The following is a 102,005-nucleotide window of genomic DNA, read 5'->3' as shown; positions in this document are numbered from 1 at the left end:
GATCAAGAAGCGAAAGCAATATGAGTGGTTAAAAAATATCAACGCACAAGTTCCCAAACAGGCTTCAAAAGATTTTGACAAGGCGCGAAAAAATTCGTTCGAAAAGTACCAAAATGGTTATCACACTTCTTATAAATCCAAAAAAGATTTAATCCAAGGATTTTATGCCAATTATGAAAGACTGGTTATAGGAAAGAAAGTAGTTCATATTCAGTCCATTGGAGAAGTGAAAACAAGCCAACAACTACCAAGAAACAAAAAAACATCCAATCCAAGAGTTACATTTGATGGTCGTCACTGGTGGATTAGTGTAGGGTTCAAAAAAGAATTCGAACCACAAGAACTAACCAATGAGTCGATTGGTGTGGATGTTGGTTTAAAAGAGCTTTTTGTAGCTTCTAATGGTACGAAAGAACGAAATATAAACAAAGATGCCAAGGTTAAAAAACTTTTGAAAAGGAAAAAGTCAGCTCAAAGAGATATGTCTAGGAGATTTAAAAAAGGTGTAAAAATTCAATCTGCCGGATATGAAAAAGCTAAAACTGAGCACCTGCGGTTATCTAGGAAAATTACGAATATCCGAAATAACCATATCCACCAAGCAACAGCTAAATTGGTGAAAACCAAACCAATGAGAATTGTTGTGGAAGACTTATTTATCTCAAACCTGTTAAAAAACAAAAAATTATCGAAAGCATTTTCATTTCAAAAATTAAACTTCTTCTTTCAATGTTTGTCATACAAGTGCGAGAAGTATGGCATTGAGTATGTAAAAGCTGATAAATGGTTCGCCTCAAGCAAGATTTGTTCATGTTGCGGAGTTAAATACGACCATTCAGTTCAACCAGAAGGACAGTGGAGTTTAAAAATACGTGAGTGGTGTTGTGCTTCATGCAATAGCCATCACGATAGGGATGTAAATGCGTCGATAAATTTATCAAGATGGGTAAAATAAATGCTTGATAATAGGAGGTAACGATACTGCCTCGTGTGGAGTGTTATACCCCTCGTCCCTTTGGGGCTGCGAGAACACGATGAAGCACTAACTTGTGTAAATTTGATTGAATTGTATAGATTTAGTTAAGTTTATCGTATCGGAGCGAATAATTTGGAAGAGAAAAAGCTAAAAAGAATTCTTGAATATGTATGGATCGCGGTTGTGCTCCTTGTAGGATATTATTTCTTAAAAGAGAAAAGTATATGGGTTCTATTTTTAATGACGTTTTTATTAGCGGGGTTAGGAACGCTATTTATTAACTTTTTCTTTGATAGTGTAAACGCGTGGAGAAAGAAAAAGAAAGAGACGAAGTAAGGGGAGATAAGTATGCAAAAGCTGCAGGTTATGTACTCACTTGCATCGGTATATTTATCATTTTACAAACGTTAACGAAAAAACATAATAGAACATGAAAATAGCTCGCCTTTATTATAGGCGAGCTATTTTGTTATGCTTCTTTTTCTCATCATTTGTTTTTTCAGTAGCTAAATGACTAAGAAGGGAACCGAATAGTGTGAACCCATTGGAAAAGAGTATGTAAGTGAATGAAGATACAGTTATGGCATGTAGTTTTTTTGAAATTTCTAGATTGATTTCATTTGAATTCTGAATATTACGTCGAATAAAACTTTAACAAATAAAATGCTGGTTTTAAGGAGAAACTATGTGCAGAAATAGATGTAGGAACAAAAAGATTTACTTCATATAGTAGGAGAAGATGCTATGTTATTTTATTTTGAACTTGTCGTCATTTTACTTTGTACGAAATTAGCTGGTGATATTAGCGTTAGGCTCGGCCAGCCTTCTGTACTCGGTAAATTAATCGTTGGTATTATTATCGGTCCGGCTTTGCTAGGTATTATTAATAGTTCAGAACTTATTGATGAGCTTAGCGAAATTGGTGTTTTGCTACTTATGTTTATGGCGGGACTTGAGACAGATTTAGAAGAGTTAAATCGGAATTTAAAATCTGCATTCGCAGTAGCGATGGGAGGAATTATTTTCCCATTCCTTGGTGGGTATTTAGCAGGACTTGCGTTTGGAATGTTACAGTCGCATGCAATCTTTTTAGGATTATTACTTTGTGCCACTTCGGTTAGTATTTCTGTTCAAACACTAAGAGATTTAGGGAAAATGAATACGCGAGAAAGTACGACGATTTTAGGTGCAGCTGTATTTGATGATGTAATTGTCGTTATTTTATTAGCATTTGTGATGAGTTTTTTAGGTACACAAGATGTAAATGTAACGCTAGTCATTGCAAAGAAAATCATCTTTTTTGTAAGTATTGTTTTCATCTCTTGGAAAGTTGTTCCGTGGATTATGAAAATGCTCGTACCACTTCGCGTAACAGAAGCGTTAATTAGTGCTGCACTTATTATTTGTTTCTCTTTTTCGTATTACAGTGAAATGATGGGAATCGCAGGTATTATTGGGGCATTTGCAGCAGGAATTGCGATTTCGCAAACAGAGTATAAGCATGAAGTGGAACATAAAATTGAACCGATTGCTTACGCGATATTCGTACCGGTTTTCTTCGTAAGTATTGGAATGGAAATTACATTTCAAGGTATCGGAAGCCAACTTTGGTTCATTATCATTATGACGCTCATCGCAATTTTCACAAAGTTAATCGGATCAGGTTTAGGAGCAAGATTAACAGGGTTTAACTTACAATCTTCTATTAGTATCGGTGCGGGAATGGTATCGCGCGGGGAAGTAGCGCTTATCATTGCAGCAAATGGACTTGCGGCGAATTTGTTAGCGAAAGAAAATTTCACAGCGATTGTCATTGTTGTTATATTGACGACAATTATTACGCCGCCACTTTTAAAGAAGTATTTTGTATAGAGGGAAAGAGCTTATCTGACGTAGATAAGCTCTTTTTTATTACAAAATGCAGTGGTCATGTAGCATGAATGGATTGTAATTATGATAAAATCTATGTATGTGATATGACAAGGAGAGGGAAGTGTGAAGATTACAAAGGGGAAAGTTATAGGTGTAATCATACTTATTGCACTATGTATCCCATTTACCGCATGGAAAGAATCAAAAGTGAAAGATTTTCCAGTTTCTATTTTTTCTTCCTATGTAGAAGACGAAAATCCGAAAGACTATAAGTACACTGCTTTTGTACCTGACTTTGCAATTTGGATACATGGATGGGAAAAACAGCGATCTGAAGGTGAAATAACGGCATATAAAAAAGGGGATCGAACTGTAATTGTTCACCATCCACCTGGTAATGATGGTTTTTATCTATATGATACAAATGATATTGGAGAATATACGCAACGGTAAGAAGTGGAGGTTAAATAGTGAAAGCTTCAACATTACTATTTAAAATTGAAAGTAATATGGATCAATTTTCACCAGCTGAAAAGAAGGTTGCCATGTACATAATGGAGAATGCAGAGATTGTTCCGAATTTAACGACGAAAGAAGTGTCAACGAATGCAGGTGCAAGTGAGGCGAGTGTTGTTCGCTTTTGTAAATCGATTGGAATCGGAAGCTTTAAAGCATTTAAGATAGCGCTCGTTCGTGAATTAACGATTGCTGATTATAATATTAATGATTTTTCAGTGATGAATACGGAAGATGGACCGTACGATTTGTTTAATAAAGTTACATATGTGAATAAAGCTGCAATTGAGGCGAGCGTTACTGCGATAGATAAAAAGGAACTTGAGAAAGCTGCAGATCGTATTGTAAATGCAGATAAAATTATATTTTATGGAGTAGGCGGATCAGCTACTCCGGCGATGGACGGAGCGTATAAATTTACGCGGCTCGGATTTACAGCGATGATGCTATCTGATTTTCATATGATGTTGCCACTCGTCACGAATTTAAAAGAGGGAGATATATTTGTGGCGATTTCAACTTCTGGGCGGACGAAAGATGTGCTCGAAATGGCGCAATATGCGAAGAAGCGAGGAGCTACAGTTATTGCGATTACAAAGCTAGATCAATCATCTCCTTTATATAAAGCGGCAGATATTCGCCTTTGTATGCCAGATGTAGAGCAAGACCATCGCATTGCGAGTATTGCGTCGAGAATGACGCAACTGAATATGATTGATGCTTTATATGTGATTACTTTCAATCGAATTGGTAATAAAGTATTAGATCAATTTATGGAGACGAGAGAAGAAGCATTACGGTTACGGAAATTGAAGTAGAAGAAAAGATGGGGAGACTCATCTTTTTTATTATCTTTGACACAAATATGTCATGTTGTGAAATTTTATTTCATAAAATAAGAAAGAGTTATTGATTTTTAGTTTCTTAAAGTTATAATAAAAGTGTGAAATATAATTTCGAAGAGGGTGGCAATATGTTAGAGAATTTATCGACAGAACACCGTAATGAGAAAACGATGAATCTAGATGAGATGAGTATAAAAGAAGTGTTACAAAGTATGAATGAAGAAGATCGAACTGTTGCGTTAGCAGTTGAAAATGAAATAGAAGAAATTGAAAAGGTTGTACAAATTGTTACTAAGTCTTTTGAAGAAGAAGGCCGTTTAATTTATATTGGGGCTGGTACGAGTGGCCGTTTAGGCATTTTAGATGCGGTTGAATGTCCACCGACATTTGGAACAGATGATAAAATGGTGCAAGGATTTATAGCAGGTGGATTGAAAGCGTTTACCAAGGCGGTGGAAGGTGCCGAAGATCGTGAAGAGTTAGCAGAAGAAGATTTAAAAAGTATTGGATTAAATGAGAAAGATACAGTTATCGGAATTGCAGCAAGTGGTAGAACACCCTATGTAATTGGCGGATTGAAATATGCAAGTAGCGTGGGAGCGAGTACAGCTAGTATCTCTTGTAATAAAAATGCTGAAATAAGTAAATATGCAAAACTAAATGTGGAAGTGGAAACAGGCGCAGAAATATTAACAGGCTCAACACGGTTGAAGGCTGGCACAGCGCAAAAGTTAGTACTCAATATGATTTCTACAGCGTCTATGATTGGTGTAGGGAAAGTATATAAAAACTTAATGGTAGATGTTCAATCTACAAATGAAAAATTGGTAGAACGCTCAAAACGAATTATTGTTGAAGCGACAGGCGCTAGTTATGAAGTAGCTACAGAGTGTTATGAGAAAGCAGATCGAAATGTGAAAGCTGCAATCGTTATGATATTACTACAGTGTGAATATGGGGAAGCACTAGAAAAATTAAACGAAGCGAAAGGATTTGTGAAGAAGGCGCTATAACATATAGGGAGGGGAAATCTGTTATGAAGAAAGAAGTGAGAATGGCAAGTGAGATTACAGAGCAGCTTGGGGGAGTAAAAAATATTCGTGGCATTGCTCATTGTATGACGAGGCTGCGATTAACGCTTCATGATGAAGGTAAAGTGAACATGGACCTTTTGAAAAAGGTTGAAGGGGTTATGGGTGTTATTGAAGATGAGACGCTTCAAGTTGTTGTTGGACCAGGGACAGTAAATAAAGTAGCAGCTGAAATGGAAGTTTTAACAGGACTCAGAATTGGTGAAGTTGCAGATCATCACCTTGAAGATATCGGCCGGGAGATAAAGTCAGGGATTAAGAAGAAAAACAATACACCAATGAAAAACTTTTTAAGAAAAATAGGAAGTATTTTCATTCCGTTAATTCCTGGCCTTGTTGCATCGGGAATTATAAACGGGGTCGCTAACTTTGCGAAAAATGCAGGTGCTGATCCGAATGCAACATGGCTACAAATGTTACTTTTAATTGGTGGGGGTATCTTTACATTCCTAGGAATTTTAGTCGGCTGGAATACAGCGAAAGAGTTTGGCGGGACACCAGTTCTTGGGGCAATTGCAGGTATTTTAATTTTCAACCCAGCGATGGCGAATGTAAAATTATTTGGTGAAGCGCTAGTACCCGGACGGGGCGGATTATTTGCAGTTATTTTTGCAGCATGGCTTATGGTTGTAGTTGAGAAAAAAGTACGAAAAGCAGTGCCGAATGCAGTTGATATTATTGTAACACCGCTTATTACTGTATTAGCTGTAAGTATAGTAACGATGTTAGCGATTCAGCCAGCAGCGGGGTTCTTATCTGATGGTATTACGAGCGGTATTAACGCAATTTTAAATGTTGGTGGGGCATTTGCTGGAGCTGTGCTTGCCGGAACATTTTTACCTCTCGTAATGGTCGGATTACATCACGGTTTAACACCGATTCATATGGAATTTATTAATCAAACGCACGTAACGCCTTTATTACCAGTACTCGCAATGGCTGGCGCTGGGCAAGTAGGAGCAGCAATTGCGATTTATGTGAAAACAAAAAATAAACGCCTTCGTAATGTGATTAAAGGTGGATTACCAGTAGGATTTTTAGGAATTGGCGAACCGCTATTATACGGGGTTACATTGCCACTTGGGAAACCGTTTATTACTGCTTGTTTAGGAGCGGCTGTCGGTGGTGCATTCCAAGCTGTTATGAAAACGGCTTCACTCGGAATAGGTGTATCAGGATTATCATTAATTCCGTTAATTGCTGATAATAAATATTTATTATATTTCCTTGGATTAGTAGTTGCATATACGTTCGGATTCATCTTTACGTACTTCTTCGGCTTTAAAGAAGAAATGGCAGAAAACATATAGAGAAAGGGATTCCTTTCTCTTTTTTTTATATTAATAGAAGGAGAGATTCATATGATAGGAGTTTCAATTTACCTTTCAAAAGAGCGAGTAGAAAAACAAGAAGCATGGTTAAAACTAGCGAAAGAAAACGGATTTTCATCTATTTTTACATCTCTTCACATTCCAGAAGATGATCCGAATACGTATAAGGAGTTAATTCAAATACTTGGGAAACAAGCTCTCGAAAATGAAATGGAATTAATGGTTGATGTCTCTCCAAAATCGTTAAACCATTTAGGGATGACGTATGAAAATGTGGAAGAGTTATTAGAATTTGGCATTACTGGTTTACGAATGGATTACGGTATTACGCCAAAAGAAATCGCACGTGTATCTCATAAGATGAAGGTAGCGTTAAACGCGAGTACGATTACAGAATCATTTTGGAAAGAGTTACTTGCGGAAAATATACGAGTAGATCGAGTAGAAGCGTGGCATAATTTTTATCCGCGTCCAGAAACAGGACTAGCAAAGTCGTTTTTACAAAAACAAAATAAGTATTTACATGAGTGCGGAATAAAAACGATGGCATTTATTCCGGGAGATGGTGAAAAACGAGGTCCGTTATATGAAGGTTTACCAACTTTAGAAAAGCACCGCTATATGCGCCCGCTTGAAGCATATTTAGAGCTTGTGCAAGAGTGCGATGTTGATAAAGTGCTAATTGGAGATATAAGCGGGAGCCTAGAGAGTGTACAAGAAATCTCGAGTGCGAGTGGTGGGATTATTCCAGTGCGATATGAGTCATTTATAAATGCAAGTGAAGTATTAAAAGTGGTAGAGCAAGTGCATACAAATAGGTTAGATCCGGCTCGTGATGTAATTCGTTCTGTAGAATCAAGGGAAGGAAATAGAGTGGTGTTACAGCCGATGCATACAATTGTAAGAAAGAAAGGCAGTATTACAATTGATAATGAATTGTACGGTAGATATGCAGGGGAGATGCAAGTTGCCATACATGATTTACCTGTAGATGAGAAAGTGAATGTTGTGGGAATGGTTGTGGAAGAGGACGTGTCTTTACTGCCTTATATTGGCGCTGGAAAAATGTTTCAACTTTTTCTGTGTGATAGAGTAAAAGCTTGAATTAGCGCTATTTTATAAAAGACATTATTCGTAAAACGGATAATGTTTTTTGTTTTCTTTAAAAAAAGCATTTGACGAATGAAAAGAAATACCGTATTGTTTTGTCTTAGGAATAAATGTTCACCATAACAAAACAAAAAAGGAGAGTTCAAAATGAATCAATATATTGGGAATTTAATTATTCGTATCGTGTTAGGAGTTACGTTCTTTGCACACGGTTTAGCAAAGTTTCAATCAGGTATAGATAACGTAGCAGGATGGTTTACAAGCATCGGTTTACCAGGTGGTCTTGCATATGGCGTAGCGACAGTTGAATTAGTAGGTGGTATATTATTAATTATCGGTTTAGGCGTAAGATATGTAGGATTGTTATTCGCTCTTATTTTAGCTGGAGCTATCGTAAAGGTAAATGGAGCAGCAGGTTTATTAGGAGATGGAAAGAATCCGGGATATGAATTAGATCTTGCATTATTAGCAATGGGTGCGTATTTATTCGTCGTAAAAGCAGAAGGATATGTAGATCGCTTCGTAAAAGAGAAAGTAATGAAAGCGAAGTAAATTTATTTATAAATTGTTGACTTGAATCATAATTGTAACTATAATGATTACAACTAGTGGATTAAGAATAAAACAATATAAATATTTTTTTACACAAGTTGTAACTGAAACGGTTACAACTTGTGTAAAAATAAATAAAACGGGAGGAAGTAATATGCCTAAATCAAATTTAGAAATTATTCAAAGCACGTATGAAGGATCATCTTCTTCGAATGCAAAACATTTAGCAGAAGCCCTCTCTGAAAAAGTAGAATGGACAGAGGCAGAAGGTTTCCCGTACGGCGGAACGTATATAGGTGTAGAGGCTATAATGGAAAATGTATTTAGTCGTTTAGGGTCAGAGTGGGATAATTATAAAGCGAGTGTAAATACGTACCATGAAGTAAGCGGAAAAGATGTAATTATTGCTGAAGGTGTTTACTCAGGAGTTTATAAAGAGACGGGAAAATCATTTGAGGCGGAATTTGTTCATGTATGGCAGCTTGAAAATGGAAAAATCGTGAAATTTAAGCAATATGTGGACAGTTACATTGTACGAGAAGCGATGAAGGTTTAAAATGAAATAAGGAAACAAATGGAATCGGCTGTGCGCAGGCGATTCCATTTGTTTATGTGATTATTAGGGGAATGGGGAATACATAATATGAAAAAATGGATTATAGGGACAATTACAATGATTGTAATTGCGATAGGAGCTGTATTCGGTGTTACGAAACTTCTTAATTATATAGAAGAAGAGGAGAAGAGTCTGAAAGCACAAAATGTAATGGGGCAACAAGGGAAGAAAGCAAAGGAAGAAAAGCAACAAGCTAGTGAAGATGAAATTATTTCTACAATGCATAGGATGGTACATCAAAAAGTGAAATCCTCTGAAAAATGGGGATTTATTGAAATGACAAATAAGGAAATTCGTAGTGCGAAGAACGCAGTAGAAAGCAGTACTAATTTTAAATATAAATCAAAGCTACTTTCTACTTTAGAGCGCTGGGAGAAAGGGGATTTTTCACAGACGGTTGAGGAGCATAACTTTTTGTGGGAAATTCAAGGTGGTGATACCGGAAAGGCAACAGAACGTTTATCGCCAGAAGAAGAAAAACAGTATGTGAAAGAAATGAAAGGTAAATAAAAACATCGCCACTCTGGTGGCGATGCTTTTTCATTAAGAATGCTTTCGTACTAAAGCTCTAGTCGTCTGAGGAGAAACAGTTTTAAAATGAGAGAATAAATAGCACCCTGTAACGACGATAATTGTCCCGAAAATTTGAATCCATGTTAATTCTTCTCCAAGGAAAATAAATGCTAAAATAGCTGTGAAAATTGGATTGAAATTTAGAAAAATCCCCGATGTAGTAGCGCCTAATTTCTGTACACCAATATTCCAAAACACCATACAAAGTACTGTTGAAATGAGTCCTGTATATAAAAGTGATGTTATGAAGGAAGAGTTGATATTGGAAACAGTGAAGCTTCCTATGTTAAATGGTAGTAATAAAATAACGCCGAAAATACCAGAATATAATGTTGCCATGAGTGGTGTAGTTGTTTTTGTAGCCCATTTACTACAAACAGAATAGATTCCCCAAATACAAACAGCCGCAATCATCCATAAATCTCCGCTATTAAAATGTAGTGAAAATAAAAGAGCAAAATTTCCTTTTAAAAGGACGAGCATAACCCCGAAAAATGAAAGAATCATAGAAAGAATTTGAAGTGTATTTACTTTTTCTTTTAGAAATAGCACAGAAAATAATGCAATTGAAATAGCGTTCAATGTAGAAATAAGACCTACATTCGTTGCGGATGTTTTTTCTAGTGCTAAAAATTGAAAAATGTTAAAAAGAACGACTCCTGAAATTCCCATAAGTATTAACGGAAGTATTGCAGAGCGTGGTGGAATGATTTTCTTCTCTTTAAACCATACCATTGGTAATAAACAAATGATCGCAATTAGCCATCTTAAACTTGTCAGTGTCATCGGAGATGCATGATCGACGAGTGATTTCCCAACGACGAAATTTCCTCCCCATAATAAGCTTGTTAATAATAGTAAAAAGACGTAAAAATAAGGCATACTAAAAACCCCTTTGTTGAAATAAGAATGAACTGTAAATAATTTTAGCATTTTTCTTTATTATCTAATATATTCTTTTGTATAATGGTAAAAACTCGATAAAATGTTTCGTTAGAAATCTTATTTACAGAAAAACATTCAGTTTTATATAAGTTATGAGATGTTTCTTCGAATAATCGTCGGTAAGAAAAAAGGGGGAATTTTGATGGAGTCATCTGTTATTAAAGTGTTAGATGATTTAGATGTACAAATTTTAGATATATTGCAGAAGGAGTCACAAGTAAGTAATGCAGAACTAGCACGCCGCGTTAATTTATCACCAGCTGCGATGCATGCACGAATAAAAAGGTTAGATGGGGAAGGTTTTATTGATAAGCAAGTAGCAATTTTAAATCAAGAAAAGCTTGGATTTGATTTATTATGTTTCATTTTTATGAGCACGAATATTCATCAGTATGAAAAGCTTGAAGTGTTAGAACGAGAATTAGAATCTATGCCAGAAGTGTTAGAATGTCATTGTTTAACAGGAGAGTATGATTATTTATTGAAGGTTGCAAATCGTGATCGTAAGGAACTGGAGCATTTTATTAGAAAGCTGAATAAGCTTGGTATTACAAGGATACAAACGAGTTTAGCACTTCGTGAAATTAAATATTCGACGGTATTGCCGATACGAAATGAGGAATCAAGCATCGATTAAGTTGCTTGGTTTTTTGTTTATGTAAAGTGAAACTTTAATCAGTGGGGGTTTTGTTCATCCACCACTGATTATTAGCCTTCACCAATCGGGCGTTTAGGGGCAGCCCGACTCCCACCTATCTTCTTTGCTTCAGCCGAATTTTGAGGTGGGAGTCTTACTGCCCGTTAATGCGGGATGAAATTCAGAAAAGTGATTGACGGAGAGAAAAGAGAGATGTATTATTATATAAAATTATGAATTAAAATTCATATAATGTTATAAATATTAACACTGGGGGCAAGGGGATATAATATGAAAATCTTTAATGCGGTTACAAGTGATGTGAAAGAAATTTATAATCTCATTGAAATGTATGCAAAAGAAGGAGTTGTTTTGCCGCGTTCTCTTTTGTCTCTCTATCAATATTTACAATGTTTATATGTTATGAAAGAAGGGGAGGAAGTCGTTGGAGTTGCTGGTTTGCATGTGTTAGGAGAGGATCTCGCAGAAGTACGATCGTTAGTAGTTTCGCATACATATGCAGGAAAAGGGATAGGGCGTAAGTTAGTGAATCATGTAATGAATGAGGCGGCGAAGATAAAAGTGAACAGGGTAATTTCTTTAACATATGAAACAGAATTTTTTCAAAAGTGCGGGTTTGATTTTATGAATAGAGAAGCATTGCCAGAAAAAGTGTGGATTGATTGTAGACATTGTCCAAAAGTTGATTATTGTGATGAGGTGGCGATGATACGGTATGTGGGGTGAAATTTTTAGAGAGAAAAAAGGCCCACTATTATTTAAGAAATAGTGGGTATCTATATTTTGATCAGAAATGAGATGTTGTTAAGAATTTGAATTCGTTTGTCTCACTGCAAAATTAAAAATGGGATTTTTAAGCTCATAGTTATAAGTAGAACCATCGACCAGCCCTACAACTTTATCGCTATCATAAAGGTCGAGCATAAATTGTGCCATTTGTTTTGCCGTGTGGAATTTCGGTACAACACCATCATATTGGAACTCATCAATATTAAATGAACGTTTCGCAAATTCTGTTTCAGTTGCACCAGGAGCTAAAACTTTTGCTTGTAATTTTGCACCTTGTTCTTTCAGTTCGTGAGATAGTCCTTCTGTAAATGCACTTACATAAAATTTCGTAGCGCAATACGTAACAGCATTGGCAACAATCGTGTATCCACCGCCTGATGAAACGTTAATAAGCTGTGTTCCTTCGGTCATTGAATAATCTCGAACGAAAAGGGAAGATAGTATTGTTAGTGCTTCTATATTTACATGCAACATCGTTTCTATCTTGTTTAAATTTTGTTCAGCAATTGAGGCGAAATTACCAAAACCTGCGTTGTTAATCCACGTTTCAATTTGAAAAGTTTGTAGGCTTTCATAAAGTTTATAAACATTTTCAGTGACGGATAAATCAGTTCTTCGAATGACAACATCCAACTCTGGATGCATTTCGTTAATTTTTAATTTTAATCCGTCTAATTCTTCTTGTCTTCGAGCTACAAGTATTAAATTTTTTCCGCGAGATGCAAAGGCTAAAGCGGATTCATAGCCAATTCCTGAACTAGCACCAGTAATAACAGTATATTTCATATAAAAGCCTCCTAAATTCAAATTAATTTATCATGGTTAGATTGTATTTGTTAGAGTATACTCTAAGTCAAATGTTTTTTATAATTTGGATAAGGCAGTAAAATATATGAGAGTAAATGGCGTGCGGAGGGAGAATGGTTATGTACACAATTAGCGAGGTAGCTAAATTATTAGGAGTGAGCACACATACATTACGTTATTATGAAAAGGAGAACATATTAATTGCAAATCGCGATGCAAATGGGAATAGATTGTATGAAGAGTCACATATAAAGTGGTTGCAGTTTGTAATGAAATTAAAACAAACACAAATGCCGATAGCGAAAATAAGAGAATATGCTAGATTATATTTAGAAGGGGAGCATACAACCGAAGCTCGTTTACAGCTCTTAGAAGATCATAGGAAATCTATTCAGATTCAAAGAGAAAATTTAGAAGTTACAGAGAAGATGCTCGAAAATAAAATTATTGCATACAAAGACTCGTTGAAAAGTAAATAGCGTACAAAATATTTCGTCCTTTGTTGCATGTTGAAAAGGGAGTACAGGTTTTTGTTTTGGAATTTATCTATGAGTATTTTATTATAATGTACCGATAAATTAAAAAAGAGCAGTTAGCTAAAAGCAACTGCTCGATTCAAAGGGATCTCCAAGGGGGGAATGGAGAAAATATTATGTTACTACCATTATTGACAGATTATTAAGAAATATACATGTGGATTTAAGAAATTTAAAATATTTTTTGGTTAATAGAATCCGGGTGTTGACACTTTATCAATTGGTCATGTAGAATATTTATGAATGACATTCAGTCATTTTTTCTATGAAAGGGTGTAGATAAGCAACTTTTATATGTAGTTAGCTTAATAACGGAACAAATATAAGGATAAATGAGGATGATATTGGTTTTTTAAATAGTAGTTAGAGTGAGATTATATTTTTTAAATTAAAAATGACTGACGGTCAGTCAGTGGATAATAGAAGGTGAGAGATATGAAAAATAAAGCTTGGTTATATGTCATATTAACATGTATCTTTGAAATTTTTTGGGTGTTTGGTTTTAATACAGCTCATACTTGGTGGCATTGGGTCATTATTGTAGGAGTTATCGCTGTTGATTTTTACTTCCTATCGAAAGCGTGCGAACATCTTGCAACAGGGACTGTATATGCTGTGTTTGCCGGAGCTGGTACGGTAGGTACTTTCCTAATGGATGTATTCCTTTTCGGCGGCAGTTTCAGTGTAGGAAAACTATTCTTTATCGTAATGGTTGTAGCGGGCGTTATCGGTTTAAAACTGGCTGATAATAAAGAAGAAACCGCGGAAGAAATTGTGAAAGGAGCTGCTTAAAAATGGGTTGGTTTTTCGTATTTTGTGCTGCAATTAGTGAAATAGTCGGTGTGATAGGCCTTAAAATGTATAGTAAAGATAAGACGTTAGCAAATGGAGCGATTTATATAGGTGGATTTGCAACTTCCTTTGCATTCTTATACACATCTTTCTTGTTCTTACAAGTAAGTGTAGCTTATGCGGTTTGGATTGGCATTGGAACAGCAGGAGCTGTTTTATTAAATATGTTTCTGTTTGGTGAATCGAAAAGTAAGGCACGTTTGATTAGTGTAGCTCTTATCGTATGTGGAGTTACGGGATTAAAGGCTCTTTCATAAGAAAAGGATATTAAAGTTAAATCTCCTAACGATTTGTTGGGAGATTTTTATTATGAAAAGTGCACGATGATTGACAGTACAGCTAGTTATTTTATAAAATGAGTGACAGTCATTCAATACGCGTGTGAAAGGGTTTAGATGATGAATAAAAAAGAAAAAATTGTCTATGCAGCTATTGAAGTGTTTCAGGAAAAGGGCGTTGAAAAAACGAAGATTTCTGATATCGTGAAATTGGCTGGCATTGCACAAGGAACTTTCTATTTATATTTTCCTTCTAAGTTATCTGTTATGCCTGCAATAGCAGAAGTGATGGTTGAGAAGATGATACTTGCAGTGAAAGAAAAAGTACAGAACGATTCACCTTTTTCAAGTAAAGTTGAGCAAGTAATAGATGCAGTATTTACCTTTATAGCTGAATATCGTGAAATACAAGCATTAATGTATGCGGGCCTTGCATCAACTGAACATATAAAAGAATGGGAAGCTGTATATGAGCCTCTTTATATATGGCTAAGTGACTTTTTAAGTGAGGCAAAAGAATCAGGTGAAATTCGTGATTCGGTTCACGCTGAGCGAACAGCGAAGTTATTTATCGCTCTTGTTGAATCAGCAGCGGAACAAGTTTATTTATATGATCATAAAGATGATGAGCAAGTCGAGCTACAAAAGGCAGAAGTACTAGATTTTTTAACACATGCACTACATATAAAGAAGTAGTAAGATGAACCTGTCTGAAAAGGTAGGTTCATTTCTGCGGGAAACTGAATGATAGTCATTCACCCTGTGTGTATGTATGTGTGGAAGGATAGAGTGAAATTCTAATGAGTGGGGGCATCTTCACTCAGTATGAGCCCACAAATAGCAGGATAAAGAAAAAGCTTCTTGGGCATTATTTTTGAGAGGAACTACGGGAAGAGGTGTTAAAAATTGAAGAAACCGATAAAAGAACAAAAGATGGTATTGATCATTCTTTTGAGTAATATATTTATCGCTTTTTTAGGGATTGGATTAATCATTCCGGTTATGCCGTCCTTTATGAATGATATGAATTTAACAGGAAAGACGATGGGTTATCTCGTTGCAGTGTTTGCAATGGCTCAGCTTATTACTTCACCTATTACGGGTCGTTGGGTCGACATTTACGGTAGGAAGAAAATGATAATCATTGGATTATTTATTTTTGGTGTTTCAGAGCTTCTTTTTGGATTAGGTACAGATGTGTGGATGCTTTATGCAGCGAGGGTGTTAGGCGGAATTAGCGCCGCGTTTATTATGCCGGGTGTTACGGCATATGTTGCTGATATTACTTCTATTCAAGAACGTCCAAAGGCGATGGGATATCTTTCAGCGGCTATTAGTACCGGATTTATTATAGGGCCTGGAATCGGCGGGTTTATTGCAGAATACGGTATACGTGTGCCGTTCTTTGTGGCAGCAGTGATTGCTTTTGTCGCATGCGTGATTTCTATATTTATTTTGAAAGAGCCGTTAACGAAAGAAGAGCTTGCAGAGATTTCTGCTAATACGAAAGAATCCAGCTTTATCGGAGATTTAAAGAAATCATTAAATCCAATGTATGCAATCGCATTTATTATTGTATTTGTACTCGCATTCGGTTTATCAGCATATGAAACTGTTTTTAGTTTGTTTTCTGATCATAAATTTGGTTTTACACCGAAAGATATTGCTGCAATTATTACGATTAGCTCCATCTTTGGGGTAGTTGTGCAAGTATTTATGTTTGGCAAATTGGTTGACATGTTCGGTGAGAAAGTATTAATTCAAATATGTTTAATTGTAGGTGCAGTATTAGCATTCGTCTCAACTGTAGTCTTTAATTATTGGATTGTACTTCTCGTTACTTGCTTTATTTTCCTAGCATTTGATTTGCTTCGTCCAGCTTTAACGACGTTTTTATCAAAAGCAGCTGGAAAAGAGCAAGGATTCGTTGCTGGTATGAACTCAACGTATACGAGTTTAGGAAATATCGCAGGACCAGCGATGGGCGGAATATTATTTGATATAAACATTAATTATCCATATGCATTTTCAGGTGTTGTTTTAATCGTTGGTCTCGGCATTACATTTATGTGGAGAGAGAAACAACTAGCTCAAAGTTTTGCGAAGTAATGTAGTGAATAACGAAAAGCCTCTTACTATTTTTATGGTAAGGGGCTTTTCGTTTATAAACTTAATCCAAACCGCTTTAATTCAATAAATATCCCCTCTAATTGCTTTCCTTTATCAGTTAACGTGTACTCTACGCGAGGCGGAACTTCTGGGTATACTTTTCTCGTTATAATCCCTTGCGTTTCCAATTCTTTTAGGCGAAGCGATAAAGTTTTCGGACTAATCCCGTCCATTGATTTTTGTAAATCACTAAATCGTAACGTTCCTTCGATAAGAAGGTCCCGAATAATTAAAAATGTCCATTTTGTACTAATTACGTCAAGCGTTTTAGCGATAGGACAAGGTATACCAGGTAAACCTTTCGTTAATACAATTGGATCTATATTGCTCATGGCAATAGCCTCCATAAAATTTTTTTGAATGAATTTGCCTTATCGTATCACAAAACTATCTTTTTGGTAACTATATGAAAAAAATATCACTACTTCCATAAAGGAAGTTAGTGCATATACAATAGCAATACGAAATACAAAGGGTTTGTATGAGGAGGAGGTGATTTCCATGGGTATGAAAAAGTTGTTTATGTTTCTTAGTTTTTTTGTCATTTGTATTGTGCTTGTAGCATGTAGTGTTGAGCAAAAAACTGAAATTCAGTTATTAAAGGAAATGCCGAAGCCAAAAGCAATGACAATCGATCCTTCACTGAGCAAAAAAGAAGCGACAGAAAGAGTTCATGCAGCTCAGCGTTTTTATGCATTTTGGGATACAGGTAAAGAGGAGCTTATTCCGCAGACGGTTACTGAAAATTTTTTCGATAACACACTGCCGAAAGGTCGACCACAAGGCACTGAAGGATTAAAGCTTGCGGCGCAAAACTTTCGTAAAGTAGTTCCTGATATACATTGCGAGATTGAAGATTTATTAGTCGTTGGTGATAAAGTAACAGCTCGTCTTTCTTTTACAGGAACTCATAATGATAAGAAAATCAATTTTTTTGCAATTGATATTTTACATGTGAAAGACGGAAAGGTAACGGAAGATTGGCATTTAGAAGATAATCTTACGCTGAAGCAGCAACTCGGCTTAATAGCTGAAGAGTAGATCATATAGGGGAGAGAAAAGTGATGGGAAATATATTGATTATAAATGGACATGAAAAATATGGTACGAAAGAAGGACGATTAAATAGAACGTTAGTAGATTATATGGTAACTGTATTAGGCGAGAATCATCATGTGAAAACAACAACGATTCAAGATGGCTATAGTATTAAGGACGAACAAGAGAGGTTTTTATGGGCTGATGTTGTAATTTATCAAACACCTATTTACTGGTTTAGTGTACCGGGATTATTTAAAACATATATGGATGAAGTGTATGAATACGGTTTGTTCTTTAAAGGTGCAGATGAATATGGAACAGGTGGTTTATTAAAAGAGAAGCAGTATATGTTTTCTACAACTTGGAATGCACCTGAAAAAGCATTCGGAGATAAGACGAAGTTCTTTGAAGGAGAAAGTTTAGAATCAGCACTTACTCATTTACATCGTGTGCAGAAGTTTCTTGGCATGAGTCCGTTAAAGAGTTTTGCTTGTTATGATGTGGTGAAAAATCCTACTGTTGAGAATTATTTAGAGAACTTGAAGAACCATTTAGAAGAAGTCATTCAATAATTACGGTCATCCCCGTATTTAATGCGGGGATGGCTGTATCCATAACTTCGCAAAATTCGCCCAACCGAATGAATCAATTGTTACGTTTTTTAAAGAAGAAGGGTATGTTTTTCTTTTTAAAACGTGATAGTTAAATAAAATGATGTTTTCAGCTTGTAAAAACTCTTCAATCTCATACATGAGCTTATACCGTTTTTCTTTATTGTCTTCTAATAAAAAGGTATCAAGTAAACAATTAATTTGTTTTGCATAGTGTGGGTCCATGAATCGATTTACGAAGCAACTTTTATTTTTAAATACATTTAAAAATGCAATTTCATGATCAGCAGCAAATACTTCCCCCATGAAAATAATATCCGCATGTTTATCAATAGAACGATCCATATAATCTGAAACGAGAAATGGGTGAAGTTCTACGTGTACTCCTAATTGTTCGCAGCGTTCTTTTAGGAAATGTGCATCATTTGCACTATCTTTAAATGCGAAGAAATAAATATGTATTGTTTCGCCATTATAGGTGCTCTTTTTTAAATAATCTTTCGCTTTTTCTAAAGAGTAGGACCTGTTAGGAACTTGGCGGCTTCTTTCAGGAAAAAAGCTTGATGCAGCAATTGTTCGTCTGCCCTCTATGTTACGAAGTATCGTTTCAACGTCATATAGTTCTCTCCAAGCTTTTCGAAAGTGAATGTCGTGATGAGGACCAGGTTTTGTAAAGTTGAAGCTAGCATAAATACAACCTATTTCTTCTATTTGTATATCATGCCTTTCATTTTCCTCTTCATTTGGTAGTTCATAATCAGCATCTATTTGCAAATGATCAGGAATACCCCAAAATTCAATACGGTCTAATAACGCACGCTCTTTAAAATAATGGGTGAACGCTTCGAGTACGATATTATCTTCAGAGTAATGAGTAAGTTTAAAAGGTCCAGTACCTATGTAGTGATGATTTTGAATAACTGCATCATGCGGTAAAATTGCGAGTTGCATGGAACTCACATAACGTAAGAAAAAAACGTTAGGTTTTGCTAAATGAAATCGTATTTGCAGTGGTGATGGTGTTTCAATTTGAACAATTTCTTCTGTTAACCATTCGAAAGGGGAGTGGATTTGTTTTAATCTTTCAAATGAAAATTGTACATCTTTAGAAGTTAAAACTGTTTCGTTATGAAAATGTATATCCTTTCGTAAATAAAAGGTCCACGTAAGCCCGTCTGCACTTAATTCCCACGTATGTGCAATGTGTGGTTCCATTTTTTCAGTAACATCATTATAAACGACTAACGTATCAAAAATTTGACTCGTAAGATGGCTCTCCGTAGTTACAGCCACAAAAGCCGGATCTAATGGGAATATCTTTCTTGATATAGGAATCTTCAATATGTCGTACATATCATTTGAAGGTTTGTATCCAAAATGATGATGTAGTTTATTTTCTATCTTTTTTTGAAGTGCAAGGGGTAGAGGTTCTTTTAAAAGAAGAAAAACATCCTTTAATTTTTCTTGCGCTAACAGTTCATCTGTATAGGATTCAATTGCTTCTAGGAAACTATGTACAAATACAATTTCTGTTTTATTTCCGCGACCACGCCCCGGCGTCCACTTAATGAATTGTTCCTCGCTCATTTTCTTTAATAAAATCTTTACGTTTTTCGTACTGCAATATAAAACATCCGCTAATTCTTGTAAGCTATTTCGTATAAGTTGCTGATCTTGTGAATGTAACCTTAAACGAACATAATAGTCCATAATCTTCATATGTATGCACTTCCTTCTATTTAAAAGGGGAAACTCTTTAGAATATTCTAACCTTTTTCTTCCTCTTTTTCAAAGTAAAATGAATAAGCATAAGGAGGGGGAAACAATGGGATTTTGGAGTATGCACCGAAATATAAAAATTAGAATTATAACTTCGTTTTTAACACGCACTGTATCCACAATGATTTTTCCATTTATGGCAATTTACTTTTCAATAAAATTAGGTAGTGCGATTGCTGGTGCTTTATTACTCATCAATGTGCTAGCAGCATTAATTATCGGTTTATATGGTGGGTATGTTGGAGATCGGCTCGGTCGTAAAAAAGTAATGATTATCGGCCAAAGTATACAAGTCGTTTCCATTGCTTGTATGGGAATTGCAAACTCAGATTATGTAGATTCACCGTGGCTAACATTTGTGTTTATGTTAGTGAATAGTTTAGGATCTGGACTTATGAATCCAGCGACGGAAGCGATGTTAATAGATGTGAGCACACCTGAAAATCGAAAAGTGATGTACAGTATTAACTACTGGGCTATTAACTTATCAATTGCGATTGGGGCAATATTTGGCGGATTACTATTTGAGAACTATAGATTGCAATTGTTTATCGGATTAACAGTTATTGCAGTTATTACTTTATATGTGATGGCTGTATATATGGAAGAAGTGTATGTGGCACGAAAAACGGTGGAGAAGAAAAATGTATTAAAAGATATGGCAGATAGTTATAAAGTCGTGATGAAAGATAGAGCGTTTTTAATTTTTTGTGCAGCAAGTATATGTACACTATCGTTAGAGTTTCAAATTAATAATTATTTAGGGATACGTTTACAGAAGGAATTTGAAACGGTGCACTTTTTCTTTGGGAATGGTTTTACATTCGATTTAACAGGTATTCGAATGCTCAGCTGGATTTCAGCAGAGAATACAATTTTAGTTGTGTTATGTTCGGCGCTTCTTATTAAAATGCTGAAAAGCTTTAACGATTTAAAAATTTTATATGTAGGCTTATTCATTTATACAATTGGATTTACCATACTCGGAACGAGCAATAGTTTATGGATCTTATTAATCGCAGGGCTTTTCCAAACTGTAGGAGAGATGATGTATGTGCCAGTTCGTCAATCTATTATGGCAGATATGGTGCCGAATGAGGCAAGAGGTTCATATATGGCGATTAACGGAATGGTCTTTCAAGTTGCGAAAATGAATGGTGCATTAGGTGTTATGCTAGGTTCATTTATTGCATCTTGGGGCATGAGTGCTCTATATTTCATCGTTGGTATGAGCAGTATTTTATTATTTATGAAGGCGATAGGGAAAGAAAAGTATGAGGATGAAAGGGAGGTTTCTCAGATTGGATAAAACTATATAAAAAGCGAGCCAGTTATATACTGGGACTCGCTTTTTATATAATTTTTAAAACGGATCAACTTCAGCTAAGTCAGGATTGGTATTCGGGCTTGTTAAAAGATTCTTCAGTTCACCCACTTCTGAGAGAGCGACGAGAATATAACCACTAATGAGGACGATGAGTCCGATGACTCGTAATGTTTGCAATTTAATGTCACGGCTATTTTTTTCTGAGTTGTTTTGGGGCGTTGCAGGCGGATTGTTGTTCATAATAGGTCTCCTATCTTTTTTATTTATATGTGTAAAATCATTATTTAACTTATGGATAGGAATTGTATAGTCATTTTCACTATATGAGAACTGCCTATGAAAAGTGATTAGAAATTTTGGGACGAGAAAAGAGGCTGTGATGTGCAGCCTCTTTTTCGTTAAAATGCGGAAATTCGTTTCTTCGTTTTTGGTACAATAATAAATTTGATCCAGAGTAACCCGATAACCATAATGATAAGGCTATGTAAAAATTGTACTGTAGCAATGAGTATAACACTTGAAAATACAATGAGTTGAATACTTAGCAATATGAAAATTAAGCTAAGAAATTGACTCATTCGTTCTTCAGTATCAATTGGATATAATGCTACGATAATATTTCCCGAAAAATATTTCCACAGAGAACGAAGCTGCATAGAAATCATATATAGGATGATATAAACGATAGCACCTTTTACGTATATATTCGGAACAAAATATAGGATGAAAGCACCGATTACTCCCAAGCGAATATATATACCGAAATAATCATTACCACGTAAAAATGCAAGTGTATGTAAATAGAAGAAAGTAGCTTGTTTTTTATGTAGTAAAGGTTCGATCCAATTCGTAAGCCATTTTCTGCCGTTTACTTGTTTTTTTAGCTGCGGAACATCGGTAAAGATGCTAGCGAATTGATAAAATCGTATGTCCATTTTTTCTTCTTGCTCGATTATGTATTCCCACGGTATTCGCTTTGTGGGCTGTTTTTTTGTATATAGGAGTAGAAAGGCAAGAAGTAATAGTAAGCCGCCTAGCACAATGATATTTGCAACATAAAACAGCATGTAAATGAAAAGTGCATTACAAGCAACACGAATGATAAGCCATATGCTTTTTTCATAACTATCACGCCATATCCAATGTATGTATATGTTCCAGCCTTTTAAAATCATTAAAACGATAAAGATTGTACATAAAAAAGGTACGGTTAATTGTAATGATTGCAGTGCAAGTGGTACGAGAATAAGGAACGTAAATATAAGCGGGAAAAGCTGAATGATGTAATTATATAGAAGAGATTTTTTAAAATAAGATGTTAATTTCTCTTCTAATGCAAGTAAATAGACAGCGTCCGGTTTTTGAATAAATGTGCGAACTTGGCATCTCGTTATAATGAGTGTAAGTACGATCGTGATGAGTAATAAAGATATTCCTTTAGAAGGGTCCGTTTTAAGAAACTTAGCGTAATAATATGCACCTACACATGAGACGAAGATGAAGCTATATAGTAAACCGTTAATCATACGTGCAAAGTATGTGATGGCATTTTGAATATGTTGTTGAAAGCGAGAGCTCCATAGTGATTCGATTGACATGTTTTTCACCTCTTTTTTCTATTATATATGTTTTATAAAGTAAAAAACGAGCAAATTGCGTTACGCAACTTGCTCGTTTTTCTTTTCTTTATTTTTTTTCTGATCACGATTCATTAATGGATAGAAGGCAAAGCCAATCCCGAATAAACCAATTCCGAGAAGAAATGTTTTTATATCGGATGCTCCTGTTTTAATAACCCATAGTGCATAGCAAAGTGCGATAACTGCAACTACACCATCCATAATTCTTGAACCCATTTCATTCTTATATGTTTCACCAGTTGCGACTAGTTTTAACTGGAAGATTGGTGAAACGAGATATGGAATGAGGTAGGCCAGTGTTGATACGGTAATAACGAATGTATAAGCTTCCGCAATTGTTCCTGATAATGTTGAGAATAAGAACACTTGCGACATAATGTTTGTTAATCGTAGTGAATGAATTGGACTTCCTTTTTTGTTTGTTTTTGCGAAGAAGGAAGGGAAGAAACCTTCTTTTGCAGCTTGATAAGGTACTTCTGAGCTTAATAAAATCCAGCCTAATATTGAACCGAATAGGGAAGTAAGAGCAAGTAATGCCATAAGTTTCCCGCCGCCGTGACCCATTGCAGCGTTTAGCGCATCTGCTAATGGACGTTCAGAAGCTTGTAATTTATCAACGTGAAGCACACCCATTGTTAAAATTGTAATTCCTAAGTAAATTGCAACTGTGATAAGTAATCCTGCAACAGTCGCACGTTTTACCGTTTTGGGAGAAGTAGCTCGGTTTGATAAAAGAACCGCTGATTCAATCCCAATAAATGCCCAAAGTGTTGTAAGAGCAGCTAAGTTTACTTGTGAAAGTAGACCGTGTGATACGCCTTCTTTATCGATCATTGGTGTGTACCATTGTCCAAATTTTGAAGCTTCGAACGCAAATAACGTAACAATGATGAATAGAAGGAATCCAGTTACTTTCGTTGTTGTTGCTAGGAAGTTGAGCTTCCCAGCTCCGCTTACACCGTTTGTTAAAATTAAATGTGTGCCCCATAGTAAGACGGAACAAATAGTAAATGTAATGAGCTTTCCAACTTCTATATCGAACGAGCCGATTGAAAATAATAGTCGCGTATCTTTCATAATCGGGAAGAAGAGTGATAAATATCCCGCGAAAGATGTAATGATGGCAACGTTACTTGCCCAGTTTGCAACCCAATATCCCCACACCATGCTGAAACCAGCCATTTTCTTTCTTTTTGGTGTTGAGAATAAAGCATATGCATGACTTTGTGGTCCTGTCGTTAAATCAGGACGACGAATTGCTAAATTACCGAAAACAAGAGCTAGCATTAAAACACCAAACCCTGTTGTTAACCAAGCTAAAGTGACACCGAGTGGGCTTGCTGTTTGTGCCAACGTACTTGGCACCATGAAAATACCAGCGCCAACCATGTTACCGACAACGAAAGCTGTTAGTACCCAAAAGCCCCATTTTTTTTGTTGCATAGAAAATACCTCCAAAGTTAGTATAACCAAGTCAAGCGAGGAGATATGTATGTCTTCCTGATAAGGAAGAGAAGGTCCAAACAAAACAAAAAAAGCACGTAATTTGTCGCTACATGCTTTCTATCTTATAAGAAACCCACGACATACCTCTCGATAGCTCTCCACAAACGAAACGTTTGTGACAGTTCTGCACTTATTAAATGCAGACCCAGCAAGCGTGCATGGTGGACACGACTTACTTCGGCAATCATTCCTTTCTCATTTCTTCATCAATGCCACTACATCTCCTGAAATGATACTTTTAATGATTGCAACCTCTACCTCACCGAGATACGAATGAGGATTTATGTATTAAATTAACATGTTTAAGAGTAACAAATGTATTTTTATACGTCAATGGATATGGTAATAATCAGATTATAGAGAAGAGTTCGTTATTGGGGCTTGGAGGGTTTTAACTAAAAAGCAGCTGACCTAAATATTAGATCAGCTGCTACATATAAGATTAAACTAAGTTTAATACAGTTACTTTTTGACGAGTCATAGACTCAAGGCTCTTACGAATACCTTGTGCGCCCATACCTGAACCTTTTACACCGATGAATGGGAAGTGGTCAGGGCCGCGCTCTGTGCGTCCGTTAATTTGAACAGAACCAGTGTCGATTTTGTTAGCAATTGCAAATGCTTTGTTAATGTCTTTTGTGAAGACACTTGCTTGCAGACCGAACTCTGATTTGTTAGCAATTTCAATCGCTTGTTCGTCAGAAGAAACACGGATGATTGGAAGGATTGGGCCAAATGGCTCTTCCCAAGCAACTTTCATTTCTTCTGTTACGTTGTCGATTAACGTTGGATAAATTAGGTTGCGCTCACGTTTGTTACCGATAACGATTGTTGCACCTTTTTCAGCAGCATCGTCAATTAAACCTTGAACGAAGTCAGCAGATTTGTCGTCGATTAATGGAACGATTGTGCTGTTTTGTTCTGGAGATCCAACTGATAGTTCAGCTACTTGCTCTTTTAATAAGCCAGCTAGTTCGTCTGCTACATTTTCATGTACAAGTACACGCTTAATAGCTGTACAACGTTGACCTGAGTAAGAGAATGCACCGCTTACGATATGCTTTGCAGCTTCTTGTAAGTCTGCATCTTCACAAACGATACCAGGATCTTTACCACCAAGTTCTAATACAAGTGGAATCATCGCAGCTTTTTTCGCTAAATGTTTACCTGTATTTGTACCACCTGTGAACGATACCATATTTACGCCAGGATGTTCTACTAAGTAGTCACCAATTACAGAACCGCGTCCTGTAGCTACATTTACAAGACCTTTTGGAAGGCCAGCTTTATGAAGTGCTTCAACCATTTTAACACCGCTAATTGCACCTTGAGTTGCTGGTTTGAAGATAACAGCGTTACCCATAATAAGTGCTGGTGCAAGTTTTGCAGCAGATAAGTTTACTGGGTAGTTAAATGGTGCAATTGCTAATACAACACCAAGTGGTGCGCGCTGAATAATCGCAAGTTTAGATTTAGATCCACCAGGGAAGCTATCACCCATCATGCTTTCACCGTGCATGTGAAGTGCTTCGTCAACTGTGTAACGAATTAAGTCAGCTGTACGAACGACTTCTTTTTGCGCATCTTTATAGCCTTTACCGACTTCTTTCATAATGATATCGGCAATTTCATCTTGCATATTTACGAGCTCATCAGCCCATTTATATAAATATTTTGCGCGATCTTGTAGAGAAGCTTCAGCCCATGATTTTTGAGCTTCTTTTGCAGATGCAATTGCTTCATCTACTTCTCCTTGAGTAATTGCTTGTACTTGTCCAATTACTTCGTGTAAGTATGGAGATGGAATGTCGATTGTTTGACCTGAAGAGCTTTCTCTCCATTCTCCGTTTAAATAAAATTTGTACGTATTGCTAGTTGTCATGATTAGTCCTCCTAAAATAGCAACTTGTAAGAGTGAGTATAAGGTGATTGTAGGTGGTTTGATAATATTTTTCAAATGAAATGTTTGTGAAAACGATTTCTTACTATTTTTTTATTTTGTATGCCCTTTCTTACAGAAGATTCTCTTATTTCAAACTGAATTATAAGCAGAATGCATCACTTTTATTTTTTGTGATAAAAGATTATTTTATTCTAAAGCGAAAAAAATAATTGACAGAATACTCAATAAAGTTGTAAGATTATAAATGGAAAATAAATGAAGGGGGTGTGCGTAATGATTGTAATCGTAAATGTAATGGGCTTAGCTCTGTTAAATGGCGGAAAACATTCATATCATTACGCAACCCGTGCGGATATATAGGACCTTTTTGTCTTATGAGAAGCGTACGTTGCGTATATCGTAACGTACGCTTTTATGCATTCTATTGCATATCGTCAAGCGGCGGTATGCTTTTTTTTGTTTATTTTCCTTGTTACTATAAAAAATCAGAATTTGGAAGGTGGAAAAATGTGATGAAATTGTATGGCTTACGAAATGTAAATGTGATGGGTTTGGATAGCGGGTAAAGAAATGTGAATCAAACGGGAACGAGAAAGGGGAGGTTATATTGTTTTCAGTATTACTAAAGTTAAGCTGGTTTTTTAGAGAGCATTGGAAAAGGTATAGTATTGCAATTGGGGTACTTTTAATTGTAAACGTGATAGAGGTAATTCCACCGAAAGTGTTAGGAATTACCATTGATAATATTAAAACGGGAGCCTTAACGAATGAGGCGATTATGCAATATATTTTTATTTTACTTGGGGTAACGATTGGTGGGTATGTGCTTACTTTCATTTGGCAGCACCAACTATTTGGCGGTGCGTTCGTACTTGAGAAAACGATGCGTTCAAAATTTATGGGGCATTTACTTAAGATGACACCGACGTTTTATCAAAAAAATCGTACTGGCGATTTAATGGCGAGAGCGACAAATGATTTAAAAGCAATCTCCATGACAGCTGGCTTTGGTATATTAACGCTCGTTGATTCTAGTCTATATATGCTTACAATCGTTTGTATGATGGGCTTTTCAATTAGTTGGCAGTTAACATTTGCTGCGCTTATACCACTTCCGATTATGGCGTATGCGATGAATAGATACGGAAAGAAGTTGCATGAAAGATTTACAGTCGCGCAAGATGCGTTCGGGGATATGAACGATAAAGTACTTGAATCAATTGCGGGTGTACGCGTTATTCGTGCGTATGTACAGGAGAACGCTGATCAAGAAAGGTTTCATCATTTAGGAGATGACGTATACGAGAAAAATATGAGAGTAGCAAGAATCGATGCATTATTCCAGCCGACTGTGAAAATGCTCGTCGGTCTTAGTTATTTAATTGGTTTAGTGTACGGTGCATATCTCGTATTCCAATCAAAGGTGACACTTGGTGAGCTCGTTTCTTTTAACGTCTATTTAGGGATGATGATTTGGCCGATGTTTGCAATTGGTGAATTGATTAATGTTATGCAAAGAGGAAATGCGTCGCTCGACCGTGTAAATGAAACGTTAGCTTATGAACCGGATGTAAAGAATCCGAAAGATCCAAAGGTTGTACAAGAGCCAGATTACATTCAGTTTGATAACGTTACTTTTTCATATCCTTCATCAATTGAAACGAATTTGAAAAATGTTTCATTCTCTTTAAAACAAGGAGAGACACTTGGAGTTGTTGGGAAGACAGGAAGCGGGAAAACGACGCTCGTTCGTCAGCTTCTTCGTCAATATCCACTTGGAGAAGGGGATATTGCGGTTTCTGATGTGAAGCTAGATAAAATTACGAATGATAACGTACTTGGCTGGATTGGGTATGTACCTCAGGAACACATTTTGTTCTCAAAAACAGCGAAGGAAAATATTTTATTCGGAAATAGAGAAGCGACTGAAGAAGAACTTGAAAAAGCGATTGAAATAGCTGCGTTTAAAAAGGATTTAGAGTTTTTACCGGAAGGTTTAGAAACGCTCGTTGGAGAGAAAGGTGTTTCTTTATCAGGTGGGCAAAAGCAAAGGATTTCGATTGCGAGGGCTGTTATTCAAAATCCGGAAATTTTAATTTTGGACGATTCTTTATCAGCTGTTGATGCTCGTACTGAAGCGGCAATTATTGAAAACATACGAACAGAAAGAAGCGGGAAGACGACGATTATAACAACGCATCGTTTGTCAGCAGTGCAGCATGCTGATTGGATTCTCGTTATGGATAACGGTGAGGTTATTGAAGAAGGTTCGCATGAAGCACTCGTTCGAAATGGGGGCTGGTATGCAGAGCAGTTCGAAAGACAACAAGGTGAAAGTGAAAGTACGGATAGTGGGGTGAAAATATGAGTGTTTCAAAACGATTGTTTCAATACGCGATGAAAGTAAAAGGGCCGATTTTTGCAGCGATGGCGATGCTATTTGTTTTCGTTATTGCAGAACTCGCGGGTCCTTTCGTCGCAAAAACGATGATCGATGAGCATATCGTTGGAATAGAGAGACCCTGGTATGAAACAGAAAAGAGTGAGGATGCTGTTTCATATAATGGCGCCTTTTATAAGCGAAGTGATCGCTTTGAACAAGGTGAGCAAAAAGGGAAAGAAGTCCGAGTGATTCAAGTTGGCTTTCAGTACTATTTTGTACCGAATAAAATAACGCTTGAAGGAACTCGTTCTGTTAAGGATGATGTGCTTACAGTACAAAGTGGTAAGGCAGTGCAAGTGTATAAATCGAAAGCCTTAACGAAAGAAGAAGTATTTGCGTTTTATAAACCAGAAATAAATAGGTTATTACTACTTGGCGGTGGATATTTCGCTTTATTAGTAGTCGTATCATTATTTGCATACGGAAAGCAGTTCTTCTTACAGAAGGCGGCAAACAAAATTATTCAAATTATGAGGGAAGACGTCTTTTCCCATATTCAAACGTTGCCAATTCGTTATTTTGACCATTTACCAGCAGGGAAAATTGTATCGCGTGTAACGAATGATACAGAAGCGATTCGTGATTTATATGTAACAGTGCTTGCGACATTCGTCTCTAGTATCATCTATATTATCGGGATTTTCGCTGCGCTATTTTTACTTGATGTAAAACTGGCGGCGCTATGCTTACTTATCATCCCAATTTTAATTGTTTGGGCGATTATGTATAGAAAGTATGCGTCTGTATACAATCATAAAATGCGTTCGCGTTTATCGGATATTAACGGAACAGTGAATGAATCAATTCAAGGGATGCCAATTATTCAAGCATTTCGTCAAGAACATGAAACGAAGAAGGAATTTGAAGAGTTAAATGGTGATTATTTTAAATATCAAAATAAAATTTTAAATTTAAATGCAGCAACTTCGCATAATTTAGTGTCTGTATTAAGAAATATCGCTTTTACAGGTGTAATTTGGTATTTCGGTGGTGCTTCATTAAGTGCTTCTGGCCTCCTTTCTCTAGGGATACTGTATGCTTTCGTCGATTATTTAACGAGGTTATTCTCGCCAATTACGAACATGGTGAACCAACTTGCTAACTTAGAGCAATCGCGTGTTGCATCAGAGCGTGTGTTTGAATTGCTAGAGGAAAAGGGAGAGGCAGTAGAAGAAGAACGTATGCCTCGCTTAACCGGAAATGTGAAATTCGATAATGTCTCATTTTCTTATAATGGAAAAGATGAAGTATTAAAAAATATTTCTTTTGAAGCGAAACAAGGGGAGACAGTGGCACTTGTCGGTCATACTGGATCAGGAAAAAGTTCCATTATGAATGTGCTCTTTCAGTTTTATGAATTTCAAAAAGGGAAGCTTACGATTGATGGTCATGATGTAACAGAGATGCCGAAACAAGCAACACGTGAACATATGGGAATTGTATTGCAAGATCCGTTTTTATTTAGCGGGACAGTGGCATCCAATGTAAGCTTAGAAAATGAAAAAATTTCAAAAGATCGCATCGTAAAGGCGTTACGTGATGTTGGTGCGGAAAGGTTTGCGAACAATATAGATGAAAAAATTACGGAGAAAGGAAGTACACTTTCAACCGGAGAACGTCAGCTTATATCGTTTGCTAGGGCACTTGCTTTTGATCCTGCTATTTTAATTTTAGATGAAGCGACTTCCAGTATTGATACAGAAACAGAAGCGATGATTCAACAAGCGCTAGAAGTTGTGAAGAAAGGACGAACGACGTTTATTATCGCTCATCGTCTTTCAACAATTAAGAGCGCTGATCAAATTATTGTGCTTGATAGAGGAACGATTTTGGAAAAAGGTTCCCATGATGAATTAATGAAAAAGCGCGGGCGTTATTACGATATGTATAAAACGCAAATGGAAGGAAACCAGAGTGCTTAATTTTTAGAAGAACTTGCGATTTTCGCAAGTTCTTTTTTGATCGGATTGTCCGCTTAGAAGTTAATATATTTCACCGGCTGAAAAACTTATAAATAAGTAGGTATTGTTTTACCTTTTTCTTTATAAATGCTATATTAAAAAATGTTACTTATTTTTTGTATGTAGCGCTATTTTTCCATTTTGTTTGATTATGAAGAAAAAGGTTAAACTAAATAAGAACATTTTCATTGAAAAATTGTTCGAAATTGCATACAATCAATATAGTTTTTAAATTCCTATCAGAATACTTGGAGGACTACTATCATGAAAAAGTTATTTTCAGTGCTTGCAGTAACTACATTAGCGATTGGGATTGTAGCGGGCTGCGGTAAAGAAGAGAAAAAAGATACAGCTAATCAAGATGCATTACAGAAGATAAAACAAAGCGGTGAGCTTGTAATTGGTACAGAAGGTACATATCCACCATTTACGTTCCACGATACAAACGATAAATTAACTGGGTTTGACGTTGAATTAGCAGAAGAAGTTGCAAAACGTTTAGGTGTAAAGCCTGTATTTAAAGAAACACAATGGGATAGCTTACTTGCAGGAATAGATGCAAAACGTTTCGACATGGTTGCGAACGAAGTTGGTATTCGTGAAGATCGCCAAAAGAAATATGACTTCTCTAGTCCATATATTTCTTCTTCAGCAGCATTAGTTATTGCGAAAGATAAAGATAAACCTGCTACATTTGCTGACGTAAAAGGATTAAAAGCAGCACAATCTTTAACAAGTAACTACGCAGATATTGCTAAGAAAAATGGTGCGGAAATCACAGGTGTAGAAGGATTTAGCCAAGCAGCAGAATTATTAAGTTCTGGCCGCGTTGATTTCACAATCAATGATAAATTATCAGTGTTAAACTATTTAGAAACGAAAAAAGATGCAAAAATTAAAATTGTAGATACAGAAAAAGAAGCGTCACAAAGTGGATTCTTATTCCGTAAAGGTAGCGACAAACTTGTACAGGAAGTAAATAAAGCGTTAGAAGATATGAAAAAAGATGGTACGTACGATAAAATAACGAAAAAATGGTTCGGTGAAAATGTATCTAAGTAGCGCATTGATGTCAGATCGATTGTCTACTTGGATAGATATTATGCAGACTTCCTTCGCGCCTATGCTGAAGGAAGCTGTCTTTACGACAATTCCGTTAACGCTTATTACATTTATTATCGGTATTATACTTGCGACGTTAACAGCGCTCGCACGTATTTCAGGTAGTCGTATTTTACAATGGATTGCTCGTATCTATGTATCTATCATTCGCGGAACGCCACTTCTTGTACAGTTATTTATTATTTTCTATGGTCTTCCAACTCTTAATATTGAGGTTGAGCCATATACAGCAGCAGTTATTGGATTTTCATTAAATGTAGGTGCATATGCATCTGAAATTATTCGTGCTTCTATCCTTTCAATCCCGAAAGGACAGTGGGAAGCAGCTTACACAATTGGGATGACATACCCGCAAGCATTAAAACGTGTTATTTTACCACAAGCAACACGCGTATCAATTCCGCCGCTTTCGAATACATTTATTAGTTTAGTGAAGGATACTTCATTAGCGTCGTTAATTTTAGTAACAGAAATGTTCCGAAAAGCGCAGGAAATTGCGGCAATGAACTATGAGTTTTTAATTGTTTATTTTGAAGCAGGTCTAATTTATTGGGTAATTTGCTTCTTATTATCTATCGTGCAACAAATATTAGAAAAACGTTCAGAACGTTATACTCTAAAATAACCCTTTCATAAAAGGAGTTTTTGTTTTTATGATTTCAATTCAACATTTACAAAAAAGTTTCGGAGATAATACCGTATTAAAACATATAGACTTATCAGTTGAGAAGGGCGAAGTGGTTGTTATTATCGGGCCATCTGGATCTGGTAAAACGACATTCTTGCGTTGTCTCAACGTGTTAGAAACGCCGAACGCTGGTAACATTCGCATCGGCAATAAAGAGCTCGATTTCTCTCAAAAAGTATCGAAGAAAGATATTGTAAATCTTCGTACGCAAACAGGTATGGTATTCCAACACCATAATCTATTTCCTCATTTAACAGCAATTCACAATGTAATGGAAGGGCTCATTACAGTGAAAAAGATGGGGAAAGAAGAAGCGAAGAAAAAAGCAAACTATTTCCTTGAAAAAGTTGGTCTTGCGGATAAAGTAGACTTATATCCGTTCCAATTATCAGGTGGACAACAACAGCGCGTTGGAATCGCTCGTGCGCTTGCGATGGAGCCGGAAGTTTTACTATTTGATGAGCCAACGTCAGCACTTGATCCTGAGCTAGTTCAAGAAGTTTTAAAGGTTATGAAAGAACTTGCTAAAGAAGGAATGACGATGGTCATTGTAACGCATGAAATGCGCTTTGCTCATCAAATTGCGAACCGTGTTATTTTCATGGATGGCGGTGTCGTTGTCGAACAAGGTACACCGGAAGATGTATTTACAAATCCAAAAGAAGAACGAACGAAGAAGTTTTTACAAATGTTGCAGTAAATTAAGGAAGGTCTCAGGGCATATGCCCTGAGACCTTTTTGCCATATATATTTATTTTTGGAATCCGCCAAGGCTTTGCTCAGCCATTGCAACTAGACGTTTTGTAATTTCTCCACCAACAGAACCGTTAGCGCGAGCCGTAGAATCTGCTCCTAATTGTACACCAAATTCTTGAGCGATTTCGTACTTCATTTGATCGATTGCTGCTGTTGCACCTGGTACTACTAATTGATTGTAAGAGCTTTGGTTTGCCATAGGAATATATCCTCCTTAGAGTTATAAAAATTTTTTTGGTTGGACTAGCTGGATTTGAACCAGATTATCGCCCCGTTTGGCGCTAATCCATCGGTAATTAAGTTTGTACTCATAGTATGGATGTTACCTAGAAAGATATACAAAAAAATAATTTGTAAATTTTGTAAAAAATATTTCATCATTTCGTAAATTATGAAATAAGAGTAATCGTTGTATTTTTAAGAAAGAAGGCTAAACTAAGAGCGAAATCATATGCGTTTTTTCTTTGTATAACCAGCTTGGCTTACTTAGCTTATGATTTGTTAAAGTGAGACAAATTCCAGTTTAGTAAAATGAAAATTAAATCGGGAGCAACTGCATAGTTCTGTTTTAACCCAGGGTAGGGTAGAAAAAGGAACTGACCGCGTCTATGTACGGCTAGATGCTCTCTTCAATCTAAAAAAGAAGCTTTTAAACGAAAATGTAATTAAAGTGAGATAAATTAAAGCTTAGTAAAATGAAAATTAAACGGCAACAACTGCATAGTTCTGTTTTAACCCAGGGTAGGGTAGAAAAAGGAACTGACCGCGTCTATGCACGGCTAGATGCTCTCTTCAATCTAAAAAAAGGGCTTTTTAATTGTTTTTAAACGATAACGTATGGAGGAATCATGATGGGAATTTGCCCGCTTTGCAACGCGCTAGAATCACAAACATATTCTTGTCAAAATTGCCAAGGTATACTCCAAGATTATGGGAAAACTGTAGATTACATAGATGATTACAGTGCATATATGGATCAAGAATTATTAAGTGCAGTAGACGGTTTAACACATAATAATTCACAGGAGTATTGCAATCATGTTTTTTATTGCGGAGTATGTAATGTGGAAACTGAAGTTGTAGTGAAGCTCGTTTAAATAAAAAACTTCCACCTTATGAAGGAGGTGGAAGTTTTTGTTTTTGTATTTGTGAGTTAATCATAGGGGAAGGGATGTTTTCGGTATGTGACGAAGGATCTGATTTTATTTGTGACATTTTTTCTTTCGTATCGCGCAAAGAGTGTTCAGTTAAATAGATGGCATATTCATAAAATAATTGGCGCGTAAGTTCACTTTGTTCTTTTAACTTTTCATCTTGGAATACAGTTCGCCCCGGTTTAGAATTTGCTTCAAATAGCCACGGGTTTTCCGTGGTGTCTAAACCAATGTCAAAACCAATTTCTCCAATGTTCCCGGTTACTTGCCCATCAAGTGCATAACTGATTTGTAAGGCTGTTTGTTTTAGTTTATTTTCAATTTGAACTTGCTTTGTTGAATCAGGAAATAGTTCCTGAAGTAATTTCGTATCACCGCCGCTATTTACATGAGTTGTTAAGCTACCTTTGCCGGCGATTTTTGCGACGATTGCACTGACTACCCAATTACCAAAATGGTTTTTATTTGTATGAATGCGAAAATCGACGGGTTGCCCTTCGAAGCGGAGCAGTGAGATACCTTGTTGTACGATAAACTTTTTTAAATCATGTCCTTTTAACACATGGTTAAGAAGGGCTTCTAATGATTGATACTTTCTTAGTTTGTTTTGTTCATTTTCACGATAACGACAATAGTAGCAATTATCAGTTTGAGAATAGAGTATTTGATGAATATTTCTGCCGAAGCTACCGTGTATTGGTTTCATATAAATGTACTTATACGTACCGAGAAGTCGTTCTACTTGTTCAAAATGTTGAAATACTTCTGTATTTGGTAAGAATGGTTTAATTGAATCTTCTTTCATTAAAAGTTGATGCACTTCCCATTTATTGAAAAATCCCGGATTAAACCACGGAATCGCATAGTCGCTTTCTAAACGTTTTTTTGCTCTTACGATAGGTTTGTAATTTTCTGCTTGCCGATTTGGTAAACGGTCGTAAATGACATTTGGTAAAGGGACTTTGTTTTTTACCCATTTTCCTTTTTGAAAGAAGTACCCTTCAATTGTTTCCTCTTCCCAGTTTATATGTTGAAGGCCAAAGACAAATACAAATGGCTGTAATGTGAATGGTGGTGTTAATAACTCACTGAGAGAGATGGAACGACTTCCTAAAGGAGAATTAGAATCATCGTTAAAGCCAGTTGTGAAAATCCCGATTAATGGGCCGAAAACAATGGCTTGATTGTGTAAGAAGGCATGGATTGTCGTCGAATGCGGTAGTAAAAGATCGGCTGCAATCTGTTCGCCAATAATAATTTCTCGCGTGAATGAATAATGAATTTTAATATTCTCACATGTAATATAACGTAAGCCAAAGAAAAAGGATGTAATTGGTGGTGTAATAGAAAAAACGTAAGGTAAAGTAATACTATTTGGATGCTCATCTGAAATACTTAATGTATATATGTGCTCTTTCAACGGGGATTTCCTCCTTTCGTTATGGTGTAAATCGGCTAAACTTTAATGGACCATGAAAAATTTGTTCAGCGAGTTCGTCGTTGTACCTAGTATAAACTTCGTAAGAAGGCATCGTATTGACGTACATAAGCCAAATGGCACCTTTTTGATCCATAATGGTAGAAAGCTCTAGTTCAAATAATGAAGAATAGGACTGATCGAGTGTTTTAAAAACTTCGGTTACAACATCATGTAAAGCATCTTTTAATAATTGGACGCCAGTTGGAGAAAGTAAATATTTAATTTTAGAAAATGGATGTAACATAGAACGTTCTGTTGCTGAAAGTAAAAATTGTGCTGGGAATGAAGATTTTTGTATAAATTGACCGAGCACTTTCCAATTCTGTTCTTTATTTTTTTGCATAATGGTTCGAATATGAATCGGATATGATAGTTGATGTGGAGGTTGTAACATTGGATGAATCATATAACGGAATGAGTGTATGTTCGATTTGCACCATGATATAAATTCATCTGTTCGTTTGAATTGAGTAGAAGTATGATGTTGTTCATTTATTGTATCGATATGAAATGTTTTATTTTTGTAAGTGGCCCGATATAAATTTTCATTGGAGTGTATATTGATTGGTCTTATAATAATATCTCTTGTTTCTAGTAGTAATTTAAAAATTCCTTGTACTGTTCCTTTTATTATTTTTGGTACGTAAGGGGAAAGACGTTTATTAGTAAGAAAAAGATTGTGCAAATCGCTTGGGTTAATAAGTGTGTTGTTTAAAAAAGTAGTGGAAGAACGTTTGTGTAATGAATGAATAATCGCATTTGCTTGTTGGAATTCCTCATCCTCTTTGAAATGACAACGATCATATATATATGAAGGAATGGGAAAGGTTTGATCTATCCAATTTCCTGTATCTGTATCGTAAATAAGACCAGAAACAAGATCTGTCTTTGAATCAATGCTAAACGGTGTGAATTGGGCAACGACGTTATGATAAAGACGAGCTCGCTTAGCGATTTCGGTGTAATACGTTTGCTCGTGATGGAGCCCGGAAGTTAAAAGACCAAGAACCAACGAAATCACTCCTTTAGTAATAAGATGTTTGCATTATAGGCGAAGCTATATATTGCAAATACGTTTTTATACCATTATACTTTTGTCCGTATGATGATATGCTATAGTTTTGGAGAAGTGAAAGGTTGATTGTGATGAATATATGGTTAAATATGTTAATAACGACAGGGCTCGGGGCAATTATTGGAGGATACACAAATCATTTAGCGATAAAAATGTTATTTCGTCCTCATCGTCCGATTTATATTGGGAAGTTTCAGGTTCCATTTACGCCAGGGTTAATTCCGAAGCGCCGCGATGAGCTTGCTGTTCAATTAGGTAAAATGGTTGTAGACCATTTGTTAACACCAGAAGGAATCGGAAAGAAACTAACAAATAAAGAGTTTCAAACCAGTTTAATTCGCTGGACACAAGTGGAAGTCGATAAAGTAATTACAAATGAACAGTCGTTACGGGATATGTTAGAAAAATGGAATTTAGAACATGTAGAAGAAGAGGCGATCGGGAAAATCGAACATGTTCTTACAGAAAAAATTCATGCATTTTTAGCAGAGTACTATACATATACATGGGAACAGGCGTTACCTCATTCTGTTCATGAAAAAGTAGAGAATGCGATTCCGAATGTAGCATCTTTTATTTTAAAAAGAGGAATTAGCTTTTTGGAAAGTGAAGAAGGAAAGGAACGCCTTTCAAAAATGATTGATGACTTTTTCGCTTCTCGCGGGACGCTGCTTAACTTAGTTGGTATGTTTTTAGGGAATGTAAGTTTAGTTGATCGCGTGCAGCCGGAAGTCATTAAGTTTTTAGGACAAGATGGAACAGAGCGTCTGTTAACTGATGTACTGCAAAAAGAGTGGGAAAAGTTAAAAGGAAGAGACGTAAAAGAATTAGAAATGTTCGTAGAGAAAGAAATGATTGTGAACTCCATATTGTCAGCAGTTAAAGTAGAGGAAACAGTGAGTAGATTTTTAAATCAGTCTGTTCAGCAAGTATGTGAGCCAGTTCGAGAAACAATCGTTGAAAAAGTGGTCCCTAGCGTAGTAGAGAAAGGCTTGAAGTGGGGGACAGAAAATGTGGGAAGTATATTGGGAAATCTACAGCTTGCGGAAATTGTCCAGCAGGAAGTATCTACATTTTCAACAGAGAGACTAGAAGATCTCGTATTGTCCATTACAAAAAATGAGTTAAAAATGATTACATATTTAGGGGCGTTATTAGGGGGGACAATTGGATTTATTCAAGGGTTGTTACTCTTGTTCCTTAAGTAATAAAGATGGGTGTATAGAAATAAAAGTGAAATTTCTTCCCATCTCTTGCATAGTTTGATATGGTAAGAAGAGGTGCGTATGTAAATGCACTTAAAAGGCAGTGTGAGCGAAAAGCGCTAGCCTTCTAAAGGAGGAAAAATAAAATGACAAAAAACATTCATGATGTTGCATATGAATTACAAAAAACAATCGCTGAAAACGAAGATTTCCAAACATTAAAAGCAAGCTACGCAGCAGTACAAGGAGATGCAGAGTCAAAGAACTTATTCGAAGAGTTCCGCGCGATGCAACTTGGCTTACAACAAAAAATGATGCAAGGCCAAGAAATCACTGAAGAAGATAACCAAAAAGCACAAGAAGTTGTAACTCGCATTCAACAAGATGCAAAAATCACAAAGTTAATGGAAACTGAGCAACGTTTAAACATCGTTATCACTGACGTTAACAAAATCATCATGAAGCCACTTGAAGAATTATATAGCGCGCAACAAGCGTAATGATGGAAGACGCTCCTAGTATGGGGGCGTTTTTTTTTGTGGGTAATTTGATAGTCCTGCCACAAAAAAATCCCCGCCGAAATAGCCATGTGTTAGTGACTATTTTGACGGGAATATATGATGTATCTTTCAATTTCTCTTATATATATAATTATTTATTGAAATACTCAGTTCTAATATTTTTTTCTTTCAAAAACTTTTCAATCTCTTTTTGCTTTCTACCATTAACTTTCTCAAAGCGTTTTGTAAAAGAAAAATCTGTCTTGAATAAGTTACCATCTTGAGTGAGTTTGTCTAATTCTTGATCTAGTTCTACTGAAAGTGCCGTAGATGCTGAAATAAAATCATGAATTTCCTTCGAAGGCTGTTTGTAATCATTGGGGATCGTATTGTTACTAATAAAAGTATGGAAATTCGCATCATTTTGTTTTGCTAAATCTACTAGTTGCTTTAATTTCTCTCGGTCGGATTCCGTGACATTCTCGTCAGACATGGCTGATGAAAGGGGAACGATGTTTTCAAATAACTCGCCGCTATAATCTAAATAAGTCTTTATATTTTGTTTCATTTCGTTTTCATTAATATTTTCATTTTTCTTTGAGGAACTAAATATAGTTTCTGGAATTTTAACCGTTACATCTTTAATAGATTGCACATCGTTTTCTTCCTTATGTTGTGCACTGTTTGAACAAGCTGATAGAAATAAAATTGTAAGTAACATGAGTAGATATAAAGTATATTTCTTCATTTTAATCTCCTTTTACATTCATTATTATCTTTGTAAAATAGCTATATTCCATTTCAAATACTTTACTAAAGTTGCGTATACATGTTTTACCATTTGGTAAGATATTACGGATATGAGTAAACCGCTGCAAAAAGCGATGAACACATTGTAAACATCGGAATAACTGATTTGATGAAACCCGTAAAAAAATCCTAACCCTATTAATAAAATAGGTGAAATGATTAATAATGGAGTGGCAATGATAAGTGCTAGAAGAATCGGTAATAAAAAGAGTAGTACGAAAAAGGCGATAATGATAAAGGCAAAGTTTAAAACACTTAAGCTCATAACAGAAAATAGTGCGGTTATCATATTTTTGAAGCTTCGTTTATTGTCAGCGTTGTTTATTGCATAGGAAACATTAAGTTCTTTAGCAATAGTTTTAGGGTCTCCTAGTTTTCTAGAAATTTCTTCTTCAGATTTTCCATCCTGTTTAGCACTGATAAAATGAGTTTCATACTCTGAAATAATATCTTTCTTTTCTGCATTAGGCATATTCCGCAAGGAAGAACTAAGTTGGTCCAAAAATTCACTTTTGTTCATAACAATCACTTTCCTTTATAAAATGATGAATTACAGCTGAGAATCCTATCTTTTGAAAAGGGGGATACGAATTACAAGGTGCGTTCCAATTATTGGGTATTCCAATAATTACAAATATATCATTTAGTAGTGTTCTTTGCAAGGTACTATAATCTTATTAATACTGTGATTAGATGGAATTTTTTCGTGCATTTTTAGAGGAGATATAAAAATATTATTTTAGGATAAACAAAGGGTTGTAAGCGTATTCCTTAGAGGTTGTCAAAAAACTGTCAAATTCATATTGTTGGAAAAATAATGCATTTGTAATATAATGATAAACAATACTTCACCACGTTAATTAACTAGGTGAAATTAAAAATCTTTATTACACACATTATGAAATAAAGGAATGATTAGTTTGAGTACAGGTGTAAAAGCAAACGACGTGAAAACAAAAACAAGAGGAGCAGATCTTGTTGTTGATTGTTTAATTAAACAAGGTGTTACACATGTTTTCGGTATTCCAGGAGCGAAGATTGATTCTGTATTTGATGTACTGCAAGAAAGAGGACCAGAGTTAATTGTTTGTCGTCATGAACAAAACGCAGCATTTATGGCAGCTGCTATTGGTAGATTAACAGGGAAACCGGGCGTATGTCTTGTAACTTCAGGACCAGGGACATCAAATTTAGCGACAGGTCTTGTTACTGCGAATGCGGAGAGTGATCCCGTTGTTGCTTTAGCTGGTGCAGTTCCGCGTACAGATCGATTAAAACGTACGCATCAATCTATGGATAATGCTGCATTATTTGAACCAATCACTAAATATAGCGTAGAAGTCGAGCATCCTGATAATGTACCAGAAGCACTTACTAATGCATTTCGAAGTGCTACTTCTACAAATCCAGGAGCAACACTTGTAAGTCTTCCGCAAGACGTTATGACTGCAGAAACGACAGTAGAATCTATCGGTGCGCTTTCTAAGCCACAGCTTGGAATCGCTCCCACAAATCATATTGAATACGTAGTAAAAAAAATAAAATCAGCAAAATTACCAGTTATTTTACTCGGTATGAGAGCAAGTACCAATGAAGTAACGAAAGCAGTTCGTGAGTTAATTGCTGGTACAGAACTTCCTGTTGTTGAAACGTATCAAGCAGCTGGTGCAATTTCACGTGAGTTAGAAGATCATTTCTTCGGCCGCGTTGGATTATTCCGTAACCAACCAGGTGATATTTTACTAGAAGAAGCGGATTTTGTTTTATCTATCGGCTATGACCCAATTGAGTATGATCCGAAATTCTGGAATAAACTTGGCGATAGAACAATTATTCACCTTGATGATCACCAAGCAGATATCGACCATGATTACCAACCAGAGCGTGAATTAATTGGTGATATCGCTTTAACTGTAAATAGCATTGCGGAGAAATTACCGAAGCTTGTATTAAATACGAAATCAGAAGCAGTTTTAGAACGATTACGCTCGAAATTATCAGAGCAAGCAGAAGTTCCAAATCGTGCTTCAGAAGGTGTTACGCATCCACTTCAAGTCATTCGTACACTTCGTTCTTTAATTAGTGACGATACAACCGTTACATGTGACATCGGTTCCCATTCTATTTGGATGGCAAGATGTTTCCGTTCTTATGAACCACGTAGACTATTATTTAGTAACGGTATGCAAACGTTAGGTGTTGCACTTCCTTGGGCAATTGCCGCTACTTTAGTTGAGCCGGGTAAAAAAGTTGTTTCAGTGTCAGGTGATGGTGGTTTCTTATTCTCTTCGATGGAGTTAGAAACAGCGGTACGTTTAAATGCACCGGTTGTACATCTCGTTTGGAGAGACGGTACATATGATATGGTTGCGTTCCAACAAATGATGAAATACGGTAGAACATCAGCTACAGAGTTTGGCGATGTTGATCTTGTGAAATATGCAGAAAGTTTCGGGGCGTTAGGTCTTCGTGTCAATACACCAGACGAATTAGAAGGTGTATTGAGAGAAGCGTTAGAAGCAGACGGCCCTGTCATTATTGATATTCCAATTGACTACCGTGACAACATTAAATTAAGCGAAAAACTATTACCAAACCAATTAAACTAATGGGGGCATGAGTGAGATGACTGTTGCGCAATTAATTGATATTGATGCAAAAAGAACGAAAACGAATAATGAAGTATATCAAACATCTACAATGCTTGCGCTATTAGATGGTATATATGATGGTGTGATTAGCTTTGAGGAATTGAAAGAACGTGGTGATTTCGGCATCGGCACATTTGATCAATTAGATGGTGAAATGATCGCGTTTGATAACGAATTTTACCATTTACGTTCAGACGGCTCCGCAGAAAAAGTAGAGCCAGAGGAAACAACACCGTTTGCGACTGTAACGTTTTTTGAAAAAGAAATGAGTTATACGGTAGAGCATCCGATGAATCGTGAAGAAGTGGAAGCGTTATTACATGAATTAATGCCAAGTAAAAACTTATTTTATGCGATTCGAATGGATGGTACGTTCCGTGAAGTAAGAACGAGAACTGTTCCAAGACAAGAAAAACCGTATACGCCGCTCGTTGAAGTGACGAAATCACAACCGATCTTTTCATTTAAAGATACAGAAGGTACGCTAGCTGGATTTTGGACACCAGATTACGCACAAGGTATTGGTGTAGCTGGTTTCCACTTACATTACATTGATAATGAAATTCGCGGTGGCGGACATGTTTTCGACTATGTTGTAGAAAACTGTACGATCCAAATTTGTCAAAAAGCTCATATGCATTTAGCACTTCCTGAAACAGCTGATTTTATGGCGGCGGAATTATCAAGAGAAAACTTAGAGAATGATATTGCGGCCGCGGAAGGTGCGGAGTAAAAAGGAATCGAAATTATGTATTCTCTATATAAAGAACCGAAGTCTTGTTCAGGCTTCGGTTTTTTTCATTGATTTGCAATCTTCGAGTGAAATTCCCCTATCCAATTTCACTGCACCGCCTCATTATGTTTCTTTTGTAAAATGAAAACTCAATTTTGAAGCAAAAGAAATATAAATTTCTCTCCAAACATATACATCAAAAGGATAGGGGGGATATGATGGAAAACTCCATTACTATTAGTTTATGCATGATTGTAAAAGATGAAGAACAAACTATATCAAAATGCTTAGAATCGGTTAAAAGTGTTGTGGATGAAATTATTATTGTAGATACAGGTTCAACAGATGGTACAAAAGAAATTGTGAAGAAGTACGACGCGAAAGTTTATGATTTTCAATGGATTGAAGATTTTTCAGCGGCACGAAATTTTGCGTTTTCTAAAGCTACAAAAGAATATATTCTTTGGCTAGACGCAGATGACATAATAGATACGGAAGATATAAAGAAATTGTTGCAGTTAAAACATACGTTAGATCGTAGTACGGATGCAGTATCTATGAAATATTATTTAACTTTTGATATAGAAGGAAATCCAACACATTCTTTAAGGAGATATCGATTAGTCAACAGAAGTAAAAATTTTCAATGGTATGGATTTGTTCATGAATATTTAGAGGTGTATGGAAATCTTATAAATAGTGACGTAGGGGTAAGTCATAAAAAAGAAAAAGCATATACTAATCGTAATTTAAAAATATATGAAAAACATCTTGAGAGTGGAAAAGAGTTTAGCCCCCGCGATGTGTACTATTATGCAAATGAATGTAAGGATCACAGATTATTTGATAAGGCTGTTAAGGGGTATTCTAGGTTTTTAGATGAAGAAAAGGGTTGGGTTGAAGATAACATTCAAGCTTGTTTAAAAAGAGCCGAATGTTATTTAGAATTGGGGGACTTAAAAAAATCTATACAGTCTTGTTTGCAATCATTTACGTATGACACGCCTAGAGGAGAACTTTGTTGCCACTTAGGACGTGTATTTTTGCAACAAGGGGAATATTCTAAAGCGATATATTGGTACCATGCAGCAATTGACGGGCCAAGGCCAAAGGATTCGCCGTTTGTCCGAGAAGAGTGTCATACATGGTTGCCGCATATTCAACTATGTATTTGTTATGATCGAATAAAAGAATATGAAAAGGCAATTTATCATAACGAACAAGCTGCACAGTTCATACCTAATAATCCAAGCATTGAATATAATAGAAAATATTTTGATAGTTTATCGGAAAAATAATATTTAATAATACTAGATAATCATTTTGGCTGCTGAGAGGAGTTTGATTCATGCTCACAAGTATAATTATATTGACTCATAATCAATTACAATATACAAAAGAATGCATCCAAAGTATTAGAACTTATACAGTGGAACAAGAGTATGAGTTAATAGTTGTGGACAACGCGTCAACAGATGGTACTGTAGAATGGTTACAAAAACAATCGGATATTATGCTAGTGGAAAATGCGGAGAATATGGGTTTTCCAAAGGGATGCAATCAGGGAATTAAAGAGGCAAAAGGTGACAATATTTTATTATTGAATAATGATGTGGTCGTAACTGAAAATTGGCTAAGCAACTTAATTCGGTGTTTATATGAAAGTAAGGATGCTGGAGCGGTAGGGCCCGTAACTAATAATGCCGCTTACTATACTGCTATACAAACTTTTTATAAAGATATTGAAGGAATGCAGAAGTTTGCAACTTTATATAATCAAAGTGATAAAGATAAATGGGAAGAACGTATGAAATTAATCGGATTCTGTATGCTTATAAAAAAATCAGTGTTAGATGAAGTTGGATTATTAGATGAACGATTTACACCGGGGAATTATGAAGATGATGATTTGTCACTAAGAATGTTTGAAAAAGGATATAAATTGTATTTATGTAAAGATACATTTATTCATCACTACGGAAGTGTCTCATGGAGAGAAGATAGTGTTAAATTTTCTATTTGTTTACATGCGAATAATATAAAATTGTATGAAAAATGGGGATTTTATGGTGAAAGTTTATATATTCATTGTGACTTACTAGCGATTTTAGAGCGATTTGCGCCTGATAAAGTAAATATTCTTCATATAGGAGCTGGATGTGGTGCCACTTTATTAAAAATGAAAGGGTGTTATCAGGCAGTTTCTTTATTCGGAGCGGAAAGTAATGAAAAAGCGGCAGCTCTTGCAAATAGGGTAGCTCCTACAACTTCTGCTGCGTATGACAAGTTACATGAGGTATTTATAGATGAAAAATTTCAGTACATCCTACTATCACATCCCATTGAGCCAGCGAAATTACCGCATGTCATACAATCTATGGCACAACTTTTAACGCCAACAGGAACTTTCGTTATGTCGAAATTCAATTTGGAAAATTATTATGCATTAAAAAAATAATGCTTTTAAGATTTTCTCTTTGGAGATGAACTGTATTTGGCAATGCTTTAGGAACAACGGTTTCTTTTATAGAAACAAAACCGAAATCCGATCCCGGATTTCGGCTTTTCGACGTGTGATGAATTACGAAAAAAAAGCTACCCTATAAGTTGGTTTCACTTACTTATAGGATAGCTTCTTTATTTTGAAACAAACGGGTGCTTTTCATAATAAAACCGCCATGGATAGTGAACGGCTTCTTCTGCATAATCAATGTTAATACGAGGGCCAGCTATTATGTTATGTGTGGATGATAAATGGTCTTCTTCAGGAACTAATTCAATATGTAACGTATCACTTTGAAGTGATACGCCGCGCTCTTCTAAAGTGATTCCGAGCGCGCCGCATAGTTTTCCGGGGCCATTTGTTAAGTTTTTATACTGAGCTTTCGTAATGTCAGTTTTGTTGTAGCGCGCTAGTTTCATGTCTTCGATTCCATCTACAGGTTCAAGAGCACGAATGAGAACTCCTTGCGGGGTGCCGATTGGTGCTGTAATTACGTTAAAGCAATGATACATGCCGTAAATTAAATATACGTAAGCATGTCCTGGTGCGCCGAACATTACTTCTGTTCGATTAGTCCGTCTGCCTCCGTAACTATGAGCGGCCTTATCATCTGGACCTTTGTATGCTTCTACTTCTACAATAATTCCGCTCCGCTTTATGCCGTCTACAATATGAACGAGTTTATGTCCGAGTAACTTCTTTGCGACCACTAACGTATCGCCTTCATAAAAAGAAGGTGGTGCCTGCATTGTACTATCTCCTTTGCCAGTTGTATATGTATATAGTAAACCAAATTTTCAGTAGTAATTCTAACTCGTTCTATTTACTACATTTATTTCATAAATTATGGATAGAGTACAACAGCGAAGAGGGGGAGTGCGACATGATTTATCGCTTACTAGCTCTTAATATAGATGGGACACTACTATACAACAACGGAAAAATCGCAAAAGGGTTACGGGAGACAATTGACTTTGTGAAAAGAAAAGATGTATACGTTACATTGTTTACGAATCGTAATTTTCAATCTGCTCATAAAATAGCGAAGGCGTTAAGATTAGATTCTATATTAGTTACACATGGTGGTGCTTTCGTTTCAGCAACGTTAGATAAGCCGTTCGCTCAAAGGAGATTATCTGAAGAGAAAACCTTTAATATCGTGCAAGTGTTAGAGCATTTTGATTGTAATGTTCGCATTTCTCATGAACGATATTCAATTGGGAATCGTGAGAGAAATACACCAAACTTAATTGCGCGTACTGTATTATCAAGCGCAGATCCATTATTTTATCCGGTTCAATTTGTAGATTCGCTAGGGGATGCACTGCGCGATCATCCAGTAGCTGCACCAAAAATTGATATTGTTTTCCATACGAAAGGTGAAAAAGAAAGAGGGATGAATACGTTAAGAAAGGCATTTCAAGATGTGGAGTACGTTGAGTGTGATGAGAGACGTATAGAAATTCTCCCTCAAAATGTATCAAAACTACGTGGTTTACAATTACTTGGGGAGCATTTAAATATTAACCTTAGTGAAATGGTTGCGATTGGAGATAGCGTAGAAGACTTAGAGGTAATTGAAAATGTTGGGCTTGGGGTAGCGATGGGGAACGCTCCTGTAGAATTAAAGAAAGCCGCAGACTGGATTACACGTTCTAATACTGAGAACGGCGTAGAGTATATGATTAAAGAGCATTTTCGTAAGCAATTCCCGCTTCCTTTTTTAAAGAATCATAAGCATACACCGAAACGATGAAAAAAGAAACGTAGCATTTTCGCTACGTTTTTTTGTCGACTTTATTTGAAAAGTTTAAATCAATATTCCAATAGGGAATGAAAGCTTTTCAGGGGATGAATTGTGTCTGGAATCTATACAATTCACTTGAATACTCTAGGAAACTGTTGTAGAGTGGATGATGTTGCCGAAATATTTACACCACATGAAATATTCTTCAGATTAATTTTATTGAGCTCCCGTACGTAAAAACATTTCCGCGTGATAGTTTAGTTCACGTATTATCTCAAAAATGAATTGTAGTAATTTTATTAATTAGTTGTAGAGTTTCTTTGTTTTATTTAAATGGATTATTTTAAATTAATGTGAGTAAGACTTGGTACATATGAAATGTACTTCTTTTGTGGGTTTAGGAAGTTTAAAAGGGGGAATGAATTTCTTGAGGAAATCATTTAATCAAAAAGTAAAAAAAATAAGTAGTAGTTTTATAGTTGTATTACTAATATGTATGAATTTTTTAATCCATTTACCATTTAAAGCAGAGGCAGCTACAACAGAATTAAAAGGTTTAGGTGATGTATCTTATTACAACGCCATCATTTTTGGAGATCATAGTGCAACGAGTGCGGATATTGAGGGTGCGATGGCTGTTCAAAAAAATATGAACGCATCAAGTTATACAGTCCTAGCGGCTGCAACTGGAGCAAACAACTTAGCTGGAGCAACATGGAAAGATGAAGGATATCCATCATTATTACTAGGTGGTCAATTTACGAAAGCGGGAGCAGGACAAGTAATCATCCAAGATGGAACAGTGGCGATGACAAAAGATGGTGACCCAGAAGGTGCAATGAAATCATCTTATGACCGTATCTCTTATAAAGAGCAAGCAGAGATTGATGCCAAGTTCAAAGAATTTAGAAAAGACGTTGATGGTGTAATTGGGGATGCGGGTCAATTGCAAACTGATAAGCCAAAACTTAATATGAGCTTTGGAATCGGTGAAGATGTAAACAACCCTAATATTTACGTCTCTTCAGGCTTAACAGGAAAGAAAATATTTGATGTAAGAGATGTTTATCTTCCGAATGTAAATAACAAAGACTTTATTGTTATTTATTCAGACGCAGAAGAAGTGAATTTTGGTAGCGGTGCAATTTTGTACGATACGAGAAATACTGGGATGGCAACAGACTTAATTAATACATCTCAAGCATATGACCCTAATTCAGCTTTTACTGAGTTAGCTAATAAAGTCATTTGGGTGTTCCCTAATGCTACAAAGATAACAACTAAAGGTTATGGTGTAGTAGGTAGTTTGTTTGCGCCTAATGCTGTTGTAGAGACAAAAGGTGGTTCTATTAACGGACAAGCCTATGTTGGAGGATTACACCAAAGAGATGGATTTGAGGTTCATAACTTTAAATTTAATTGGCCAAAGTGGAATAAGCCAGTAGTTGAAAAAGGAAACTTACAAATTAAAAAAGTTGATGCAAATGATGAAAATATTGTTTTAAAAGACGCAAAGTTTGATGTTATAGACAAAGATAATACTGTTGTGGCTACTGTTACAACGAATGAAAAGGGTATTGCTGAAGTCAAGGATTTACCACTTGGTGACTATTTTGTAAAAGAAATAAGTGCACCAGAAGGATATATAAAAGTTGATACACCAGTAAAAGTAACAATTGATAGTACAAACGTAATTGAAATTGTTATGAAGAATACGAAAAAAGTAGAGAATGGCCAATTTAAATTATTGAAAAAAGATAGTGAATCTGGTCAACTTCTACCAGGTGCAAAATTTGATGTTATAGATAAAGATGGAAATGTTGTTGAAACAATTATTACAGATGGTAAAGGTGCAGCTTTATCAAAACAACTTCCAGTTGGAACATATACATTAAAAGAAGTTGAAGCACCAAAAGGTTATGAACTATCATCTAGTTTAGTTCATGTTGATGTAGCTGCTAATAAAACAGTAACTGTAGATGTGTTGAATAAAAAGATCGTTGAAAAAGCTACAGGTCAATTTGAAATCGTGAAAGTAGATGCAAATGATAAAGAGAAACTATTATCCGATGCAGAATTTGAAGTGTACAAAGATGGTAAAAAAGTAGATACGTTACGAACAGATAAAACAGGTAAGGTAATATCTACGAAATTAGAACCAGGAAAGTACACATTAAAAGAAACAAAAGCACCACAAGGATATAAGTTGTTAAAAGAAGAAATTGAAGTCGTTGTGGAAGCGAACAAAGTAGTACAAGTACAAGTAGAAAACGCAAAAGAGCTAGGAAGCTTACAAGTAGTCAAAAAGGATACAGAGAGTGGAAAAGTTCTAGAAGGCGCGGAATTTAGACTGAAGAACGAAAGTGGTCAGGTAGTTGGAGAAGCGAAAACAACGAATAAAGATGGCGTAGTTCAATTCGAAAACTTAGTACCAGGAAAATACACGTTAGAAGAAACGAAAGCACCAGAAGGCTACAAAGCAGTAGAAGTAACAGTAGAAGTAAACGTTGTAGCAAATGAAATGGTAAAACAAGAAGTCACGAATGAAAAAGTAACAGGTCAATTCGAAATCGTGAAAGTAGATGCAAATGATAAAGAGAAACTATTATCCGATGCAGAATTTGAAGTGTACAAAGATGGTAAAAAAGTAGATACGTTACGAACAGATAAAACAGGTAAGGTAATATCTACGAAATTAGAACCAGGAAAGTACACATTAAAAGAAACAAAAGCACCACAAGGATATAAGTTGTTAAAAGAAGAAATTGAAGTCGTTGTGGAAGCGAACAAAGTAGTACAAGTACAAGTAGAAAACGCAAAAGAGCTAGGAAGCTTACAAGTAGTCAAAAAGGATACAGAGAGTGGAAAAGTTCTAGAAGGCGCGGAATTTAGACTGAAGAACGAAAGTGGTCAGGTAGTTGGAGAAGCGAAAACAACGAATAAAGATGGCGTAGTTCAATTCGAAAACTTAGTACCAGGAAAATACACGTTAGAAGAAACGAAAGCACCAGAAGGCTACAAAGCAGTAGAAGTAACAGTAGAAGTAAACGTTGTAGCGAATGAAGTAGTAAAACAAGAAGTTACGAACGAAAAAGTAACAGGTCAATTTGAAATTGTGAAAGTAGATACGAAAGATAAAACAAAGCTATTATCAGATGCAGAATTTACTGTGTATAAGGATGGTAAAAAGGTAGCAGAGTTGAAAACTGATGAGAGTGGAAAAGCGATGTCACCGAAATTACCATTAGGTGAATACACAGTGAAAGAAACGAAAGCACCAGCAGGTTACAAGATTTCAAATAAAGAATGGAAAGTAACAATTCAAAATGAGAAAGAAGTAGTAAAAGTAGAGGCAGAAAATGAAAAGCTCTTGGGCTCTCTACAAATTATTAAAACAGATGATAAAGATCAAGCGGAACGTTTAGCAGGCGCAGTATTTACATTGAAAGATGCTAAAGGAAATGTTGTAAAAGAAAAAATTACAACAGATAAGTCTGGAACGGTTAAAGTAGAAGGACTAGTACCGGGTGAGTATACGTTAGAAGAAACAAAAGCACCAGAAGGTTATGAGTTAACAAAACAAGTAATTCATGTAACAGTCGACGGTGAAAAAGTTATTGATGTAAAAGTAACGAATAGTAAGAGCCTTGGTCAATTCGAAATCGTAAAAGTAGATGCAAATGATAAAGCGAAAGTATTATCAGACGCAGAATTTGAAGTGTATAAAGATGGTAAAAAAGTAGAGACATTACGAACAGATAAAACAGGTAAAGTAATATCTACGAAATTAGAACCAGGAAAATACACGTTAAAAGAAACGAAAGCACCACAAGGATATAAGTTACTAAAAGAAGAAATTGAAGTCGTTGTGGAAGCGAACAAAGTAGTACAAGTACAAGTAGAAAACGCAAAAGAACTAGGAAGCTTACAAGTAATCAAGAAGGATGCAGAAAGTGGAAAAGTTCTAGCAGGTGCAGAATTTAAATTAAAGAACGAAGCTGGTCAAGTAGTTGGAGAAGCGAAAACAACAGATAAAGATGGTGTTGTGAAATTCGAAAACGTAGTACCAGGAAAATACACGTTAGAAGAAACGAAAGCGCCAGAAGGTTATAAAGCGCTAGAAGTAACAGTAGAAGTAAACGTTGTAGCGAATGAAGTAATAAAACAAGAAGTTACGAACGAAAAAATAGCAGGTCAATTCGAAATCGTGAAAGTAGATGCGAATGATAAAGCGAAAGTATTATCAGACGCAGAATTTGAAGTGTATAAAGATGGTAAAAAAGTAGAGACATTACGAACAGATAAAACAGGTAAAGTAATATCTACGAAATTAGAACCAGGAAAATACACGTTAAAAGAAACGAAAGCACCACAAGGATATAAATTACTAAAAGAAGAGATTGAAGTTGTTGTGGAAGCAAACAAAGTAGTACAAGTACAAGTGGAAAACGCAAAAGAACTAGGAAGCTTACAAGTAATCAAGAAGGATGCAGAAAGTGGAAAAGTTCTAGCAGGTGCGGAATTTAAGTTAAAGAACGAAGCTGGTCAAGTAGTTGGAGAAGCGAAAACAACAAATAAAGATGGTGTTGTGAAATTCGAAAACGTAGTACCAGGAAAATACACGTTAGAAGAAACGAAAGCGCCAGAAGGCTATAAAGCGCTAGAAGTAACAGTAGAAGTAAACATTGTTGCAAATGAAGTAGCAAAACAAGAAGTATTGAATGAAAAAGTGAAAGAAAAAATTACAGGCCAAGTAGAAATTACAAAGGTAGATGCTAATGATACAGATAAAACATTAGCAGGCGCAGTCTTTGAAATTTTGAAAGACGGAACAAAAATAGACACATTAACAACAGATAAAAATGGTAAAGTAACTTCGAAAGAATTGGAGCCAGGAGATTATATTTTAAAAGAAGTTCAGGCTCCAGAAGGATACACTTTATCTGATAAAGAAATCAGATTTACGATTTCTAATCAAAAAATTGAAGCTATAAAACTTCAAATTACAAATCAAAAAGAGCCAGGTGAAGGAACGGAAACACCAGGTGAAGGAACGGAAACACCAGGTGAAGGAACGGAAACACCAGGTGAAGGAACGGAAACACCAGGTGAAGGAACGGGAACACCAGGTGAAGGAGCAGAAAAGCCAGGTGAAGGAACAGAAAAGCCAGGTGAAGAAACAGGAAAGCCTAATTTACCAGAAAAAGGACCGGGTTCTTCTAATAATCAACAACTGCCAGCTACAGGGCATGATATGAATTATCTTCCATTCGTCGGTTTTGTTCTTCTGTTATTAGGAATACGTTTAAGATTTATGACTAAAAATAGTTAATAGATGTATAAAAGGCATAAGAGGAATGTTATCTCTTATGCCTTTAAGTTATTAATAGAAGAAATAAGGTAAAACCTTCTGTATTGACCTTCAAACGCCCTTCAAGTAAACTAAAGAGAGTTTGCAAATGAAAAGGTGATAATGTTGTTAATTTCAATTAAAACGTTACAAGATGATCGTTTTTTACGTCCGCTACAAAATATTGGCGGTTTATTTTTTGAAGAGAGCACGATAGGGTTTGAGAAAGAAGAAGCAAATCTTATCGTTGATATACAGATAGAAGGTAATGTGACAGCATCGGCTCGTTTAACAGATGTTGCAACCGGAAATGTATATGAAGAAACATTCGCAAAAGATTTATCTGCTTTCACAGAAGAAAAAGAACGTATGAAGCAAGTGAAACATGTTGTTTCTTACGTATATCTTTCTGTACTTCAACAGCTAACTGGACTTGAACAGAGCTGGGGAATATTAACTGGGGTACGCCCAACGAAACTTCTTCACAAACTGCTTCAAAATGGTATGTCAAAAGAAGAAGCACATAAAGAACTTCGTGAAAGTTATTTAATTCATGAAGAGAAAATTGAACTTCTTCAGCGTATTGTTGATTGCCAATTAGCGGTTGTTCCGGATTTATACCGTTTGAAAGAAGAAGTAAGTATTTACATCGGTATTCCGTTTTGTCCTACAAAATGTGCGTACTGTACGTTCCCGGCTTATGCAATTAACGGACGCCAAGGATCAGTTGATTCGTTCTTAGGCGGGTTACATTATGAAGTTCGTGAAATTGGTAAGTTTTTAAAAGAAAAAGGTGTTACAGTTACGACGATTTATTACGGCGGCGGTACACCGACGAGTATTACAGCAGAAGAGATGGATATGTTGTATGAAGAAATGTACCAAGCTTTCCCTGATGTGAAAGATGTACGTGAAGTAACAGTTGAGGCAGGTCGCCCAGATACAATCACACCAGCAAAGCTAGAAGTGTTAAATAAATGGAACATTGACCGTATTAGTATTAATCCGCAGTCATACCATCAAGAGACACTAAAGGCAATTGGACGTCATCACACTGTAGAAGAAACGATTGAGAAGTATCATTTAGCACGTGAAATGGGAATGAACAATATTAATATGGATTTAATTATTGGTCTTCCTGGTGAAGGATTAGACATCTTCAAGCATACGTTAGATGAAACAGAAAAGTTAATGCCAGAATCGTTAACAGTTCATACGTTATCATTTAAACGTGCTTCTGAAATGACGCAAAACAAACGTAAATATAAAGTAGCAGGTCGCGAAGAAATTACTGCGATGATGCATGAGGCGGAAGAGTGGACGAAGAACCATAATTACGTACCATACTATTTATATCGTCAAAAAAATATTTTAGGTAACTTAGAAAACGTTGGGTATGCAATACCGACGCAAGAAAGTATCTATAATATTGTTATTATGGAAGAAGTACAATCGATTATCGGACTTGGTTGCGGGGCATCAAGTAAATTTGTTCACCCACAAACAGGAGCAATTACACACTTTGCGAATCCGAAAGATCCAAAATCATATAACGATGGCTTCGTGAAATATACAGAAGATAAACTGAAAATTTTAGAAGAGCTATTCGTGTAAGAAGAAGGGGGTTGTTCCGATTGGGAACAGCCTTTTTTTATATTGTCAGTTTTTGTCGGTAAGTCGATATATTCGAAAAATAGCTGATATAAATTTGGTTGCGTTCGATATATTCAAAAAATCGCCAATATAATTTCATTTACCATCAAACGGTCCATTTGTAAAACTATGTCGATAATAATCAGAAAAATTAGTCATATTATTAGAGGACAATGTCTACTTATAGACGAAATGATAGATTTATGAAAGAGAAAAGGGGGAAATTGTTGGCATGTACATGACGATAGGGAGAATTTTTGATTTGACAGTTGGCAAATATCCGAATAAAGAGGCGTTAGTAGAACCAGAAAAAAATATTCGTTGGACATATAAACAGTGGGATGAGCAAATAAATAAAACGGCGCAAGCTCTATTGAAAGAAGGAGTAAGAAAGGGAGATTGTGTATCTGTTTACCTATATAACTGCCGTGAATTTGTAAACGTTTACTTAGCCTGTGCGAAAATTGGCGCGATCTTCAATCCAATTAATTTCCGCTTAAAAGCAAAAGAACTATCGTATATCCTCCAAGATGCAGCCTCGAAAGTAGTTGTCTTTGAAAAAGCAGTCGAATCAACAGTTGCTATGATTGAACGAGATTTTCCAAATTCGTCTTTTTGGTACGTGGAAGACGATGCACCTTCCTATGCTAGTTCTTACCATGAAAAAGTAAATGAAGCATCAGCTGAAAAAGTAGATATTGTAGTCGATGAAATGGATTTTTGTTCTATGCTTTATACGAGCGGAACGACTGGTCATCCGAAAGGCGTACTACATCGTCATCGTGATATGGCTGAGCATAGTATGATTTGTACGTATTTCATAAAATATAACAGGGATAGCGCCGGGCTTGTGGTAGCACCTTTATATCATTGTGGCGAGTTAAATGCTGGAATCATACCGCGCATTCAAGTTGGCGGAAAGAATGTTATTTTACATCATTTTGATACGGATAGAGTATTACATACCATTCAAGAAGAGAAGATTACGACGTTTTTTGCAGCACCGACGATGTGGAATATGTTACTGCAAAAAGATCTAACTAAGTATGATTTAACTTCAATGAAAATCGGTGTATATGGCGGGGCTGCAATGGCACCGGCGCTAGTGAAGGAATGTAAAGAGCGCCTTTATATTGATCTTGTTCAAATTTACGGAATGACAGAAATGGGACCAGTTGTTGCGTTTCTCGTAGAAGAAGATCAAATTACGAAAGCAGGTTCAGCAGGAACACCGTGCTTTAGCCATGAAATTCGAATTGTGAAACCGAACGAAGATGGACCAGCAGAGCCAGATGATACGTTGCCTCCTTATGAAGTAGGGGAAATTATTTTGCGCGGTCCAACTATGATGGCTGGTTATCATAATCGAGAAGAAGCAAATGCAAAATCGATGTATAAAGGCTGGTATCATTCTGGTGATTTAGGATACTTCGATAAAGACGGCTATTTATTCGTTGCAGACCGCGTTGATGATATGGTAATTAGCGGTGGCGTAAATATTTATCCTCGCGAAATTGAAGATTTTCTTCATAGTCACCCTGGTGTATTAGATGTTGCAGTACTTGGTGAGCCAGATGAACTATGGGGAGAGCGTGTCGTTGCGGTTGTTGTAAAGAAAGATAAAAATATTTCAGAAGCTGATTTAGAAATGTATTGCAAAGAAAGTGATGAATTAGCAGACTATAAACGTCCGCGTCATTACTTATTTGTAGATGAACTTCCTCGTAATGCGAGCGGGAAGTTGCAAAAATTTGTGCTGAGAGAGTCGTTAAAAGGCGCGAAAAAATAGGGAGCTATCTTTACAAATAAGATTATCTTTCTTAATAAGGAAATAGTGTCAAGCTCTTGTGTTTTTAGTTTGAGAACGGGCTTTATATAAAAAGTGGAGACTATGTGTCCCCGCTTTTTATTTTTCTTGTACGCATATAAGTTTGTTGATGAAAGATTTAATTTATACCTTTTAAAATCACATGCTTTATTTTTTTGCGAAATCGAGTGATTAGCGTAATGATAATAATACCGAAGATAATTTTCCAAATGTGTTGTTCAAGTACGATGAATATATCTTCTAAGTTTTCCCCTAACCAGTAACCACCGATTAAGAAGAAGGATACCCAAAATAGGGCACCTGAATAAATTGTCATCGCAAAGCGGCGAAACGGTAAGTTGATAATTCCTGCAAAATATCCAGTAAAGTGGCGGACGCCTGGAATGAAAAAGGCGATAAAGATTAGAAAATATCCGTATTTATCAAACCATATTTTCGTTAAATTAATTTTTCGTTCTGTTAAAAATACATATTTCCCGTATTTCTGAATGAAAGGCATGCCAAGTTTATTTCCTAAAAAGTATTGGAATGTCATACCTACACTTGTCCCAATAAAGGATAAAATAATTAAAATTGGTAAACTTAAATCACCTTGATGTGACAAAAATCCTGCATAGGCTAATGTTGGCTCTCCTGGAAACGGAAGAGCAATATATTCTAAAAGTAATCCAATAAGTACTACATAATACCCATATTGCTGAAATAATTCGTGAATCCATTCCATGTTGTGCGCTCCTTTTTAAATTGAAGTTGTTACACATCTTCCTCTTTTTCACGCTAATCGAACTGAAACAATAGTAGTAGAAGAGTTTGGCTGGAGGATTTAAGCTAGTATGATTTTTTGATAACCACTCGCGAGTGATATCATACTTAATATAGCTCTTTGCTAATTAGCAAAGAGCATTGAAGTGTAAATGTTACTATTAGTTAAAGTTATAGCGGTACAAAAATACGTTGAAATCTTCTTCTTTTGGTCCAAAATTAACTGCTTTTTCTTGTATACGTTGGAAGTTTTGTCTGTCATAAAATTCATAGTTGCATTCATTATCTGTATATAAATATAAAGATGTCACTTCTTCTTTTGTCATGTATTGGAATAAGTGATTTAATAAAGATTTCCCAACTCCAAGACCTCTAGATTCCTCGGATACGATGAATAATTGTATACAGCCTTGAAAATGATCTTCTTTTCCTTGAATTAGTTCTTTATATGTTTTTTGAACTTTTATAAATGCTTTTAAAAACTCTCTATTCTCTTTATTCGTCATGAATAGTTTCAGCGTGTTAAAGGCAAAGCTAACATTATTATGGAATCTCTTTAAACGGTTTTTATCTTTTTCGGAATCGCCTAAAATGACACCGATAATTTTATTATCTTTTTCAGCTACCTTACTAAAGGAGCTTCCTAAAATGCAACTGTGTAGGTAGAAGTTTAATATTGAATTTAAAAATTTTTTATCTGTAATGAATTCATTAAATCCAAATGCCTCACCAATTAAATGTTTTATAGGCTCATAGTCTTCTTTGACAAGATTTCTATATTTTACTGTGTTCATAATTGTATACTCCCTTTATTAATGTAAATGACTTATTATAAATAGTAAGGTCTCCTCTAAGGGGAGAGTCAATAGTTGCATGCGAAAAAATAAAAAGGAAGAGATTCAGGTGAAAACATTATTTTCTATTGGAGAAGTTGCAAAAATAAAGGATATTACGATAAAAGCGTTAAGGTACTATCATAAGATGGGGATTCTTATTCCAAAACATGTTGATGAATCAACAGGATATAGATATTATTCTATAGATCAATTCATTCACATTGATATTATAAAAAGCTGTAGAGAGTTGAATACCAGTATAGTAGAACTTCAAGAGATTTTTAAGGAATGTGATATGAATAAATTGCTGCAATTTTTACAATTAAAGAGGGCGGAAGCGGAAGAGCATATAAAGAAAATGAAAGAGGTAATTGAAACGATTGATGGGTTAAATGAGAAAGTAGGGAGTTCACAGGAAATATTAAAAGGTGATGAAGTGTGTATTCAGTTCTTTGAGCAGCGGAATGTGATTGTAGCGCCATGCAAAGAAGTGGGGAGTTTACAAGAGTTACTGTATTATTCTAATTTAGAGAAAATCATTCAAGAGTATGAAGATAAGATGTCAATGGAAATGGGTATTCTATATAATGTCAATGAAAAGTGGGATGTAGAGCCAAAGTATGTTTTTAATAAGGTGCAAGATCATGTACATATGGAAGAGATGCCAAATATAAAAGTATTACCGGGCGGGAAATATGTAACATTAGCGTATAGTAAAGAAAATGAAGAAGAACGCCGAAATACGCTAATTAAATATACAAAAGAAAATAATATAGAAGTGGAGAGTTTTATTGAAGTAGAGTTAGTTAATGATTTTTTTAATACGGAGTCTTATAGTTGTCAAATTCAAATTTTTATAGGGGATAGTGAAAATAAGAAGTTTTGATTCCATAATTTTATGGGGGACTGTCTCAAAAGCCTAACCCTAAATATATCGGCTTAACTACAAAATAAGACAATGATAGCCTACCTATTAATAAAAAGAGGGCCATCCCCAAAAAACTGGGACGGCCCTTTTTAGTAGTAAGGAACGTATTATTTGCGTGAGAAGCCTTCTTCATCAAGGTATTCCGCAGCTTCTGGATAAGAGTTGAATGTACCGTCTAAGTTTACGCCAGCGTAAACGTTCCACATGTCATCCTCTTGAATAAGAGTTAGGATATGACCGTCTTCGTTCTTCCATTCTTCTTCTGCAGCAGGTTCCATTGGTGCTATAATTTCCTCTGGCTCCTGTGATAGACGTTCAATTACTTTTTCAATTAATGAACGCAGTTCTTCTTCTGAAAACTCACGGATGTTAATCATACCTTTAGCATCTGTTTTATAACCTTTAATGAAGTATGCATATACAAATCCGTTTCCGTTTGGGTGTAAATGATATACAACGTTCTTTTTATCTAAACGACTTTCTTCAAAGTGAAAGTTTACGCGTTTTAATGATACGTTCTTTCTTTCTAATTCCGGGAAAGATTCAATAATTGATAATTTTTCTTCAAAAGTTAGCATAGTGCCTCCAAGTATATAGTAAAAGATTTAATTTGTTCATTATAGCATAGTCAAGTTTGTTTCCAAAGGTAGATTCGTCATATTGCTGTTTTTTAGTTTGACTTTGGAAGGCTATTTGTAAATGTAGACGTTTACTTCACGAGACTGTAAAGAGTTTTTTAGAAATACGCTAACGAATGATTTGTTTTAGATGTACAATGGAACATGGACTTTATAAGAAGGTGGTTATTTATATGTTTCAAAAAATAGCAAAGGAATGTTTAGCAGGGTTTACTGTTGCGATTGTTGCCTTGCCGCTAGCGATTGCATTTGGTATTGCTGCAACGGGAACGTCTGAGGGAGCACTGGTCGGATTGTATGGTGCAATTTTTGCAGGTTTGTTTGCGGCGTTATTTGGCGGTACACCGGGGCAAGTAACGGGTCCTACTGGGCCGATTACAGTTATTGCAACAGGCGTTATTGCAACTCACGGATTAGAAGCAAGTTTTATTGCATTTATGATGGCAGGGTTATTTCAAATCTTATTTGGTGTATGTAAGCTCGGCTCTTACGTTCGTTACATTCCGTATCCTGTTGTTTCAGGGTTTATGAACGGAATTGCACTGATTATTATTTTAGGTGAAATGAAGCACGTACAAAATAGCTTTCTGCTTGTGTTATTAACGATCATTGTAATGATTGTTTCTGGAAAATGGATTAAGGCCATTCCATCAAGTTTAGTAGCATTAGTAGGTGTTACAGTAACGTTGCCGTTATTTTCTTCTATGCTACAAGGGATTACAGTGCAATTACCGTTTGTAGGAACTCTTTCTTTAAATAAGATGATTGAAAAGATAGGTGCAATTCCAGAGGCGATGCCATCTCTTCACGTACCGACTTTAGACGCAAATGGCATGTTAGCACTTGTATTACCAGCACTTAGTATAGCTTTACTAGGATCAATTGACTCGTTATTAACGTCTGTCGTAATGGATAATGTGACGGGGACACGTCATAAAAGTAATAAAGAGTTAATCGGACAAGGTATTGGCAATATTGCGAGTGGTTTGTTCGGTGGATTAGCAGGAGCAGGTGCAACTGTTAGATCTATCGTCAATATAAGAAGCGGGGGGAAGACGGCACTGTCGGCTTGTATGCATAGTGTCATATTATTTATTTTCATTATGGGACTCGGTTCAGTAGTACAATATATTCCGCTTGCTGTATTATCAGGTATTTTAATTTTAACTGGCATCGGGATGTTTGATTGGGAAAGCATGAAGAAAGCACATGTAGCACCAAGAGGTGATGTGATTGTTATGTTCGTGACGATGGTTGTGACAGTGAAATTCGATTTAATGGTTGCTGTTGCGTTTGGCATTATTCTTTCCTTTATTATATACATGGTGAAGTGTAAAGAACGTAAAGCTTCTATTATAAAAGAAAAAGAAGCGACGTATACGATTCAGGGACCACTTTCATTTCTATCAGTAGATCGTATTTTTGCTTCTTTACAAGATGTGAAGTCACCAGTTAGTTTGCGTATGAAAGATGTACATTATATGGATGTATCAGGAGCTATGGCGTTATTAAACTTTGTTGAGCAATCGGATAAAGCAGGAGCGAGTGTGACACTTGAACATGTACATCCGCATGTTGAAAAGACGATAATGATGATGGCGAATGATGAGCAAAAAGAGAAACTACAGTTTTTGAAAGCTGAGACAATATAGGAATAGGAACCTTCACATGAACTGTATTGTAGAGTGTGAGGGCTCTTTTTATTTGGATATGTGTTGTTTATGTGAGAAACCCTTATATCTGGATGTTGTAAATCCGTTGAGCATCAATTACATCGTCTAACTTCAAATTATATTCACGCGTTGAGAAATGGCTACCTTCACAAATTAATTGTGTACGGTTAACGAAATCATAAACTTAAGATGGTTGAATAAGCCCTATTTCGTCTAATTTTTCGACTTTCTCAACTTCTTCGTATGCAAAGCGCTTTAGTATCTCGTTTTCTAAAGAAAGGGAAATTCGAGAATTTTTTACTAAATTTAGCATGTTGTAAACACTCCTCTTACTGACAAGAGCTACATTATATTACAGGTTTATCTTGAATAAGTAAAAGTAGTAAATTTAAGGGAAAACAGGATGGAAATAATCTTATTTTGTACATATTATATTTGGAACGAGAGTATTCAATATATAAGAAATTTGGTATGATAACTAAATGAAATAGAGTGAAGTTTCTCTAGATTAAGCAAGAATACTGGCTTGATATTTATTTAGATCATATTTGAAAGAAAAGAGATAGAAGATGAATAAAAAGTTTGTAAAAGGCGCTGCGATTTTAACCGTTACAACGTTTATATCGAAAGTAGTGGGGAGTTTTTTTCAAATTCCATTGCAAAATATAGCAGGGGATGAAGTACTTGGGATTTTCCGCCTTGTTTTTCCTGTATATATGATAGCCTTAACTTTATCAGTAGCGGGGGTTCCGCTAGCAATATCCCAGTTAATAGCTGATCTTCATGAAAAGAATGATCGTGACGGAATAGCTAAATTGTTTACGTCCGCATCTATTATCGGTGTTATATTTGGGGTGCTCGGATTTTTAATTATTATCATTGGATCGAGTAGCATTGCAAATATGCTTGGTGGGCAAGAGACGAGGCTAGCATTAATTGTTACTTCGTTTGCTTTATTAATTGCACCATATATGGCAGTGTACCGTGGATATTTCCAAGGGTTTGGAGATATGATACCTACTGGTGTATCGCAAGTAATTGAACAGTTGATTCGCGTATTCTTTATGCTAACAATTGCTTATATATTTGTATATTGGAATAAAGGTAGTGATATCATAACAGGCGGAGCGATGATCGGTTCTTGTTTTGGTGTTATTACGTCACTCATATATTTGCGAATGAAATATGTAAAAAGCACGTATCGCTATAAGAGCGAAACATATTCATTACAAGATTTTAAGACAAACGCAAAAAACATACTCCGCGTTTCAATTCCAATTGCAATCGGAGCGTTATCGATGCCTGTTTTAAATTTAGTTGATTCTGTAACAATTCCACATGTATTACATGAATCTTCTACAACGATTCAGGAACAATTTGGTATATATAGCCGTGGTTTTGCATTTACGCAATTAATCGTTGTATTTGCAAGTGCGATAGTATTTCCGCTAATTCCATTATTAACAGCTGCTTTAACAAAAAAAGATATAGCTTTAGCTAAACTGACAGTAAAACGTACAAATGAGTTTGCACACGTTTTAACAATGCCGATAACGATATGGCTTATGGCGCTTGCAGTACCGCTTAATGTTGCGTTATTTACAGATACAAAAGGAAGTGGCATGTTAGCTATTTTAATTGGTAGCTCGTATTTCACATCACTTATGGTATTATCAATAGGAATCTTGCAAGGGATTAATCGTTCGATGCGAGCAGCATGGATTGTCATCGGTGCAAGTTTCGTGAAAATTATATTAAATATAGCGCTAGTAAACCAATTCGGTATAAATGGAGCAGCGTATAGTACTCTAATTATTTATATAATGATTTGTATCGCAAATCATATTTATATTAGAAAAGATCTTTCCTATTCAATAGCTATAGGGAAATTTTTGGCTGTGATTGGAGTATCTAGTATTTTAGGTATAGTATTATATTTTGTGTCCACATTAATCAATGTGACAGATTCCAGGATTTTAGCAATGATATATAGTGCTGTGGCGCTAAGTATAGCTTCAGTGTTATATGGCATATGTGCACTGAAACTAAACTGGATATCGAAAGAACAAATTCCATTTTCACGTAAATAAAATCGTTGATTATAGAAAATGAACAATATTATACATGGGTATGACTTGTTAGATGTTTGTGAAAGAAATCAATTTGAAGTTATCAAACCTTCCTCGGCAAGGAATGGATAACAATTTGTTTAATTACAAAAAGAGTTGATTGCGAAATGTTGGAGGAGATTAAGAGTGCGGTTAGTTTTATCAGGATATTATGGTTTTTATAATGTTGGGGACGAAGCAATTTTGCAATCAATTATTAAAGCGCTACATGAAGAGGATCCTACTCTTGAGCTTGTTGTACTTTCAAATGACCCCAACTATACAAGGAAAATGTACGGTGTAGAAGCAGTAAACCGCTGGGATATAAGAGCGATTTACCGAGAAATAAAGAGAAGTAATGGTTTAATTAGCGGGGGCGGAAGTCTCTTACAAGATAAGACGAGTATTAGGAGTATTCTATATTATACAGGTATTATGCGGCTTGCTCGTTTTTTGAAAAAGCCGTATTATATTTACGCCCAAGGAATCGGACCTATTACGAAGAAGCAAAATCGTTTATTAGTGAAATGGCATGTATCAAAGGCTGAATATATATCAGTACGTGATGAAGACTCTTTTTTGTACTTAAAAGAAATTGGTATTAAGAAAGACATCGAACTTGTTCCAGATCCAGTATTAGCTTGTCAGCCAGAAGAAAAGAAATCCGATTGGCTTCAAAAACATGCGCTGCAAGGAAAGGTCGTTGCGGTTAGTGTAAGGTACTGGGATGCAAAAGAAGATTATATGAAGAAGTTAGCAGATACGCTGAAAAAGCTTAAGCAAGAGGGATACCATATTTTATTTGTACCGATGCATGGACCATTTGATCAAAATGCATCAAGGGATATCATTAATTTGATGGGAGAAGAAGCGCACATGCTCCCTTATAAAATGGATATTCATGAGAAAATCTCTATTTTATCAGAATGCTCTCTTTTAATAGGAATGAGACTGCATGCTCTTATATTATCGGCAGTTGCAAACACGCCTATGGTTGGAATTTCATATGATCCAAAGATCGATTCGTTTTTACAACAAGTAAATCAGCCGATTATTGGGAATGTGGATGGAGAATGGACGACAGAAACATTACATAGTATGGCGATTAAACAATTAGAGCAGACAGAATATGTACAGGAAACGTTAGGGCAAAGGGTGGAGGAATTGCGAGAGCAAATTTCCATAGCGTCCAAATATATTATTAATGACTTACATGCAAAAGAGTCTATAAAAAGAGGAATGGAATCTTAGGATTAGAGGCCATTTCTCTTTTTATTTAGTGCGTTGTCATTAAATAAAAGAGATAGAGGGAAATTTCCTATCTCTTTCTCCTTTTTGTATTTGAAGGTAGTGATTAAAAAAGAGAAGGGACAAGTGAAATAATAACAATGTCGTAATCTATAATGGTTTAAGTTGTTACTGCCAGAAAATAGCGGAAATAATATAAAGAAGCCTCTTGTAAATTTACAAGAGGCTTCTTTTATTGTTTAAACTTAAACATATCACCACTCAAATTCGAATCACTATACACAAACAATACCATGTTAATGTTGTTGTCTTTAATGTATTGATATACATCCTTTTCGTGATAGTGACGAAGGTCGAGGATAGATGTGTGCTTGAAGCTTTGTGCTAAGTGAGGCACGATTGCGTTTGCGAATGAGTCTTTTAGGACTAAAGCTCGTACATCATTTGGTGCATTGTTGTTTTCGATAACGATTTCTGGATAGTCGTTTGTGTAATAGCCTGCGTATGATGTTGTATCATTTTGCTTTTCTACGCCGTATAGCTCGTCTAGTGTGCGATATACTGTGCCATTTACATCTTTTGCAGCTACGCTCGTAAAGTTGAAACCGTCTTTCGGTGTGTAGTAGCATAGTTTTTCTCCAGTCGCATCGATCAGTTGGTAAAGCTGGTTGTTAAAGCTTCCGACTAGATGTTTATTTGGAGCACACGTACGAGTGTAATCTTCTTTTTTTATTTCTTTTCCTTTATATATAGAAGATTGTTGCGCGATTGTGTTCATTATATATTGATAGCCTAAGAAGGCACCATCCATATTCCAGTGATGGTCTGTTTTAAAGTACATACTTTGTATTTCTTCATTTGTATAGTTTTTCTTAAAATAATCCATGAGTTTAATTGGCTTTACGTCTGCAGGAAGTTTATTTAGAAAGTAATTTAAATTTTCCTGTGCATATGTGTGAATATGAGAAGGTAATTTAAATGATAAAGCATTCGTTTTGGACGGTGGTAAAGCAAAGTAAAACTCAATATTTTGTTCTTTTAAAAACTGAGATAAGTCGTTTACAGCTGGCATAGCTTGGTCAATCTCATTATATTTTGTAGCCCAAGCAGGGTTTTTTAGAAGCCATTTATCATCTGTTAGAATAATATCGTTAATGAGAGACTTGCCCATTTTAATTTGGGTAAGTGTATAATTTTTTATGAGATCATCTCTTCCGATTAATTGATCGTTTGTATATGTCTCAAAGTCTTTAAAGAAACTACCATTTAAGGCAGCTTCTTTTGTAAGAGCTGGTTTTTGAGCGAGCGGACGATTTTCAACGGGCGAAACTGCTCGGTCAGTTTTGAGAAGCGATAATATGCCAAATGAAAAGATAATGGTGAGAAAACCGATAAATAGGACGATGTTCCCCAATTTTTTCATAATAACTTTTCCTTCCTACATAAAGTGAAACTTTAATTAGTGGGGGTTTTACTGCCCGGAAAATAGTGGGATAAGTTAAAACCTAAAGTAAATAAATGGATTATACGTCGAATTAATTAAATACATAATCGAAACCATAAATAATGTTAGTAATAATATAGGACGTACAACTTGCATCGTGAATATATACGTTTTGGGTGCAAGTTCTAATATGTTTTTAACACGTTTCAAAATTGGTGTCGCTGCGATAAAGGCAATGATAAATATGATAATGTATTCATGTATATATAGCATTGTGTTGTCATCGATGAAAGATTGCCTCTCTATGCCAAACATCGCTTTTAAATATTGGAACGAGTATGCGAAGTTATCAGCTCGGAAGAAGACCCAACCGATCATAACGATGATTAGTACATATGCATGTTGCAGCGGCTTCCATAGCTTATTTAATATTTTCTCGAATCCAGCTTTTTCAATCGAGATAATAAAGCCGTAATATAATCCCCAGGCGATAAATGTCCAGCTTGCTCCGTGCCATAAACCGGTTAATCCCCATACGATGAAGAGGTTACGGTAGTTTGCTAGTTTGGAAACACGATTTCCGCCGAGCGGAATGTATATATAGTCGCGGAACCAAGAGCCTAGTGTAATGTGCCATCTTCTCCAAAATTCTGAAATGGATTTTGAGATGTACGGATAATTGAAGTTTTTCGGGAAATCAAATCCGAACATTTTTCCAAGTCCAATTGCCATATCAGAGTATCCTGAGAAATCGAAATAGATTTGAAGTGTATAGGCGATAATACCAATCCAAGCCGTTCCAGCGCTCATTTCAGACGGTGGTAAGGCAAAGATTTTATCTGCGACAAATCCAACTTGATTGGCGATTAACATTTTTTTCGCTAGTCCTAGAATGAAAATTTGGAGACCTTCTGTAAATCGTTCAAAAGAATGGATGCGCGTTTTAATTTGATCAGCAACGATATTGTAACGAACGATTGGTCCGGCAATAAGCTGCGGGAAAATTGATATATATAGTGCTAAGTTAAGTGGATTCTTTTGAACTGCGCCATCTTTACGGTATATATCGATGACGTATGACATCGCTTGGAACGTATAGAATGAAATTCCAATTGGTAGTGGAATAGGTTCCACATGAATAGATAAATGTAAAGTTTGATTCAAAATATCTGTGAAAAAGGAAATATATTTAAAATAAGAAAGTAATAAAATATTTCCGACCACAGCCATAATTAAAAATGTGACTTTCATATTTTTTCGTTTATCATAATGATGCACGAGTAGGCCGAAGCAGTAGTTTAAAAGAATAGAAAAGAGCATTAAGAGGACGAATCGTGGTTCTCCCCATGCATAGAAAATTAAACTAAATGCAAGTAATACGAAATTACGTAGCTCGGCACGCACTATAAAATAGAAAAATAATACGAGAGGTAAAAAGATAAATAAGAAAACAGAACTACTAAATACCAAAGGACTCTCCTCACTTTTTTCAAAATACATTTCGTGCAAAAAACCGACATTTTTATTATATATTCTTTTAAATAAAAGTGCCTTTAATATTTTATCATGTTAATAATTCGATTGAAATGATTATCCTATATAATAGAAGAAAAGGGGAGCGGAATCCTTTTGACACTCACTATTTGGATAAGATAAGATGAATAAGTTGTGATTTGTTTAGAAGGGAAGAGATGGTGTGTTATTTAACTCATTTGAGTTTATTTTTTTATTTTTACCGATAGCATTTCTTTTATATTTTCTATTAAATAAATTTGGACATGCTACATTAGCGAAAGCTTGGCTCGTTGCGGCCTCTTTATTTTTCTATAGTTATTGGAATGTGAAATATTTACCGCTTATGTTAGTGTCGCTCATTGTGAACTACTTTATCGGAATGAGGCTCGTAAAACATAAGAGTAAACTTCTTTTAACGGTAGGGTTAATATTTAATATAGGAATGCTTAGTTATTTCAAGTATTATGATTTTTTCTTGCAAAATGTTAATGCATTAATTGGAACTCATTTTACATTATTATCATTAACGTTACCGCTCGCGATTAGTTTCTATACGTTTCAAAAGATTGCATTTTTAGTAGATACGTATCGCGGGGAAACGAAGGCATGTCATTTTCTTGATTACGCATTGTTTGTAACGTTTTTCCCACAGCTTATTGCAGGGCCGATTGTACATCATGCACAAATTATGCCGCAGTTTGCGGATAGTAGCAAAAAGCGCTGGCAATCGAAGTATATTGTTCTTGGTATATTTGTATTTGCAGTTGGTATTTTCAAAAAGGTAGGTATTGCAGATGTATTATCACCCCTTGTACATGAAGGGTTTGATGTGCAGCAATCATTAACATTTGTCGAAGCATGGCTTTCGTCGTTAGCGTTTACGTTCCAATTGTATTTTGATTTTAGTGGATATAGTGATATGGCAATTGGAATCGCTTTAATGTTTAATATTAAATTACCTCAAAATTTTAATTCACCGTATAAAGCAGTGAATATACAAGATTTTTGGCATCGTTGGCATATGACGCTTAGCCAGTTTTTAACGAAGTACGTATACATTTCTCTAGGAGGAAATCGAAAAGGAATTACGCGTACATACGTAAATATTATGATTGTATTTTTAATAAGTGGACTTTGGCACGGAGCTGGTTGGACATTTGTTTTTTGGGGATTCTTGCACGGTTTGGCTTCTGTTATTCATCGCTTATGGAGTAAAGCAGGAGGGCGCATGCCAGCCTTTGCTGGTTGGTTCGTTACGTTTTTCTTCATTAATATAACGTGGGTATTCTTTAGGGCAACATCTATGCATGATGCGGTGAAAGTGTTAAAAGGAATGTTCGGACTAAATGGAATCGAATTAGCAAATAGCGTATTCCCGGCATTTATAATAGAGAAGCTGCAATTTTTAAAAGAGTACGGTGTTTCATTTAGTGAAGGGTACCATGTCTCTTTATTAGATCCAAAAATGGTAGCGTATATTTTCGGAGCGTTATGTATTAGTTTCTTCTTAAAAAATTCAATTCAGTTAAAGGATTCATTCCGTCCGAATGTATGGACTGCTTTATTTACTGCAGTATTGCTCGTATATAGCGTGTTACATTTAACGAGTATTAGTGAGTTTTTATACTTTAATTTCTAGGTGGAGAATATGAAAAACAAACATTGGCTTATTTTCGTTTTTGTATGTGTTTTTGTTCCTCTGGCAGGTGTCGGGATATTTAATAGCTATATAGATTCACTTTGGTTATTCCCGCATAAAAATAAGTGGAATGATGTTCAGTACGGGTTTAACGAGAGACAACAGAAAACAAATTATATAACGTACCGTCCGTTTACATATGATGGAGTTATACTTGGAAGTAGTAGAACGACTTTTATTAACGAGAATGACTTCACCGGGTTAAACGCATTTAATTATGCGGTAAGCAGTACAGATCCGCGTGAGTATGATGCATATATTGAATATGCAAAAGAACAAAAAGGTAGTGGACTCGAGTCTATTGTACTTGGTTTAGATTTCCTTGGAACGAACAAAAATAGGGAAATTGGTTTTGATAAACCAGAAGCGTATATTAAGCAGGCGCAAAGTTTATTGTATCCGATTAAATCGTATGTAAGTATGGACGGGATTACTTATTCAAAGAATACAATTGCAAATTCCACCCATCATAGTACGAATCTTGACCGGTACAATCGAGAGAATATAAAATCGATGCGCGATTATACGAAAGAAGAACGTGATGCGCAAATAGCGGCGCAAGTAGATAAGTTTAGTAAAGAGATTTACGGCGGGAATTATGAGTATCAAAATATGAAAGAAATATTAGGAACAGTAAAGGCTCATAATCCGAACACGAAGTTTTATATTTTTACAACGCCTGTTTCAGAGCCTCTGTTCCGTACGATGATTCAATCAGGGCGATGGGAAGATTATAAAAAATGGCTTCATGACGCTGTAGATGTATTTGGAGAAGTGCACCATTTCATGTATCTTAATTCCGTTACAACGAATTTAGATAACTATATGGATGGGCATCATTTCAGACCGGAAGTTGGAAAGTTGATTGCGCATAAAGTTGTAAATGAGGAAGATAGCAACGTCCCGAAAGACTTCGGCATTGTTATTACGAAGGATAATATTGATGAGGTGTTGGAGGGGATTCAGGCGTCTTTTCAATAAAAAATAGATCATAAATGTGGTCTATTCTTTGCCGAGTAGACTGTATACCAAAATGAAGCAGCCACCGAGATCTGATGGCTGCTTCACTTTATTCTACCTCTAAATCAACAATTAAGTAAGCGAGTATAACAACGAAGAAAATACTAACGGCCGGTGCTGTTAGTACGTGACCGGACATAAAGGCAATTCCAAGTGATAGTATAACGGCACTAGCTAGTAGCATATATTTCACAGTTAATATTTTCTTAAAGTTTGTTATGATGCTGAGTAATAATTTAATACCGAAGTAAAGGAATGGTATGAAGTAAATAAGAGAACCGATGATTCCGAATGCAAAGAATATGTCATGGAAGTCCATTTCGATTAATTTAATTTTAACCGTATAGTTACCAGCATAGCCCATTCCGAATAATTTTTGTGATAGTGGTGCGTCTTTATAGTATTGTTTGTATACTTTTAAAAACTTATCGCGATCACTGTAAATTAAACTTTTGACCTCAGAGTCTGTTAGTTCACCTTTTGCATGTTTTTTCTCTGCGTCAGGATCTTCTTTAATTATTTTTCCTTCTTTTCTATCCTTTTCTTCTTGTACTGATTTTTTGTATTCGTATATTTGCATGTGGATGCCCATATTTTTTGCGATAGGAGTATGCGGTGTAAGGGCAATTAAACCTCCTAGTATAATAGCGGCAACAACTGTATTTACGAGATATGTGAATCCTTTTCCTTCTTTTTTGCGATGAACCATATATTCAATGAATGAGAATAAAAGTGCCACGCCAAGCGTTAGAACAATTGCACCATATCCTACTTTAGTTCCGACCATAATACTTGCATACATCGCGAGTATTGTTGGAATCCAGTAATAGATTTTCGAGAAAGAAGTTGTTTTATGAATCGAATATAACACTACGATTGGGAACATAATTGCAAAAATAGAACTTAAATCATTCCCAGCAAAGAACCAACCTCTTGAACCAATCTTTGAGTGAGGGTAGCTTGGGAAATCTGTACTAGTTTGCATCGCAACAATCAGTGTGATGCTTAAAATTAAAGTTGTATATAAGAAATATGTAATGATTTTATGAAATGCATATTCTTTATTTTTTAACTCTTTAAAGGCGATAATATATCCAAACAGTAGCACAATTGGATATATGCTCTTTAAAATAAATTTCACTTCTTCGCCAAATGAAACTGGAGATTTAATCATCATATTATTTACAAGACCAATTGCTAGTACGATCCCGAGTAGGCATAAATAGAGAATGTACTTTTTCGCCCCATGTTGTTTTCTATGAAGAAGTAGATAACCTAATGCAAGAAGCATAAAGGCGAAACGGACTACGATTCCAACTGTTGCGCTCATGTGTAATACATAGATTGAAAAAGACGTTAATAAATCTAAAATTGGTTGAAACACAATGAATAGCAATAGGAAATGCGGGAAGTAGTTATCCGTTTGTTTCAACTTATTAACCATATATTCCTCCATTTCTTCATTCCTTTAGTTCAATACCCAAGAGATGGGGATAAAAGCCTTATTTACATAATAAGGCGAATGAATTTCAATATTTGTTTTTTTGAATCAAACTTAAGAATACACCATTTCATTGTAATGGTAAATAGATGAAAAGCATGGATAAACCGACTTTAATTTCTATATTTTTTAACGAAATTGTATGTTTTATACGGAGATATATACAAATTACGAGAATATTAGACAGAAAATTAAGAAAAAAGAAGGATTTTCAACATGCTTTCTATAATTATATAAGTATAATCTTTATGTGGAAAAGAGGGGTATATATAATGGAAGTAACAAGTAAAACAGAATCTGTTGTTGTGAAATATGAAGGGCGCGTAGCAACGGTTATGGTTAATCGTCCAGAGGTTTTAAATGCATTAGATGAACCAACGTTAAAAGAGTTATTACAAAAGTTGAAAGAAGTGGCGGAAAGTTCTGTTCACGTTGTTGTGTTGTGTGGAAGTGGCCGTGGTTTTTCTGCGGGTGGAGATATTAAATCAATGCTTTCAAGTAATGATGAAAGTAAGTTTGAAGGCATCATGAATACAATTTCTGAAATCGTTGTGACGTTATATACGATGCCGAAGCTTGTTATTAGTGCAATTCATGGGCCGACTGCTGGACTTGGATTAAGTATCGCATTAACAGCTGATTATGTCATGGCAGATATATCATCAGTTATTGCGATGAACTTTATTGGAATCGCTTTAATTCCAGATGGTGGTGGCCATTTCTTCCTTCAAAAGCGCGTCGGTGAAAATATGACGAAGAAAATCATTTGGGAAGGGAAGAAATTATCAGCGACAGAAGCGCTAGATATCGGTTTAATTGACGAAGTAATCGGTGAGGATTTCCAAACGGCTGTGAAGCAAAAAATTAATGAATGGTTACAAAAACCAATCAAGGCAATGATTCAAACGAAACAAATTTTATGTGAAGTAAATCGTTCTAATTTAGAACAAACGCTTCAGCTCGAAAAGCGTGGTCAATATGCGATGAGACAAACAGCGGACCATAAAGAAGGTATTGCTGCTTTTCTAGAAAAACGTTTACCAGCATTTAAAGGGGAGTAAAGTGAAACTTTAATCCGTGGGGATTTGTTTATCCCCCGCGGATTATTAGTCTTACTGCTTGTTAATTCGAGATAAAGTGAAGAAAGTGCTAACACATTTTAGTATAATTGTGTTAGCACTTTTTTAAGGAGTAATAAATGAAGAAAATTATTGGTGTTATCGTTATTATTTTACTTATATATTATGCTTTGCATAGTACACCATCTCTTGCGGTACGGACTGCATTATTCTTTGAGGGACATCCAGCTGTTGCTTTCTCTGGTGAAGTGAAGAAAGAACGGGATGTGAAAAAAGAGGCGATTCCTGATGAGTACCAAACCTTATACGGCGATAAGAAAGAAGAACCAGAGCATTACTTCTTTCCGGTAGTAAAGGCGCACGGATCAGGAATTGATATGTTAAGTGCTTGTGTGAAAAAAGAGTGGTTTTTCTATAAAACAGAGCTTGGGTGTTATTAAAAGTGGGAGGAAAAGTGATGTCAACTTATAACAGGTTAGTAAGAGATCGTGTCCCGGAGAAAATTTTGATGTCTGGAAAAACATATACAGCACAAAAATTAACAGGACAAGCTTACATACAAGCGTTAGCGAAAATTGGTACAGAAGAAATTCGTGAATTTGCTTCGATGAAAGAGCGTGAACATGCGCTAGATTCACTTGCAGATGCACTTGAAATTATTATTTCATTAGCGCGTGCAGAAGGTGCAACAATGGAAGATGTAGAGCTTATTCGTAAGCAGAAAGAAGAAGAGCGCGGCGGATTTACAAGAGGGATTTATTTGATGGACGTTTCGGAAGAGTAGTTTTATCCCGCTATTTGCGGGCAGTAAGACCCCCAACTCAAAATTCGGCGAATGCGAAGGAGTCGGGCTGATTAAAGTTTCACTTTATAGAAAAAGCACAGTGTTAATGGAGATAATGCGGTGCTTTTTTGTCATTGAGATTAGGATAAAGTGAATTTTATTATAATTTAGAAAATTAAACTATATGAGTAGAGGTTTTATCGTAATTTCGCTATACTAAATAGTAGAGAAAATGAGGAGGAAACGACAATGGCACATCATACGAAAGAAACGATGGAACTTATTAAGGAGCTTGTCTCTATTCCAAGTCCATCTGGAAACACGGCGAAAATTATTAGTTTTATTGAAAACTATGTAAGTGAGTGGAATGTAGAGACGAAGCGTAATAATAAAGGTGCTCTTATTTTAACGGTTAAAGGAAAGAATGATGAGCAGCATCGTTTATTAACTGCACACGTTGATACGTTAGGGGCAATGGTGAAAGAAATTAAGCCTGACGGTCGTCTTCGTCTATCTATGATTGGTGGATTTCGCTGGAACTCTGTAGAAGGAGAATATTGCGAAATTGAAACGTCAAGCGGTAAAAAATATACAGGCACAATTTTAATGCATCAAACTTCTGTCCATGTGTACAAAGATGCAGGGGAAGCGAAGCGCGATGAGAAAAATATTGAAGTGCGTATTGATGAGCGTGTCTTTTCAGCAGATGCAGTACGTGAGTTAGGAATTGAAGTAGGAGACTTCGTTTCATTTGATCCACGCGTTCAAATTACAGAGAGTGGATACATAAAATCACGTCATTTAGACGATAAAGTAAGTGTAGCAATTCTATTAAAATTAATTAAAAGATTGCAAGATGAAAAGGTAACATTGCCATATACAACACATTTCTTAATTTCTAATAATGAAGAAATTGGATACGGTGGAAACTCAAATATTCCAGAAGAAACGGTAGAATATTTAGCAGTTGATATGGGAGCGTTAGGTGATGGACAAACATCTGATGAATATACAGTATCCATTTGTGCGAAAGACTCTAGCGGTCCATACCATTACGCTTTACGTAAGCATTTAGTTGAATTGGCGAAAGCGAATGCTATTGAATATAAAGTGGATATTTATCCCTACTACGGATCAGACGCATCAGCTGCGATTCACGCTGGATTTGATGTGAAACATGCATTAATTGGAGCTGGTATTGATTCTTCTCACGCATTTGAGCGTACGCATGAAAGCTCGATTGCACATACAGAAGCACTTGTTTATGCATATGTGTTATCAGAAATGATAGTAGAATAGTGAGAGGGTGGTTGATTCTATGAATCAGCCACTTTTTTGTGCATAAAAAATACTTTAATTGTATTTTATTGTACAATATTAAGAAAGTAGGTTTACTACAGGATTCTAGTATTATAGAATGATAGAGGAGCACTAATTTTTTTTTGCTCGCATTTGTTATAATTTGTATATTAAGATTACGTGTTATTGTAAATGATTTTTGAGAGGGGTATTATTTTTTATGAAGTATCGTGCAGTCGCGGCTGGTATTTTAGCCGCAAGTTTATTATCGTCTCCAGTTAGTAGTTTCGCAGCAGGGAAAAAGTTTTCGGATGTTCCTACATGGGCGCAGGAATCGGTTGACTATTTAGTAGGGAAAAAAGCGCTTGATGGAAAACCAGACGGAACGTTTTCTCCATCTGAAGCAGTAGATAAAGGATCAGCTGCAAAAATATTAGCAGCAGTTCTTGGCTTACCAATTGATCCAAAAGCGAAACCATCTTTTAAAGATTCGCAAGATCATTGGGCAGCACCATATATTGCCGCGGTAGAAAAAGCGGGTGTAATTAATGGAGATGGTACTGGGAAATTCAATCCATCAAGCCAAATTAACCGTGCATCAATGGCATCTATGCTTGTACAAGCATATTCATTAGATAAGAAAATTATTGGAGAACTTCCAACGCAGTTTAAAGATTTGGAACCTCATTGGGGTAAGAAACAAGCTAATATTTTAGTAGCTTTAGAGATTTCAATGGGTACAGGAAATGGCTGGAATCCTGACGGTACTGTAAGTCGTGCTGAAGCAGCTCAGTTCATCGCGATGGCAGATAAAAATAAAATAAATACATCGAAAAGAATGTATATGAATAGAAACTTTATTACATATCATCAAGCATCGTTATCATCTGGTATTACTGACACTCAACATAAGCCACAAATGCTTGAAGTGAAAGAGCAAAGAGCGGACGGTTGGTTGAAGGTTGTAACAAGTAAAGGTGAGAAGTGGACACTATTACAAGAAAAAACAGAGTCTATTAATCAAGAATTCACTACATATCAAGAAGCTTCACATACGTCTACAGTGGCAGGCACACATAAAGCACAACAAGTAACTGTTATTGAAGAGAAAGATAGCTGGATTCGTATCCGTATGGGAGCTGGCTTCCAATGGGTGGATAAAAATCAATTAAACCCAGTGAAGCAAGGTAACTTCCTAGAAGGTAAAGCGATTATTATTGATCCAGGTCATGGGGGAATTGACTCAGGGAATCCTGGTTATTATGAGAAAGAAAGTCAAACCGTATTAGATGTATCATTACGATTACAGAAAATATTTGAGAAAAAGACACCGTTTACTGTGTTATTCACTCGTACAGATGATACACGTCCAGGAACAAGTGCTTCTGATTCTTTAAAGAAACGTGTAGAATTTGCTCAAAAAAATAATGGGGATATCTTTGTAAGTATCCATGGTAATGGTACGGAAAGTAAAAATGGACAAGGTACAGAAACATTCTACTATGAATCAGCGACAGCAAGAGGGACAAACCCGAATGTATCAGAAAGTCGTTTATTAGCAGAGAAAATTCAAGAGCGTCTTGTAGATGCACTTGGAACAAAAGATCGCGGTGTGAAGAAAGGCGATTTATATGTAATTAGAGAAAACACGATGCCAGCTGTATTAGCAGAATTAGCATTTGTAGATAATAAAAACGATGCAGATAAAATTGCTACACCAGAACAGAGACAAAGTGCAGCAGAAGCTATTTATCAAGGTATTTTAGATTACTACGAAGCAATGGGTAATGACGTATCTTCGTACCGTTAATAAATAGAGAGAATGATAGAAGAGATTGCTGAGATGCAGTCTCTTTTATTTATTAAATGAATTATAAAGGTTTCTCTTTATTTCGAGCATATGATATCATTTAATTTTACGTAAAAAAGGTATTCGAGTAATTGTGATCATAACAATTTTAAACGATAAAGGATGATAATAGATTGAGTAATCATAGTAAAACACCTGCATGTATATATACGTATGCATTTCGCGAAGAGGAGCGTGCTTTATGTTACTTGGAAATGCGCTCGTTCTTTGGGATGGAGTCTCACGTTAATATTTTAAAAAGTGAAGTCAAGATTGCTCCGAGTAGAAGTCCGTTTATTAAAGAGCGCGTCGAGGTTATGTATGAAGGGGACGACTTAGAAAGCATTTTAGAACAAGTGGAACAAATTGATTTAGCGGGAGCGACATTCAAAGTTATCTTCGTTAAAATCAATGATCTTGGTAAAGAAAATAAAATTGAATATGGAGAAAGACGCCTTATTGAACGAGACCTCGGTATGCATATTGAAGGAGAAGCGGATGTTCGTAATCCAGAGCGTGTATTCGGGATTGTTCCTCTTGGAGGACGCTGGTACTTCGGACACTATGTAGAAAGTGATCCGGTTTGGTATCATCATATAAAAAAACCGCATAGCTATTCGACATCACTGAGCACACGTGTTGCTAGAGCTGTCGCAAATATCGCTGTACCAAACCCAGATGGAGTACGAGCGATTGACCCGTGCTGCGGAATAGGAACAGTAGTAGTAGAAGCACTTTCTATGGGAATTAACATCGTTGGTAGAGATATTAATCCACTTGTAGTTCTTGGAACGAGAAAAAACATCGTACATTTCGGGTTTGAAGGAACAGTAACAAAAGGTCCAATTGAAGAAATTACTGAGAACTACGACGTTGCAATTATCGATATGCCGTACGACTTATTTACGCACGCAACACCAGAAGACCAGTTCTCCATTCTCTCAAGTGCGCGCCGCATTGCAAAAAAGGTAGTCGTTGTCACGATGGAAACAATGGACGACATGATCCATGAAGCAGGATTTGAAATTACAGATCGCTGTATCACAAGAAAAGGATCATTTTCTAGACAAATTCTTGTTTGTGAATAAGAAAGAAAGGTCACCCGTTTGGGTGACCTTTTTTTGGTTTGTATTGATGTGTGATTGGTTGGTGGAATGGAGGGATGATTTGGCGGGATTTGTTGATAAGTCGATATTTTATGTCGAATCGCTGATATATTCAGAGAATCAACCGATATCAAATTACTCTTCTTTCGTTGTCTCTTGTTGTGCGATTAATAAATTGCGTAATACGTGTGCGCGGTAACTTTCTAGTTTTCGTCCTTCATGATAGCGAACACCTAATTTTTTTAGCTCAGCTACGTACCAGCCTTTCGTTCCGTAATACATGAGACCACTTCCTTTTTTCTTTTGAACAGTATATGTGCCGGGGCGAGAGAATTTTCTTTTTTATTCATGAAATTTGCGGAATTTAATATTGAATATTCAGTTTATTTTTAATATGATTAACTTATTATCGGATGACAGTGATTAGCCTCGCTGTAAGCCCGGATTTATGTTTGAAAATGAAAAGAGTAACTTCTTTCCACTTGAGCTTCTTTAGCAGAAGTACGAGCTATAAGGATAAGGGTAGTAAAATTCAATGCAAATGTGTACATGTACATTGTTTTTCTGGCTCTTAACATAGTAACGGAGGATGAAATATGCGTAAAGGGACATTTTTTATGGCAGGACATTCGAGACTTCCGAAAGGGATGGCTGTTCGCAGTATGTATGAAACATTAACGATTACAATTGAGGCAGATCATAAATATCACGTTATTATTGAAGCGTCATGTACGCTTGCGACAGAGCACGGTAGAGACTTCGTCGCTCAAATGTTGAGAGGGCATAGTTTGCAAGATGGTATTGAAGAAATCGTTCAAGATATTACGGACCATTATCAAGGAAAAGCGCAAAATGCTATCGTCAGTGCGGTAAAAGATTTACATCGCCAATATGTAAGTTATTTAAATGATGAACAGCCTAGAGGAGAGTACGAGGAAACAACACCATAAAAACTATCTAGTTTACAACCATAAACGAGAGCTAGTTGTGTTTCTTTTAAAGAGATACGACTGGCTTATTTTATTGAGGAGGCAAGAACTATGAAAAAGTTAAATGAAGTGTAAGTTGTAAAACAAGAGATGAAAAAAAGAGGGTGCGTAGAAAGTAAGGGGATTTTTAAAATGTATAAAGTATGTAGAGAAAATAATAAAAAACGAATTGACAGTTATAATATTTTGAATTATTATTTAATTAATAAGATCCATACGAGAAATTAGCCTTCTCTATATTCGATCTTGCTTTCCTGTTTTACAAATATTTTCATACAAACTGTCTATTATTATTGTACTTTAAGAGATTAAAGAACACTCGTAATTATGAGCCAGTTGTACGTTTCTACGATTTTATGTCGTGGATACGTATGACTGGCTTTTTCGATGTTAGGGCAGTAAGACCGAATCTCAGCATAAGAAGATAAGGATAACTGTCTGTAAAAAACGTCAATAAGTTCTTCATATTTAAATTAGGGAGGAATTGAAATGTCGATTATTACAGAACAAAATGCAAAGATGAAATTTGCAAAGAAATATGAGGGGTATGAGATTGTTCCTCATCCAGAGCATAAACGTTTATATCATATTACGCTAAACCAGCAATTGCTTAAGCAGTTTTTTGAAGAGGTAAAAGAGCATTCAGAGCAATCACTGCAATACATTCCTTATTCTCGGTTTAATCTTGCGGATGGAATGAGAAAGATTTTTGGGCAATCATTTATGGATAACATTCGCGGCATTATTCATGACCGTGAAACGGGCGGATTTACAATTGGGGTGCAAGGTGAAACGGCAGATCCAGCAGACTACGTGAAATTTGCAACAGCATTAACACATTTAATCGGGGAGCCAAACTTTGATGCAATGACAGGAACGTATTATGCTAGGTTTAATGTGAAAGATACGGATAGTAGTGATTCTTACCTTCGTCAAGCGTACCGATTGTTTACACTGCATACAGACGGTACATTCGTTGATGAGCCGACAGATTGGCTTCTTATGATGAAAATTGAAGAGCAAAATGCAGTAGGTGGAGAATCTCGTTTACTACATTTAGATGATTGGGAAGACCTTCAGAAATTTAGAAATCATTCGCTCGCATCTGTTAAGGTTACGTATAAAGCACCACCAAGTAAAAATGCGCAAGAAATCGTCTATCGTGAAACATTTTTTGACGTAAATAACGCACCATGTATTTGCTTTATTGATCAGTTCGCTTATCCAGATAATATTGAACAAGCAAACTATTTGAAAGACTTATCATATTCTGTTGAAAACTCACCAGCAACACATGCATTGAAATTACCAATTGGTGACTTAGTTCTTTTAAACAACTTATTTTGGATGCACGGAAGAGCTGCATTTGAAAAAAATAAAGATTTATATAGAGAACTAATGCGTCAACGTGGTTGTTTTTCTAAATAAGTTTGTACGGCGGGTCTTAAAAAAGGCCTGCCTTTCATCATATTAAGGGGGAAGTAGGATGTATGACTTTATAATTATTGGCGGAGGAATTGTTGGGCTTTCAACGGGAATGGCTTTAACGAAAAAATTCCCTCGTGCGAAAATCGCGATCATTGAAAAAGAAAAGGAACTTGCACATCATCAAACTGGACATAATAGCGGAGTAATTCACTCTGGAATTTATTATAAACCAGGGAGTTATAAAGCGAAGTTTGCCAAAGAAGGAAACGCAGCTATGGTTCAATTTTGTAAAGAAAATGACATCGCTTATGACATGTGCGGAAAAGTAATTGTCGCTACAGAAAAGGACGAACTTCCTCTTTTACATAACTTATATGAGAGAGGCTTACAAAACGATTTACATATTGAAAAAATAGATAAAGAAGAATTAGCTGAAATTGAACCGCATGTAAAAGGACTTGGGGCAATCCGTGTTCCTTCTTGCGGAATTGCTGACTATAGAGGAGTAAGTTATGCATTTGCCCGCTTGATTCAAGAAAGCGGCGGAGAAGTACATTTAGGAACAGCGGCAGAGCGTATTACGGAGAAAAAAGACGCCGTAACAATTGAGACAAATCAAGGTGTATTTAAAACGAAATTTCTCATTAACTGCGCCGGCTTACATAGTGACCGTATTGCGAAAAAGACAGGCATATTAACGGATATGAAAATCGTTCCGTTTCGTGGTGAATATTACGAACTTGTCCCAGAAAAACGCCATCTCGTAAAACATTTAATCTATCCAGTTCCAAATCCAGAATTCCCATTTTTAGGCGTTCATTTCACAAGAATGATAAACGGAGAAGTACATGCAGGACCAAATGCAGTATTAAGCTTTAAGCGAGAAGGTTATACGAAAACGGACTTCGATATAAAAGACTTCATGGAAACAATGACATACACAGGCTTTTGGAAAATGGCGATGCCAAATATGAAAGAAGGCATAAAAGAAATGGTGCGCTCATTTAGTAAACAATCATTCCTAAAAAGCTTACAGCGCTTAATACCAGAACTTACAGAGAAAGATATCATGCCAACCCATGCAGGTGTAAGGGCACAAGCCATTTTATCAAACGGAAATATGGTTGATGACTTCTGCATTATCCCTGGCATCAATTCTCTGCATATTTGTAATGCACCATCCCCGGCGGCAACGGCTAGTATAAAGATTGGTGAGGAGATTGTAAGGCAAGTGCCGGATGTGGTGGCGGTTAGGGTTTGATGGGTCCCCCGAGGTTTTTGGGGGATTTTTTTAGTTTTGGAGTTTGGTGGTTGCTCGGGTGTTCCGGGGAGCGGTTGTGGGATTGGTTGGTGGTTATCGGGTGTGAAAACACGAAATTTGTCGGTAAGTCGATAAGTTGTGTCGAATCGCCGATATATTCGGAGTTACGGTCGATATAATTGGATAATCGCTGATATATTTTTGCGGAGTGTGGGGTTGGTTGTAGCTTAATGGTCGCTAACTGTCTACTGTATAAAAAAGTAGACAGTAGTGTATGCTTTTTTAAAAAATGTATACAGATTTATACTCTATGCGTTGGCATGATACTTGCAATGAAAATAGTATTAACATATAGGGGAGAGATAGAAATGAAGGTTAGTAAAATATACACAACAATTGATGCTCACGTAGCTGGGGAACCACTTCGAATCATTACGGGCGGAGTGCCAGAGATAAAGGGAGAAACGCAATTAGAAAGACGCGCATACTGCATGGAACATTTGGATCATCTTCGCGAGGTTCTTATGTATGAACCGAGAGGACATCACGGCATGTACGGTTGTATCATTACTCCGCCCGCAAGTCCTCATGCTGATTTTGGCGTATTATTTATGCACAATGAAGGCTGGAGTACGATGTGTGGTCACGGAATTATCGCTGTTATTACAGTTGGAATTGAAACAGGTATGTTTGAAGTGACAGGTGAAAAACAAAAATTTATTATTGATAGTCCTGCTGGGGAAGTTATTGCGTACGCAACATTTAACGGGAGCGAAGTAGAGGCAGTATCATTTGAAAACGTTCCTTCGTTCGTATACAAAAAAGACGTTCCTATCAAAATAGATGACTATGAATTTCAAGTAGATATCGCGTTTGGCGGAGCATTCTACGCTGTAGTGGATAGTAAAGAGCTTGGTTTGAAAGTCGATTTTAAAGATTTAGCTGCAATTCAAACGTGGGGCGGTAAAATTAAACACTACATTGAAAGTCAAATGGAAGTAAAACATCCACTTGAAGAAGATTTAAAAGGAATATACGGAGTTATTTTCTCAGATGAACCGAAAGGAAAAGACGCTACTTTACGAAATGTAACGATCTTTGCTGATGGGCAAGTAGACCGTTCCCCTTGCGGTACAGGAACATCCGCAAGAATCGCAACTCTTTTTGAAAAAGATGCCTTACAAAAAAGAGAGATGTTCATCCACGAATGCATTACTGACGGCCAATTTGAGGGAGAAGTATTGTCGGTAACAGAGGTAGATAAATATGAAGCAGTCATTCCAAAAGTAACAGGGCAGGCATTTATTACAGGATTCCATCAGTTTGTTGTAGATCCGAGGGATGATTTGAATCGGGGATTTTTGTTAGGATGAAAGCAGGAGGTGAACAACTATGCTAGTCATAAGCGCAAACGAACAAAGAAACTTAGTAAATATGAACGAAGTCATTGAATGTGCGGCGCTTGCTTTGAAAGAATTTTCAGCAGAAAGAACGATCACACCAATTCGCGGCTCATTACCATTTGCGAACGAGCAAAATACCGCATTAATTATGCCTTCAGTAGCGGAAGGACTCGAAGCGCTCGGTTTAAAAGTAGTAACGGTAGCTCCGCATAATAAAAAGATAGGAAAGAAAACGATAAACGGGATTGTTATGCTATCAGACTTTCAAACGGGAGAACCGCTCGCACTTTTAGAAGGATCGTACTTAACGATGATTCGAACAGGCGCCTTATCAGGAGTAGCGACAAAACATTTAGCTCGTCATAACGCAAAAACTTTATGCATCATCGGTACTGGTGAACAAGCGAAAGGAATTGCAGAAGCTGTACTCGCCGTTAGGGATATTGAAAAAATCATCCTATACAACCGAACAGAAGAAAAAGCGTATGCACTTGCGCAATATATACAAGAAAAATTCAGCAAACCGGCTTACGTTTACACAAATCCAAATGAAGCAATAAGCGAAGCAGACATCATCGTCACAACAACGAATGCATCCACACCAGTCTTCTCAGAAAAACTACAAAAAGGCGTCCACATAAACGCCGTCGGTTCATTTAGACCGAGCATGCAAGAACTACCATCTCACGCCATCGCGGGCGCTGACAAAGTAGTAGTCGAATTAAAAGAAGCAGCACTAGAAGAAACAGGTGACCTTCAAGTTCCTATAAAAGAAGGCTTGTTTGAGGCAAGTGACATCCATGCTGAACTTGGTCAAATTATAAGCGGGGAAAAAGCTGGTAGAGAGAACGATGAAGAGATTACTGTTTTTAAATCAGTTGGTTTGGCGGTAGTGGATATTATCGTTGCGAAATACTTATATGAAAAAGCGATGGAGCGTGGAGTAGGTACTACGATTCAGTTGTGAGACTGCCTTTTGGTGGTCTTTTTTTTTTGTGGAGTGTGGTATTGGTAGCGCCGAATTATAAGTTTACTTTATTTTAAATGTATATATATAAATTCCAAAAATCGGTATATAATCGATAAGGATGAAAACGGTTTATGAAACAATGAAGAAAGGAATATAAAGTATGGAGGAATGGATTGCAAGTCAGAAAGAAACTACCCATCATAAAATAGCGATAACATTATTTCCTATCATTTTATTTTTAGGATATATCCATCCAGGATTATTTGGTTTTGGACTATTTTTATTTTTTATTATTACATCATTTAAATTATTGAAGAAAATGTTATTTTTCATGCTCATATTAGGCATAATAGCGGCAATTCTTCCTTTTTTAGCACCAATTATTTTTATTGTTATGCTCGTTCTCTTTTTTATGAGAATTCAGTTTGTACTAAAAAATTGGAGGCCTTTCTTAGCTGGATTGCTTGTATATGGAATTGCGGCTATTTTATTAGCCAGAATGAGTTTCGATCCTACTAGTGCGTCTTTAGCCTACGATTCTTCACCTAGTAAATTAATTGAGTCTATTGTCGTTTCGGCGTTAGGTTTTATTGGCATAAGAGCAACGTTAATTTGGTTGTATGGACATAATTATAGTAGTTATGCAGCGCTTGGAATTATGGGAAGCGTACCTCTTATTATTATTTCTTTCATTTTGCCATTTTTAAAAATGCATGTTGGTGGAGATGTTTATGTTGCAGAACCAGGAGTGGTTGATGGGCACGCTGTGACAGGAGAAACAGTTGTACATTCTTCAGAGGCGCATATAGCTAAGGGAACGAATGTGCAACCATATGTAAGAACGGCGCCAGATGGAGACGTAACGAATAACTTATCGTATCACGGCCCCGATGCAAAGCCTGTGAATACAGAAATGGTAGCAGTGAAAGGTCATGTACGAACAGCGCCAGATGGAGATGTAACGAATAACTTATCGTATCACGGTCCAGATGCAAAACCGGTGAATACAGAAATGGTAGCAGTGAAAGGCCATATAAGAACGGCGCCAGATGGGGATGTAACGAATAACTTATCGTATCATGGTCCAGATGCAAAGCCGGTGAATACAGAAATGGTAGCAGTGAAAGGCCATGTAAGAACGGTGCCAGACGGAGATGTAACGAATAATTTATCGTATCACGGCTCAGATGCGGAATCGGTGAATGTAGAAGCACACGACTATGCAAAAACTAGTTTGGATGGAGATACGGCTAAAGCTAAAGACTCTTCACAGTGGGGGAGCATGACCCCAGAACAGAAAGAAACCGCTTTGAATGCATTTAATGGAGTATTAATTGGACAAGGAACGATAGATAAACTGTTAAAACGTGTTGAGCCGAAGAAAGGGCGGAGTCGTTTTTGCGGACATTGTGGTAAGGAAAGGTCTGGAAGAGAAAGGTTTTGTGTCGCATGTGGCAGTGACCTTGAAAATGATGAGCTAGCTCCAAAACAAGCGGATAGTAAAAAAGAAAAGGATTTCGTGTTGTTAGGCATTACGGGAGTAATTGGTGTAGCAGTTGCGCTGCTTACGGTGAAAATGTTATTTTTCTCAGGTGATGATAAAATCACAACTCCGGTGGAAACTAACGAAAATATGGAAGCGCAAACTACACAACTAAGCACCGCATCATTAACGGATATAGATGGTTATTGGGTAGATACAAGTGATCCTAGTTATGTAGGGATTAATGTAACTGGAGATAAAAAAGGCGAAATAACGCTCTATAACGGTGAAAAAAACGTTACATATTTATTTAAAGAACAAGATAGTGCTGAGAAGAAAATTAGTTTACGCATTTATGAAGTGAAATCTAATTTAGAAACATTCACACCATTTAATGTTCAGGTGAATGTAGTAGATGGCGAGGAGATTGAATTAATAAGACTAGGGCATGAAGAAGAAAACCTCTCGCTAAAACGAATGACGAAAGAAGAGTTTACGAACAATTATGAGCCTGTTGATGAGAAAAAAACGTATACAGGACAAAATGATAAACGTGAGCAATCTAATCGTACGAAAACAACGATACCATTCACACAGGTAGAAGGTGACTGGATCAATACTACCGGTGGGGATGACATAGCTTTTGTATTAAGTGAAGGAGATAAAAGCGGTGAATTAATTATCGCGAAGGAACAGCCAGGCGGCCGCCTTCCACAACATAAATTCTATATAAGTTCTGAACCGAAGAGTGGGGATAATACATATATCATCTCGGTCAAACAAAACTCAGGTGAATACAAAAAAGTAGAGCTAACGTTGACGGAAGATCGATTACGAATGAAGATGGATGGGCAGGAGAGTGTTTATCGGAGGGGATAGAAACGGTTTTGTCTCAAAAGGTGTAAACTAGTTTTTACTATAATATATAAGGAAATCGTTTTTTTATTTAATTTTGTTGTGGTGACTCTTATATGTACAACGAAATTCAAAAGGCATTACGAGGAGAAGTCGAAATAGACGAAGGATTGTAAGAATGGTTAGGGAAATTTGATTTAGAAGATGTTAATGATATGTTGGAACACGTGAATTCTGTGCGGACATCAAATCATTAATTCAATTGGCGTATGAAAAAAGCTGTACCTCTAATAATTAGAGGTACAGCTTTTTTTACCATTCTCGCCATTCTTCTGTAATATCTTCTTCGGATTCTAAGCCAGCTATTCGTGCTGCTGTATCGATAAATTCATAGAGATCTTCTCTTTCCATTGTTTCGATAAAATGGTCATGTTCGATATTTAGTTCATTTATTTTTATAACTACCTCTTTAACAGCTTGCATTACTTCGACTTCGGTTGGATTCTCACCCAATAGTTCTAAATTGTTAATGTAAGTGTCGAGAACTTTATTTGTTGCACTTATATTTTCTTCAGTGAAAAATTCCCCATCTTCATCATGCTCAATCCATGGGGTTGTTGGTTTGTTTTTTTTCAATTCATCAAACGTCATGATAACCTCCTAAAAATGTTTTTTTATCTTTAATCTCATTCTACATTTTCAATTATATATAACAACCATTTCAGAGAAATTTCCTGTAGGCTGCTAGTTTTCTAGCTCATTTTGCTAGGCCACCTATTAGTGGTCTTTTTATTTTACCCTCCGCATAAATATATTTTATCCCGCTATTTGCCGGGCAGTAAGACTCCCACCTCAAAATTCGGCGAATGCGGAGGAGTTAGGTGGGAGATCAACTGCCCGTAAAAGCCCGATTGGTGAAGGCTAATAATCAGCGGGGATGGACAAAACCCCCACTGATTAAAGTTTCACTTTATCACAAGAATTCATTAATAGATTTCAAACTGTCTATCTTTGCGAAAAAGTTTGACAATACATACGGGTAGTGGTAATTTAAAACCTATAAGAAAACTCGGTATTAATTCCGAGTTTTCTTATAGGTGTAAATAGTCGAGAGGGGTCGAAATATGAAGAAGTTGTTTGCATTACCATTTGTCCTACTATTACTTATTGCATTAGCGGCTTGCTCAGGGGAGAAAGATTCTTCGAAGCAAGCAGGAACTAGTAAATCAGGGACTCCGAAAGATGGAGGAACGTTAACAGTTGGTGTTAGTGATAATCCAGATACGATGAACCCGCTTTATGCGAATGATCGTGTCTCGCTCACGATACAGCAAGCTTTATATGCACCGCTGTATCATATGGAAGACGGTAAGAAAAAATTTGTTCTTGCTGAGAGCTTTACGCCTTCAGAGGATCAATTAACATGGACTTTAAAATTAAAGGATAATTTGAAATGGCATGATGGTAAGAAAATTACATCAGATGATATTGTATTTACATTCAAATCTATTCTAGATGAGAAGCAAAATAGTTCAAGCCGTGAAAATTTTATTTTTAAAGGAAAGCCGCTTGAGGTGAAAAAAGTGGATGAGCTAACGACTCAATTTGTATTACCACAAGTAAGTGCATCTTTCGAAGGGGTTATGAACGATTTCTTCCCAATTCCGAAACATGTATTTGAAGGTGAAGCAGATTTAGTGAAGAGTAAGAAAAACCTACAACCTGTAGGATCAGGTCCATTTAAGTTAAAAGAGTTTAAATCAGATGAATATGTTGCGCTAGAGCGATTCGATGATTATTTTGCTGGTAAAGCAAAATTAGATTCTGTCGTGTACCGCGTTGTAAAAGACCGTAATACGGCAAACGTTTCACTTCAAAATGGTCAAATTAATATGAAGATGATTGAGCCGCAAGACTTTAAGAAATTAGATAGCACAGGGAACTTCTCAATGGTCACATTCCCTGAAGGTAGATTATTCTACTTAGCTTATAACTTTAATACAGACCTTATGAAGAAAAAAGAAGTGCGCCAAGCAATTGCGCATGCATTAGATAAGAAAGAAATGATTAACTCAGCATTCGTTTCTAGTCAATTTGCAGAACCGGCAAATTCAATCTTAACGCCAGACGCTATGTATTATGCGAAAGATATTAAAGAGTATAAGTATGATCAAAAAGAAGCGAAAGATTTATTAGCAAAAGCTGGTGTGAAAGATAAAGAAAAAATCCGCGTTATGTATGTAACGAATAATAAAATCATGGAAAGTCTAGCACTTTATACACAGCAAAAATTACAAGAAGTTGGCTTACAAGTTGAACTGAATGCATTAGATGCTAGTGCAGCAAGTGAAAAAGGCTTAGATAAAGAGAATAAAGAATATGACATTACATTTGGTGGTTACATAATGGGACCAGAGCCTGATTCATATAAGAGCTTATTCTTAAGTAATGCAGAATACAATTATGCACGTTATAAAAATGCTGACTTCGATAAGTTATGGGAAGAAGCTGCGGTTGAAACAGATAAAACAAAACGCGCAGAGCTATACCACAAAATCCAAGATACAGCTAGAGAAGACTTACCTTATCTTCCAATCGCATATCCGAAAGCAGTTATTGCAGTAGATAAAAAGTTTGATGGATTGAAAGAAGCAAAAGCAATTCCTGTCACAATGTTTGAAGATCTATCGAAAATTTATGAAGTGAAATAAGAAACTGTAAAGAAGCTGGTGGAAATCAGCTTCTTTATCCCGCTTTAACGGGCTAATAATCAGTGGGGATGGACAAAACCCCCACTGATTAAAGTTTCACTTTATCCCGCATTAACGGGCAGTAAGACTCTCACCTCAAAATTCAACTGAAGCAAAGAAGTGAGGTGGGAGATCAACTGCCCGTAAATGCCCGATTGGTTCAACTAATAATCAGTGGGGGATAAACACCTCCCACTGATTAAAGTTTCACTTTATCTTGAGGGGGGAAGTTTGTGTATAAAGTAATTGCAAAGAGGCTTTTAAATGCGATTCCGCTTTTATTTGTTATTTCTATTATTTCTTTTCTATTAATAAAATTAGCGCCGGGCGATCCCGTTCGAAACTTTGTAACGCCGAATATGAGTCCGATTGATGTCGAGCGTATTCGCAAAAGTTTAGGACTAGATCAGCCGATTTACGTGCAATATTTTTTATGGTTAAAAAATATTTTAACAGGGAATTTTGGATACTCACTTCAAAACCATCGTCCTGTTTTAGAACTTATTACAGAAAGATTACCCGCAACAATCGGGTTAATGGGATCATCTTTACTCGTCTCATTTGTAATCGCAATACCGCTTGGATTATTTACAGGTGTGAAAAAGAACTCGTTCTTTGACCGCATTGTGAACTTTATCTCCTATGTGGGAATCTCAATGCCTGTCTTTTGGTTCGCGTTACTATTAATCTACTTATTCTCTTTAAAGTTGAATATGCTTCCGAGTATGGGTATGCGCACAGTCGGTCAAGATTCCTTCTGGGATATTGTCCAGCACGGTATTTTACCTTGCATGGTGCTAGCGTTCCAAAACATCTCTGTCTATATGAGATATATTCGCTCAAGTACAATTCAGCAATTAGAGGAAGATTACGTACAAATTCAATATGCGTACGGTGCTTCACAGAAAACAGTTTTATTTAATCACGTACTTCGAAACGTATTAATACCGATCATTACAATTTTCGGATTATCCATTCCAAGTTTAGTAGGCGGAGCGTTCATTACGGAAACAGTATTCTCATGGCCGGGACTTGGTTCACTCGGGGTGAATGCTATTTTTAGATTTGATTATCCAATTATTATGGCAATCACATTATTATCATCGTTCATGTTAATTCTCGGTAATTTAATTGCTGATATTTTATATGGCGTAGTAGATCCACGCATTCGAATGAGGGGGTGATTTGGAATGAACAATAGGAGATTTCAAACGATAAAAAATAGTTTTACAAAAAATAAGTTTGTAGTAATGGGAGTTATTATACTGGGTGTTTTAACAATCGCGTCTCTTTTCGCATTCGTATCACCGTACGATCCTAGTAAAATGTCGATTCCAGATCGTTTACAAGAACCGAGTTTAAGTCATCCTTTCGGAACGGATGATTACGGAAGGGATTACTTAACGAGAGCGTTATATGGCGGACGAGTTTCCCTTGCTGTTGGTTTTCTAGCGATGGTTGTTTCCATTACAATCGGGACCGCAGTAGGAACAATTAGCGGATATTTTGGCGGAAAGTTAGACAACTTCTTAATGCGAATTGTTGAAGTTCTTATGTCGATTCCATCATTCTTCTTAATGCTGTTATTAAATGCGTATTTAAAACCAGGAATTACAACGCTTGTTCTTATCATCGGATTATTAACGTGGATGGATACCGCACGTATCGTAAGGGCAGAAACGTTATCTGTGAAAGAGCGTGAGTACGTTTTATATGCAAAAGTATCTGGACAAAAATCATTGATGATTATTGTAAGACACATCATTCCGAACATTTTATCGACCATTATAATCGCAGCGACATTAACAATTGCGACATCGATTTTAATGGAATCATCACTTAGCTTCTTAGGATTAGGTATTAGAGAACCAAATTCTTCTTGGGGCAGCATGCTAAACAATGCGCAAGGATACATAGGTGAAGCTTGGTATTTAACACTCTTCCCAGGGTTCCTTATTCTATTAACTGTACTAAGCTTTAACGTAATCGGTGAAGCGTTGAAAAAAGCTTTCGCACCAAAAGGGGCTCATCATGAGAACTAATGCTTTAAGTGAGGGGGAGTGAAAAGCGTGTCTGAAAAACTATTAGAAGTAAAAAACTTAAAGACTTCTTTTTTCATAGAAGACGGCGAAGTAGAAGCGGTTCGCGGCGTTTCATTTAGTTTGAAAAAGGGTGAAGTCGTTGGGATTGTTGGCGAATCGGGAAGCGGAAAGAGCGTTATGGCGAAATCCGTTATGGCCCTCGTTACGCCCCCGGGGAAAGTGAAAGAAGGAGAGATTCTTTTTCAAAATGAAAACGTGCTTTCTAAATCGGAGAAAGAATTACGCTCTATTAGAGGAAATCAAATTTCACTTATCTCCCAAGATCCAATGTCGGCACTAAATCCAGTTGTGAAAATTGGAAAGCAAATGACGGAAGTAATTGTTCGGCATCAAAAAGTGAAAAAGAAAGAAGCACAGAATATCGCGGTCAACTTACTAAAACAAGTCGGTCTTTCTTCACCGGAAGAAAGGGTAAAACAATATCCGCATGAACTAAGCGGCGGTATGAAACAGCGGGTTATGATTGCAATGGCGATGTCTTGTAACCCAGACCTTCTCATTGCGGACGAACCGACGACAGCGCTTGACGTAACGATACAAGCGCAAATACTAGATTTAATGAAAAACTTAAAAAACGAAACGAATATGTCGTTACTTCTTATTACACATGATCTTGGAATTGTTGCGCAAAACTGTACACGCGTCATCGTTATGTACGGCGGACTTATTATGGAAGAAGGACATGTACTTGATATATTCCAATCGCCGAACCATCCATATACGAAAGGGCTATTAAACTCTCTGCCAAAAATATCGAACGGCGTAAAAGAAAGACTAGCTCCAATTCAAGGTGTAACGCCAAACTTACTACATCCGCCGAAAGGATGCCCATTCGCAGAGCGTTGCCCGCATAAAATGGACATTTGTGAAAAAGAACGTCCACCATATTTTGAAATCGGAAACGGAAGACGCTCTATGTGCTGGCTAAACGATAGGGCGGTAGGTGATTCACATGCATGAAGAAAACTTAATTGAAGTTCGGAACTTAAAAAAGTATTTTCCTATTAAAAAAGGACTATTCGGCAGAAAAACAGAGCAATTAAAAGCAGTCGATGACCTAAGCTTCACAATTAAAAAGGGTGAAACATTCGGATTAGTAGGAGAATCAGGCTGCGGAAAATCAACGACAGGAAGAAGCATCATTCGTTTACACGACGTAACGTCAGGTAACATCCTATTCGATGGAAAAGATATCGCAGATCTAAAAGAAAGTGAACTAAAAGAATATCGAAAACGAATGCAAATCATTTTCCAAGACCCATACGCATCATTAAACCCGACAATGAACGTATTCCAAATTATTAGCGAACCGATGAACATTCATGGCTCTTACACAGCCGAAGAAAGAAAAGAAATCATTCTAGACCTGCTCAAAAAAGTAGGACTAAAAGAAGAACACCTATATCGCTACCCGCACGAATTTAGCGGAGGCCAAAGACAGCGCATTAGCATCGCACGCGCACTATCTGTAAAACCGGACTTCATCCTATGTGACGAACCAATCTCAGCACTAGACGTCTCAGTCCAAGCACAAGTCGTAAACATGCTGCAAGACATTCAAGAAGAAACAGGCGTCACATACTTATTCATCGCACATGACCTATCCATGGTAAGACACATATCAGACCGAATCGGAGTCATGTACTTAGGAAACATAGTAGAAATTGCCGACAGCGAAGACCTATACACAAAACCGGCACATCCATACACACAAGCACTACTCTCATCCATGCCAGAACCAGATCCAACAAACACAGGCAAAGAACGGATCATCCTAGAGGGAGAAGTACCAAGCCCACTAAACTCACCATCCGGCTGCAAATTCAGAACGCGCTGCAAATTCGCTACTGAAAAATGCGCGCAAGAAGTACCGAAGATGGTTGAGATTGCGAAGGGGCATGAGGTGGCTTGTCATTTGTTTTAGATTTGAGGAAAAGCATTGGGGGAACCTGGTGGTATTTCAGTTGGTAATATGATAGCTGGTATGGCTTGTAGCGTTAAATAATTTATATAATAAACAATAAACATAAAAAAGAGCTAAGGTTCTCATACAGCCTTAGCTCTTTTTTATGTTTGTTAAACAATATCCTTTCAAAAAAATATTTAAGTCTATATTTATAATTTTTTCTATCTTAATGCATAAAGACAGGGGAGGATTATATTTAATTCCCTTCCATACCTCTGATGGGGTGGACATCAATGAGATGTTGTTTTTTGTTCACGGATTTTTAACATCTTTATTTACAGTGTTTTGAATGTAATAATAAAAAGTTTGCTTTCATATTAGAAAAGGTTAGTCCCTCACTTCACTCCAGTTAAAAACCTCACACCCAAAAACAAAGGGGAACTCAATTGTTCAAACTCATATAAAGTTTCAATCTTGTCTAAGCATCCATTAGGATATACAATTGATCATCTATTTTTCTTTACATAATCTCCAGATACAGTCCATATCAACTATAGATTCTTGTCTTATGCTAAATGTAATCAAAAAGCAAGTAGATAAAGATAATGACTAAAGCATTAACTCTAGATACTTTTTTGATGAATATTACAAATAAACAGGAGGTAATGAAAAATGATTAAAACATTATTAGCAGGAGCACTTTTAAGTACAGGATTGGTAGCGGGAGGTGCAGTAGGTGCAGATGATGCGAAAATGGACAATTTAAAGTCAAATGAAGATAGTTCAAATCAAGTAATTACACAAAGTGCAGATGGAACAACGTCTTTCTCACAAAACTTTGATTTACCTAAAGATGCAGTGCCAGCAACTCCTAAAGGGGATGTGAAAACTGTTGAAAGAACAGAAGGTACAGGTTCTCAAGAAGGAAAAATGGTACCAACAAAAGAAGGTACAGATTCTCAACCTGGATTTGAAATGGGAGCCCCTGAAAAACCAGAACATGCAAAAACTGTTGAAAGAACAGAAGGTACAGGTTCTCAAGAAGGAAAAATGGTACCAGCAAAAGAAGGTACAGATTCTCAATCTGGATTTGAAATGGGAGCCCCTGAAAAACCAGAACATGCAAAAACTGTTGAAAGAACAGAAGGTACAGACTCTCAAGAAGGAAAAATGGTACCAACAAAAGAAGGAAATTAAATAATATATAGTTATAACGAAGAGCATCCAAAAGGGGTGCTCTTTTTATATTGTAGGGATTAACTAGTTTTACTCAATATAGAACTATAGGAGGAATTGAGGCTAGAATAGGGGTTACTGTCTCTTCAAATCATGGTGTTGGAAGCACTAGTTTTGGTGGTAACGTTACAACATAAACATTTTATTAGAGATTTTTTAAATTTACATACACTCTAGATAGACTACATATCAACTTCAGATACTTGTTTTATGATACAAGTAATCAAACAAAAGGAGGGCAATACAAAATGATTACAACAGTATTAACAGGGCACTCTTTTAAGTACAGGAGATTATTAACAGGTGGAGAAAATGTTGAAGATGTACAGACAGATAAACATATTCCATATGAACAAAATGAATTGCAGCAAACTCTAGAAAAGTACGATTCGAAGAAATTTGAGTTATAAAAAGAAAATAGATAAATATAGTGAAAATAGATAAATTGACAAGAGAAAAGCACTTTGTGTATATCACAGGTGCTTTTTATTTTCACTTTGATATAGGGCTTGAATTAAATTTTTACACTAAAATATATACGGCAAAAAGGGGGAAGTTCATTGCACAAAGTTATTTATGGAATATTAGTTTTAATTTATACTTTGTATTCATTTTTTGTAAGTGATGGAAGTGAAGTAAGGTTTATTATGGTGTTAACTATAGTACTTATCTTTTCTGTAGTTTTAGAAAAAGGAAATGCAAACAAAACGACTGATTAAAGGTCTTTTTGTTTGCATTTTTTAGTTGGCTATTAAAGTCTAGATGTTTTAGGGATAGCACCAAATCGCCATCAAGCTTAAAGAACGATTTATCCCCAAACAATAAAAATGAGCTTTTTATTACAAGTTAGCAGCAAATTTCGTTTTTGGGACACTATTAAATTTTTAGTTGATGAAAAACACCCGCCTAAAATAGAAAACTTTTAACCTATTATCATTTATTCCGTAGCTTTTAAGGTATTTAACACGACTTTGGTTGCGTCTGCAATAAGTTTATCATCGTATTTAGCATCTTCTTTATCATGATTAGAAAGTATAGCAAGAACAATCGGCTTTTTATTTGGTGGCCAAATAATTGCGATATCATTTCTTGTTCCGTAAGATCCAGCGCCTGTTTTATCAGCTACTTCCCAGCCTTTTGGTACGCCCGCACGAATCAATTTATCTCCAGTTGTATTTCTCTTCATCCAATCTACTAATAGTTCACGTTTTTCTATTGGAAGTGCAGTTCCTAATGTAAATGATTGAAGTGTCTTAGCTATCGCTTCTGGTGTACTGGTATCGTGTGTTTCTCCTGGATGCACTTCATTTAATTCAGGTTCAAATCGTTCTGAAGTAGTAACAGTATCTCCCATTTCTCTCAAGATTTTTTCAAATTCAGAGGGCCCCCCTAACTGTTTAAGAATCAAATTATGTGCTGTGCTGTCACTATATCGAACAGAAGCATCTGCAAGTTCTTTTAACGTCATTCCTGTATCAACATGCTTTTCAGTAATTGGATTATAATTAGAAAGATCTTCATGAGTATACGTAATCCTTTGATCAAGAGCTTCTAATGAGTTCTTGCGTAAAAGAGCGCCCACAGCTAATGATTTAGATGTAGATGCAAATGCAAAACGATCATCTGAATGATAAGCAACAGTTTGATTTGTACCTGTGTCCAGTGCATAAATACCAAGCTTAGCATCATATTCTTTTTCAAGTTTAGCGAAAGATTGATTACCTGTATTTTCTTGTTTAATTTGATTAGCTTGATTCGTTTGCTTAGGTGGTTCAGATTGAGTGTTACTATTGGAACAGCCTATAAGTGATACACATGAAAGTAATACTACAGGCACAATCTTTTTGTAATGTAAAATGTTAAAGAACTTGTTTAAAACGAACATAAATTTTCAACCTCTTTCAAGAATATATGGATTTTGTCTAGGTATTCTAAATACCAATGCAATTAAAGATGGCATAGGGTAACAATACTACTGCAGCTAAAATTTCACAGGTTAAAGGACATCCAAAACGTTTATATGATTGATAAGTCACGGTTTGGGCTGTTTCTTTTTTGTTTCCACTTGTAATGATTCACCTGTGAAAGTATTAAACTTGTAATACTTAACCGTAGTATTACAATACATATTTTTACTTTTGGGAATAATAAGTCCTTTCTTTTTTTTGTAATACATAAAAATAGATGTCAAACGGGATATGTTGTATCCAATCTGGACAACTAATGTTAGAAATACACTTATTAGACACTCTAAGTAATAAATTTGTTCCACTTTAAGATGAGGAAGAATTTGGGGTTTGTAAAATAACAATGGAACTACGTGTTTTTTCGTCATACAAAAACCTCTACATATAAGTAGAGGTTTTTAAATTGTATATTAATGAATTATGCTTTTTAGATAAAGAAAATCGAGTTCAGGTAAACGAAGAACATAGAAGAAACGTTGTTTGATAAACTTAAAGATACTGTTGAAAATAACGTAGAAGCGATGGATCAGTTGTACGAAAAATTTATTCGCCAGATAGAAAATACTCCTATTATCGGGCAATATCATAACTACAAAAAAGGGAAAAATGAAGCGGTGTTAGATGAACCTAAAGGAATATTAAACACAATTTTACATCCAATAGATAGTGTTGAGGGCGCTGTGTATGCTCTTTCTCACATCGACGAAACATTTGCTGCTATGGAATGAAAGATTTGGATTAAATGCACCTATTATTACATTCGGAAATAATATCTCTAACGCTGAAAGGATATTTGATCTAGGGATTCTTTTCTATATTTTAGAAACAATTAAAGCGAGAAGAAGTAGAATATTTAATGATTAGAATTGATAATATTCTAATATTCAATAGAAAGATAAAACGTTTAAAAGTTCAAAATAATACATTATAATATTTTTAGTAAAATTAACCAAAATATATTTTACTTATTATGTATTAAAGGGGAAATGAAAATGGCTGGACAAATTCGTATGTCACCAGAGGAGCTTAAATCAAAAGCGACTCGATATGGACAAGGTGCAAATCAAATTGAGGATATTTTACGTCAATTACAAAACTTACAAAATGAATTAAGAGGAGAATGGGAAGGTCGTGCTTTCGAAGGTTTTGATCAACAGTTCAATGAATTAAAGCCAAAAGTACAAAGCTTTGCACAGCTATTGCAAGAAATTAATATGCAGCTGAATAAAACTGCAGAGGCTGTTGCTTCTCATGATGAAGAATTATCACGTAATTTCGGTTTGAAATAAAAATTGTTTTACTCTATATAACAAGCATTTCAAATGAGCCATACAGCTTATAATGTATGGCTCATTTGATTGCGTGCCCAGCTTAGCTGGACACACGTTTAAAAAGAGTGATATTGATAGAGAAATTTCATATATTTATTGGGATTTCTTTGGCATGTTCTGAAAATTAGAGAAAGGATTTGAGTGATGGGACAATTTCAAAGTAATTTTCAAAAGGCACAACAAATTGCTACGCAGATGAGAACAGCTTCGGATATAATCCAAAGTGCAACCAGTCGTTCTATAACAAAGGCAACGCGTACAACACTATCTGTTAATTCCAAAGCACAAGAAGCGAATCAACAAATGTTAGATTTTACGAAACAATTTTCCACTGCCTTTCAACAAGCGGTGGATAATATTCATTCAGTAGCCCAAGAGTTTGAGAGAATGGATAACGAACTTCACAACACTTTTCGCTAATGTGACAACCTACGTAAAGTAAAATAGTAGGAGGAATATGATGAGTCAAGATATTGAAAAACAAATTAATCAAGTAAATCAAAAGTTAAGAAGTGTATTTGAAGAACAAGACCGAAATCAATCCGCAATTCAGATTCAGGAGCAAGCGGAAGCAGATTTTTATGAATGGAGAGGTCGAAACCATCGTTTGTTTGATCGAATTTTAGGAACTTGGCATGGTGATAGAGAAATGTCTCAGTTTTTTATGAATACATATCAAGAGGCACAACATATTGAACGAAAAGTCACATTTGAATTGGAAAACCAAAAAGAAACGTTGCTTAAAGAAAGACGAAACCTTAGTGATTTAGAAAACGACCTTTCCTATCAACAACAACAATTAGCGAGGGAGGTCAATGCATGAGTTTAAATATGTATTTAGGAGAAGTACAAGGCCAAACTCAAAGCATGAATGCTGTATGTACGGCGACCATTCAAGGTATGGAACAAGCGATTCAGTCGATTGATGCTTTTGCAATTGATACTGTGTTACAAGGGCAAACGTATAGCAGTGCAAAATCATTTTTTGTACAAACTTTTCGTCCTCTAGCGCAAGGAATTATTTACTTATGTGAAGAACTAATCCGTCAGAATAATGCCTTTCCAAGTCAATTTCAATCACAGGTAGCTTCAACTGATGTTATTGAACAAGAAGTGTTAGAACAAATTCGAGAAATTGACCGAATGAAAACAAGTATGGAAGCTGTCAATCAAGCTATGCCAATGCCGGGTATGGATGCCATGGTAAATCTTTTTATTGTTATGAGGCAAAAACTGAAAGAAAAATTAGAACATCTATATGAATTTAATTATAATTCTAGTAGTAATTATGATACGGCACTCCAACTAGCCGCTAGCATTGCCACGGGTTTGGCAGAAGTTCAAAGTGGAAAAGGCTTTAGTCCTGCAAGTGGTACATTTAGTACGCAAGGGTTGAATATGGAGTGGACAACTTCTATTCAAGCTATTGGAGAAGAGAGGGCACGTCAGTCTGAAAATCTTCTGAAAAGTAGTTCAAGTGAAGAAGGCGCAATGTGTGGTAAGCTACCTGAAAAATCTACTTTCAAAAAAATTCGGGACGGTATTGTAGAAGGCGCGGGGGAAGCGGTTGAAGATACTATAGAAGGATTTAAGGCACTTGGTAAATGGGAAACGTGGGAAAACATGGGGAATGCTGCGTTGCATCCTATTGATACCCTCAGTACGATGTATAATGTATTGTCAGATTCATTTATTAATGATGTAATAAATGGAGATGCTGAAAGTCGTGCTAAATGGGGAAGTTATGCTTTAACACAAGTTGGATTAGGACTTATTGGTGATAAAGGATTAAGTAAAGCAAGTAAATTAGGTCAAGCGGGTAAAGTGACCAAACTAGCAAAAAACGAGATTCCGCAAACTTTTTCGCATATTACAAGTAATTTACAATTGGGGGATCGCTTTGCTTTTGCAGGTGGAAATAGTTTGCGATTTAGATCTGATACGCCTGATTTTAAAAAAGCTGAAGAAAAGCTGTCGACCTATCAGTTTGCTAGGGGTGAAAGTGATTCCGGTGGGAGTAATTTTGTTGATGAAAATCATACATCTTCACTTTCTAATAGGGAAATTATATCTAATTTACAACATACAGAAAAATTTAGACTAAATACACTCAAACATATCCTAGAGGGTGAAATAAATTGGCGTGGTGACGCAATGGGTTATCATACTGAAGTATTGGAGAATACACCTGGAAAAATAATTAGCGGAACAGAAGAGATATTAAATGATCAAGGCATCTATAAAGCTAGGGTAGAAGTAAATGGAACCCCTAAAACTGGAAATAGAGGATTTTCCACATTTTTCCCTAAAGATTGGAGCCCACAAAAGATTGTAGATAATATAAATGAAGCATATAATAATAGAACGTATGAATTTGGTAACACATATTCTGGAATAGGTTCAGAGGGTATAAGGATTAGCATGTATATAGATGGGAATGGGAAAATTATCTCTGCTTTCCCATCGGAATAAATTTTATCTTTAGTATAAAGGAGTACAATAGTAATGAAATATCCATATAGCTTTGAAGTACTTACCAATGGAAAACTAGTTATGAGGCTTCCTCAAGAAATTAAACTTATTGAGACTTTTTTAGGCGTTGAAGTTTCTGCGTTTGGAGATTGGATTTTAGAAGAAATACATAGTGTTTTAAATGGGAAAGAAAATTACGTAGTAGTAAATGGAAACATTTGCGGTTTAGAAATTCGGAAAGATACAACTACTGTCCTAGACAATTTGGCTGAAGATGGTAAGGGAGATTTTTGTGAGATAGAAACGATTGAATTAGTAGATTTAATTCATATTTGGCTAGATAAACAAAAAGAATTTAAAAAAGGAAAAAATAAAGAATTGAAATAATAGATAGAGCTGACTTCTATAAGAAGTCAGCTCTATCTATTATTTCATATTTCTCCCATTATCTCAGGTTTTAAAGTCTTTTTTCCTAGATAATTATCAGCAATAGTCATTGCAAAAGAATCTAAAGGTATTTAGATATGATGATGGGTGGAGAGATAGTTCACATTATTAGGAAACCAAATTCTGTAGGAGTATATGTTGCAGAAGTTAAAAGTAGGGGTCTTCCAAAACAAGCGAAATCTTCGTTTTTTTCCTGAATATTGGAATGAAATTCAAAATGAAGATTAAAAATGGTAGTAAACTTCAATCACCAAATGATGAATTAATTGAATCATTTGAGGAATATTGTGAGATAAAATTACCAACTGATTTTATAGATTTTTTGAAAAAATATAATGGTTCTATTCCAATTACTAATGTTTTTTTACATGAAAAAAACGAACTTTTAATTGAACGTTTCTTATGTTTGTTTATAAAACCAATAGCCGAAGGTTTTCCGCAGGTGTGAGTCCAGATGGATTCTATATCGGCAAAATCTCCGGCTTTTTGTAATTGCCGATAAGCCTGGATCTTACTAATGGATGGATCTCTTTTTCGGGATGGGAATAACCAGGTATTTTCTAGAGTTTGGTATACGAATAGACTTCATCAAAAATAGAAGTAAGATTAATCATGCGTTCTTTCTTCGTTTCCCCCTCTTTGATTTTGAATTCTTTTCTCTTTTTCCGTTTTAACTTTACTATGGTTCTGTTTGAATTTGGAGTAAATCGCTGACACTGAATCCTGTATGGATCCCAATAAGGGAGAGAATATAGTCTCGTTCAGAATAATGACGTTTGAGAACCCATTTCATATCTTCAATCTGTTCTTTATTTCTGAGGGGGTGGACATCAATGAGATGTGGTTTTTTGTTCATGGATTTTTAACATCTTTATTTACAGTGTTTTGAATGTAAACTAATAATAAAAAGTTTGCTTTCAAATTAGAAAAGGTTAGTCCCTCACTCCACTCCAGCTAAAAACCTCACACTCAAAAACAAAGGGGAACTCAATTGTTCAAACTCATATAAAGTTTCAATCTTGTCTAAGCATCCATTAGGATATACAATTGATCATCCATTTTTCTTTACATAATCTCCAGATACAGTCCATATCAACTATAGATTCTTGTCTTATGCTAAATGTAATCAAAAAGCAAGTAGATAAAGATAATGACTAAAACATTAACTTTAGATACTTTTTTGATGAATATTACAAATAAACAGGAGGTAATGAAAAATGATTAAAACGTTATTAGCAGGAGCACTTTTAAGCACAGGATTGGTAGCGGGAGGTGCAGTAGGTGCAGATGATGCGAAAATGGACAATTTAAAGTCAAATGAAAATAGTTCAAATCAAGTAATTACACAGAGTGCAGATGGAACAACGTCTTTCTCACAAAACTTTGATTTACCTAAAGATGCAGTGCCAGCAACTCCTAAAGGAGAAGCAAAAACTGTTGAAAGAACAGAAGGTACAGGTTCTCAAGAAGGAAAAATGGTACCAACAAAAGAAGGTACAGATTCTCAACCTGGATTTGAAATGGGAGCCCATGAAAAACCAGAGCATGCAAAAACTGTTGAAAGAACAGAAGGTACAGACTCTCAAGAAGGAAAAATGGTACCAACAAAACAAGGAAATTAAATAATATATAGTTATAATGAAGAGCATCCAAAAGTGGTGCTCTTTTTATATTATAGGAATCAACTGGTTTTACTCAATATAGAACTGTAGAGGGAATTCAAGCTAGAATATGGGTTACTGTCTCTTCAAATCATGGTGTTGGAAGCACTAGTTTTGGTGGTAACGTTACAACATAAACATTTTATTAGAGATTTTCTAAATTTACATACACTCTAGATGGACTACATATCAACTTCAGATACTTGTTTTATGATACAAGTAATCAAACAAAAGGAGGGCAATACAAAATGATTACAACAGTATTAACAGGGC

Annotated in this window: 93 protein-coding genes, 4 pseudogenes and 1 riboswitch; of the genes and pseudogenes, 72 read left to right on the top strand and 25 right to left on the bottom strand. The window is 36.0% G+C overall.

Translation table 11 applies throughout. The features are described from left to right. The 12 genes from MR155_RS22820 to MR155_RS22770 form a co-directional block, all read left to right on the top strand. A partial coding sequence (locus MR155_RS22820) for an RNA-guided endonuclease InsQ/TnpB family protein (RefSeq protein WP_242311156.1) occupies positions 1-955 on the top strand: 955 nt, incomplete at its 5' end. Between the two features lie 153 nt (positions 956-1,108). Continuing rightward, positions 1,109-1,312 carry a hypothetical protein gene (locus MR155_RS22815; RefSeq protein WP_061674975.1) on the top strand — a complete coding sequence of 68 codons (204 nt, stop codon included), beginning with the start codon at positions 1,109-1,111 and terminating at the stop codon, positions 1,310-1,312. Continuing rightward, the gene (locus tag MR155_RS31845) at positions 1,282-1,410 is read left to right on the top strand and encodes a hypothetical protein (RefSeq protein ID WP_277958743.1); all 129 of its coding nucleotides are present in this window, start codon (positions 1,282-1,284) and stop codon (positions 1,408-1,410) included. Before MR155_RS22815 ends, MR155_RS31845 begins: the two co-directional genes overlap by 31 nt. A gap of 310 nt (positions 1,411-1,720) precedes the next feature. Beyond that, positions 1,721-2,848 carry a cation:proton antiporter gene (locus MR155_RS22810; RefSeq protein ID WP_000899801.1) on the top strand — a complete coding sequence of 376 codons (1,128 nt, stop codon included), beginning with the start codon at positions 1,721-1,723 and terminating at the stop codon, positions 2,846-2,848. Positions 2,849-2,971: 123 nt separating this feature from the next. Beyond that, entirely contained in the window at positions 2,972-3,301 is a 330-nt protein-coding gene (locus MR155_RS22805; protein WP_242311155.1) for an outer surface protein, read from the top strand. A 17-nt stretch (positions 3,302-3,318) separates the two neighbouring features. Then, a complete protein-coding gene (locus MR155_RS22800; RefSeq protein WP_002029960.1) occupies positions 3,319-4,182 on the top strand; it encodes a MurR/RpiR family transcriptional regulator in 864 nt (287 codons plus the stop codon). Positions 4,183-4,337: 155 nt separating this feature from the next. After that, complete coding sequence (gene murQ, locus MR155_RS22795) at positions 4,338-5,222, top strand: N-acetylmuramic acid 6-phosphate etherase (protein WP_242311154.1); 885 nt, start codon at positions 4,338-4,340, stop codon at positions 5,220-5,222. A 23-nt stretch (positions 5,223-5,245) separates the two neighbouring features. After that, entirely contained in the window at positions 5,246-6,610 is a 1,365-nt protein-coding gene (locus MR155_RS22790; RefSeq protein ID WP_242311153.1) for a PTS transporter subunit EIIC, read from the top strand. Between the two features lie 51 nt (positions 6,611-6,661). Continuing rightward, the gene (locus tag MR155_RS22785) at positions 6,662-7,735 is read left to right on the top strand and encodes a DUF871 domain-containing protein (RefSeq protein ID WP_219299916.1); all 1,074 of its coding nucleotides are present in this window, start codon (positions 6,662-6,664) and stop codon (positions 7,733-7,735) included. A gap of 153 nt (positions 7,736-7,888) precedes the next feature. Continuing rightward, on the top strand, positions 7,889-8,293 hold the full coding sequence (locus MR155_RS22780) for a DoxX family protein (protein ID WP_001077749.1): 405 nt from the start codon (positions 7,889-7,891) through the stop codon (positions 8,291-8,293). Positions 8,294-8,447: 154 nt separating this feature from the next. Next, the gene (locus tag MR155_RS22775) at positions 8,448-8,849 is read left to right on the top strand and encodes a nuclear transport factor 2 family protein (protein WP_242311152.1); all 402 of its coding nucleotides are present in this window, start codon (positions 8,448-8,450) and stop codon (positions 8,847-8,849) included. A gap of 87 nt (positions 8,850-8,936) precedes the next feature. Beyond that, positions 8,937-9,419, top strand: coding sequence for a PRK06770 family protein (locus MR155_RS22770; RefSeq protein WP_219299913.1), 483 nt, complete (start codon positions 8,937-8,939; stop codon positions 9,417-9,419). Between the two features lie 33 nt (positions 9,420-9,452). Here the strand turns inward: MR155_RS22770 and MR155_RS22765 are convergent, their stop codons facing one another. Then, positions 9,453-10,364 carry a DMT family transporter gene (locus tag MR155_RS22765; RefSeq protein ID WP_088035224.1) on the bottom strand — a complete coding sequence of 304 codons (912 nt, stop codon included), beginning with the start codon at positions 10,362-10,364 and terminating at the stop codon, positions 9,453-9,455. Between the two features lie 205 nt (positions 10,365-10,569). Between MR155_RS22765 and MR155_RS22760 the strand changes: the two genes are divergently transcribed. Then, on the top strand, positions 10,570-11,064 hold the full coding sequence (locus MR155_RS22760; protein WP_002063953.1) for an Lrp/AsnC family transcriptional regulator: 495 nt from the start codon (positions 10,570-10,572) through the stop codon (positions 11,062-11,064). A 291-nt stretch (positions 11,065-11,355) separates the two neighbouring features. Further along, positions 11,356-11,811 (top strand): N-acetyltransferase, encoded by a 456-nt coding sequence (locus MR155_RS22755; RefSeq protein WP_242311151.1) that lies wholly within the window; start codon positions 11,356-11,358, stop codon positions 11,809-11,811. A 78-nt stretch (positions 11,812-11,889) separates the two neighbouring features. Here MR155_RS22755 and MR155_RS22750 read toward each other — a convergent pair whose 3' ends face one another. Further along, positions 11,890-12,660 carry an SDR family NAD(P)-dependent oxidoreductase gene (locus tag MR155_RS22750; protein ID WP_113936719.1) on the bottom strand — a complete coding sequence of 257 codons (771 nt, stop codon included), beginning with the start codon at positions 12,658-12,660 and terminating at the stop codon, positions 11,890-11,892. Positions 12,661-12,800: 140 nt separating this feature from the next. Between MR155_RS22750 and MR155_RS22745 the strand changes: the two genes are divergently transcribed. The 5 genes from MR155_RS22745 (at position 12,801) to MR155_RS22725 (ending at position 16,456) form a co-directional block, all read left to right on the top strand. Continuing rightward, positions 12,801-13,160 (top strand): MerR family transcriptional regulator, encoded by a 360-nt coding sequence (locus MR155_RS22745; protein WP_002188427.1) that lies wholly within the window; start codon positions 12,801-12,803, stop codon positions 13,158-13,160. 492 nt (positions 13,161-13,652) lie between these two features. Then, a complete protein-coding gene (locus MR155_RS22740) occupies positions 13,653-14,009 on the top strand; it encodes a DMT family transporter (RefSeq protein WP_002134594.1) in 357 nt (118 codons plus the stop codon). A gap of 2 nt (positions 14,010-14,011) precedes the next feature. Next, positions 14,012-14,326, top strand: a complete 315-nt coding sequence (locus MR155_RS22735; RefSeq protein WP_000539672.1) for a DMT family transporter — start codon at positions 14,012-14,014, stop codon at positions 14,324-14,326. 138 nt (positions 14,327-14,464) lie between these two features. After that, positions 14,465-15,043: a TetR/AcrR family transcriptional regulator gene (locus tag MR155_RS22730; protein ID WP_002063960.1), complete on the top strand. Its 579-nt coding sequence runs from the start codon at positions 14,465-14,467 to the stop codon at positions 15,041-15,043. A 210-nt stretch (positions 15,044-15,253) separates the two neighbouring features. After that, the gene (locus MR155_RS22725; protein ID WP_002125479.1) at positions 15,254-16,456 is read left to right on the top strand and encodes an MFS transporter; all 1,203 of its coding nucleotides are present in this window, start codon (positions 15,254-15,256) and stop codon (positions 16,454-16,456) included. A 53-nt stretch (positions 16,457-16,509) separates the two neighbouring features. Here MR155_RS22725 and MR155_RS22720 read toward each other — a convergent pair whose 3' ends face one another. Next, positions 16,510-16,848, bottom strand: a complete 339-nt coding sequence (locus MR155_RS22720; RefSeq protein ID WP_242311150.1) for a winged helix-turn-helix transcriptional regulator — start codon at positions 16,846-16,848, stop codon at positions 16,510-16,512. Between the two features lie 169 nt (positions 16,849-17,017). Between MR155_RS22720 and MR155_RS22715 the strand changes: the two genes are divergently transcribed. Continuing rightward, a complete protein-coding gene (locus tag MR155_RS22715) occupies positions 17,018-17,557 on the top strand; it encodes an ester cyclase (protein WP_242311149.1) in 540 nt (179 codons plus the stop codon). A gap of 23 nt (positions 17,558-17,580) precedes the next feature. Continuing rightward, positions 17,581-18,129 carry an NAD(P)H-dependent oxidoreductase gene (locus MR155_RS22710; protein ID WP_242311148.1) on the top strand — a complete coding sequence of 183 codons (549 nt, stop codon included), beginning with the start codon at positions 17,581-17,583 and terminating at the stop codon, positions 18,127-18,129. 18 nt (positions 18,130-18,147) lie between these two features. On the opposite strand, the gene MR155_RS22705 is transcribed toward MR155_RS22710, so the two are convergent. Then, entirely contained in the window at positions 18,148-19,887 is a 1,740-nt protein-coding gene (locus MR155_RS22705) for an SgrR family transcriptional regulator (protein WP_242311147.1), read from the bottom strand. Positions 19,888-19,993: 106 nt separating this feature from the next. Here MR155_RS22705 and MR155_RS22700 point away from each other — a divergent pair, with 106 nt between their 5' ends. Beyond that, positions 19,994-21,256: an MDR family MFS transporter gene (locus tag MR155_RS22700; RefSeq protein WP_242311146.1), complete on the top strand. Its 1,263-nt coding sequence runs from the start codon at positions 19,994-19,996 to the stop codon at positions 21,254-21,256. A gap of 54 nt (positions 21,257-21,310) precedes the next feature. Here the strand turns inward: MR155_RS22700 and MR155_RS22695 are convergent, their stop codons facing one another. The 4 genes from MR155_RS22695 to gapN all read right to left on the bottom strand — a co-directional run bounded on the left by MR155_RS22695 (position 21,311) and on the right by gapN (position 26,302). Continuing rightward, positions 21,311-21,514, bottom strand: coding sequence for a hypothetical protein (locus tag MR155_RS22695; protein WP_219301322.1), 204 nt, complete (start codon positions 21,512-21,514; stop codon positions 21,311-21,313). A 158-nt stretch (positions 21,515-21,672) separates the two neighbouring features. Further along, a complete protein-coding gene (locus MR155_RS22690) occupies positions 21,673-22,872 on the bottom strand; it encodes an ABC transporter permease (RefSeq protein WP_242311145.1) in 1,200 nt (399 codons plus the stop codon). Positions 22,873-22,932: 60 nt separating this feature from the next. Beyond that, positions 22,933-24,357, bottom strand: a complete 1,425-nt coding sequence (locus MR155_RS22685; protein ID WP_002087377.1) for an amino acid permease — start codon at positions 24,355-24,357, stop codon at positions 22,933-22,935. 146 nt (positions 24,358-24,503) lie between these two features. Further along, a riboswitch (Lysine riboswitch) is annotated at positions 24,504-24,685 on the bottom strand. 177 nt (positions 24,686-24,862) lie between these two features. Next, positions 24,863-26,302 carry an NADP-dependent glyceraldehyde-3-phosphate dehydrogenase gene (gene gapN, locus MR155_RS22680; RefSeq protein WP_002010835.1) on the bottom strand — a complete coding sequence of 480 codons (1,440 nt, stop codon included), beginning with the start codon at positions 26,300-26,302 and terminating at the stop codon, positions 24,863-24,865. A gap of 628 nt (positions 26,303-26,930) precedes the next feature. On the opposite strand from gapN, the gene MR155_RS22675 reads away from it, so the two are divergent. From MR155_RS22675 to MR155_RS22655, 5 genes are all read left to right on the top strand, one after another. Beyond that, positions 26,931-28,691, top strand: a complete 1,761-nt coding sequence (locus MR155_RS22675; protein WP_002063973.1) for an ABC transporter ATP-binding protein — start codon at positions 26,931-26,933, stop codon at positions 28,689-28,691. Next, the gene (locus MR155_RS22670; protein ID WP_242311144.1) at positions 28,688-30,688 is read left to right on the top strand and encodes an ABC transporter ATP-binding protein; all 2,001 of its coding nucleotides are present in this window, start codon (positions 28,688-28,690) and stop codon (positions 30,686-30,688) included. Before MR155_RS22675 ends, MR155_RS22670 begins: the two co-directional genes overlap by 4 nt. Before the next feature lie 303 nt (positions 30,689-30,991). Next, complete coding sequence (locus tag MR155_RS22665) at positions 30,992-31,789, top strand: amino acid ABC transporter substrate-binding protein (protein WP_002030008.1); 798 nt, start codon at positions 30,992-30,994, stop codon at positions 31,787-31,789. After that, positions 31,776-32,474, top strand: a complete 699-nt coding sequence (locus MR155_RS22660; protein WP_033706449.1) for an amino acid ABC transporter permease — start codon at positions 31,776-31,778, stop codon at positions 32,472-32,474. Before MR155_RS22665 ends, MR155_RS22660 begins: the two co-directional genes overlap by 14 nt. A gap of 28 nt (positions 32,475-32,502) precedes the next feature. After that, positions 32,503-33,237, top strand: a complete 735-nt coding sequence (locus tag MR155_RS22655; protein ID WP_219301327.1) for an amino acid ABC transporter ATP-binding protein — start codon at positions 32,503-32,505, stop codon at positions 33,235-33,237. 51 nt (positions 33,238-33,288) lie between these two features. Here MR155_RS22655 and sasP read toward each other — a convergent pair whose 3' ends face one another. Continuing rightward, positions 33,289-33,492 (bottom strand): small acid-soluble spore protein, SasP family, encoded by a 204-nt coding sequence (gene sasP, locus MR155_RS22650; RefSeq protein ID WP_000013349.1) that lies wholly within the window; start codon positions 33,490-33,492, stop codon positions 33,289-33,291. Between the two features lie 652 nt (positions 33,493-34,144). Between sasP and MR155_RS22645 the strand changes: the two genes are divergently transcribed. Continuing rightward, on the top strand, positions 34,145-34,390 hold the full coding sequence (locus MR155_RS22645; RefSeq protein WP_002087367.1) for a hypothetical protein: 246 nt from the start codon (positions 34,145-34,147) through the stop codon (positions 34,388-34,390). A 16-nt stretch (positions 34,391-34,406) separates the two neighbouring features. Here MR155_RS22645 and MR155_RS22640 read toward each other — a convergent pair whose 3' ends face one another. Further along, positions 34,407-35,867 (bottom strand): YheC/YheD family endospore coat-associated protein, encoded by a 1,461-nt coding sequence (locus MR155_RS22640; RefSeq protein WP_242311143.1) that lies wholly within the window; start codon positions 35,865-35,867, stop codon positions 34,407-34,409. Positions 35,868-35,886: 19 nt separating this feature from the next. After that, positions 35,887-36,939 (bottom strand): YheC/YheD family protein, encoded by a 1,053-nt coding sequence (locus MR155_RS22635; RefSeq protein WP_242311142.1) that lies wholly within the window; start codon positions 36,937-36,939, stop codon positions 35,887-35,889. Between the two features lie 125 nt (positions 36,940-37,064). Between MR155_RS22635 and MR155_RS22630 the strand changes: the two genes are divergently transcribed. Further along, positions 37,065-38,210, top strand: a complete 1,146-nt coding sequence (locus MR155_RS22630) for a DUF445 domain-containing protein (RefSeq protein ID WP_242311141.1) — start codon at positions 37,065-37,067, stop codon at positions 38,208-38,210. 143 nt (positions 38,211-38,353) lie between these two features. Then, entirely contained in the window at positions 38,354-38,707 is a 354-nt protein-coding gene (locus MR155_RS22625; protein WP_088035249.1) for a YlbF/YmcA family competence regulator, read from the top strand. Positions 38,708-38,858: 151 nt separating this feature from the next. Here the strand turns inward: MR155_RS22625 and MR155_RS22620 are convergent, their stop codons facing one another. Together MR155_RS22620 and MR155_RS22615 are read right to left on the bottom strand one after the other, a co-directional pair. After that, entirely contained in the window at positions 38,859-39,455 is a 597-nt protein-coding gene (locus tag MR155_RS22620; RefSeq protein ID WP_242311140.1) for an NDxxF motif lipoprotein, read from the bottom strand. Between the two features lie 24 nt (positions 39,456-39,479). Beyond that, positions 39,480-40,037: an HAAS signaling domain-containing protein gene (locus MR155_RS22615; RefSeq protein ID WP_242311139.1), complete on the bottom strand. Its 558-nt coding sequence runs from the start codon at positions 40,035-40,037 to the stop codon at positions 39,480-39,482. A 400-nt stretch (positions 40,038-40,437) separates the two neighbouring features. Between MR155_RS22615 and alsS the strand changes: the two genes are divergently transcribed. The 4 genes from alsS to MR155_RS22595 all read left to right on the top strand — a co-directional run bounded on the left by alsS (position 40,438) and on the right by MR155_RS22595 (position 45,359). Beyond that, positions 40,438-42,126, top strand: a complete 1,689-nt coding sequence (alsS, locus tag MR155_RS22610) for an acetolactate synthase AlsS (RefSeq protein WP_242311157.1) — start codon at positions 40,438-40,440, stop codon at positions 42,124-42,126. Positions 42,127-42,142: 16 nt separating this feature from the next. Continuing rightward, the gene (gene alsD, locus MR155_RS22605; RefSeq protein ID WP_215599015.1) at positions 42,143-42,901 is read left to right on the top strand and encodes an acetolactate decarboxylase; all 759 of its coding nucleotides are present in this window, start codon (positions 42,143-42,145) and stop codon (positions 42,899-42,901) included. Between the two features lie 218 nt (positions 42,902-43,119). After that, positions 43,120-44,199, top strand: a complete 1,080-nt coding sequence (locus MR155_RS22600) for a tetratricopeptide repeat-containing glycosyltransferase family 2 protein (protein WP_215576785.1) — start codon at positions 43,120-43,122, stop codon at positions 44,197-44,199. 50 nt (positions 44,200-44,249) lie between these two features. Further along, entirely contained in the window at positions 44,250-45,359 is a 1,110-nt protein-coding gene (locus MR155_RS22595; protein ID WP_113936699.1) for a glycosyltransferase family 2 protein, read from the top strand. A 179-nt stretch (positions 45,360-45,538) separates the two neighbouring features. Here the strand turns inward: MR155_RS22595 and MR155_RS22590 are convergent, their stop codons facing one another. After that, on the bottom strand, positions 45,539-46,153 hold the full coding sequence (locus MR155_RS22590) for a DNA-3-methyladenine glycosylase (protein ID WP_219301337.1): 615 nt from the start codon (positions 46,151-46,153) through the stop codon (positions 45,539-45,541). 134 nt (positions 46,154-46,287) lie between these two features. On the opposite strand from MR155_RS22590, the gene MR155_RS22585 reads away from it, so the two are divergent. The 4 genes from MR155_RS22585 (at position 46,288) to MR155_RS22570 (ending at position 55,943) form a co-directional block, all read left to right on the top strand. Continuing rightward, positions 46,288-47,160, top strand: coding sequence for a Cof-type HAD-IIB family hydrolase (locus MR155_RS22585; RefSeq protein WP_219301338.1), 873 nt, complete (start codon positions 46,288-46,290; stop codon positions 47,158-47,160). 418 nt (positions 47,161-47,578) lie between these two features. Further along, positions 47,579-52,483: an MSCRAMM family protein gene (locus MR155_RS22580; RefSeq protein ID WP_242311138.1), complete on the top strand. Its 4,905-nt coding sequence runs from the start codon at positions 47,579-47,581 to the stop codon at positions 52,481-52,483. Positions 52,484-52,624: 141 nt separating this feature from the next. Continuing rightward, positions 52,625-54,115, top strand: a complete 1,491-nt coding sequence (locus MR155_RS22575) for a coproporphyrinogen III oxidase (protein ID WP_002010930.1) — start codon at positions 52,625-52,627, stop codon at positions 54,113-54,115. 271 nt (positions 54,116-54,386) lie between these two features. Continuing rightward, complete coding sequence (locus MR155_RS22570) at positions 54,387-55,943, top strand: fatty acid--CoA ligase (RefSeq protein WP_063226574.1); 1,557 nt, start codon at positions 54,387-54,389, stop codon at positions 55,941-55,943. A 157-nt stretch (positions 55,944-56,100) separates the two neighbouring features. Here MR155_RS22570 and MR155_RS22565 read toward each other — a convergent pair whose 3' ends face one another. Next, positions 56,101-56,706 (bottom strand): DedA family protein, encoded by a 606-nt coding sequence (locus MR155_RS22565; protein ID WP_242311137.1) that lies wholly within the window; start codon positions 56,704-56,706, stop codon positions 56,101-56,103. A 199-nt stretch (positions 56,707-56,905) separates the two neighbouring features. Continuing rightward, positions 56,906-57,538, bottom strand: a complete 633-nt coding sequence (locus MR155_RS22560) for a GNAT family N-acetyltransferase (protein ID WP_242311136.1) — start codon at positions 57,536-57,538, stop codon at positions 56,906-56,908. A gap of 79 nt (positions 57,539-57,617) precedes the next feature. Between MR155_RS22560 and MR155_RS22555 the strand changes: the two genes are divergently transcribed. Beyond that, positions 57,618-58,466, top strand: coding sequence for a MerR family transcriptional regulator (locus MR155_RS22555; RefSeq protein WP_242311135.1), 849 nt, complete (start codon positions 57,618-57,620; stop codon positions 58,464-58,466). 149 nt (positions 58,467-58,615) lie between these two features. On the opposite strand, the gene MR155_RS22550 is transcribed toward MR155_RS22555, so the two are convergent. Then, entirely contained in the window at positions 58,616-59,086 is a 471-nt protein-coding gene (locus MR155_RS22550; protein WP_002087340.1) for a hypothetical protein, read from the bottom strand. A 233-nt stretch (positions 59,087-59,319) separates the two neighbouring features. Here MR155_RS22550 and MR155_RS22545 point away from each other — a divergent pair, with 233 nt between their 5' ends. Further along, positions 59,320-60,798 (top strand): SulP family inorganic anion transporter, encoded by a 1,479-nt coding sequence (locus tag MR155_RS22545; protein WP_219301344.1) that lies wholly within the window; start codon positions 59,320-59,322, stop codon positions 60,796-60,798. A gap of 88 nt (positions 60,799-60,886) precedes the next feature. Here MR155_RS22545 and MR155_RS22540 read toward each other — a convergent pair. Then, positions 60,887-61,114 (bottom strand): annotated as a pseudogene (locus MR155_RS22540) (hypothetical protein); the annotation flags it as partial. A gap of 274 nt (positions 61,115-61,388) precedes the next feature. On the opposite strand from MR155_RS22540, the gene MR155_RS22535 reads away from it, so the two are divergent. After that, positions 61,389-62,909, top strand: coding sequence for a putative polysaccharide biosynthesis protein (locus MR155_RS22535; protein ID WP_242311134.1), 1,521 nt, complete (start codon positions 61,389-61,391; stop codon positions 62,907-62,909). Between the two features lie 165 nt (positions 62,910-63,074). Next, positions 63,075-64,178, top strand: a complete 1,104-nt coding sequence (csaB, locus tag MR155_RS22530; RefSeq protein WP_113936687.1) for a polysaccharide pyruvyl transferase CsaB — start codon at positions 63,075-63,077, stop codon at positions 64,176-64,178. A gap of 229 nt (positions 64,179-64,407) precedes the next feature. Here the strand turns inward: csaB and patB1 are convergent, their stop codons facing one another. After that, positions 64,408-65,598 carry a secondary cell wall polysaccharide O-acetyltransferase PatB1 gene (gene patB1, locus MR155_RS22525; RefSeq protein ID WP_242311133.1) on the bottom strand — a complete coding sequence of 397 codons (1,191 nt, stop codon included), beginning with the start codon at positions 65,596-65,598 and terminating at the stop codon, positions 64,408-64,410. Between the two features lie 75 nt (positions 65,599-65,673). Beyond that, entirely contained in the window at positions 65,674-67,089 is a 1,416-nt protein-coding gene (locus MR155_RS22520; RefSeq protein WP_113936685.1) for an MBOAT family O-acyltransferase, read from the bottom strand. A 226-nt stretch (positions 67,090-67,315) separates the two neighbouring features. Between MR155_RS22520 and MR155_RS22515 the strand changes: the two genes are divergently transcribed. Next, positions 67,316-68,773 carry an MBOAT family O-acyltransferase gene (locus MR155_RS22515; RefSeq protein WP_060752223.1) on the top strand — a complete coding sequence of 486 codons (1,458 nt, stop codon included), beginning with the start codon at positions 67,316-67,318 and terminating at the stop codon, positions 68,771-68,773. Between the two features lie 9 nt (positions 68,774-68,782). After that, complete coding sequence (locus tag MR155_RS22510; RefSeq protein WP_242311132.1) at positions 68,783-69,814, top strand: hypothetical protein; 1,032 nt, start codon at positions 68,783-68,785, stop codon at positions 69,812-69,814. Positions 69,815-69,902: 88 nt separating this feature from the next. Here the strand turns inward: MR155_RS22510 and MR155_RS22505 are convergent, their stop codons facing one another. Further along, a complete protein-coding gene (locus MR155_RS22505) occupies positions 69,903-71,297 on the bottom strand; it encodes an O-antigen ligase family protein (protein ID WP_002186616.1) in 1,395 nt (464 codons plus the stop codon). A 329-nt stretch (positions 71,298-71,626) separates the two neighbouring features. On the opposite strand from MR155_RS22505, the gene MR155_RS22500 reads away from it, so the two are divergent. The 6 genes from MR155_RS22500 (at position 71,627) to MR155_RS22475 (ending at position 77,453) form a co-directional block, all read left to right on the top strand. Continuing rightward, positions 71,627-72,415: an enoyl-CoA hydratase gene (locus tag MR155_RS22500; RefSeq protein WP_002010905.1), complete on the top strand. Its 789-nt coding sequence runs from the start codon at positions 71,627-71,629 to the stop codon at positions 72,413-72,415. Positions 72,416-72,552: 137 nt separating this feature from the next. Then, complete coding sequence (locus MR155_RS22495) at positions 72,553-72,873, top strand: hypothetical protein (RefSeq protein WP_242311131.1); 321 nt, start codon at positions 72,553-72,555, stop codon at positions 72,871-72,873. Between the two features lie 17 nt (positions 72,874-72,890). Continuing rightward, on the top strand, positions 72,891-73,217 hold the full coding sequence (locus tag MR155_RS22490) for a nucleoside triphosphate pyrophosphohydrolase (protein WP_002125566.1): 327 nt from the start codon (positions 72,891-72,893) through the stop codon (positions 73,215-73,217). 249 nt (positions 73,218-73,466) lie between these two features. Further along, positions 73,467-74,516: a M42 family metallopeptidase gene (locus MR155_RS22485; protein WP_044438509.1), complete on the top strand. Its 1,050-nt coding sequence runs from the start codon at positions 73,467-73,469 to the stop codon at positions 74,514-74,516. Between the two features lie 220 nt (positions 74,517-74,736). Further along, complete coding sequence (locus MR155_RS22480; protein WP_242311130.1) at positions 74,737-76,326, top strand: N-acetylmuramoyl-L-alanine amidase; 1,590 nt, start codon at positions 74,737-74,739, stop codon at positions 76,324-76,326. A gap of 173 nt (positions 76,327-76,499) precedes the next feature. Next, positions 76,500-77,453 carry a TRM11 family SAM-dependent methyltransferase gene (locus MR155_RS22475; protein ID WP_219301356.1) on the top strand — a complete coding sequence of 318 codons (954 nt, stop codon included), beginning with the start codon at positions 76,500-76,502 and terminating at the stop codon, positions 77,451-77,453. A 153-nt stretch (positions 77,454-77,606) separates the two neighbouring features. Here the strand turns inward: MR155_RS22475 and MR155_RS22470 are convergent, their stop codons facing one another. After that, complete coding sequence (locus tag MR155_RS22470) at positions 77,607-77,753, bottom strand: YflJ family protein (protein ID WP_002010895.1); 147 nt, start codon at positions 77,751-77,753, stop codon at positions 77,607-77,609. 314 nt (positions 77,754-78,067) lie between these two features. On the opposite strand from MR155_RS22470, the gene MR155_RS22465 reads away from it, so the two are divergent. From MR155_RS22465 to MR155_RS22440, 6 genes are all read left to right on the top strand, one after another. Continuing rightward, positions 78,068-78,421 (top strand): DUF3870 domain-containing protein, encoded by a 354-nt coding sequence (locus tag MR155_RS22465; protein ID WP_001225455.1) that lies wholly within the window; start codon positions 78,068-78,070, stop codon positions 78,419-78,421. A 528-nt stretch (positions 78,422-78,949) separates the two neighbouring features. Then, positions 78,950-79,888, top strand: a complete 939-nt coding sequence (gene glaH / locus MR155_RS22460; RefSeq protein ID WP_242311129.1) for a glutarate dioxygenase GlaH — start codon at positions 78,950-78,952, stop codon at positions 79,886-79,888. 58 nt (positions 79,889-79,946) lie between these two features. Further along, positions 79,947-81,149 carry an L-2-hydroxyglutarate oxidase gene (lhgO, locus tag MR155_RS22455; RefSeq protein ID WP_242311128.1) on the top strand — a complete coding sequence of 401 codons (1,203 nt, stop codon included), beginning with the start codon at positions 79,947-79,949 and terminating at the stop codon, positions 81,147-81,149. 320 nt (positions 81,150-81,469) lie between these two features. Further along, positions 81,470-82,522: a proline racemase family protein gene (locus MR155_RS22450; RefSeq protein ID WP_242311127.1), complete on the top strand. Its 1,053-nt coding sequence runs from the start codon at positions 81,470-81,472 to the stop codon at positions 82,520-82,522. Between the two features lie 19 nt (positions 82,523-82,541). Beyond that, positions 82,542-83,519 (top strand): ornithine cyclodeaminase family protein, encoded by a 978-nt coding sequence (locus tag MR155_RS22445; RefSeq protein WP_242311126.1) that lies wholly within the window; start codon positions 82,542-82,544, stop codon positions 83,517-83,519. Between the two features lie 163 nt (positions 83,520-83,682). Continuing rightward, positions 83,683-85,884, top strand: coding sequence for an ABC-2 family transporter permease (locus MR155_RS22440; protein WP_242311125.1), 2,202 nt, complete (start codon positions 83,683-83,685; stop codon positions 85,882-85,884). A gap of 288 nt (positions 85,885-86,172) precedes the next feature. On the opposite strand, the gene MR155_RS22435 is transcribed toward MR155_RS22440, so the two are convergent. Next, the gene (locus tag MR155_RS22435) at positions 86,173-86,511 is read right to left on the bottom strand and encodes a hypothetical protein (protein WP_242311124.1); all 339 of its coding nucleotides are present in this window, start codon (positions 86,509-86,511) and stop codon (positions 86,173-86,175) included. A 473-nt stretch (positions 86,512-86,984) separates the two neighbouring features. On the opposite strand from MR155_RS22435, the gene MR155_RS22430 reads away from it, so the two are divergent. From MR155_RS22430 to MR155_RS22395, 8 genes are all read left to right on the top strand, one after another. Next, entirely contained in the window at positions 86,985-88,571 is a 1,587-nt protein-coding gene (locus MR155_RS22430) for an ABC transporter substrate-binding protein (protein WP_002193307.1), read from the top strand. A 272-nt stretch (positions 88,572-88,843) separates the two neighbouring features. Further along, positions 88,844-89,794 (top strand): ABC transporter permease, encoded by a 951-nt coding sequence (locus MR155_RS22425; protein WP_002035186.1) that lies wholly within the window; start codon positions 88,844-88,846, stop codon positions 89,792-89,794. Between the two features lie 6 nt (positions 89,795-89,800). Beyond that, the gene (locus MR155_RS22420) at positions 89,801-90,652 is read left to right on the top strand and encodes an ABC transporter permease (RefSeq protein WP_242311123.1); all 852 of its coding nucleotides are present in this window, start codon (positions 89,801-89,803) and stop codon (positions 90,650-90,652) included. A gap of 27 nt (positions 90,653-90,679) precedes the next feature. Beyond that, on the top strand, positions 90,680-91,672 hold the full coding sequence (locus tag MR155_RS22415) for an ABC transporter ATP-binding protein (RefSeq protein WP_241875430.1): 993 nt from the start codon (positions 90,680-90,682) through the stop codon (positions 91,670-91,672). Further along, positions 91,665-92,636: an ABC transporter ATP-binding protein gene (locus MR155_RS22410; protein WP_016119685.1), complete on the top strand. Its 972-nt coding sequence runs from the start codon at positions 91,665-91,667 to the stop codon at positions 92,634-92,636. The genes MR155_RS22415 and MR155_RS22410 overlap by 8 nt, the downstream gene beginning before the upstream one ends. 654 nt (positions 92,637-93,290) lie before the next feature. Then, positions 93,291-93,815, top strand: coding sequence for a hypothetical protein (locus MR155_RS22405; protein ID WP_242311122.1), 525 nt, complete (start codon positions 93,291-93,293; stop codon positions 93,813-93,815). 287 nt (positions 93,816-94,102) lie between these two features. Further along, the gene (locus MR155_RS22400) at positions 94,103-94,264 is read left to right on the top strand and encodes a hypothetical protein (RefSeq protein ID WP_002150223.1); all 162 of its coding nucleotides are present in this window, start codon (positions 94,103-94,105) and stop codon (positions 94,262-94,264) included. Between the two features lie 150 nt (positions 94,265-94,414). Next, positions 94,415-94,573 (top strand): hypothetical protein, encoded by a 159-nt coding sequence (locus MR155_RS22395; protein ID WP_240380624.1) that lies wholly within the window; start codon positions 94,415-94,417, stop codon positions 94,571-94,573. Between the two features lie 218 nt (positions 94,574-94,791). On the opposite strand, the gene blaIII is transcribed toward MR155_RS22395, so the two are convergent. After that, entirely contained in the window at positions 94,792-95,739 is a 948-nt protein-coding gene (gene blaIII / locus MR155_RS22390) for a class A beta-lactamase BlaIII (protein WP_002016516.1), read from the bottom strand. A 537-nt stretch (positions 95,740-96,276) separates the two neighbouring features. Between blaIII and MR155_RS22385 the strand changes: the two are divergent. From MR155_RS22385 to MR155_RS22355, 7 genes and pseudogenes are all read left to right on the top strand, one after another. Beyond that, a pseudogene (locus MR155_RS22385) lies at positions 96,277-96,546 on the top strand (hypothetical protein); the annotation flags it as partial. Between the two features lie 267 nt (positions 96,547-96,813). Continuing rightward, complete coding sequence (locus MR155_RS22380; RefSeq protein WP_002125598.1) at positions 96,814-97,110, top strand: WXG100 family type VII secretion target; 297 nt, start codon at positions 96,814-96,816, stop codon at positions 97,108-97,110. Between the two features lie 186 nt (positions 97,111-97,296). Next, on the top strand, positions 97,297-97,572 hold the full coding sequence (locus MR155_RS22375; protein WP_242311120.1) for a TIGR04197 family type VII secretion effector: 276 nt from the start codon (positions 97,297-97,299) through the stop codon (positions 97,570-97,572). 40 nt (positions 97,573-97,612) lie between these two features. Then, complete coding sequence (locus MR155_RS22370) at positions 97,613-97,975, top strand: DUF3958 family protein (protein WP_242311119.1); 363 nt, start codon at positions 97,613-97,615, stop codon at positions 97,973-97,975. Next, positions 97,972-99,624 (top strand): EndoU domain-containing protein, encoded by a 1,653-nt coding sequence (locus MR155_RS22365; protein ID WP_242311118.1) that lies wholly within the window; start codon positions 97,972-97,974, stop codon positions 99,622-99,624. The genes MR155_RS22370 and MR155_RS22365 overlap by 4 nt, the downstream gene beginning before the upstream one ends. Before the next feature lie 33 nt (positions 99,625-99,657). Next, on the top strand, positions 99,658-100,011 hold the full coding sequence (locus MR155_RS22360) for a type II toxin-antitoxin system toxin (RefSeq protein ID WP_000877044.1): 354 nt from the start codon (positions 99,658-99,660) through the stop codon (positions 100,009-100,011). Between the two features lie 265 nt (positions 100,012-100,276). Then, positions 100,277-100,423, top strand: a pseudogene (locus tag MR155_RS22355) (SMI1/KNR4 family protein); the annotation flags it as partial. Between the two features lie 51 nt (positions 100,424-100,474). Here the strand turns inward: MR155_RS22355 and MR155_RS22350 are convergent. Beyond that, positions 100,475-100,927 (bottom strand): annotated as a pseudogene (locus MR155_RS22350) (tyrosine-type recombinase/integrase); the annotation flags it as partial. A 361-nt stretch (positions 100,928-101,288) separates the two neighbouring features. On the opposite strand from MR155_RS22350, the gene MR155_RS22345 reads away from it, so the two are divergent. Continuing rightward, positions 101,289-101,693: an alpha-ketoglutarate permease gene (locus MR155_RS22345; protein WP_098633290.1), complete on the top strand. Its 405-nt coding sequence runs from the start codon at positions 101,289-101,291 to the stop codon at positions 101,691-101,693. Positions 101,694-102,005: the final 312 nt, after the last annotated feature.

Origin of the sequence: Bacillus cereus group sp. BfR-BA-01331 (assembly GCF_022663915.1) — a bacterium.
Classification (GTDB): Bacteria; Bacillota; Bacilli; order Bacillales; family Bacillaceae_G; genus Bacillus_A; species Bacillus_A mycoides.
This window is presented reverse-complemented; position numbering and strand designations above follow the sequence as displayed.

Coding starts and splice junctions, on each gene's coding strand:
- MR155_RS22645 (WP_002087367.1), top strand. CDS start 34,145: ATGGGAATTTGCCCGCTTTGCAACGCGCTAGAATCACAAACATATTCT.
- MR155_RS22410 (WP_016119685.1), top strand. CDS start 91,665: ATGCATGAAGAAAACTTAATTGAAGTTCGGAACTTAAAAAAGTATTTT.
- MR155_RS22550 (WP_002087340.1), bottom strand. CDS start 59,086: ATGCTAACTTTTGAAGAAAAATTATCAATTATTGAATCTTTCCCGGAA.
- MR155_RS22510 (WP_242311132.1), top strand. CDS start 68,783: ATGAAAAACAAACATTGGCTTATTTTCGTTTTTGTATGTGTTTTTGTT.
- MR155_RS22570 (WP_063226574.1), top strand. CDS start 54,387: ATGTACATGACGATAGGGAGAATTTTTGATTTGACAGTTGGCAAATAT.
- MR155_RS22625 (WP_088035249.1), top strand. CDS start 38,354: ATGACAAAAAACATTCATGATGTTGCATATGAATTACAAAAAACAATC.
- MR155_RS22600 (WP_215576785.1), top strand. CDS start 43,120: ATGGAAAACTCCATTACTATTAGTTTATGCATGATTGTAAAAGATGAA.
- alsD (WP_215599015.1), top strand. CDS start 42,143: ATGACTGTTGCGCAATTAATTGATATTGATGCAAAAAGAACGAAAACG.
- MR155_RS22450 (WP_242311127.1), top strand. CDS start 81,470: ATGATACTTGCAATGAAAATAGTATTAACATATAGGGGAGAGATAGAA.
- MR155_RS22360 (WP_000877044.1), top strand. CDS start 99,658: ATGAAATATCCATATAGCTTTGAAGTACTTACCAATGGAAAACTAGTT.
- MR155_RS22365 (WP_242311118.1), top strand. CDS start 97,972: ATGAGTTTAAATATGTATTTAGGAGAAGTACAAGGCCAAACTCAAAGC.
- MR155_RS22490 (WP_002125566.1), top strand. CDS start 72,891: ATGTCAACTTATAACAGGTTAGTAAGAGATCGTGTCCCGGAGAAAATT.
- MR155_RS22750 (WP_113936719.1), bottom strand. CDS start 12,660: ATGAAATATACTGTTATTACTGGTGCTAGTTCAGGAATTGGCTATGAA.
- MR155_RS22535 (WP_242311134.1), top strand. CDS start 61,389: ATGAATAAAAAGTTTGTAAAAGGCGCTGCGATTTTAACCGTTACAACG.
- blaIII (WP_002016516.1), bottom strand. CDS start 95,739: ATGTTCGTTTTAAACAAGTTCTTTAACATTTTACATTACAAAAAGATT.
- MR155_RS22715 (WP_242311149.1), top strand. CDS start 17,018: ATGGGTATGAAAAAGTTGTTTATGTTTCTTAGTTTTTTTGTCATTTGT.
- MR155_RS22660 (WP_033706449.1), top strand. CDS start 31,776: ATGTATCTAAGTAGCGCATTGATGTCAGATCGATTGTCTACTTGGATA.
- MR155_RS22565 (WP_242311137.1), bottom strand. CDS start 56,706: ATGGAATGGATTCACGAATTATTTCAGCAATATGGGTATTATGTAGTA.
- MR155_RS22740 (WP_002134594.1), top strand. CDS start 13,653: ATGAAAAATAAAGCTTGGTTATATGTCATATTAACATGTATCTTTGAA.
- gapN (WP_002010835.1), bottom strand. CDS start 26,302: ATGACAACTAGCAATACGTACAAATTTTATTTAAACGGAGAATGGAGA.
- MR155_RS22500 (WP_002010905.1), top strand. CDS start 71,627: ATGGAAGTAACAAGTAAAACAGAATCTGTTGTTGTGAAATATGAAGGG.
- MR155_RS22665 (WP_002030008.1), top strand. CDS start 30,992: ATGAAAAAGTTATTTTCAGTGCTTGCAGTAACTACATTAGCGATTGGG.
- MR155_RS22760 (WP_002063953.1), top strand. CDS start 10,570: ATGGAGTCATCTGTTATTAAAGTGTTAGATGATTTAGATGTACAAATT.
- MR155_RS22685 (WP_002087377.1), bottom strand. CDS start 24,357: ATGCAACAAAAAAAATGGGGCTTTTGGGTACTAACAGCTTTCGTTGTC.
- MR155_RS22700 (WP_242311146.1), top strand. CDS start 19,994: ATGGGATTTTGGAGTATGCACCGAAATATAAAAATTAGAATTATAACT.
- MR155_RS22770 (WP_219299913.1), top strand. CDS start 8,937: ATGAAAAAATGGATTATAGGGACAATTACAATGATTGTAATTGCGATA.
- MR155_RS22375 (WP_242311120.1), top strand. CDS start 97,297: ATGGGACAATTTCAAAGTAATTTTCAAAAGGCACAACAAATTGCTACG.
- MR155_RS22480 (WP_242311130.1), top strand. CDS start 74,737: ATGAAGTATCGTGCAGTCGCGGCTGGTATTTTAGCCGCAAGTTTATTA.
- MR155_RS22730 (WP_002063960.1), top strand. CDS start 14,465: ATGATGAATAAAAAAGAAAAAATTGTCTATGCAGCTATTGAAGTGTTT.
- MR155_RS22780 (WP_001077749.1), top strand. CDS start 7,889: ATGAATCAATATATTGGGAATTTAATTATTCGTATCGTGTTAGGAGTT.
- glaH (WP_242311129.1), top strand. CDS start 78,950: ATGTCGATTATTACAGAACAAAATGCAAAGATGAAATTTGCAAAGAAA.
- MR155_RS22590 (WP_219301337.1), bottom strand. CDS start 46,153: ATGCAGGCACCACCTTCTTTTTATGAAGGCGATACGTTAGTGGTCGCA.
- MR155_RS22575 (WP_002010930.1), top strand. CDS start 52,625: ATGTTGTTAATTTCAATTAAAACGTTACAAGATGATCGTTTTTTACGT.
- MR155_RS22555 (WP_242311135.1), top strand. CDS start 57,618: ATGCGAAAAAATAAAAAGGAAGAGATTCAGGTGAAAACATTATTTTCT.
- MR155_RS22560 (WP_242311136.1), bottom strand. CDS start 57,538: ATGAACACAGTAAAATATAGAAATCTTGTCAAAGAAGACTATGAGCCT.
- MR155_RS22370 (WP_242311119.1), top strand. CDS start 97,613: ATGAGTCAAGATATTGAAAAACAAATTAATCAAGTAAATCAAAAGTTA.
- MR155_RS22430 (WP_002193307.1), top strand. CDS start 86,985: ATGAAGAAGTTGTTTGCATTACCATTTGTCCTACTATTACTTATTGCA.
- MR155_RS22405 (WP_242311122.1), top strand. CDS start 93,291: ATGATTAAAACATTATTAGCAGGAGCACTTTTAAGTACAGGATTGGTA.
- MR155_RS22380 (WP_002125598.1), top strand. CDS start 96,814: ATGGCTGGACAAATTCGTATGTCACCAGAGGAGCTTAAATCAAAAGCG.
- MR155_RS22785 (WP_219299916.1), top strand. CDS start 6,662: ATGATAGGAGTTTCAATTTACCTTTCAAAAGAGCGAGTAGAAAAACAA.
- MR155_RS22655 (WP_219301327.1), top strand. CDS start 32,503: ATGATTTCAATTCAACATTTACAAAAAAGTTTCGGAGATAATACCGTA.
- lhgO (WP_242311128.1), top strand. CDS start 79,947: ATGTATGACTTTATAATTATTGGCGGAGGAATTGTTGGGCTTTCAACG.
- MR155_RS22545 (WP_219301344.1), top strand. CDS start 59,320: ATGTTTCAAAAAATAGCAAAGGAATGTTTAGCAGGGTTTACTGTTGCG.
- murQ (WP_242311154.1), top strand. CDS start 4,338: ATGTTAGAGAATTTATCGACAGAACACCGTAATGAGAAAACGATGAAT.
- MR155_RS22345 (WP_098633290.1), top strand. CDS start 101,289: ATGATTAAAACGTTATTAGCAGGAGCACTTTTAAGCACAGGATTGGTA.
- MR155_RS22615 (WP_242311139.1), bottom strand. CDS start 40,037: ATGAACAAAAGTGAATTTTTGGACCAACTTAGTTCTTCCTTGCGGAAT.
- MR155_RS22670 (WP_242311144.1), top strand. CDS start 28,688: ATGAGTGTTTCAAAACGATTGTTTCAATACGCGATGAAAGTAAAAGGG.
- MR155_RS22495 (WP_242311131.1), top strand. CDS start 72,553: ATGAAGAAAATTATTGGTGTTATCGTTATTATTTTACTTATATATTAT.
- sasP (WP_000013349.1), bottom strand. CDS start 33,492: ATGGCAAACCAAAGCTCTTACAATCAATTAGTAGTACCAGGTGCAACA.
- MR155_RS22620 (WP_242311140.1), bottom strand. CDS start 39,455: ATGAAGAAATATACTTTATATCTACTCATGTTACTTACAATTTTATTT.
- MR155_RS22765 (WP_088035224.1), bottom strand. CDS start 10,364: ATGCCTTATTTTTACGTCTTTTTACTATTATTAACAAGCTTATTATGG.
- MR155_RS22400 (WP_002150223.1), top strand. CDS start 94,103: ATGATTACAACAGTATTAACAGGGCACTCTTTTAAGTACAGGAGATTA.
- MR155_RS22690 (WP_242311145.1), bottom strand. CDS start 22,872: ATGTCAATCGAATCACTATGGAGCTCTCGCTTTCAACAACATATTCAA.
- MR155_RS22735 (WP_000539672.1), top strand. CDS start 14,012: ATGGGTTGGTTTTTCGTATTTTGTGCTGCAATTAGTGAAATAGTCGGT.
- patB1 (WP_242311133.1), bottom strand. CDS start 65,598: ATGAAAAAATTGGGGAACATCGTCCTATTTATCGGTTTTCTCACCATT.
- MR155_RS22745 (WP_002188427.1), top strand. CDS start 12,801: ATGTACACAATTAGCGAGGTAGCTAAATTATTAGGAGTGAGCACACAT.
- MR155_RS22485 (WP_044438509.1), top strand. CDS start 73,467: ATGGCACATCATACGAAAGAAACGATGGAACTTATTAAGGAGCTTGTC.
- MR155_RS22435 (WP_242311124.1), bottom strand. CDS start 86,511: ATGACGTTTGATGAATTGAAAAAAAACAAACCAACAACCCCATGGATT.
- MR155_RS22470 (WP_002010895.1), bottom strand. CDS start 77,753: ATGTATTACGGAACGAAAGGCTGGTACGTAGCTGAGCTAAAAAAATTA.
- MR155_RS22720 (WP_242311150.1), bottom strand. CDS start 16,848: ATGAGCAATATAGATCCAATTGTATTAACGAAAGGTTTACCTGGTATA.
- MR155_RS22695 (WP_219301322.1), bottom strand. CDS start 21,514: ATGAACAACAATCCGCCTGCAACGCCCCAAAACAACTCAGAAAAAAAT.
- MR155_RS22810 (WP_000899801.1), top strand. CDS start 1,721: ATGTTATTTTATTTTGAACTTGTCGTCATTTTACTTTGTACGAAATTA.
- MR155_RS22420 (WP_242311123.1), top strand. CDS start 89,801: ATGAACAATAGGAGATTTCAAACGATAAAAAATAGTTTTACAAAAAAT.
- MR155_RS22790 (WP_242311153.1), top strand. CDS start 5,246: ATGAAGAAAGAAGTGAGAATGGCAAGTGAGATTACAGAGCAGCTTGGG.
- MR155_RS22585 (WP_219301338.1), top strand. CDS start 46,288: ATGATTTATCGCTTACTAGCTCTTAATATAGATGGGACACTACTATAC.
- MR155_RS22505 (WP_002186616.1), bottom strand. CDS start 71,297: ATGGTTAATAAGTTGAAACAAACGGATAACTACTTCCCGCATTTCCTA.
- MR155_RS22595 (WP_113936699.1), top strand. CDS start 44,250: ATGCTCACAAGTATAATTATATTGACTCATAATCAATTACAATATACA.
- MR155_RS22705 (WP_242311147.1), bottom strand. CDS start 19,887: ATGAAGATTATGGACTATTATGTTCGTTTAAGGTTACATTCACAAGAT.
- MR155_RS22755 (WP_242311151.1), top strand. CDS start 11,356: ATGAAAATCTTTAATGCGGTTACAAGTGATGTGAAAGAAATTTATAAT.
- MR155_RS22710 (WP_242311148.1), top strand. CDS start 17,581: ATGGGAAATATATTGATTATAAATGGACATGAAAAATATGGTACGAAA.
- MR155_RS22445 (WP_242311126.1), top strand. CDS start 82,542: ATGCTAGTCATAAGCGCAAACGAACAAAGAAACTTAGTAAATATGAAC.
- MR155_RS22440 (WP_242311125.1), top strand. CDS start 83,683: ATGGAGGAATGGATTGCAAGTCAGAAAGAAACTACCCATCATAAAATA.
- MR155_RS22465 (WP_001225455.1), top strand. CDS start 78,068: ATGCGTAAAGGGACATTTTTTATGGCAGGACATTCGAGACTTCCGAAA.
- MR155_RS22775 (WP_242311152.1), top strand. CDS start 8,448: ATGCCTAAATCAAATTTAGAAATTATTCAAAGCACGTATGAAGGATCA.